At 61.6% G+C, this 112402-nt stretch carries 111 protein-coding genes, 2 pseudogenes and 1 riboswitch (2 of these 114 cut by a window edge); of the genes and pseudogenes, 73 read left to right on the top strand and 40 right to left on the bottom strand.

Features of this window, described 5'->3' with window-relative positions; genetic code table 11:
• Together FHX11_RS17485 and FHX11_RS17480 are read left to right on the top strand one after the other, a co-directional pair.
• Positions 1-45 carry the final stretch of a xanthine dehydrogenase family protein molybdopterin-binding subunit gene (locus FHX11_RS17485; protein ID WP_184358930.1) on the top strand. The gene continues 2220 nt to the left of window position 1, outside the view, so 45 of the gene's 2265 nt are visible here — the last part of the coding sequence; the start codon falls outside the window, past its left edge; its stop codon occupies positions 43-45.
• Between the two features lie 129 nt (positions 46-174).
• Entirely contained in the window at positions 175-1524 is a 1350-nt protein-coding gene (locus tag FHX11_RS17480) for a cytochrome c (RefSeq protein WP_184358929.1), read from the top strand.
• 42 nt (positions 1525-1566) lie between these two features.
• On the opposite strand, the gene FHX11_RS17475 is transcribed toward FHX11_RS17480, so the two are convergent.
• Both FHX11_RS17475 and FHX11_RS17470 read right to left on the bottom strand, forming a co-directional pair.
• Entirely contained in the window at positions 1567-2304 is a 738-nt protein-coding gene (locus FHX11_RS17475; protein ID WP_184358928.1) for an SDR family oxidoreductase, read from the bottom strand.
• Between the two features lie 16 nt (positions 2305-2320).
• A complete protein-coding gene (locus FHX11_RS17470) occupies positions 2321-2734 on the bottom strand; it encodes a DoxX family protein (RefSeq protein WP_184358927.1) in 414 nt (137 codons plus the stop codon).
• Between the two features lie 153 nt (positions 2735-2887).
• On the opposite strand from FHX11_RS17470, the gene FHX11_RS17465 reads away from it, so the two are divergent.
• Both FHX11_RS17465 and FHX11_RS17460 read left to right on the top strand, forming a co-directional pair.
• Positions 2888-3265: a helix-turn-helix domain-containing protein gene (locus FHX11_RS17465; protein ID WP_184359414.1), complete on the top strand. Its 378-nt coding sequence runs from the start codon at positions 2888-2890 to the stop codon at positions 3263-3265.
• 369 nt (positions 3266-3634) lie between these two features.
• Positions 3635-4381 carry an SDR family oxidoreductase gene (locus tag FHX11_RS17460; RefSeq protein WP_184358926.1) on the top strand — a complete coding sequence of 249 codons (747 nt, stop codon included), beginning with the start codon at positions 3635-3637 and terminating at the stop codon, positions 4379-4381.
• Positions 4382-4443: 62 nt separating this feature from the next.
• On the opposite strand, the gene FHX11_RS17455 is transcribed toward FHX11_RS17460, so the two are convergent.
• Positions 4444-5337 (bottom strand): LysR family transcriptional regulator, encoded by an 894-nt coding sequence (locus FHX11_RS17455; RefSeq protein WP_184358925.1) that lies wholly within the window; start codon positions 5335-5337, stop codon positions 4444-4446.
• Positions 5338-5639: 302 nt separating this feature from the next.
• Here FHX11_RS17455 and FHX11_RS17450 point away from each other — a divergent pair, with 302 nt between their 5' ends.
• Positions 5640-6119, top strand: coding sequence for a cyclophilin-like fold protein (locus FHX11_RS17450; RefSeq protein ID WP_246781054.1), 480 nt, complete (start codon positions 5640-5642; stop codon positions 6117-6119).
• A 23-nt stretch (positions 6120-6142) separates the two neighbouring features.
• Here the strand turns inward: FHX11_RS17450 and FHX11_RS17445 are convergent, their stop codons facing one another.
• Positions 6143-6865: a dihydrofolate reductase family protein gene (locus FHX11_RS17445; protein ID WP_184358924.1), complete on the bottom strand. Its 723-nt coding sequence runs from the start codon at positions 6863-6865 to the stop codon at positions 6143-6145.
• A 490-nt stretch (positions 6866-7355) separates the two neighbouring features.
• Here FHX11_RS17445 and FHX11_RS17440 point away from each other — a divergent pair, with 490 nt between their 5' ends.
• Together FHX11_RS17440 and FHX11_RS17435 are read left to right on the top strand one after the other, a co-directional pair.
• Positions 7356-7805: a hypothetical protein gene (locus FHX11_RS17440; protein WP_184358923.1), complete on the top strand. Its 450-nt coding sequence runs from the start codon at positions 7356-7358 to the stop codon at positions 7803-7805.
• Positions 7802-8545: a DUF4405 domain-containing protein gene (locus tag FHX11_RS17435; RefSeq protein ID WP_348649713.1), complete on the top strand. Its 744-nt coding sequence runs from the start codon at positions 7802-7804 to the stop codon at positions 8543-8545. The genes FHX11_RS17440 and FHX11_RS17435 overlap by 4 nt, the downstream gene beginning before the upstream one ends.
• Positions 8546-8564: 19 nt before the next feature.
• On the opposite strand, the gene FHX11_RS17430 is transcribed toward FHX11_RS17435, so the two are convergent.
• From FHX11_RS17430 to FHX11_RS17415, 4 genes are all read right to left on the bottom strand, one after another.
• The gene (locus tag FHX11_RS17430; protein ID WP_184358922.1) at positions 8565-9458 is read right to left on the bottom strand and encodes a LysR family transcriptional regulator; all 894 of its coding nucleotides are present in this window, start codon (positions 9456-9458) and stop codon (positions 8565-8567) included.
• A 280-nt stretch (positions 9459-9738) separates the two neighbouring features.
• Entirely contained in the window at positions 9739-10857 is a 1119-nt protein-coding gene (locus FHX11_RS17425; RefSeq protein ID WP_210292497.1) for an alpha/beta hydrolase, read from the bottom strand.
• 132 nt (positions 10858-10989) lie between these two features.
• Entirely contained in the window at positions 10990-12189 is a 1200-nt protein-coding gene (locus FHX11_RS17420; RefSeq protein WP_184358920.1) for an MFS transporter, read from the bottom strand.
• Positions 12190-12491: 302 nt separating this feature from the next.
• Positions 12492-13397 carry a LysR family transcriptional regulator gene (locus FHX11_RS17415; RefSeq protein WP_184358919.1) on the bottom strand — a complete coding sequence of 302 codons (906 nt, stop codon included), beginning with the start codon at positions 13395-13397 and terminating at the stop codon, positions 12492-12494.
• Between the two features lie 210 nt (positions 13398-13607).
• Between FHX11_RS17415 and FHX11_RS17410 the strand changes: the two genes are divergently transcribed.
• Complete coding sequence (locus FHX11_RS17410; protein ID WP_184358918.1) at positions 13608-14183, top strand: flavodoxin family protein; 576 nt, start codon at positions 13608-13610, stop codon at positions 14181-14183.
• A 21-nt stretch (positions 14184-14204) separates the two neighbouring features.
• Positions 14205-14915 carry a carboxymuconolactone decarboxylase family protein gene (locus tag FHX11_RS17405; protein ID WP_210292496.1) on the top strand — a complete coding sequence of 237 codons (711 nt, stop codon included), beginning with the start codon at positions 14205-14207 and terminating at the stop codon, positions 14913-14915.
• 21 nt (positions 14916-14936) lie between these two features.
• On the opposite strand, the gene FHX11_RS17400 is transcribed toward FHX11_RS17405, so the two are convergent.
• Complete coding sequence (locus FHX11_RS17400) at positions 14937-16874, bottom strand: FAD-binding monooxygenase (RefSeq protein ID WP_184358916.1); 1938 nt, start codon at positions 16872-16874, stop codon at positions 14937-14939.
• 171 nt (positions 16875-17045) lie between these two features.
• On the opposite strand from FHX11_RS17400, the gene FHX11_RS17395 reads away from it, so the two are divergent.
• On the top strand, positions 17046-17504 hold the full coding sequence (locus FHX11_RS17395) for a MarR family transcriptional regulator (RefSeq protein ID WP_184358915.1): 459 nt from the start codon (positions 17046-17048) through the stop codon (positions 17502-17504).
• Positions 17505-17536: 32 nt separating this feature from the next.
• On the opposite strand, the gene FHX11_RS17390 is transcribed toward FHX11_RS17395, so the two are convergent.
• A complete protein-coding gene (locus FHX11_RS17390; protein ID WP_184358914.1) occupies positions 17537-17929 on the bottom strand; it encodes a GFA family protein in 393 nt (130 codons plus the stop codon).
• A gap of 279 nt (positions 17930-18208) precedes the next feature.
• Here FHX11_RS17390 and FHX11_RS17385 point away from each other — a divergent pair, with 279 nt between their 5' ends.
• The 12 genes from FHX11_RS17385 (at position 18209) to FHX11_RS17330 (ending at position 30500) form a co-directional block, all read left to right on the top strand.
• On the top strand, positions 18209-18994 hold the full coding sequence (locus FHX11_RS17385) for a GntR family transcriptional regulator (RefSeq protein WP_184358913.1): 786 nt from the start codon (positions 18209-18211) through the stop codon (positions 18992-18994).
• A complete protein-coding gene (locus FHX11_RS17380; RefSeq protein WP_184358912.1) occupies positions 18995-20494 on the top strand; it encodes an ABC transporter substrate-binding protein in 1500 nt (499 codons plus the stop codon).
• Between the two features lie 62 nt (positions 20495-20556).
• Complete coding sequence (locus FHX11_RS17375) at positions 20557-21486, top strand: ABC transporter permease (protein ID WP_184358911.1); 930 nt, start codon at positions 20557-20559, stop codon at positions 21484-21486.
• Positions 21483-22340: an ABC transporter permease gene (locus tag FHX11_RS17370; protein WP_184358910.1), complete on the top strand. Its 858-nt coding sequence runs from the start codon at positions 21483-21485 to the stop codon at positions 22338-22340. Before FHX11_RS17375 ends, FHX11_RS17370 begins: the two co-directional genes overlap by 4 nt.
• 1 nt (position 22341) lies before the next feature.
• Positions 22342-23130, top strand: coding sequence for an SDR family NAD(P)-dependent oxidoreductase (locus FHX11_RS17365; RefSeq protein WP_184358909.1), 789 nt, complete (start codon positions 22342-22344; stop codon positions 23128-23130).
• A 21-nt stretch (positions 23131-23151) separates the two neighbouring features.
• Positions 23152-24069 carry a polysaccharide deacetylase gene (locus FHX11_RS17360; RefSeq protein WP_184358908.1) on the top strand — a complete coding sequence of 306 codons (918 nt, stop codon included), beginning with the start codon at positions 23152-23154 and terminating at the stop codon, positions 24067-24069.
• Entirely contained in the window at positions 24066-25607 is a 1542-nt protein-coding gene (locus FHX11_RS17355) for a gamma-glutamyltransferase (protein WP_184358907.1), read from the top strand. Before FHX11_RS17360 ends, FHX11_RS17355 begins: the two co-directional genes overlap by 4 nt.
• A complete protein-coding gene (locus FHX11_RS17350; RefSeq protein ID WP_184358906.1) occupies positions 25607-26581 on the top strand; it encodes an ABC transporter ATP-binding protein in 975 nt (324 codons plus the stop codon). Before FHX11_RS17355 ends, FHX11_RS17350 begins: the two co-directional genes overlap by 1 nt.
• Positions 26578-27588: an oligopeptide/dipeptide ABC transporter ATP-binding protein gene (locus FHX11_RS17345; protein ID WP_184358905.1), complete on the top strand. Its 1011-nt coding sequence runs from the start codon at positions 26578-26580 to the stop codon at positions 27586-27588. Before FHX11_RS17350 ends, FHX11_RS17345 begins: the two co-directional genes overlap by 4 nt.
• Positions 27589-27652: 64 nt before the next feature.
• Positions 27653-29155 carry an ABC transporter substrate-binding protein gene (locus FHX11_RS17340; protein ID WP_184358904.1) on the top strand — a complete coding sequence of 501 codons (1503 nt, stop codon included), beginning with the start codon at positions 27653-27655 and terminating at the stop codon, positions 29153-29155.
• A gap of 178 nt (positions 29156-29333) precedes the next feature.
• The gene (locus FHX11_RS17335; protein ID WP_184358903.1) at positions 29334-29753 is read left to right on the top strand and encodes a SyrB-like regulator; all 420 of its coding nucleotides are present in this window, start codon (positions 29334-29336) and stop codon (positions 29751-29753) included.
• 138 nt (positions 29754-29891) lie between these two features.
• Positions 29892-30500, top strand: coding sequence for a hypothetical protein (locus FHX11_RS17330; RefSeq protein ID WP_184358902.1), 609 nt, complete (start codon positions 29892-29894; stop codon positions 30498-30500).
• A 43-nt stretch (positions 30501-30543) separates the two neighbouring features.
• Here the strand turns inward: FHX11_RS17330 and FHX11_RS17325 are convergent, their stop codons facing one another.
• Together FHX11_RS17325 and FHX11_RS17320 are read right to left on the bottom strand one after the other, a co-directional pair.
• Positions 30544-31188, bottom strand: a complete 645-nt coding sequence (locus FHX11_RS17325; RefSeq protein WP_184358901.1) for a DUF1109 domain-containing protein — start codon at positions 31186-31188, stop codon at positions 30544-30546.
• A complete protein-coding gene (locus FHX11_RS17320) occupies positions 31185-31733 on the bottom strand; it encodes a sigma-70 family RNA polymerase sigma factor (protein ID WP_184358900.1) in 549 nt (182 codons plus the stop codon). Before FHX11_RS17320 ends, FHX11_RS17325 begins: the two co-directional genes overlap by 4 nt.
• A 186-nt stretch (positions 31734-31919) precedes the next feature.
• Between FHX11_RS17320 and FHX11_RS17315 the strand changes: the two genes are divergently transcribed.
• Entirely contained in the window at positions 31920-32168 is a 249-nt protein-coding gene (locus FHX11_RS17315; RefSeq protein ID WP_184358899.1) for a pentapeptide MXKDX repeat protein, read from the top strand.
• A 188-nt stretch (positions 32169-32356) separates the two neighbouring features.
• On the opposite strand, the gene atzF is transcribed toward FHX11_RS17315, so the two are convergent.
• The 11 genes from atzF to FHX11_RS17260 all read right to left on the bottom strand — a co-directional run bounded on the left by atzF (position 32357) and on the right by FHX11_RS17260 (position 47170).
• Entirely contained in the window at positions 32357-34171 is a 1815-nt protein-coding gene (atzF, locus tag FHX11_RS17310; RefSeq protein ID WP_184358898.1) for an allophanate hydrolase, read from the bottom strand.
• Positions 34171-37707, bottom strand: coding sequence for an urea carboxylase (gene uca, locus FHX11_RS17305; protein ID WP_184358897.1), 3537 nt, complete (start codon positions 37705-37707; stop codon positions 34171-34173). Before uca ends, atzF begins: the two co-directional genes overlap by 1 nt.
• A gap of 1 nt (position 37708) precedes the next feature.
• The gene (locus FHX11_RS17300; protein WP_184358896.1) at positions 37709-38359 is read right to left on the bottom strand and encodes an urea amidolyase associated protein UAAP2; all 651 of its coding nucleotides are present in this window, start codon (positions 38357-38359) and stop codon (positions 37709-37711) included.
• A 14-nt stretch (positions 38360-38373) separates the two neighbouring features.
• Positions 38374-39192 carry an urea amidolyase associated protein UAAP1 gene (locus FHX11_RS17295; RefSeq protein WP_184358895.1) on the bottom strand — a complete coding sequence of 273 codons (819 nt, stop codon included), beginning with the start codon at positions 39190-39192 and terminating at the stop codon, positions 38374-38376.
• A complete protein-coding gene (locus tag FHX11_RS17290) occupies positions 39189-40016 on the bottom strand; it encodes an ABC transporter ATP-binding protein (RefSeq protein ID WP_184358894.1) in 828 nt (275 codons plus the stop codon). Before FHX11_RS17290 ends, FHX11_RS17295 begins: the two co-directional genes overlap by 4 nt.
• Positions 40013-40831 carry an ABC transporter permease gene (locus FHX11_RS17285; protein WP_184358893.1) on the bottom strand — a complete coding sequence of 273 codons (819 nt, stop codon included), beginning with the start codon at positions 40829-40831 and terminating at the stop codon, positions 40013-40015. The genes FHX11_RS17290 and FHX11_RS17285 overlap by 4 nt, the downstream gene beginning before the upstream one ends.
• Positions 40832-40891: 60 nt before the next feature.
• The gene (locus FHX11_RS17280) at positions 40892-41965 is read right to left on the bottom strand and encodes a putative urea ABC transporter substrate-binding protein (protein ID WP_184358892.1); all 1074 of its coding nucleotides are present in this window, start codon (positions 41963-41965) and stop codon (positions 40892-40894) included.
• Between the two features lie 74 nt (positions 41966-42039).
• Positions 42040-42150: riboswitch (guanidine-I (ykkC/yxkD leader) on the bottom strand.
• A 228-nt stretch (positions 42151-42378) separates the two neighbouring features.
• Positions 42379-43821 carry an amidase gene (locus FHX11_RS17275; RefSeq protein WP_184358891.1) on the bottom strand — a complete coding sequence of 481 codons (1443 nt, stop codon included), beginning with the start codon at positions 43819-43821 and terminating at the stop codon, positions 42379-42381.
• Between the two features lie 71 nt (positions 43822-43892).
• On the bottom strand, positions 43893-45128 hold the full coding sequence (locus tag FHX11_RS17270; RefSeq protein WP_184358890.1) for an MFS transporter: 1236 nt from the start codon (positions 45126-45128) through the stop codon (positions 43893-43895).
• Between the two features lie 11 nt (positions 45129-45139).
• Positions 45140-46078 carry a transporter gene (locus FHX11_RS17265; protein ID WP_210292495.1) on the bottom strand — a complete coding sequence of 313 codons (939 nt, stop codon included), beginning with the start codon at positions 46076-46078 and terminating at the stop codon, positions 45140-45142.
• Between the two features lie 78 nt (positions 46079-46156).
• Positions 46157-47170, bottom strand: a complete 1014-nt coding sequence (locus tag FHX11_RS17260; RefSeq protein WP_184358889.1) for a helix-turn-helix domain-containing protein — start codon at positions 47168-47170, stop codon at positions 46157-46159.
• A gap of 199 nt (positions 47171-47369) precedes the next feature.
• Between FHX11_RS17260 and FHX11_RS17255 the strand changes: the two genes are divergently transcribed.
• The 11 genes from FHX11_RS17255 to FHX11_RS17205 all read left to right on the top strand — a co-directional run bounded on the left by FHX11_RS17255 (position 47370) and on the right by FHX11_RS17205 (position 58040).
• A complete protein-coding gene (locus FHX11_RS17255) occupies positions 47370-48203 on the top strand; it encodes a universal stress protein (RefSeq protein ID WP_184358888.1) in 834 nt (277 codons plus the stop codon).
• Between the two features lie 508 nt (positions 48204-48711).
• A complete protein-coding gene (locus tag FHX11_RS17250; RefSeq protein ID WP_184358887.1) occupies positions 48712-49530 on the top strand; it encodes an SDR family NAD(P)-dependent oxidoreductase in 819 nt (272 codons plus the stop codon).
• Positions 49531-49611: 81 nt separating this feature from the next.
• Positions 49612-50910: an ABC transporter substrate-binding protein gene (locus FHX11_RS17245; RefSeq protein ID WP_184358886.1), complete on the top strand. Its 1299-nt coding sequence runs from the start codon at positions 49612-49614 to the stop codon at positions 50908-50910.
• 127 nt (positions 50911-51037) lie between these two features.
• Positions 51038-51733 carry an ABC transporter ATP-binding protein gene (locus FHX11_RS17240; RefSeq protein ID WP_184358885.1) on the top strand — a complete coding sequence of 232 codons (696 nt, stop codon included), beginning with the start codon at positions 51038-51040 and terminating at the stop codon, positions 51731-51733.
• Complete coding sequence (locus FHX11_RS17235; protein ID WP_184358884.1) at positions 51730-52461, top strand: ABC transporter ATP-binding protein; 732 nt, start codon at positions 51730-51732, stop codon at positions 52459-52461. Before FHX11_RS17240 ends, FHX11_RS17235 begins: the two co-directional genes overlap by 4 nt.
• A complete protein-coding gene (locus FHX11_RS17230; protein ID WP_184358883.1) occupies positions 52448-53305 on the top strand; it encodes a branched-chain amino acid ABC transporter permease in 858 nt (285 codons plus the stop codon). Before FHX11_RS17235 ends, FHX11_RS17230 begins: the two co-directional genes overlap by 14 nt.
• A gap of 4 nt (positions 53306-53309) precedes the next feature.
• Positions 53310-54347, top strand: a complete 1038-nt coding sequence (locus FHX11_RS17225) for a branched-chain amino acid ABC transporter permease (protein WP_184358882.1) — start codon at positions 53310-53312, stop codon at positions 54345-54347.
• Positions 54344-55369: an alcohol dehydrogenase catalytic domain-containing protein gene (locus tag FHX11_RS17220; protein ID WP_184358881.1), complete on the top strand. Its 1026-nt coding sequence runs from the start codon at positions 54344-54346 to the stop codon at positions 55367-55369. Before FHX11_RS17225 ends, FHX11_RS17220 begins: the two co-directional genes overlap by 4 nt.
• A 12-nt stretch (positions 55370-55381) precedes the next feature.
• Entirely contained in the window at positions 55382-56161 is a 780-nt protein-coding gene (locus tag FHX11_RS17215; RefSeq protein ID WP_184358880.1) for an alpha/beta hydrolase, read from the top strand.
• Positions 56162-56220: 59 nt separating this feature from the next.
• Positions 56221-57447: an acyl-CoA dehydrogenase family protein gene (locus FHX11_RS17210; protein WP_184358879.1), complete on the top strand. Its 1227-nt coding sequence runs from the start codon at positions 56221-56223 to the stop codon at positions 57445-57447.
• Between the two features lie 2 nt (positions 57448-57449).
• Positions 57450-58040, top strand: coding sequence for a flavin reductase family protein (locus tag FHX11_RS17205; protein WP_246781052.1), 591 nt, complete (start codon positions 57450-57452; stop codon positions 58038-58040).
• A gap of 135 nt (positions 58041-58175) precedes the next feature.
• Here FHX11_RS17205 and FHX11_RS17200 read toward each other — a convergent pair whose 3' ends face one another.
• Positions 58176-59126: a LysR family transcriptional regulator gene (locus tag FHX11_RS17200; protein WP_184358877.1), complete on the bottom strand. Its 951-nt coding sequence runs from the start codon at positions 59124-59126 to the stop codon at positions 58176-58178.
• 80 nt (positions 59127-59206) lie between these two features.
• Here FHX11_RS17200 and FHX11_RS17195 point away from each other — a divergent pair, with 80 nt between their 5' ends.
• The 9 genes from FHX11_RS17195 (at position 59207) to FHX11_RS17155 (ending at position 68538) form a co-directional block, all read left to right on the top strand.
• Positions 59207-60067 carry a dioxygenase gene (locus FHX11_RS17195; RefSeq protein ID WP_184358876.1) on the top strand — a complete coding sequence of 287 codons (861 nt, stop codon included), beginning with the start codon at positions 59207-59209 and terminating at the stop codon, positions 60065-60067.
• Complete coding sequence (locus tag FHX11_RS17190) at positions 60064-61125, top strand: maleylacetate reductase (protein WP_184358875.1); 1062 nt, start codon at positions 60064-60066, stop codon at positions 61123-61125. The genes FHX11_RS17195 and FHX11_RS17190 overlap by 4 nt, the downstream gene beginning before the upstream one ends.
• 24 nt (positions 61126-61149) lie before the next feature.
• Positions 61150-62427 carry an ABC transporter substrate-binding protein gene (locus FHX11_RS17185; RefSeq protein ID WP_184358874.1) on the top strand — a complete coding sequence of 426 codons (1278 nt, stop codon included), beginning with the start codon at positions 61150-61152 and terminating at the stop codon, positions 62425-62427.
• Positions 62428-62519: 92 nt separating this feature from the next.
• Positions 62520-63239, top strand: a complete 720-nt coding sequence (locus FHX11_RS17180; RefSeq protein ID WP_184358873.1) for an ABC transporter ATP-binding protein — start codon at positions 62520-62522, stop codon at positions 63237-63239.
• Positions 63239-63949: an ABC transporter ATP-binding protein gene (locus FHX11_RS17175; RefSeq protein ID WP_184358872.1), complete on the top strand. Its 711-nt coding sequence runs from the start codon at positions 63239-63241 to the stop codon at positions 63947-63949. The genes FHX11_RS17180 and FHX11_RS17175 overlap by 1 nt, the downstream gene beginning before the upstream one ends.
• The gene (locus FHX11_RS17170; protein ID WP_184358871.1) at positions 63946-64809 is read left to right on the top strand and encodes a branched-chain amino acid ABC transporter permease; all 864 of its coding nucleotides are present in this window, start codon (positions 63946-63948) and stop codon (positions 64807-64809) included. Before FHX11_RS17175 ends, FHX11_RS17170 begins: the two co-directional genes overlap by 4 nt.
• A 1-nt stretch (position 64810) precedes the next feature.
• Positions 64811-65899, top strand: coding sequence for a branched-chain amino acid ABC transporter permease (locus FHX11_RS17165; protein WP_184358870.1), 1089 nt, complete (start codon positions 64811-64813; stop codon positions 65897-65899).
• A complete protein-coding gene (locus tag FHX11_RS17160) occupies positions 65892-67646 on the top strand; it encodes an FAD-dependent monooxygenase (RefSeq protein ID WP_246781051.1) in 1755 nt (584 codons plus the stop codon). Before FHX11_RS17165 ends, FHX11_RS17160 begins: the two co-directional genes overlap by 8 nt.
• Positions 67647-67653: 7 nt before the next feature.
• On the top strand, positions 67654-68538 hold the full coding sequence (locus tag FHX11_RS17155; protein WP_184358869.1) for an intradiol ring-cleavage dioxygenase: 885 nt from the start codon (positions 67654-67656) through the stop codon (positions 68536-68538).
• An 84-nt stretch (positions 68539-68622) separates the two neighbouring features.
• On the opposite strand, the gene FHX11_RS17150 is transcribed toward FHX11_RS17155, so the two are convergent.
• On the bottom strand, positions 68623-69615 hold the full coding sequence (locus FHX11_RS17150) for a LysR family transcriptional regulator (protein WP_184358868.1): 993 nt from the start codon (positions 69613-69615) through the stop codon (positions 68623-68625).
• Positions 69616-69780: 165 nt separating this feature from the next.
• Between FHX11_RS17150 and FHX11_RS17145 the strand changes: the two genes are divergently transcribed.
• Together FHX11_RS17145 and FHX11_RS17140 are read left to right on the top strand one after the other, a co-directional pair.
• Positions 69781-70737: a VOC family protein gene (locus tag FHX11_RS17145; protein ID WP_184358867.1), complete on the top strand. Its 957-nt coding sequence runs from the start codon at positions 69781-69783 to the stop codon at positions 70735-70737.
• 14 nt (positions 70738-70751) lie between these two features.
• Positions 70752-71405 carry a dienelactone hydrolase family protein gene (locus FHX11_RS17140; RefSeq protein ID WP_184358866.1) on the top strand — a complete coding sequence of 218 codons (654 nt, stop codon included), beginning with the start codon at positions 70752-70754 and terminating at the stop codon, positions 71403-71405.
• Between the two features lie 134 nt (positions 71406-71539).
• Here the strand turns inward: FHX11_RS17140 and FHX11_RS29950 are convergent, their stop codons facing one another.
• The 3 genes from FHX11_RS29950 to FHX11_RS17125 all read right to left on the bottom strand — a co-directional run bounded on the left by FHX11_RS29950 (position 71540) and on the right by FHX11_RS17125 (position 73723).
• Complete coding sequence (locus FHX11_RS29950) at positions 71540-72301, bottom strand: L,D-transpeptidase (RefSeq protein ID WP_246781050.1); 762 nt, start codon at positions 72299-72301, stop codon at positions 71540-71542.
• Between the two features lie 238 nt (positions 72302-72539).
• Positions 72540-72827 carry a hypothetical protein gene (locus FHX11_RS17130; protein ID WP_184358865.1) on the bottom strand — a complete coding sequence of 96 codons (288 nt, stop codon included), beginning with the start codon at positions 72825-72827 and terminating at the stop codon, positions 72540-72542.
• A gap of 452 nt (positions 72828-73279) precedes the next feature.
• The gene (locus tag FHX11_RS17125; protein WP_184358864.1) at positions 73280-73723 is read right to left on the bottom strand and encodes a MucR family transcriptional regulator; all 444 of its coding nucleotides are present in this window, start codon (positions 73721-73723) and stop codon (positions 73280-73282) included.
• A 589-nt stretch (positions 73724-74312) separates the two neighbouring features.
• Here FHX11_RS17125 and FHX11_RS29845 point away from each other — a divergent pair.
• The 9 genes from FHX11_RS29845 to FHX11_RS17085 all read left to right on the top strand — a co-directional run bounded on the left by FHX11_RS29845 (position 74313) and on the right by FHX11_RS17085 (position 81523).
• Entirely contained in the window at positions 74313-74597 is a 285-nt protein-coding gene (locus tag FHX11_RS29845; protein ID WP_210292494.1) for a hypothetical protein, read from the top strand.
• A 139-nt stretch (positions 74598-74736) separates the two neighbouring features.
• Positions 74737-75048, top strand: a complete 312-nt coding sequence (locus FHX11_RS17120; protein WP_184358863.1) for a PepSY domain-containing protein — start codon at positions 74737-74739, stop codon at positions 75046-75048.
• Between the two features lie 601 nt (positions 75049-75649).
• A complete protein-coding gene (locus tag FHX11_RS17115) occupies positions 75650-76465 on the top strand; it encodes a DUF2189 domain-containing protein (RefSeq protein WP_184358862.1) in 816 nt (271 codons plus the stop codon).
• Between the two features lie 103 nt (positions 76466-76568).
• On the top strand, positions 76569-76955 hold the full coding sequence (locus tag FHX11_RS17110) for a cytochrome c family protein (protein ID WP_184358861.1): 387 nt from the start codon (positions 76569-76571) through the stop codon (positions 76953-76955).
• A gap of 150 nt (positions 76956-77105) precedes the next feature.
• Positions 77106-77909 carry a cytochrome c oxidase subunit II gene (locus tag FHX11_RS17105; RefSeq protein ID WP_184358860.1) on the top strand — a complete coding sequence of 268 codons (804 nt, stop codon included), beginning with the start codon at positions 77106-77108 and terminating at the stop codon, positions 77907-77909.
• A gap of 56 nt (positions 77910-77965) precedes the next feature.
• Positions 77966-79744, top strand: a complete 1779-nt coding sequence (locus FHX11_RS17100; RefSeq protein WP_184358859.1) for a cbb3-type cytochrome c oxidase subunit I — start codon at positions 77966-77968, stop codon at positions 79742-79744.
• On the top strand, positions 79741-80445 hold the full coding sequence (locus FHX11_RS17095; protein WP_184358858.1) for a cytochrome c oxidase subunit 3: 705 nt from the start codon (positions 79741-79743) through the stop codon (positions 80443-80445). Before FHX11_RS17100 ends, FHX11_RS17095 begins: the two co-directional genes overlap by 4 nt.
• A gap of 12 nt (positions 80446-80457) precedes the next feature.
• A complete protein-coding gene (locus FHX11_RS17090) occupies positions 80458-81180 on the top strand; it encodes a heme-copper oxidase subunit III family protein (protein WP_184359402.1) in 723 nt (240 codons plus the stop codon).
• 10 nt (positions 81181-81190) lie between these two features.
• Positions 81191-81523, top strand: a complete 333-nt coding sequence (locus FHX11_RS17085; protein WP_184358857.1) for a cytochrome C oxidase subunit IV family protein — start codon at positions 81191-81193, stop codon at positions 81521-81523.
• An 83-nt stretch (positions 81524-81606) separates the two neighbouring features.
• On the opposite strand, the gene FHX11_RS17080 is transcribed toward FHX11_RS17085, so the two are convergent.
• Both FHX11_RS17080 and FHX11_RS17075 read right to left on the bottom strand, forming a co-directional pair.
• Positions 81607-82116: a cupin domain-containing protein gene (locus FHX11_RS17080; protein WP_184358856.1), complete on the bottom strand. Its 510-nt coding sequence runs from the start codon at positions 82114-82116 to the stop codon at positions 81607-81609.
• 141 nt (positions 82117-82257) lie between these two features.
• Positions 82258-82590 (bottom strand): annotated as a pseudogene (locus tag FHX11_RS17075) (integrase core domain-containing protein); the annotation flags it as partial.
• Here FHX11_RS17075 and FHX11_RS29945 point away from each other — a divergent pair.
• The 5 genes and pseudogenes from FHX11_RS29945 to FHX11_RS17055 all read left to right on the top strand — a co-directional run.
• Positions 82587-82691: pseudogene (locus FHX11_RS29945) on the top strand (fumarylacetoacetate hydrolase family protein); the annotation flags it as partial. The pseudogenes FHX11_RS17075 and FHX11_RS29945 sit on opposite strands and share 4 nt — an antisense overlap.
• Positions 82692-82830: 139 nt before the next feature.
• On the top strand, positions 82831-84798 hold the full coding sequence (locus tag FHX11_RS17070; RefSeq protein ID WP_184358855.1) for a glycoside hydrolase family 3 N-terminal domain-containing protein: 1968 nt from the start codon (positions 82831-82833) through the stop codon (positions 84796-84798).
• Positions 84799-84861: 63 nt separating this feature from the next.
• Positions 84862-85323 carry a hypothetical protein gene (locus tag FHX11_RS17065; protein WP_184358854.1) on the top strand — a complete coding sequence of 154 codons (462 nt, stop codon included), beginning with the start codon at positions 84862-84864 and terminating at the stop codon, positions 85321-85323.
• A gap of 93 nt (positions 85324-85416) precedes the next feature.
• Positions 85417-85743: a hypothetical protein gene (locus FHX11_RS17060; RefSeq protein WP_184358853.1), complete on the top strand. Its 327-nt coding sequence runs from the start codon at positions 85417-85419 to the stop codon at positions 85741-85743.
• Positions 85744-85924: 181 nt separating this feature from the next.
• A complete protein-coding gene (locus tag FHX11_RS17055) occupies positions 85925-86851 on the top strand; it encodes an MYG1 family protein (RefSeq protein ID WP_184359397.1) in 927 nt (308 codons plus the stop codon).
• Positions 86852-86894: 43 nt separating this feature from the next.
• On the opposite strand, the gene FHX11_RS17050 is transcribed toward FHX11_RS17055, so the two are convergent.
• Positions 86895-87923: a LacI family DNA-binding transcriptional regulator gene (locus FHX11_RS17050; RefSeq protein WP_184358852.1), complete on the bottom strand. Its 1029-nt coding sequence runs from the start codon at positions 87921-87923 to the stop codon at positions 86895-86897.
• Positions 87924-88223: 300 nt separating this feature from the next.
• On the opposite strand from FHX11_RS17050, the gene FHX11_RS17045 reads away from it, so the two are divergent.
• The 9 genes from FHX11_RS17045 (at position 88224) to FHX11_RS17005 (ending at position 95675) form a co-directional block, all read left to right on the top strand.
• On the top strand, positions 88224-89246 hold the full coding sequence (locus tag FHX11_RS17045; protein WP_184358851.1) for a sterol desaturase family protein: 1023 nt from the start codon (positions 88224-88226) through the stop codon (positions 89244-89246).
• Positions 89247-89371: 125 nt separating this feature from the next.
• A complete protein-coding gene (locus FHX11_RS17040) occupies positions 89372-90340 on the top strand; it encodes a substrate-binding domain-containing protein (RefSeq protein ID WP_246781049.1) in 969 nt (322 codons plus the stop codon).
• A 109-nt stretch (positions 90341-90449) separates the two neighbouring features.
• The gene (locus FHX11_RS17035; protein WP_184359395.1) at positions 90450-91472 is read left to right on the top strand and encodes an ABC transporter permease; all 1023 of its coding nucleotides are present in this window, start codon (positions 90450-90452) and stop codon (positions 91470-91472) included.
• Positions 91473-91480: 8 nt separating this feature from the next.
• A complete protein-coding gene (locus FHX11_RS17030) occupies positions 91481-92308 on the top strand; it encodes an ATP-binding cassette domain-containing protein (RefSeq protein ID WP_184358849.1) in 828 nt (275 codons plus the stop codon).
• Between the two features lie 41 nt (positions 92309-92349).
• Positions 92350-92661 (top strand): MocE family 2Fe-2S type ferredoxin, encoded by a 312-nt coding sequence (locus FHX11_RS17025; RefSeq protein ID WP_184358848.1) that lies wholly within the window; start codon positions 92350-92352, stop codon positions 92659-92661.
• A 4-nt stretch (positions 92662-92665) separates the two neighbouring features.
• Positions 92666-93445 carry a TIM barrel protein gene (locus FHX11_RS17020; protein WP_184358847.1) on the top strand — a complete coding sequence of 260 codons (780 nt, stop codon included), beginning with the start codon at positions 92666-92668 and terminating at the stop codon, positions 93443-93445.
• A gap of 4 nt (positions 93446-93449) precedes the next feature.
• Positions 93450-94274, top strand: coding sequence for a 3-methyl-2-oxobutanoate hydroxymethyltransferase (locus FHX11_RS17015; RefSeq protein ID WP_184358846.1), 825 nt, complete (start codon positions 93450-93452; stop codon positions 94272-94274).
• A 17-nt stretch (positions 94275-94291) separates the two neighbouring features.
• Positions 94292-95293, top strand: a complete 1002-nt coding sequence (iolG, locus tag FHX11_RS17010) for an inositol 2-dehydrogenase (RefSeq protein ID WP_184358845.1) — start codon at positions 94292-94294, stop codon at positions 95291-95293.
• 94 nt (positions 95294-95387) lie between these two features.
• Positions 95388-95675 (top strand): MurR/RpiR family transcriptional regulator, encoded by a 288-nt coding sequence (locus FHX11_RS17005; protein ID WP_184358844.1) that lies wholly within the window; start codon positions 95388-95390, stop codon positions 95673-95675.
• A 60-nt stretch (positions 95676-95735) separates the two neighbouring features.
• On the opposite strand, the gene FHX11_RS17000 is transcribed toward FHX11_RS17005, so the two are convergent.
• Positions 95736-96767 (bottom strand): AraC family transcriptional regulator, encoded by a 1032-nt coding sequence (locus tag FHX11_RS17000; RefSeq protein WP_184358843.1) that lies wholly within the window; start codon positions 96765-96767, stop codon positions 95736-95738.
• Between the two features lie 121 nt (positions 96768-96888).
• On the opposite strand from FHX11_RS17000, the gene FHX11_RS16995 reads away from it, so the two are divergent.
• From FHX11_RS16995 to FHX11_RS16980, 4 genes are all read left to right on the top strand, one after another.
• Positions 96889-98340 (top strand): APC family permease, encoded by a 1452-nt coding sequence (locus FHX11_RS16995; RefSeq protein ID WP_184358842.1) that lies wholly within the window; start codon positions 96889-96891, stop codon positions 98338-98340.
• Complete coding sequence (locus tag FHX11_RS16990; RefSeq protein WP_184358841.1) at positions 98337-98510, top strand: hypothetical protein; 174 nt, start codon at positions 98337-98339, stop codon at positions 98508-98510. The genes FHX11_RS16995 and FHX11_RS16990 overlap by 4 nt, the downstream gene beginning before the upstream one ends.
• 90 nt (positions 98511-98600) lie before the next feature.
• Positions 98601-100589, top strand: coding sequence for a primary-amine oxidase (locus tag FHX11_RS16985; RefSeq protein WP_184358840.1), 1989 nt, complete (start codon positions 98601-98603; stop codon positions 100587-100589).
• 450 nt (positions 100590-101039) lie between these two features.
• Positions 101040-103241 carry an adenylate/guanylate cyclase domain-containing protein gene (locus tag FHX11_RS16980; RefSeq protein ID WP_184358839.1) on the top strand — a complete coding sequence of 734 codons (2202 nt, stop codon included), beginning with the start codon at positions 101040-101042 and terminating at the stop codon, positions 103239-103241.
• Positions 103242-103243: 2 nt separating this feature from the next.
• On the opposite strand, the gene FHX11_RS16975 is transcribed toward FHX11_RS16980, so the two are convergent.
• From FHX11_RS16975 to FHX11_RS16960, 4 genes are all read right to left on the bottom strand, one after another.
• Entirely contained in the window at positions 103244-103753 is a 510-nt protein-coding gene (locus FHX11_RS16975; RefSeq protein ID WP_184358838.1) for a YHS domain-containing (seleno)protein, read from the bottom strand.
• Positions 103754-103789: 36 nt separating this feature from the next.
• Positions 103790-104380, bottom strand: a complete 591-nt coding sequence (locus FHX11_RS16970) for an ankyrin repeat domain-containing protein (protein ID WP_184358837.1) — start codon at positions 104378-104380, stop codon at positions 103790-103792.
• 431 nt (positions 104381-104811) lie between these two features.
• Positions 104812-106968: an acetate--CoA ligase family protein gene (locus FHX11_RS16965; protein WP_184358836.1), complete on the bottom strand. Its 2157-nt coding sequence runs from the start codon at positions 106966-106968 to the stop codon at positions 104812-104814.
• Positions 106969-106981: 13 nt separating this feature from the next.
• Positions 106982-107821: a p-hydroxycinnamoyl CoA hydratase/lyase gene (locus FHX11_RS16960; RefSeq protein WP_184358835.1), complete on the bottom strand. Its 840-nt coding sequence runs from the start codon at positions 107819-107821 to the stop codon at positions 106982-106984.
• Between the two features lie 321 nt (positions 107822-108142).
• On the opposite strand from FHX11_RS16960, the gene FHX11_RS16955 reads away from it, so the two are divergent.
• Positions 108143-108631 carry a MarR family transcriptional regulator gene (locus tag FHX11_RS16955; protein WP_184358834.1) on the top strand — a complete coding sequence of 163 codons (489 nt, stop codon included), beginning with the start codon at positions 108143-108145 and terminating at the stop codon, positions 108629-108631.
• Positions 108632-108701: 70 nt separating this feature from the next.
• Here the strand turns inward: FHX11_RS16955 and FHX11_RS16950 are convergent, their stop codons facing one another.
• The 4 genes from FHX11_RS16950 to FHX11_RS16935 all read right to left on the bottom strand — a co-directional run.
• Positions 108702-109688 (bottom strand): PDR/VanB family oxidoreductase, encoded by a 987-nt coding sequence (locus FHX11_RS16950; protein WP_184358833.1) that lies wholly within the window; start codon positions 109686-109688, stop codon positions 108702-108704.
• Between the two features lie 79 nt (positions 109689-109767).
• Entirely contained in the window at positions 109768-110511 is a 744-nt protein-coding gene (locus tag FHX11_RS16945) for a GntR family transcriptional regulator (protein WP_184358832.1), read from the bottom strand.
• A 3-nt stretch (positions 110512-110514) separates the two neighbouring features.
• Complete coding sequence (locus tag FHX11_RS16940) at positions 110515-111576, bottom strand: aromatic ring-hydroxylating dioxygenase subunit alpha (protein WP_184358831.1); 1062 nt, start codon at positions 111574-111576, stop codon at positions 110515-110517.
• 122 nt (positions 111577-111698) lie between these two features.
• Positions 111699-112402, bottom strand: partial view of a sigma-54-dependent Fis family transcriptional regulator gene (locus tag FHX11_RS16935; RefSeq protein ID WP_184358830.1) — the end only. The gene runs 1084 nt beyond the window's last position; the window shows 704 of its 1788 coding nt (coding positions 1085-1788); its start codon lies off the right edge, out of view; its stop codon occupies positions 111699-111701.

The following is a 112402-nucleotide window of genomic DNA, read 5'->3' as shown; positions in this document are numbered from 1 at the left end:
CGAATCCGCAGCATGCCGCTTTCGCAATACACCTTTGAAAGCTAGGCCGTCCTGCTTCGCCCGCTTCCCATCGCCTCGAACCGCGAGAGGCGTTGGGAGCCGAATGAGGCAGGGCGTCCATGACGCTATGCGTATCAAAGCCAAAAGACACCGAACAAACGGGATGGATTGTCCTTGAAGAAAGCGCTCCTGGTTCTGCTCCTGATCGTCATCGTCGTCGCCGGCGGCTTGACGTGGTTTGTCACGCACAAGCCGTCTTCTCCCTTCGACCAGACAGGCGCTGCGCAAGCGCCGTCGTCCGAGCTTGTGCAGCGCGGCGAATATGTCGCGCGCCAGGCTGACTGCGTTGCCTGTCATAGCGTGCCGAACGGCAAGCCCTTTGCTGGCGGTCTGGAAATGGGAACGCCGCTGGGCTCGATCTTCGCGACGAACATAACGCCCGACAAGCAGACCGGTATCGGCAATTATACCCTGGCCGATTTCGACCGCGCGGTTCGCCATGGCGTCGCGCCCGACGGACGCCGGCTCTATCCGGCCATGCCATATCCCTCCTACGTGAAGATGAATGATGATGACATTCGCGCGCTCTATGCCTTCTTCACGGCCGGGGTGGCGCCCGTCAATCAAGCGAACAGGGATTCCGACATAAGATGGCCGCTGAACATGCGGTGGCCGCTGGCCCTGTGGAATGTAGTCTTCACCGACAAGGGCACCTATGTCGAGAAGGCATCGCAAGATGCGGTGTGGAACCGCGGTGCCTACCTCGTGCAGGCAGCGGGGCACTGTGGCAGCTGTCACACCCCGCGCAGCCTGACCATGAACGAAAAGGCCCTGGACGAAAGCAGTCCGCTCTATCTCGCCGGCGCGCTCCTCGATGGCTGGTATGCGCCGAGCCTTCGCCAGGATCACAATACCGGGCTTGGCCGCTGGAGCGAGGAGGATATCTATCAGTTCCTGAAGAGCGGCCGCAACCAGCACGCCGTCGTCTTCGGCTCGATGACCGAGGCCTACAACAATTCCACGCAGTTCATGACGGATGACGATCTGCGCGCCATCAGCCATTATCTGAAATCGCTGCCGGGAGACCCCGCAAGCGATGGCACGCCATGGCAATATCAGCCGGCGACATTGGTCAGCGCGTCGTCTGCCGATCGTGCCAACGCGGCCGGCGCGCAGACCTTTGCGGCCAAATGCAGCTTCTGTCATGGCAATGACGGGAAGGGCCGCAACCAGTGGATACCGCCGCTGGCCGGCGCCGCCTCGTCATTGGCAAAGGAAAACGCCTCGCAGATCAATGTGACGCTGAACGGATCTGGCCGCGTCGTCACGGCGGGAATCCCCGATGCCTACCGCATGCCGCCCTTCCGCGAGCAGCTTTCCGACGAACAGATCGCCGATGTCCTTTCCTATGTCCGAACGACATGGGGAAACCACGGCGGACCCGTCGGCTCTGAAGAGGTTCGGGCTCTGCGCGACCATACCGATCCCGCAAGCAGCAGCCCTATCATCCTGCAGATGCGGTAATCGAAAGAGGCGGCGGAAGATCGCTTCCGCCGCCATGATACTCTACCGTGCGCTATCGATGATCGAACCGCCGTCGGGGGTGAGGCTGTAACCGGTCATATACTGGGCATCCTTGCTGGCCAGAAACAGGACGACGGGCGCCACGTCGTCTTCCGCCGATCCGTGCCGGCCCAAAGCATTTGTTGCCGGGGGAGCGTCTCCACCCCAGGTGTTGGCAACCGGCAGGACGTTGTTCACGGTGATCTTGTCGGCGCCCCATTCGCGGGCGGCTACCCTTGTCAAAGCGCGCACCGCCTCCTTCGCCATGTCGTAGGGACCATAGGGCACCATGCCGAGAACGCCGGCCAGCGAGGCGAAATTGATGACGCGTCCGTTCCCGCTTGCCTTGAGGCTGGGATAGCATGCCTGCATCGTCCGCAGGTAAGCGATGGGCCCCATGTCGAAATTGCGTTGCAATTGCTCGACCGAAAGATCGTTGATCGACGACTGGACCACGGACGGGTCGAAGGCATTGTTGACAAGGATATCGATCCCGCCATAGGCAGCCACCACTTTCGCCACTGCATCCTTGATCTGATCGGGATCGGAAACATCGCAGACGATACCAAGCGCGGTGCCGCCGTCAGCGATGATATCGGCAACGACCTTGTCCACATTCGCAGCCGTCAGCGAAACCACGGCGACCTTCGCTCCTTCCGATGCGAATAGTTTGGCGGTGGCGCGGCCGATACCGCGGCCAGCACCGGTTACAATGGCAACTTTTCCGTCGAGTCTACCCATGTTCATCTCCATGCTGTCAGAGTTTTGAGGCTTGGCCGGGCTGAAACGTCATCGCCGGCACATAGGGCGATGGCGTTTCGCGAGCGGCGTTTTGCGTGAGGAAAGAGGCGGTCAGCAATGTCAGCCCCACGACTGCTGGCAGGGCGCTTCTCGGCTTGCGCACACCGAGATGCGCCAGGCCGGATAGCAGCAGGTGATAGAAGATGCCGGCATAGGCGAGATCACTCGCGGCCACCTTGAAGCGTGACAGGATTGCCGCCACGCCCAGGATTTTCACGGCGATCATTACAGGGACGAGATAGGCCGGATAGCCGAGATCGGCGAGGGCCTGACGGGTCCAGGTTCCTTTTGTTGCGTAGATATAGGCGGAGGTCAGATAAAGCAGGCACAGCAGCATCGTGCTGATCCAGTATGTGTATATCGTGGCCATATGGTCTTCCTGTTGCCGCATCGGCGGCAACCCTCTTTGATCAATCTTGTCGTTAGGACCGAGGGGCGGTTTTCATCTGCCGGCCTGCAGTCTGCATTGAAAATGTCCACTAAGATCGATATTAACAAGTAGGATGAAAAACTCGTGGTTAGTATGGAAAACCAGACCATGGCCGATGAAGCGATCAACATGCATGAGGAGATGCGCCGTGCATTCGCGCTACTCTCGGGCAAGTGGAAGCTGGAAATCATGTGGTTGCTCAATCAGCGGGTCTATCGCTTCGGCGAGCTGCGAAAGGCGATCCCCGGCATCACGCAGCACATGCTGACCGCGCAGCTTCGCGAGCTGGAGGCGGACGGTCTGGTGTCACGCACCGTCTTTGCGGAGGTTCCGCCTCGGGTCGAATATGAGATCACGCCAAAGGCACGCGGGCTCGGGCCGACAATGGAGGCACTGACCCTATGGTGGCAGACATATGGAAGCAGCGTCGCACCCAAGGCCACACGCGGGCGTAAATCGCGAAAGGGTTAAACGCTGCACGCCCATGCCTGTGCAGATCGGCTCCTGGTCGCCCGACGGTCTTTCGACTTGCGCTCCCTCGCGCCGCTCCGGCATGACGTGATCCGGACGTCCATAGTCCCATTCATGAATCATCCTCATAACGTTTTGCCGACTGACCTATCTAATCATAGGTCGAGACCGCTGCTAACCTGTTCGAACTCGGCATGGAGACGGGACGGGTGCTGGCCGCCTGACTTTGAATCTCCGGGAAAACGGCGTTTCTGGCCGCGAATGGCGAAAGCTCCTCCGCTCGGGGTCGCCGCCTGATCGCGACATGGTCACGCATCGGCACCTGGTTCGCCGAGCCGCAAATCTGATTCACAAGCATAGGACTGAAACATGACGCAGGGTATTGAAAACAAGGTCGTGGTGATCACCGGGGCGAGTTCGGGACTTGGGGCTGCGGCAGCTCGCCGTCTCGCCAGCGAGGGAGCGAAAGTGGTGCTCGGCGCCCGCCGTGCGGACCGGCTTGAGGCGCTCGCCGAAGACATTCGGAGCGCGGGAGGCAAGGCTCTCGCCGTCGCCACCGACGTCACGAAGCGCGACGATCTGAGGAAATTGGCCGACAGCGCGATTGATCTGTTCGGTCGTATCGACGTGATGCTCAACAATGCCGGCCTGATGCCGCTTGCGCCTTATGAGCGTCTCAAGGTCGATGAATGGGACAAGATGATCGACGTCAACATCAAGGGTGTGCTCTATGGGATCGCCGCCGTTCTCCCGCACATGCAGGCCAGAAAGTCAGGCCACATCATCAATGTTTCTTCCGTTTATGGACACATAGTGTCGCCCGGAGCCAGCGTCTATTGCGCCACCAAATGGGCGGTGCGCGCTATTTCCGAAGGGCTGCGCCAGGAGGTAAAGCCGTACAATCTGCGAACGACCGTCATCTCTCCAGGCGCCGTCGCCACTGAACTGCTGCATCAGATCAGCGAGAAGGACGTCTTCAACAATGTCAAGGATTTCGTCGATAGGGTTGCCATCTCAGACGACTCCTTCGCGCGGATGGTTTCCTTCGCGATCTCGCAGCCCGATGATGTCGACGTGAGCGAGATCCTGTTCCGGCCGACGGCCCAGACCGAGTAGGGTCGCATCGATTGCCGTTGTCTCTTCCGCTCCGTGCATGGAGGAGGCGACGGCGCCGGAATCTAGTGGCGATGGCGCAGTGCGTCGATCAACGCCACAAAGGCTGGCGACGACTGCCTGCGGCTTGGGTAGTAGATGTGATATCCTTCCCAATAGGGGCAGAATGGTTCGAGCACCCGCTTCAACCTTCCATCGGTGATGTCGGGCGCGGCGATGTCTTCGGGAACATAGGCAAGGCCAAATCCGTCAATCGCGGCATCGCGGATATCGTAGATGTTGTTAAACGTGACCTGGCCTTCGACGCGGACTTTGATCTCGCGACCATCCTCCTCAAACTCCCATGCCCAGAGGCCGCCATAAGTCGGAAGCCGCAGGTTGATGCAGCAATGCTGCACCAGGTCTTCGGGGCGCTGGGGTTCGGTCCTGCCGATAAAATATGAAGGGGCTCCCACGACAGCGAAACGGATGTCTGGACTGATCCGCACTGAGATCATGTCTTTTGCGACCTGCTCGCCCAATCGGATGCCGGCATCCAGGCGATCCTGAACGATGTCTTTGAGGCTGTTGTCGAAAATCATCTCGACATTCACATCCGGGTATTGTCGCAGGAAGGATGTGAGCTTTGGCCAAAGGATGCATCTGAGGGGATGGTCGGACGTCGTGATGCGGATCGTTCCCGCCGGCTTGTCGCGTAGTGCGCTCAGGGCGTCGACCTGTATCTCGATCTCGTCAAAGAGCGGTCCCACGCCCTCTAGCAAGCGTTCGCCTGCCTCCGTCGGCGACACCGCGCGCGTCGTGCGTGTCAGGAGGCGGACACCGAGCCTAGCTTCCAGCTGTCGAAGGGTGTGACTGAGTGCGGACTGGGATATGCCGATTTTCGCAGCCGCCCTGGTGAAACTGCGCTCCCGCGCGACCGCGAGGAACGCGACCAGGTCATTGACATTTTCCCGCGACATTCATGAACCTTCTCATATTGAGCTGCCGATAGTAACGGCAAAACGTACCAATGAAAGCCGGCATGACATGCTGGCGTATTCGATGTGCGCCCACGCATTCTCCTTCCGTGGTGATGTCGATCTGAGCAAGCGCCGTGCCGCTGAAATTTGCAGTCTGACAGGAAATATTGATGAGGTCCCCTCATGACTGCATGCGGTCTCGGCGACCTAATGCAGTCCGGTTCATCCTGTTATGGTCTCGCAGCTGAAGACAGGCCGCGATGCCGCTCGCTTGCGGTCCGCAATCAATATGAGGGGGCGCGATGAAAGCCGGAAGCAATCCGACACGCCGGAGCCTGATTGCGATGGCGTTGACGAGCGTCGTGCCGGGACCTGTTCAGGCTCAGACGCAGCCGATAGCGCCGAAAGTTCGGAGTTCGAAGATGAGAATTGAATTTTCCTTTGCTGATTTTGTCTTTGCGGCAAGCCTCCATGACAATCCGTCAGCCCAAGACCTCGTCTCGATGATGCCTCTTAATTTCACCATCGAAGACTATTCCAACAATGAGAAGATCGCTTATTTGCCGAGAAAGCTCACCGGGCAAAACAGCATCGCGTTCGACAATGAGGCGATTGGTGACCTTTGCTACTACGCTCCATGGGGCAATCTTGTTTTCTATTATGCGCGCTATCGCTATTCGCCAGGACTGATCCGGCTCGGCCGCCTCGACAACGGTATCGAACCGTTGCTCACTCGTGGCAAGTTCCCGCTAAAGGCGAGGCTTTTGAGCGAGAGAGCATAGTGGTACGGCGTAGCCGGAGACCGCTACACCGCTGGAGCAGGCTCGACCGCATGCCGTAGCCAGACCATTCCGCCTTCCAGAGTTTCACAGGCAATAAGGCGAAGCGCCTGGCCGGCGCCGGGGCGCTGATCGTCATCGCCACCATCCCAGTCGACGATGCTCGGCGTCCCGGCAAGGCCATCGATACCGGGATAGATCAAGGTGCTGAATTCATCGATCAGCCGCTGGCGAAGAAAGGAACCATTGATCCTGCCGCCTCCCTCCAGCAGCAGTTTCTTGACGCCGAAGACGGATGCGAGCTGCGCCATGGCCAAGGAGAGGTCGTCTCCCTTTGGTCCGGCGAAAACATAGGAAACACCATCCTCCCACAGCTCCGACAGATAGGCGTCCGAGACCTGCTCGCCGAGAACGGCGACGATGTGATCACCGCCGATATTGTCTCGCCCGTAATGCAGGCGCCCGGATGGATCGATCGCAATCGCGAGATTGCGGCCATTGCGATTGGCGACATAGGGAGTGCGTTCTATCGGTGTGACCGCGCTTACGGTCCGTTCCTGTCCTTTGGCCATTTCGCTCATCGTCATCCGGCCAACGATCCAGCCCTCCGCCTCGAACTGATCGGCCACCGTCTCATAGTGCCCCCGCAAGGCGTCGGTGGAAATGCCCGCGGCAGCCGCGGTAAACCGGCTCGGATGAAGCCGGCCGTCAATCGAGGTGATCATATGGCAGATGATGTAGGGGCGCATGGCGAATAACCCTTTCGTTGCAGGGGCAGGACAAGCTTCGCATCCTCGTTTATCTCAGCTTTCCGACGTCCTGTTTAGATGGCAATTCAAGCATGCTTTCATGAGCATAGCTCATAAAAACATGGTGGCCGTTGTGGAAGCCGCGCAAATCGCGACGCGATGTGTCCGGTTGGGTTTCGTCACTGGCCACGCCTCCAAGTTCGGATTGATGAATCCGTTTCATAGCGGCAAGCGCGCAAACCCTACTAATTGCCCATTGGGTGATCTGCTATGCCTGTGTCCTGTCTCCGCTCGAAGTGGATAGAGCAGGGTTTGCAAGGCCGTTGGCGCCAAACCCCGCCGGTCGCGCAGCGCAATTTCTCGATGAATAGCGAGGCGGAACACAAAGAGGATGAACAGGCTGTCCGATCGAGCCTTTCGAGACGGTCGTGCTGAAAGGATACGCATGGAAGCGACAAGGTTTGTTCGGCGGTTCGGGTTGGTGTTGTCGATGGGGGTGGCCGTGTTCGCCGCCGGCTATCTATTGTCGCCCGAAGGAACTGGACCGACGCCCGCTATTGCCGCGGCAAACGGGGTGACGTTCCCGCCGCTTGGCCAGCTGGAACATTACACAACGGTTCGCCGCGGGGTGACGAGGGAGCACATGCTCACCAGCCGGGCCGCGCTCGACGCCATCAAGGCCGGTCGGCCGGTTCCGGTCGGCACGCATGTGGTCCTCGTCGATTATCAGAGCGATGTTCTGACCCGCTATCTCGTTGCCCAAAAGATGGGAGAGGGCATCGACGACTGGCAATACCAGTGGTTCTGGCCGGATCAGTCGATCAAGGCCGACGAGAACATCGCCCAATGCTATGCGTGCCACCAGCGATCGCGCCGCGAGCGGCAGTTCATGTTCACCTTCGGCGATGCGCTCAGCTTCGACGGGAGCCCGCCGACGTGAGGTCCGCCTTCGCGACCCGCCTTGCGCTGCCCGCAGCCATGGCACTGCTGCTGCTGTTCTCGCTCGCCTACTGGTGGCTCGACAACCTCCCGCATGAGATATTCGGGACAGCCCTGTTTATCTTGCTCGCCTGGCACATTGCCGTGAACCGGTTCTGGTTCAAGAACCTGCTGAAGGGGCGCTACGACATGCGCCGCGCGATCACGGTCGTGCTCCATCTGCTGCTGATCGCCAACATGCTTGTCCTGTTGCTGACGAGCATCGTGATCTCAAGATCGGTGTTTGCAGCTCTTCCGATTCCGGACAGTATTTATCTGCGCGACATTCATTGGTTCGCGGCCTATTGGGTGATGATGATCGTCGGGGTCCATCTGGGCCTGCATTGGAGCCGCGTGATGGCTTTGGTTCGTTCGGCCCTGGGGCTTGCCCCGGAAAATGCGATGCGAACGCTGTTGCTTCGCATCCTTACCCTTGCCGTTGCCGGCTTCGGCATCCGGAGTTTTGCAGTGCTCGGCGTGTGGGCAAAACTTACCTTCAGTTACAGTCTCGATTTTTGGGATTTCACCGCGTCGGTAACACCCTTCTTCGGGCATTGGGCTGGCGTTGTCAGTCTTCCCGCCATCGTCACGCATTATGGCATGGTGTCGTGGCGCAAGCGGCGCTCGACAGCCTCGCCGGCGGCGAAACAGGATGGCGCCATCGCGGAACAAGACGCATTGAAGAAGGCAAAGCGTGCATAGTTCGCCCAGAGGGCGCCCTCTATTCGCGATGACGCAATGCGTCGAGCACCGCAATAAAGGCGGGTGAGGACTGCCGGCGGCTCGGATAGTAAAGGTGATAGCCGTCCCAGTGGGGTGAAAATTTCCGCAGCGTCCGCACCAGGCGCCCTTCCTTGACATAGGGCAAGATGATCTCTTCCGGAATATAGGCGAGACCGAAGCCGTCCAGTGCGGCTTGTAAGATGTCGAAGCTGTTGTTGAAGTTAACCTGGCCGTCGACGCGAATCCGGAGCTCGCGGCCATCCTCTTCGAATTCCCAGACATAGAGGCCGCCGGAACTTGGAAAGCGGAAGTTGATGCAGGCGTGGCCGACAAGATCCTTGGGGTGGTGTGGTTCCGGGCGGCTCGCAAAGTAGGACGGCGAACCGACCACGGCGAGGCAAAAGTCGGGACCGATCCGGGCGGATATCATGTCCTTGGCGAGATGCTCGCCCATTCGCACACCCGCGTCGTAGCGCTCGGTCACGATATCCGTGAGCCCGTTGTCGAGGACGAGTTCGACTTTGATATCGGGATACTGAGGGAGGAATTTCCGCAGCTTGGGCCATAGCACATATTTGATGGCATAGTCGGCGGCCGTGATGCGGATGGTCCCGGCCGGCTTGTCGCGCAGGGCGTTGAGCGCGTCAACCTGAACCTCGATCTCGTCGAAATGCGGCGCGATGCCCTCCAGCAGGCGCTCGCCGGGTTCGGTGGGCGTGACGGCTCGCGTCGTGCGGCTCAGCAGCCGTACGCCCAGCCGCGCCTCGAGCTGGCGAATTGTATGGCTCAGGGCGGATTGCGATACGCCCAACTTGGCGGCGGCTCTCGTGAAGCTGCGTTCGCGTGCCACGGCCACAAAAGCCAACAGGTCGTTAATGTTCTCGCGCGGCACTCATGAATCCTTCTCATGCTATGCCGGTCGTTATACTGGAAAGTCGATGATTGGAATAGTGACGGGAGGCGGCGTCCGCTCACGACATCATCACGACGAGATCACATTTGCGAAGGTCAGACCATTACAAGCCCGCGCCCTCATCTGGGCGGAAAAAACCATGCGTGGCTGCGGCAATGGCGAGTGGGCGAGACCAGGTGCGATCGCTGCATTCTGCTGGAGAGCCCAGAAGGGCTCTCCAGGTCGTTTTCATGTCACAGGCGACCCGTCGCCGGGAAGCTTATGCGGATGCGAGATGCTGGCTGAAGAAGTTGGTCAGCTTGTCGAAGGGGATCAGATCGACACGATCATAAAGATCGACGTGACCGGCACCCGCGACCCAGACAAGTTCCTTCGGCTCGGCTGCGCGCTTGTAGGCATCTTCGCTGAATTCGCGCGAGTGGGCCTTGTCGCCGGAGATGAACAGCATCGGACGCGGAGAGATCGTTTCGATGTCGTTGAACGGGTAGAAGTTCATGAACTTGACATTGCTGGTGACCGTCGGCTTCGTCGTCCTCTGGTCGGAGGCGCCTGCCGGCGTGACCTCACCGCGCGGCGTGCGGTAGAAATCGAAGAACTCGCGCTGGATCGGATTGGTATCCGCCGTCAGGACGAGATCCGTGCCGCCGGCAACGTCGATCGGGCCTCCTTCGAACTCGGCATAGCGCTTCTGCGCCGCCGCGGCGATGATCTGCTTGCGCTGTTCGACCGATAGCGACTTGTTGAGCGCATCGCGGTTGGCGGCGCCCATGTCGTACATGCTGACCGTCGCGATCGCCTTGAGCCGCGGATCGATCTTGGCGGCGCTGATGATGAAGCTGCCGCTGCCGCACACACCGATGCCGCCGATGCGCTCGCGATCGATGAAGGGGCGGGTGCCGAGAAAATCGACGGCGGCGCTGAAGGCCTCGGCGTAGTGTTCGGGCGAGACCATGTTGCGCGGCTCGCCTTCGCTTTCGCCCCAGAAGGGGAGATCGATCGACATGGCGGCGAAGCCTTGCTCGGCCATTTTCGTGGCGTAGAGGTTGGCGCTCTGCTCCTTCACGGCACCCATCGGGTGACCGACGACGATCGCCGCGTTGCGAGCATTCCGGTCGAGGTTTTTGGGCAGGAAGAGATTGCCTGCGACATTTTGCTGGTACTGATTTTTGAAGGTGACCTTTTCGAGCGTCACCCGGTCGCTCGTGTAGAAATTATCTGCACCATTGGACATGTCTTGTGCCTTTGCAAAGGGAAGGTCGAGGATGGACATCGCGCCCAGCGCGGCAACACTGGCGCCGGTCAGTTTCAGGAGGTTGCGCCGATCGATATCGACGTTGTTTTCGTCGTTCGCTTCGACAGGCTTTTGGGTGTCGTTCATCATCCGTCTCCATATCTGGTTCGTTGAGTTGCTCATGTAATTCGACCGGGCCGGGGGAATTAGACCGCTGATTTCGCTCGTCGTTATGAGGGCTGCTCATGAATAGGCTGGCGGCACTTCCGGCACGGCACCTCAAGCGGTCTGCGGTTGCCGGCTGCGTGCCGTCAGGAGCGCCAGCAAGGCTGCGACGAGCAACAGTACCGCGCTGACGCCGAAGGTCGCGACGTATCCGCTCGTGTCGAACAGCAGGCCGCCGACGATCGCGCCGAAGGTGATGGCGAGCTGGACGACCGCGACCATCAGGCCGCCGCCTGCCTCGGCATCGTCAGGCAATGTTCTGGCCACCCAGGTCCACCAGCCGACCGGCGCCGAGGTGGCGAACAGTCCCCAGAGGCCGAGCAATATCGCGGTCATTGCGATACCGCCGCCCAACAGAATGAGCGCCGCCGCGATAAGCGCCATCAGCGCCGGGATGATGATCAGCGTGCGGTAGAGACCGCCCTGCACGAAGCGTCCGATGAGCGACGTGCCGATGAAGCCGGTCACGCCCATCATCAGCAGCAGGAGCGACAGCGTGGAGACGTCGACATGCTCCACCGTCTCGAGAAACGGCCGCAAATAGGTGAACAGCGCGAACTGACCCATGAAGAATATGCTGACGGCCGCCATGCCCAAGGCGACGACGGGTCGCGCCAACACCTTGAAGACGCCGGCTCCGCTTGTGCGAGTTGCGGTTTTCAGCGATGGAAGGCTGATCAGCTGCCAGGCGAAAACGATGGCTGCGACGGGAACCACGAAGAAGAAGGCGCCGCGCCATCCGATGAGACCGCCGAGCAGGCTTCCGAGCGGTGCGGCAACCACGGTGGCAAGCGCATTGCCGCCGTTCAGGATCGCCAGAGCCCGCGGCACCTGATCGTCCCGCACGAGCCGCATTGCGATCGCGGCCGACATCGACCAGAAGCCGCCGATGACGACGCCGATCAATGCGCGGCCGAGCATGAAGATTTCATAGTTGGGAGCAAGCGCCACGATCGTTCCGGAGACGATCATCAGGCCGGTCAGCATCAGCAACAGCAGCTTGCGATCGAGCTGGCCGGCAACGGCGGATATGAACAGGCTCGTCAGAACCGCGAACGCGCCGGACACCGAGATCGCCTGGCCGGCCTGACCCTCGGTGATCTGCAGGTCGGATGCGATCGGCGTCAGCAGGCTGACCGGCATGAATTCGGAGGCGATCAATGCGAAGGCGCCCAGCGACAGCGCAAAGACGCCACCCCAGGCCGGTGCGCGATCGGCATCGGTATCGCTTGCCGAAGAGAATTCTAGCAGCATCTGGATATTACCTCGTGATGTCTCATGCCGGGATGCCGGCCGTGGCGACGGCGTCCCGGCATGTCGATGGAATTGAAATTTTGCGTGGACGGCGATTTGTGCGCCCCGGACCGTTTCACCGCGGCGGGAGCCTTCATCAGGCGGCTATTTCGCCAATGGGACTTCGCGTCGATCCGTCGAGAGGAGATATAGATCGGCTGTCCATGGCCAACTAGCCATGTAAATCCGCATGTAATTATGAGGGATATTCATCAATCGGCGATAATGCCCGATCGGAACCCGCTTGCCAGCCCATCTCGCAATCAGAGGTGAACGGCGCTCGGAAGGTTTGACACCAGCGTATCGATGGTCAGGCGCAGGCGTTTCGGCAAATGCTGTGTGTCCGGCCAGACGGCGAACGTGTCCAGCGATGTCGAGGGATATTCGTCGAGCAAAGTGACGAGGCGTCCATCGCGCAGATGCTCGCGCACCAGCCAGTCGGGCAGCCAGGCGATCCCCATGCCCGCGACAGCGGCGTCGACGATGGTTTCGAGATTGTCGAACCGCAGGCGCCATTTCAGGACGCAATCCCGCTGTCGTCCTTCCGCGTCGCGCAATTGCCAGGGATATAGCTGGTTGTTGCGCCAGTAGACCAATGCGTCATGTGCGGCAAGATCGGCAATGCTGTCCGGCCGTCCTCGTTCGGCGAGGTAGGCGGGGGCGGCGCAGACGACTTTCTTCTGGCTGAGAAGTTTGCGCATGCGCAGGCCGCTGCCCTCCGGCGTCGGCCCGTTGCGAATGGCAAGATCGAAGCCTTCGCCAATCACGTCGACGACCAGATCGCTGAAGCGAAGATCGAGCTCGAGTCTGGGATGCTGCTTTGCGAGGTCGAGCAGGAGGGGCGCGACGCAATGATGGCCAAACAAGACGGGCATGGAGATGCGCAGCTGGCCGACGACGTCCGTGCGTCCGGCTTCCAGGAGGTTTTCCCCCGCCCGTAGCTCCTCGAGCGCGCGCTGGCACCGCTCATAATAGGCCTGCCCCTCCTCGGTCAGCGTCTGGACACGGGTGGTTCGATGAAAAAGCCGCACCCCAAGCCGCGTTTCCAATCGGGCGACCGCCTTGCCGACGGCGGAACGGGAGAGCGCCAGACGCTCCGCGGCCCGCGAAAAGCCACCGGCCTCCACCGTTTCGACAAAGACCGCAACCCCTTCCAGCCTGTCACGCATGATCATCCTATTGTAGCGCCAGACGCTCAAGTCATGGGAAATAATATCATCACTAACGCATGAAATTCTACAGTATATGAAGCCTGCTTTGCAAGTCTCCTGGAGCCAAGCCGCCGGAAGCGCCGCTGCGGGGCAATCGAAGTGGTCGCCTCGACGCGGCCCCCTTTTCACCTTCAGGCGCCTGATACTGGCGCAGCAGGATTGTCAGACATGCTGATTTCCATCGTTTACGACAGTGGCTACGGCCATACCGCCAAGGTTGCTCAACTCGTTGCCGAGGGAGCAGGACGTGTACCGGGTGCCGATGTCAGGCTCGTTGCCGTCGCCGATGGCGACATTCCATGGGCAACGCTGGAAGCCAGCGACGCGATCATCTTCGGGGCGCCGACCTACAATGGCCTCATCAGCGCCCGCTTCAAGCAATTCATGGAAGCCTCGACCCGGACCGCCTGGTTCGAACAGAAGTGGCGTAACAAACTGGCGGCCGGCTTCACCAATTCCGGTGCCCAGCACGGCGACAAGCTCAATTCCCTGATCTCCATGGCGCTGTTTGCCGCCCAGCAGGGCATGATCTGGGTCGGTCTCGACCTCATGCCCGGCAACAGCAGCAGCACCGGCAGCGTCGAGGACTTGAACCGGCACGGAAGCTGGCTCGGCGCCATGGCGCAGTCCAACAACGATCAGGGTGCGGATCAGACCCCGAACCAAAGCGATCTGAAGACCGCCGCCTATCTCGGCCAGCGCGTTGCCGAGATCGCGCTGCGCTTTCGGCCTGCGGCAGCCTAACCTCGACCGATGGAGACCGATATGGAAGCGATTACGATCGATGACGTGCGTGCCGTTGCGCCCGCGCTTGCGAAATATACCGAAGACGCCATTGTCAACGGATTGTGGAAGCGGTCAGCACTCTCCGCGCGGGACCGTAGCATCATCACCGTCTCGGCTCTGGTTGCAGGCGAACGCACGATCGGCTTTGCCCATTATTTCAACACCGCCCTTGCCACTGGCGTGACGCCGGCGGAACTCTCGGAGATCGTCACGCAGGTCGCCTTTTATGCCGGCTGGTCGACTGCCTTCTCCGCAGTCGCCGTGCTCAAGGACATCTTCGCGCAGCGCGGCATTGCTGCCGATCAGCTGCCGCCTGTCGCGCCGGAACTCTTGACGCCGCAACAGGCGCTGCCCGGCGACGATGCCCGTGTGAGCATTCTTCAGGAGACCTTCGGCGCGATCGTTCCCGGTCTCGTGGAGATCACCAACGATCTGCTGTATGGCGAAGTCTGGCTTCGTCCGAACCTGTCCGTCCACGACCGCAATCTGGCGACGGTGACCGCGCTGATCGCCACCGGACAGACCGAATTCCTCGGCATGTATCTTGCCAAGGCGGCCGCCGTGGGTGTGACGAAAGCCGAGATCTCGGAGCTCATCACCCATCTCGCCTTCTATATCGGTTGGCCCGCGGCTCTCTCGGCGGCCGTAGTCGCGAAGGGCGTCTTTGAGGGCCATGGCTTGCCAAAGTAGCGGAAGGGCAATGTCGCCAAATCAAACCGCCGGCCCGTTTTGCGCGATCATGAAGCCGTCGAAGAAGGCTGCGAGCCTCGCGTGAGCATCGAGGGGCAATATATGTGCGACATATTGGTCGGGCCGCACGATGATCATGCAGCCCTGACTGCGGTCGATGCCACGCAGGTCGAAGATATCCCGGCCGGGCCTGAGGTCGGCGCAGAACATCTTTTCATAATCGCGCAGGCCGAGGCGACCCTTGGCGGGCAGGAGGAATGCCGGCATCGCCTCCATCGCAAGATCGCGATAGGCCTGCTGGAAGATCGCGCGCACGTCGATGACGGAGTCGATATCTGCGCCCTCGGGGGTGAACTTCCTCAGGGGTGAGGCAGCGCTCGTCAGGAAGTCGCACAGTCCCGAGAGCGGCGAGCCCGATTGTGCGCGATCGTCTTTTCCGGCAAATGCGTAGAGACGCCAGCGTCCGTCGGCCCTGGCGGCGTGGCCGAGTTCCATCGTCTTGGCATCGCCAAGGCGGATGACGGGCGCGGAATGGAAACGCGTGCCGATTGAAAAACCCGTGGCAAGATGCTGATGGTCTGCATCGCCGATGAGGGCCGATGGGGTGTAGCGCGTTGCCGTGCCGGCGGTGTAGTGCCCGGATCGAATGAAATAGGTCTGGACCTCCGTCGGATCGACGCCGCCCGGATTGGCGTCGGATCTGAGGGGTGCGCTGAGCATCTTTGCCCATTCTCGGTCGAAATCGATCAGCTCCTTGGCGATCGATTGGCGCTCGGCGGAATAGCTGTGCAGCAGGGATGCGGGCGCTCGACCCTCCAGCACGGCGGCGAGCTTCCAGCCGAGGTTGAAGGCGTCCTGCATGGAAACATTCATGCCCTGGCCCGCCTTCGGGCTGTGGGTGTGGCAGGCGTCGCCGGCAATGAAGACATGCGGCAGGCGCGTCGCGATACCCTCTTCCGACACGTCGTCGAACTTGTCGCAGAGCCGCTGGCCGATCTCGTAGACCGACCACCAGGCAACTTGCTTCACGTCGAAGCTGTATGGCTTTAGAACGCGCTGTGCCGCGGTGATCAGATGGTCGACGGTGATGGCCTTGCTGGCGACGCGCTCATTTGCCGCCAGCTTGTCGAGTTCGACATAGATGCGGACGAGATAGCCGCCTTCGCGCGGAATGAGCACGATGCTGCCCTCTTTCGCCGACTGGATCAGCGCCTTGAGGCGGATGTCCGGAAAATCGGTTACGGCCAGCACGTCCATGACGCCCCAGGCCTGATTGGCGGAATCGCCACGGAGTTCCCGGCCGATCGCTTTGCGCACGGCGCTGCGGGCGCCGTCGCAGCCGACGACGTAACGGGCTTTCACGGTCTCGACCAAGCCTTCATGCGCGTCGTCCGTCCGCTCCAGTCTGACGGTGACCGGGTGGCTGCCGGCCGAAGCACCGGTATCGATCCGCAGATCGGCGAGGCGGCGGGAGTAATGCGGCTCCAGCCGGTTCGGCGAGCGGCGCATGAGGTCGAGATAGAAGTCGTGTATCCGTGCCTGGTTGAGGATGACATGCGGCATTTCCGACAGCCCTTCCTCGACATCGAAAATGCGGCCGTGGCGGACGATGCTTTCGCGGTTCATATCGCCCGGCTTCCAGAAAGAGGTCTCGTTGACCCAGTAGGATTCCTTGAGCACCTTGTCCGCGAAGCCGAATGCCTCGAACATTTCAAGCGTGCGACAGGCAATGCCGTCGGCCTGTCCGAGCTCGAGCGGGCCGTGCTTCTGGTCGATGATCGCGGTTCTGATGGCCGGAAAGGCGGAAAGCTGGGCTGCGAGCGTCAGCCCGGCGGGGCCGCATCCGACGATCAGCACGTCGACTTCCGATGGCAGCGTGTCCGTGCGCGACGCGGCTTCGGATGTGGGCTCCGACAGATCGGGGTCGCCGGTTCTGAAGCCATTGAGATGAAATTGCATGAATGGTCTCCTCCCATACCGGTCGGGTCGATGCCGATGGCGGGGCATCTCGACGCGGGCATAACCGGTGTCTAAACTGATGCGAAAATGCAGATTTTTCAGTTGCCGTAATTAGTCAGTACACTGATCATCAGTATACTGTCAATAATGACGGCGAGCGTGGAGACTTGGGTGAGAGACAATAATGACATGCCGGGGCATCTGATCCGCCGGCTCCAGCAGATCGCCGTGGCGGTGTTTCATTCCGAAGCGGAAGCGGCGGGCTATGACCTGACGCCGGTGCAATATGCGGCGCTCGCGGCGATCAGCACCAGTCCGGGCATCGATCAGGTGACGCTTGCAGGGCTGATCGCCTATGACCGCACCACGATCACCGGCGTGGTGGACAGGCTGGCGCAGAAGGGGCTGATCGAACGGCAGGCGAGCAGCCGCGATCGCCGCGCCCGCGAGCTGACGATGACCCCGGAAGGCAAAAAGACGCTGGAAGGCATCACGCCCGCCGTGACGGCTGCGCAGCAGCTTATGGTCCGCGGCCTCACGGACGATGAGACGGAAGAATTGATGCGGCTTCTTCGCAAGGCGATCGCCGCCGGCAACGAACTGAGCCGCGCGCCGTTGCGTCAGGTTTGAACGAGGCCCTGGATTCCATTGGTTTGCGCGATCTATTCCTCAAAGCGGCTCGTGGCGTCACGATCGCGCTCATATCGCCTCGCGAGCGGAAAAGGCGGCAACCAGGCCTCGCGGCGAATGGTCCAGAGTTCGTAGGTAGGCTTTAACTGGTCGGGGGAATCTAGGGAGCCGAGGTTGACCTCGATCTCGTCCGCACTGCGTGCGAAAACCGGCGAGCCGCAGCGGGGGCAGAAAAACCGCCCGGCATAGTCGCGTGTTTCGCCGTCGATCGTCACCGCATCCTGCGGGAATATTGCGGAAGCGTGAAAAAGAGCGCCGTGATGCTTGCGGCAATCCATACAGTGACAAAGGCCGACCCGGTATGGGGGTCCTGATGCCACAATCCTGACGCTGCCGCACAGACAGCTTCCCGTAAACCGGTCCATGCTGGGTCTCCTCGAGAAATCAAGCCATTGAAATGGCTATAACGAATGGCGCCTTCACCGCAATTGCCAGCGGCAGCATAGCACGTACGCGCCTTTCCCAACGGATGGTAGCGCCCGTTGCTGCTCGCGAACAGGCTTGCGGCATGGCGCCCGGCAATCACGATATCGGAATTTTGAATCGGCCAGGACCGATCGTTGCGCAAAAATTCTCTATAAAAAAGATCAACAATAGTAAAATTGACACTTTAGTTTTATAAACTGAGATGTTAGTTTCACATTATGTTTGACCGTCAAAGCCCATTTCTGTCGCAAGGCCCAACCGATCTGGTGGCGATCGCCGAGGAAAAGATTCGGCATGAAATCAAGGCCGGCGGCTTTTCGCCCGGGGAAAGGTTGTCCGAGCAGGCCCTCTGCAAGAGCTACAAGCTTGGGCGCGGGATCGTTCGCGCCGCCTTGAGCCGCTTGTCGCATAAGGGTTTCGTTTCATCGCAACCTCGAAGCGGCTGGAGAGTGGCTTCGATCACGGCAATTGGCCTGCGGGAAATTACGCTAGGTAAGGCCCAGCTTGAGCCGCTCTTGGCGGATGTCGATCTGTTGCCCGATGATTTCGGACGGCTGGAGGCGTTATGCGACATGCAGGCAGCGCTGTCGTCCGGCGCCGGGCCGTATGGTGAGCAGCTTGAGCTCACAAGGAATTATGAGCGCCAGATACGGGATTTGCTGGCGTCACGGCTGAAGGCGCCATTGATCGCCGGATGGTTGGAAATTCTCTGGGACAGGTCCGACTACTACCTCAATTTCCTCGAGGCATCGGCGGGCACGCAGCTGAAGCCGACGGATTGGACCGTTTTCATTTCGGCCAAGAGGGGCGGGCGGAACAAGGATGCGGCCCGTCTGGTGAGCGGGGCCTGCGACGCCTTTGCCGCCTTTACCCAGGCCTGCCTGCTTAAATCGGAACTCGCCTCCCCAGGAGGCGGCAAGAAGAAACTTAAAACGACTTCCAATGACGAAATTCCTTTGGCGCGCTCCGATCGCGAGCGGCCGTCTTTGAAAAAGGATCTGTAGATGAAAGCAATCAAGGCTTTGGCGCTTGCCGTCGTGGTCGGCGCAATGATGCCGGTCTCCGGCTTTGCCGCCGCGAAGGACAAGATCGTCGTCGACCTCGTCAGCGAGCCGTCGTCGCTGGATCCGCAAAAGCAGTGGAATCCCGACAGCTATTTCGTCTATCGCAACATCTTCGATCAGCTCGTCACGCGCGATGACGACGGCAAGGTCGTGCCCGCGATCGCCACCGCCTGGGCCTATAAGTCGGATACGGAAATCGCCTTCACATTGCGCGACGACGCGACCTTCCATGACGGGCAGAAGCTGACGCCCGAGGATGTCGTCTTCAGCGTCAATCGCATCATCGACAAGAAATTCGCAAGCCCGCAGCTCAGCCAGTTCAATAAGATCGCATCCGCCGCCGTGACCGGACCGCATGAGGTGACCATTCGCACCAATGGACCCTATCCGGTTCTGCTGGCGCAGCTCGTCAAGCTCTCCATCGTGCCGAAACATGTGGTCGAGGCTGTCGGCGACGATGCCTTCAATCTGTCGCCGGTCGGCTCGGGTCCGTACAAGTTCGAAAAATGGCAGCGCGGTGTTGCCGTTTCTCTCGTGCGCAACGATGCCTATTGGGGCAGGAAGGGCTATTTCCGAAGCGCTGAATTTCGCGCCGTGCCGGACGCCGCCACCCGGGTCGCCGATTTGAAGGCCGGCAGCGCGGATGTCGCCGTCACCCTTGATCCGGATCTGGCGGCTCAGCTCCAGGGAGCGGCCGGCACCAAAGTGCTGACCGCGGTGACGGAACGCATCGCCTATCTGAAGCTCAACCCCTCCAAGCCTCCCTTCGACGATGTCAATCTGCGCCGCGCCGTCGCCTATGCCGTCGACAAGCAATCGATCGTCGATGGTCTGCTCGGCGGCTACGACAAGCCCGTCTCGCAGCTCGCCTCGCCGGACTACACCGGCTATGTCGAGGGCGTGGAGGGACTTGCCTTCGATCCGGCGCAGGCGCGGCAGCTCATCGAAAAAGCTGGCAGCGCCGCAGCGCAGCCGATCGCCTTCCTGACTTCGCCGACCTTCGATCAACGCATCGTTCAGGCCCTGGTGCAGCAGCTCAACGATGTCGGTTTCAAGGTGAATGTCGAGACGGTGGATTTTGCCACTTATCTGCAGCGCATCCAGAGCGAAAAGACCAAGCAGCCGGTCATTTCCTTCGGTCGGTGGTCCTGTGCCTGCCAGGACGCGGACGGTATCTCCTTTCCGCTTCTGCAGAGCAGCAGCTCGTTTTCCGCGGTGTCGGACCCAGGCATTGACACGCTCCTGAATAGCGCGCGCAACACGCTCGACGAAAAGAAGCGGCTGGAAGCCTACAAGGAGGTCGCAACGACCGTCGCCAAGGACGTTCCGATCCTGCCTCTCTATCAGGCCGCCGTCATTTACGGTGTCGCCGACAGGCTGGAATGGAAGCCGACGGCCAATGAGAGCTTCTTCCTCAACCGGGCGAGCTGGCACGAATAGTGCCAGCCTAGCGCCACCGGCGCCTTTCCGAAGGGAGGGATCGCCGGAGAAAGGAGAAGGGGATGGCCGCCTTTATCGCCAGACGCTTGATCCAGGCCTTCATCGCCTTGTTCGGGGTCATAACGCTCGTCTTCTTTCTCCAGCGCCTGACCGGCGATCCGGTGCTGCTGCTGGTGCCGCAGGGGGCAACACAGGCTGATATCGAGGTCATGCGGACCGCTCTCGGCTTCGACCGGCCACTCTACGTCCAATATTTCCACTTCCTGGCCAGTCTGGTGCAGTTCGACCTCGGGCGCTCCTATGTGCAGAACCTGCCGGTGGTGGAGATCATAGCCAGCCGCATACCTTATACGCTCGAACTTGCGGCAGGCGCCCTGCTGGTTGCCGTGGGGTTCGGCGTGCCGATTGGCGTCGTGCTTGCCGTGCGCCGCAATCGCTGGGAGGCCCGCTGGCTGATAAGTCTCGTTTTGATCGGGCAGTCCATGCCGACATTCTGGACCTCGGTCCTGCTCATCATGTTCTTCGGGGTCTTCCTGCGCTGGCTGCCGCCGTCGGGCGCCAGCGGGCTGGCGAGCCTGCTCATGCCATCCTTTGCGCTCGGTTTTCTGTCGATGGCGACGTTTGCGCGTGTGACGCGCACATCGGTACTCGACGAGCTGAGCAAGGATTATGTTCGAACGGCCCATTCCAAGGGGCTGTCGACATCTAGGCTCGTCTTCCATCATCTCCTGCGCAATGCCGCAGTTCCGATCGTAACGATCTCCGCCCTGGAGATCGCCAACCTCCTGACCGGGGCGATCATCATAGAGACGGTCTTCGCCTGGCCGGGCCTCGGTCAGCTGACCATACAGGCGATCAGCGCTCGCGATTTCGCCATCGTTCAGGGTATCGTGCTGATCGGCGCGGCGGCGGCGATCCTGCTCAATCTCGTCGCCGATCTGCTCTACAGTCTCATCGATCCTCGCATCCGTCTTGGCGGGAGGCCGGCATGAGCGCGGTCCTTGCCAAGGCAAGCAGGCTGGCCGGAAAACCGCCTCTGACCGTGGTTCTGTCGGTTGTTGTCCTAACCGTCATCGTGCTGGCGGCCATAGTCGCCCCGTTGATCGCTCCCTACGATCCGAATGCGCAGAACCTGCTCGGACGCCTGAAGCCGCCGGGCTTCACCATCCGCGCGACGCATTTCCTGCTGGGCTCGGACGAATTGGGGCGGGATACGCTCAGCCGCCTGATCTACGGCGCCCGCGTTTCGCTTCTCGTCGCCTTCGCCTCGGTGCTGCTGTCGGGCATTGCCGGCTGCATCTTCGGGATGCTGGCGGCCTTTTATCGCGGCTGGGTCGAAACCGTGATCATGCGTCTGGTCGACATCGTGCTCTCCATCCCCGCGATCCTGCTCGCCATCATCACCGTTGCAACGCTCGGGCCTGGTCTGCAGAACGTCGTCCTCGTTCTCGCCCTGACGCGCTGGCCGCGCTATGCGCGCGTGGCCTATGCGCAGACGCTGATCGTCGCCAACATGTCCTATCTGAGACTGTCGCGTGCCATGGGTGCGGGATGGCTGCGCGTGCTGCGCCACCATGTCCTGCCGAATATCGCCGGAGCGCTCGTGGTCGTCGCCACCCTCGAATTCGGGCTGATGGTGCTGTTCGAGGCGGGATTGTCCTTTCTCGGCCTCGGCGTTCAGCCGCCGACCGCAAGCTGGGGGGCGATGCTGTCGGTCGGCAGAAACTATGTCGCCAATGCCTGGTGGCTCTCGGTCATGCCGGGGCTGGCGCTTTTCCTTCTCGTTTTGTCCGTCAATGTTCTGGGCGACTTCCTGCGGGATCGCCTCGACCCAAGGAGTGCGTAAAATGGTCGATTTCTCGCAAGATTTCAAAGGGAAGCGCGTGGTCGTGACCGGTGCGGCCGGTATTTTCGGCGGCTGGATCGCCAAGGCCTTTGCCAAGGCCGGCGCCGAGCTTTTGCTGACCGATGCCGACCCGGCTCGCCTTGCTTCAGCGGCGCGGGAGATCGGCGTGAGCCATCGGCAGCATGTGGCGGACCTGACCTCCGATGCCGATATCAAATCGCTCCTCTCCGTCATCGCCGAGCACTGGGGAGCGGCGGATGTTCTCGTCAACAATGCCGGCATCTATCCCTCGGGCTTCCTGCTCGACCTGACCGCCGAGGATTGGGACCGCATCTTCGATATCAATCTGCGCGCGCCGTTCCTGCTGTCGCAGGGCGTTGCCCGCCAGATGATCGACAAGGGCGTGAAGGGCTCGATCGTCAATATTTCCTCCGGTGCCGCGCGCAAGATGCGCCGCACCGTGGTGCCTTACTGCACCTCGAAGACGGCGCTCGACCGCTTGAACAAGGGGTTGGCCCTGGAGCTCGCCGAGTTCGGCATCCGGGTCAATATCGTCGAGCCGGGCTTCGCGCCGGGCAGCGACGTCAGCCATCTGACGCAGGAGCATATCGACAGTGTCGTCGGCAGTATTCCGCTTGGCCGGATATCGGCGCCGGAGGATGCGGCGACCGCGGTGCTCTATCTGGCATCGGATGCTGCCGCCTATGTGACGGGCGCGACGCTGACCGTCGATGGCGGCAATTCGATCGGTTCGCTCGCCGTCTTCCAGGCCAAGAAAACCGCGCTTTGAGGCAGGGCAGGAGGAGAAACAATGGTCGAACATCGGGCTGCTGCAAGAACCTATTCGCCCTTTCCCGCTTATGAATGGCCGGAGGGAAAACAAAGTGGCGTCCTCTTGAGCGTCGATGTCGACGCCATCGCGCCTTTCTTGTGGGAGCATCGCGATCATCTGCCGGATCGTATCGCCCGGCTGGAGGTCCGCCGTTTCGGCTTGCGGTCCGGCCTTGCGCGCCTTCTTGATCTGTTCGATCGCTACGGCGTGAAGGCGAGTTTCTACGTGCCGGCCGTCGTCGCCGAGTTCGATCCGGATCTGCTTCCTTCCCTCCTGTCGGCCGGTCACGAGATCGGGCTGCACGGCTATTTCCACGAACTGGTCCGTGACATCGGCGATGCCGAATTCGACGCTGCCCTCGATGCCAGCCTGGACCTGTTCGTTAGGCAGACCGGCAAGGCGCCAATTGGCTTCCGTTCGCCCGCCTGGGAGATGACGCCGCATATGCTGGCCGAGATCAAGGCGCGAGGCCTTGCCTATGATAGCTCGCTGATGGGCTTCGACCATCCCTACGAGATCGACGGCGTCGTCGAAATCCCGGTGCAATGGGCCTTGGACGATGCAATTTTCTACAAGTTCGAGGGTAGCGGCAACGAGCGCTGGGCGCCGGTTTCCGGCAGTGCCGTGCTGGAGGATTGGCTCGCCGAATGGCGGACGCTCCACCGGTTCGGCGGGTTGTTCACCCTGACCGTCCATGACTGGATATCGGGTAGGGGACAGCGCATCGCCGTGCTCGAAAAGCTGCTGGATGTCATCACCGCCGAGGCCGGAACCTGGGTCGCGACCGCGGCCGAGATCGCCGGCCATCATGCCTCTTCCGTCAATTCCGGCCGGTTTGCCGTCGCCTCGGCCGTTCCCGCCGCGATCGGCGCGCGGCGTTTCGGGACAAGACCATGAACGAAACATGGTCCATCGCCAAGCATGAGACGCTGAGCGAACACGGCCTGGTGGCGTGCCAGAACTGGCTGGCGGCCGAGGCCGGTGCCCGCGTGCTTTCGGCGGGCGGCAATGCCGTCGATGCGGCGATCACGACGGCGCTGGTCCTCAGCGTCGTCGAGCCATGGCTTTCCGGCATCGGCGGCGGTGGCTTCATGCTGCGCGCGGACGGCAGTTCCGGTGTGGTCGATGTGCTCGATTTCAATGTCGTTTCGCCCGGTGCGCTCGATCCGGATGACTACCCTTTGGTCGAGGGCAAGGACGGCGACTGGTTCGAGTGGCCTTCGGTGCAGGGCGATAGCAACCTGATCGGCTACGGCTCCATATGCGTTCCCGGCGCCGTCGCCGGCTTTGCCGAGGCGCTTGCCCGGTTCGGCACGATTTCCTGGGCCGATGCGATCGCGCCGGCCATCGAGCACGCCCGTCGCGGCCTGCAGGTCGATTGGTATGCCGCGCTGGCGCTTGCCATCGACGGCCACAATCTGGCGCAGTTCAAGGGCGCGGCCGACCTCTTTCTTCGCGATGGCAGGGCGCCGAGGGTTCCGGAGGGCGGGCGGTCGCTGTTCCTGCCGATGACGGCCAAGGCTGCCACGCTGGAGAGGCTGGCATCCGAGGGAGCGAGAGATTTCTACGAGGGCCGAACCGCCGATCTCCTGGTTGCCGATCTCGCGAGAGGCGGCTCGGTCCTTTCAAAATCGGACCTCGCATCCTACACGCCGAAATGGCGACAGCCAGCGGTCGGCGACTACAGGGGACGGCGGGTGCATACGGTTCCCGGCCTTTCCGGCGGCCCGACGCTGCTTGCGGCGCTCGCCGATCTGGAGAGCCTTCCGTCGGATGCCGATCCCCTGTCGGGCGCGACCGCACTCGCCTTCGCGCGGGCGTTGCGCCGTGCCAGTGAATATCGCCTCAAACATATCGGACACGCCGCCGGCGAAAGCTGTACGAGCCATATCAGCGTGGTCGATGCGCAGGGGACCATGGTTTCCCTCACCAATACGCTGCTGTCCCGCTTCGGCTCGAAGGTCGTCGTGCCCGAATTGGGATTTGCCTTGAACAACGGTCTGATGTGGTTCGATCCGAGGCCCGGTCATCCCAATTCGATCGCGCCGGGCCGGCAGCCGCTCGCCAATATGTGCCCGATCATCGCAACGCGTGACGGCCTGCCCGAACTGGCGCTGGGCGCTGCCGGCGGCAGGCAGATCGTTCCGGCGATCACGCAGATCCTCTCCTATGTCACGGCTTTCGGAATGACGTTGGAGCAGGCTCTGTTCAGTCCGCGCATCGATGCGAGCGGCACGACGATCCGGGTCAACCGTGCCGCGGGAGCAGATGTGGCGGCGGCGGTCGCAGCTGCCTTCGACGTCCAGGTGATCGACGACGCGCTTTATCCGGTCAATTTCGCGGTGCCGTCGGCCGTGATGCGGCACGATGGCGTCAATGTCGGAATGGTTCATCCGCGCAATCCTTGGGCGGCCGTTCGCGAGGCGTCGGTCTGATGGCAGCGCCGGTCTTAAGCGTCGACGGGCTGCGGGTCGCCATCAACGGCAAGGCCGTCGTCGATGATGTCAGCCTGTCGGTCGATGCCGGCAAGATCGTCAGCCTTGTCGGCGAGTCGGGATGCGGCAAGTCGATGACGGCCTTTGCCGTCATGGGACTTTTGCCGCCCGCCGCATCCGTGGCCGGTGGTTCGGTCCTGCTGAACGGACGCGATCTCTCCCGGCTCGGCAGAGGTGCCCTCATGGGACTGCGCGGCAGCGAGATGTCGATGATCTTCCAGGAGCCCGTTGCGTCGCTGAACCCGCTGATGCCGGTCGGGCGGCAGATTGCCGAAAGCCTGCTCGTCCATCGCAGGCTCGGCCGCAAGCAGGCCTGGCATCAGGCGATTGCCATGCTCGAGGATGTTGGCATTCCGGAGCCGGCAATGCGCGCGAGGCAATATCCGTTCGAGCTGTCGGGCGGCATGTGCCAGCGTGTGATGATCGCCATGGCGCTGATCACGCGGCCGCGCCTCTTGATCGCCGACGAACCGACGACGGCGCTCGATGTCACCATTCAGGCGCAGATCCTGGAACTGATGAAGCGGCTGCGCAGCGAAACCGGAACAGCAATCCTGCTGATCACCCATGACATGGGGGTCGTCGCCGATATCGCCGATCGCGTCGCGGTCATGTATGGCGGCCGCATCGTCGAGGATGGCGGGGTCGAGGCGATCTTCCAGGAGCAGAAGCATCCCTATACGCGATTGCTGCTGTCGACCATTCCGCGTCTTGACGGCAGCGACGTCGGGCAGCTTCTGCCCACGATCAGGGGCATGGTTCCCGATGCCGGCAGCTGGCCGCCGGGATGCCGGTTCTCCACGCGCTGTCCGCTGGCGGATGAGGACTGTCGGCAGGTGCCATTGCTGGAGGCCGCGGGCCAGGACCGGAGTGCTGCCTGCTGGCATCAGGATCGTATCGGGAGGCTGGCATGACAGCACCCTTGCTCTCGGTTCGCGATTTGCATGTTCACTTTCCCGTCCGCCGTGGTTTCTTCGGGCAGACGGCCGGTATGCTGAAGGCGGTCGATGGCGTCGATCTGGATATCGAAGCCGGGCAGAGCCTGGCGCTGGTCGGCGAATCCGGATCGGGCAAATCGACGCTCGGTGCTGCGATCCTCGGCATGCAGAAGCCGACCGCGGGGCAGATATTCTTCGAGGGCAGCGATATCGCAGCCAAGGATTCGCACGGCCAGGGCGCGCGGCTGCGGGATATTCAGATCGTGTTTCAGGACCCGGTCTCGGCGCTCAATCCGCGCATGGATATCGGCGACAGCATCGCCGAGCCGCTTGCCATCCACGGCGTCGGAACCGGGCAGGAGCGCCGCCGACGGGTTGCCGAGCTTCTGGAGCTTGTCGGGCTCAATCCGGCACATGCCGACCGCAAGCCCAATGCCTTCTCAGGCGGACAGCGCCAGCGCATCGTCATTGCGCGGGCGATCGCGCTTCAGCCGAAGCTGTTGATCCTGGATGAGCCGGTGTCGGCGCTCGACGTGTCGATCCGCTCGCAGATCCTCAACCTGCTCTTCGAATTGCAGCGTCGTTTCGGTCTCTCCTATCTCTTCATCTCGCATGACCTGTCGGTGGTTCGTCATTTCGCCGACAGGGTGGCGGTGATGTATCTCGGCCGCATTGCCGAGATCGGAGCGACGGCCGATGTCTTCGCCCGGCCGGCTCATCCCTATACCGAGGCATTGCTGAGCGCGGTGCCGCTGCCCGATCCGGTCGCGCAGCGCCGGCGGCAACGTATCCTTCTCGAAGGCGATTTGCCCAGTCCCGCCGCCCCGCCCGCCGGTTGCCGTTTTTCGACGCGGTGTCCGATCGCCGCGGACATCTGCCGTGACGTGTCGCCATCTTTGCAACTCCTGGCGCAGGGCCATCGGGCTGCCTGCCATCTGCGGGTTCCCGAGCCCGGGACCGAGGCCAGGACGCACAGCGGGTGACTGCGCCGTGACCAGAAAGTTCTGACTGAAATTGTCAATGATCGATCATCTGAGGAGCCGGAAAATGAAATTGCACAAGCTTCTTGTGTTGAGTGCGGGCATCGGCCTGTCGATGCTGTGCCTTGCGACTCTCGCCCGAGCGGCCGAAAAGCAGGAGGTCGTCGTTGATCTCGTCAACGAGCCGTCGACGCTCGATCCGCAGCTGCAATGGAACCCCGACAGCTACTTCGTTTATCGCAATATCTTCGACAATCTCGTGACGCGCGACAACGACGGCAAGATTGTCCCTCAGATCGCCATCGCGTGGAAAAATCTCTCGGATACCGAGATCGTCTTCACCCTGCGCGACGATGTCCGTTTTCATGATGGTAGCCCGCTGACGGCCGCAGATGTTGCTTTCAGCATCAATCGCATCATCGATCCGAAATTCGCCAGTCCGCAACGCACGCAATTCGGCAAGATCGTCAAGGCTGCGGTGACGGGCGACCATGAGGTGACGCTTACGCTGAAGGCGGCCTCTCCCGCGCTGCTTGCCGCCTTGGCGAACCTGTCCATCGTGCCGGAGCATGTCGTCGAAAAGGTCGGCAATGCGGCCTTCAACCTTCAGCCGGTCGGTAGCGGCCCCTATCGTTTCCTGACGTGGGACAAGGGTGTTTCCGTGAGGCTTGCACGCAATGACAATTACTGGGGGACGAAGGGGCCGTTTGCGACGGCGGTTTTCCGCACCGTGCCGGATGCGTCGACGCGGCTTGCCGACGTTCAGTCCGGCGCCGTGGACGTGGCCAGGGCATTGACCTCCGATCAGGCGGCGCAATTGCAGGGTTCGCCAAATGCCAAGGCCCTGCCGGTTCTGACCGAACGGCTTGCCTATGTTCGCATCAATCCCAACAAGCCTCCATTCGACAATCCGCAGCTTCGCCAGGCGCTTGCCCATGCCATCGACAAGGAAGGCATCACCCAGGGGCTTCTTGGCGGTCTGGACAAGCCGCTCGGACAGATGCTGACGCCGGCGCATTTCGGCTGGAGCGACAATATCAAGCCGTTGCCATACGATCCCGACAAGGCGAAATCGCTGATTGCCGCCGCCGGCAAACCACCGAAGTTTCAGTTTACGATCGGCGCCTTTTTCGACCAGAGGGTCGCTGAAGCCATACAGCAGGAGCTGCAGGATGTCGGCTTCGATGTCGAGATCGCCAAGGTCGACACCCCGACCTTCCTGCAACTGATCCAGAAGGGGCCGGCGGATGGTCCCACCCTCGCCATCAGTACCTCTTCCTGTGCCTGCCAGGATGCCGATGGCGCTCTCTACTCGCTCTTTCATTCCGGCAGCAGCTGGACCATCGTCGCCAGGCCGGAGATCGACGCGCTGCTGGACGAGGCGGCATCGTCGCTGGATGAGAAGAGGCGTCTTGCCGATTACGAAAAGGTCGGCGACTTCATCGCGACGGACATACCGACCGTGCCGCTCTATCAGATGGTGGCGATTTATGGGGCGGCAAAAGCTCTCGATTTCCAGCCCACTCCCAACGAAAGCTTCTTCTTGAACCGCATGCAATGGAAAGAGTAAGTTGATGAGGGATAAGAAGCAGATCGCGTGAACAGAGGGGCGGCCGCGGAATTGGTCCGTGTCTTTACGCCGGGGCAATGGTGACGCGCTTGAAAACGATGAGCCATTTATAACGCTCAGGTTGACTCCCTCTTTCACTCAGCCGAAAAGAACACTTTGCTATAGAGGGAGATTACCGATGGCTGACGAGAACAGTGCTAGCCCTATTGCCGAAGTTGCTGCCACAGATGCCGCGGTAAAAGCGCCGGCGCCCAAAAAGCAGCGCGCTCCACGCCGCCGCAAGGCCGCTACCGAAGAAACGGTCATTGCCTCGCCTGCGAAGACGGAGAAGTTGCCGCGTGGCCGCAGGAAGAGCGTCGCACAGGCCGCGGAAGCGAAGCTCGCGCCGGAAACGGCAGCCGTCGCCAGCAAGCGCACGAGGAAGAACGTCGGACCCAAAAAGACGCCGAAGCAAACGGCCAAGGCGCCTGCTTCGGCTGCGGACGAGATGGCGGATCTCATTCAGCTCGAGCAGGAAAATAAAAAGCTTCGCAAAACCCTGGCGGATAAGCTTCGCGCCGAGAATGCCGATCTGCGCAAGCGGCTCGGCCTCGATTGATCGGCCAGCAATAGCAAGGGCGATTGCGAGATCGGCCTCGGCCGCTGCATATTCGGTCATAGAAAATCGCCGGGTTCGTTACGAGCCCGGATATAGAGCGGCAGCGTCGCGGTGCGGATTGCCCGAGGTTGAAATCCTATGAAATCACCATGGAAATTCCTTGCTGAACTGACGTCGCGAAGGCGACCGGCGGAAACACAAGAGAGCTCGATTGCGGATGACGTCGCGGTTGAGGCCAGCGAAAGCGACGCGCGGCGAGTGTCACCGCCTTCGTCAAATGCGACGGAAGTCTCCGGTCATCGTCATGGCGCCGAGACCCCCGCTGTCGAGCTTGCTGCGACGACGACTGCCGATGAAAGCAACGGCACTTCCTATGTCTCCCAAGCGGACTTGCCGTCAGTTGCCGATGAAAAAGCTCCAACGCCGGCAGGCGATGAAACGGCCCGATCCGGCGCCGATGCGCAGCCGCCAGCGCCGGAAAGCCGGACGGCAAAAAGGTCCAAGAGAGTATCGCCAGCCAGGCCGCCGGAGCGGGCAAAGCGAACCAGGACCGATAAGGCTTCGGGGAACATTGCCGCCGCGAACGCCGATCAAAACCGACCATCTCCATCTCCTCAGGACAGCTTCTTCGATGAAGTGGCAAGGCTTGAGGGGGAGATCGGACAACTGCGAAGCCAATTGGCGCAAAAGCTGCGTTTGCAGAACCTTCAGCTCATCAAGATGCTGGAGCGGTTTGAAGCCAAGTAAGCAGACGGCGTGTCGAATTGGCCGCCGCGTCCGGGCGGGGGGCTTACCAGCGAAGCAGGCGAGGGCCGGTGACGATGCCGAGCGCGCCGGTGAGCAGGATGCCGAGGGAATACCAGATCAGCACGAAGGGCATGCCGTTCTCGGTGCAGAACCAGGAATAGACCCAGGCGCCGGCGGCTCCCGCTGCGATGCCGGCGGCAAACCCCGTCAGCGGCAGGTCCGTGGGTGCCCCGCGGCGCAGCGCCCAGATCGTGCCGGCATAGACGGGCAGCGCGAAGCCGAGGATGAGCAGCGGGCAATGGAGCGCCGAGGAGCCGAGGATCAGCAGCCGATACGTCTCGGGAGGGGCCATCATCAGCTGGATGGCCGCGATCGCGGCCATGGCGGCGAAGGTCGCCATGAGCAAGATGAAGAAGCGCCCCCTGGAACCGTCGGGGCGGGAAAGCCGATAGACTGCGAGGAAGGCCACGATGGCGATCAGGGCATTGTAGGCCGATTTGATCCAGAAGACGGGCAGCATCAGCACGCCGGGCATGTCCACCCGCAAGCCAAGAACAGCCAGCATCAACAACAGCGAAAGCCCGAGGGCTGGCGCGATGCCGAATGCGAAGCGTCGCAGCAGCGCGTGGCGCGGGATCGGCTTCAGGTCGCTCACCAGGCTTTCGATGATGTCGTCCGTCCTCTTCACGATGAGCCTCGCAATCTTTCTCCCAGCGCCTTGAGTGCCCGATGGATGCTGACTTTCACCGCCGATTCCGACTGTCCGGTGCGGCTTGCGGTGTCGGCGACCGATTGCCCCTCCAGCTTGACCTGCCGGATCAGCTCCTGCTGTTTCGGCGGCAACCCATCGAGCAGCCGCTCGACATCCATGCGGGCCGTCAATGCCTCGTCGCTGAAATCGCTTTCGATCTCCTCGCGAAGCTCCGTTTCAGAGAGCCTGCGCCGGCCGCGGCCGCGATGATGATCGATCAGCTTGTAGCGGGCGATCGAGAAGAACCAGGCCGTGAACGGTCTTGCCGGGTCATAGGTCGATCGGTGGGAATGCAGTGCCAGCAATGTCTCCTGGACCAGATCTTCCATGTCCGCTTTCGCCGCCGCCGCCATCCTGCGGCTGTAATAACCGACCAGCAGCATGCGCAAAGCCGTCAGCAAACGCCGATAGGCTGCCTCGTCCCCGTCAAGGGACAGAAGCATCAATGCTTTCAGGGCCTCTTCCGAATGAGTGGTCATCATGCTGTCAGGAGGTTCATTCGAACAAACAGCCGATCGGTTACAGGTGAGATCAAAAATAATGCCGGCACGACAGTTCTATCAAATGCATGTGAAGTTGTAACGCATTTCCACGCTCTCTCGAATGGGCAGATGTGAGCCATCGGCATTTGGCCGACGGACACGATAACGCTTTTTCAGGAGAGCCCCATGACCAAGCTTTTTTCCGTCCTCGCTGCCTGCACCTTCATAGCCGGCCTTTCGTTCGCCGGCATCGCCTCGGCTCAAGAGACGATGAAAAAGGACATGATGCACAATGGCACCATGTCGAAGGACACCATGAAAACCGATAGCATGAAGATGGGGAAGACCAAGACGACCTGCATGCACAAGGCCGGCATGGAAAAGAACGCAATGAAGAAGGCCGAGATGATGAAGGCTTGCGATGCGATGAAGTAAGTTTTCAAACAGGCCGGTCGCCGGAGCTTTCGCTGCGGCGGCCACGGTCTTTCGTGAAATGGTCATTCCTCCGGAGCGCCGCTCGACGCTGGGTGGGGCCGCCCGATCGCGAAGGCGCGGGCAGCAATCCCGTCTAGAAGCAGGCGCACGGCCTTCCGTAAAAATGCCTTCATCCTGCGGTTCCTTTCTCAGGAAGCGGTCTCGGTCTTGGCCTGGATAAAGTGCCGCCAGCCGCCGTAGTCGGTGATGTCGAGCGCGCCGGCAACCGCATGGGCTTCGCAGAGGAAGCCCGAAACCGCGCTGCCGTCATCGAGCGTGACCTTGCCAATGCCGAGCGGCGCGGGGATTTTCTGGACGAAACGGCCGAAGGCTTCCGGTGACACCGCCCAGACTTCGACCTCCATGCCCTTGCCGGAAAAGCCGGGGTCGCGCACCAGGCCCGGCTTGGGCGGGACGGTTCCCGGCAATGCGAAGAGACGGTAGTCGCCTGCCGTCCGGCAGGTCTTCAGCCGATGCCCGCCCGAGGAGGTAAGTTCGTGGTTGAGCGGCATGCCGCTCAGATGTGCCCCGACGACGACGATCGGCACCGAGCCGTCATCGGCCAGCGATACACGGCTTGCCTCAGGGATTTGTGCCGAGCGATCCTTGCCCATCCCCGCCTTCAAGGTTCGATGCATGGCGTCGGCGAAGGGGGCCAGCGCTTCGTCGGTGAAGGCCGGACCGATCAGCGTCACGCCGGCCGGCAGGTGGCCGTTGGCGTCGAAGCCGGCGGGAATGGCGATCGCCGCGCAATCGAGAAGATTGACGAAGTTGGTGTAGCGGCCGAAATGGCCGTTCTTGACGATCGGGTCCGCCATCATCTCCTCGACCGTATAGGTGGTCGGCGAGGTCGGCAGCATCAGGATATCCACCTTCTCCCACTCTTGCTTGGTCGTCTGGCGCAGCGCTTCGAGCTTGTACCGCCCCTCGAAGGCGGCGACCGCGTCATAGGCTTTCGCGCCTTCGATGATGGTGCGCACCGTCGGATCGAAGTCCCCCGCATTGGTGGCGAGAAAATCCTTCACCGCCGCCAACCGCTCGGCGACCCAGGGACCGTTGTAGAGCAGTTCGGCCGCCTGCCGGAACGGCGCATAGTCGAAGGGAACGATGGTGGCGCCGAGGGTGCGCGCCCTTTCGATCGCGGCATCGTAAAGGGCTTCGACCTGCCGGTTACCGAAGAATTCCCGCTCGGCCCCGTCGAGCACGCCGATCCGGAGGCCCGAGGCGGGCAGGTGGGCGGGAGCCGCCTTGCGCGAGAAGGGATCGGCAGCGTCATAGCCCTCCATCACCTTGCGGATCGCAATGCCGTCGCCGACGGTTGCGGCAAAGATGGTGACGACGTCGACGCTGCGGCAGGCGGGCACGACGCCGACATTCGGCACCAGCCCCGGCGTCGGCTTGATGCCGACGAGATTGTTGAAGGCGGCCGGCACGCGGCCGGAGCCGGCTGTGTCGGTGCCGAGCGCGAAACTCGCCAGTCCCGAGGCGACGGCAACCGCCGAGCCGGAGCTTGAGCCGCCAGAGACATAATCCCGGTCGAAGACCGAGCGCGGCGCGCCATGCGGCGAGCGCGTGCCGTTGAGGCCGGTGGCGAACTGGTCGAGATTGGTCTTGCCGATCACCAGTGCGCCGGCGGCTCTGAGCCGTGCCACCACCGTTGCATCCTCGCCGGGGTGATAGGCAAAGGCCGGGCAGGCGGCCGTAGTCGGAAGACCCACGACATCGATGTTGTCCTTGACCGCGAAGGGAATGCCCCAGAGCGGCAGGCTGTTGGGATCGGGCGCGCGCGCCATCAGCGCCTTGGCGGCGGCGCGCAAATCATCGTCCGGCGTCGGTGTGATGAAGATCGCCGGATCGTCGGAAGCCTTGCGGCGGCGGATCACCTCCTCGACGAGATCGAGGGGAGACAATCCGGATGCATAGGCGGATTGGAGCGAAGCGAGATCGAGAATGGCAGGGAGCATCAGATTTCCTCCAGCACGACGAGGACATCGCCGGCTTTTATGTTGCGGCCGGGGCCAGCGCGCAGATCGCGGACACGGCCGGCGGCATGGGCGGTCACATTGATTTCCATTTTCATGGATTCGATGATGGCGAGCGTCTCGCCGGCGGCAACCGGCTGACCCTCCTCGACGAGGATCTTCCAGACGTTGCCGGGCACGGCGCTTTCGATGCCGAAGCAGCCGTCGGGAATATCGCCGCCGAGACCGGGACCGGTGCCTTCGTCGACGGAGAAGCTGTCGAGGCCGAGATCCTTCCAGCGCTGCCGTTCGGCCTCGAAAGCCGATTGTTGCCGAGCCTTGAAGGCGCCGATGGCCTCCGCATTGGCGGCAAGCTCCGCCTCGTAGGCGGCATAGGAGAATTCGCTCTCCTCGATACGGATCGGATAGCCGCCATGCGGGAACGCTGCGCGCGCTTCGGTCAGCTCCTCGTGGCTCACCGGGAAGAAGCGAATCTGGTCGAAGAAATCGAGCAGCCACGGCTTTTCCTTGGAAAAGACCGGCGTCTGGCGCCAGGTGTTCCAGACCTGGATGGTGCGGCCGAAGAGCTGATAGCCGCCAGGGCCTTCCATGCCGTAGATGCACATATAGGCGCCGCCGATGCCGACGGCGTTTTCCGGCGTCCATGTCCGGGCGGGATTGTACTTCGTCGTTACAAGCCGATGGCGCGGGTCCATCGGGGTCGCGACCGGCGCGCCGAGATAGACGTCGCCGAGCCCGAGAACGAGATAGCGGGCGTCAAAGACGATGTCGCGCACCGCCTGTTCGTCGGCAAGGCCGTTGATGCGGCGGATGAACTCGATATTCGACGGGCACCAGGGCGCATTCGGGCGGACGAGTTCCTGATATTTGCGCATCGCAAGTTCGGCATCGGGATCGTTCCAGGAGAGCGGCAGATGCACGATCCGGCTCGGGACTTTCACCGCCTGCGCCGGGGGCAGGGAGGCTTCTATCTCGCTCAGGAGGCCGAGAAGGCGCGTGCGGGTCAGGCCGGTTCCGTCATAATGGATCTGCAGCGACCGTATGCCGGGCGTGAGATCGACAAGCCCCGGAAGCTTCGCCTCCTTGACCGCCTGCATCAGAAGATGCACGCGCAGGCGCAGCGCGATATCGAGCTGCATCGGGCCGTATTCGACCAGCAGATTGTCGTCCCCCTGGCGACGATAGACCACGGGAACCGGTCCTGCCTCGCTGCTTCCGACGATCGCGGCACCCGCCTCCTCGCCGATGCGCTTTACGACTGGCCCGGCGATCGGGTCCTCGACGCGCTTCAGCGCATGAAAGCGGATCTTATCACCCGGTTTGAACTGGCCCACCTTCCATTGCTCGTCGCGGGCGATCACCGCCGGGCAGACGAAGCCGCCGAGGCTCGGACCGTCGGGACCCAGAATGATCGGCATATCGCCGGTGAAGTCGATCGCGCCGACCGCATAGGCATTGTCGTGCAGGTTGGAAGGATGAAGCCCGGCCTCACCGCCATCGGTGCGCGCCCATTTCGGCGCGGGGCCGATGAGACGCACGCCGGTGCGGGCGCTGTTGAAATGAACCTCGTACTCGGTTGCAAACAGCGTTTCGATATCCTCCTCCAGGAAGAAATCGGGGGCGCCATGCGGACCATAGAGCACGCCGACCTTCCAGTCGCGCGCGAGTTCGGCCGGTTCTTTGGCCGGCTTCGATGCCGGCTGCGGCGCGCGGGCAAGCCGCAGCACATGGCCGGCGCGAAGTGTTCCGGTCGCATGGCCGCCGAACTGGCCCAGGCCGAACGTCGCGCGCGAACCGAGCACTTCCGGGGCTTCGAACCCACCTGTGACGGCGAGATAGGCACGCTGGCCGGCACCGGCGATTGCGCCGACCGCCAGCGTCTGCCCCGCCTTGATCGGGATTGCCGTATCATGCGCAACCGGCGTACCATCGAGCGTCATCGGCATGTTCGCGCCGGCAAGCGCGACCGTGACATCCGAGAAGAATTTCAGCACCGGGCCGGAGACGGTCAGCTCCAGCGCCGCCGTCTCGTCAGCATTTCCGACCAGCCGGTTGGCGTGGCGGAAGGACCGCTCATCCATCGGGCCGCTTGGCGGCACGCCGACATGCCAGAGACCCAACCGTCCCGGCAGTTCCTGCAGGCTCGATTGGGCGCCCGGCGCGATCACTTCGACGACGTCGGGCACGAAGACGAAATCCTTGAGTGCTGTCGTCGCGACTTGACCGCTCGCCAGAAGATCGGAAGCCGTAATCGCCTTCAGATAATCGAGATTGGTTTCGATGCCGGAAATGGTGCTGCCTTCGAGCGCCTTGCCGAGCGCGTCGATCGAGCTTGCGCGGTCTTCAGCCCTAACGATCACCTTGGCGAGCATGGGGTCATAATAGGGGCTGACCTCCGTGCCCGTCTCGATCCAGCCGTCGACACGCACGTTTTCCGGAAAGACGACCTCGGTCAGCAGTCCCGCGCTCGGCCTGAAGCCGGCATGCGGCATTTCCGCATAGATGCGCGCCTCGATGGCAGCACCCTTGGGTACGAGGGCCTCGTTGCCCGTGAGCACATCTTCATCAGCTGCCTGGCGGATCATCCATTCGACCAGGTCGATGCCGAAGACCGCTTCGGTGACCGGATGCTCGACCTGCAGGCGGGTGTTGACCTCGAGGAAGTAGAATTCCTCGCGTGCCGGATCATAGATGAATTCGACCGTCCCCGCCGACCGATAGCGGGCGGAGATGCCGAGCGCGACGGCTGCCGCATGCAGGCGGCCGCGAACAGCATCCGACAATCCCGGTGCCGGCGTTTCCTCGATCACCTTCTGGTTCCGGCGTTGCAGCGAGCAGTCACGCTCGCCAAGCGCGATCACCCGGCCATTGCCATCGCCGAAGATCTGCACTTCGACATGGCGGGCCTTGGCGACGAAACGCTCGATATAGACGCGCGCATCGCCGAAGCTTGCGCGCGCGGTGCGCTGCACGCTCTCGAAGGCCGCGCTCAGGCTCTCCGGATCGTCGCAAAGCTGCATGCCGATACCGCCGCCGCCGGCGGTCGATTTCAACATCACCGGATAGCCGATGTCGGTCGCGGCCTTCAGCGCGTCGTCGCTCGTCGCCAGCAGTCCGCTGCCGGGCAGCAATGGCACGCCGCTTTCGTGCGCCAGCTCGCGGGCGGTGTGCTTCAGCCCGAAGGCGGCGATATTGTCGGGTGTCGGGCCGATGAAGGCGATGCCCTCTTTCGCCAGTCGCTCGGCAAAGCCGATGTTTTCCGAAAGGAAGCCGTAGCCCGGATGTACGGCCTCGGCACCGGTCGCCTTGCAGGCGGCGATGACGGCATCGACGTCGAGATAGCTTTCGGAGGCCGGCGCTGGGCCGAGCCTTACCGCTTCGTCGGCCATCAGCACCGCTTTCGAAAAGCGATCGGCATCCGAATAGACGGCGACGGAGGCGATGCCCATGCGCTGCAATGTCTTGATGATCCGGACGGCGATCTCGCCCCGGTTTGCGATCAGAACCTTGTTGAACATGTCAGGCCTCGCTGTCCCAGACCAGCACCCGGATCGGTGTCGGATCGAAACCGTTGCAGGGATTGTTGATCTGCGGGCAATTGGAGATGACGAGCAGCACGTCCATCTCCGCCTTCAGCTCGACATAGTCGCCCGGTGCGGAGATCCCGTCGACGATCGTCATCTCGCCGCTCGGCTCGATCGGCACGTTCATGAAGAAATTGATATTGGGCACGACATCGCGCTTGCTCATGCCGTGCTTGGAGACTTCGAGGACGAAATTGTCGCGGCAGGCATGGAGATACTTGGTGCCGTGGCCGAAGCGCACCGTGTTGCTCTCGCAGGAGCAGGCGCCGGCCGAGGTATCGTGACGGCCGCAGCTGTCGGCCGTCATCGTCAGCATCACCCGGCCTTCATTGGAGATGATCTTCGTATCCGTGGAGATATAGGCCGCGCCCTGTTCGCGCATCGTATCCTGGTTGGAATAGCGCTCGGAAAAATCCGTGGCATTGTAGAACAGCGTGTCGATCGCCTGCTGGCCATAGCTGTCCTCGATGCGCAACGTTTGGCCTTTCCGGACCACCGTCGAAAACGGCGCTTCGGCCGGGATGAAATGATCCTGCACGGCGTTTTCGAGCGTGCGGCCCGGCGCTGTCTGGATGAAATCGCTCATGGTCTCGCTCCTCCTCAGCTCGTCGCCAGTATGTTGTTTTCAAAACCGCGCATGGCCTCGGCGGTCGCGGTCCGGCAAAGGTCGTCGGCCGGTGGCTCTGCCGTCGCGATGCGGGTGACGGTCACCGGGTTTGGCTGGTAAACGGGGGCTGGATCGAGCGGATGCGGGCAGTTGGAAAAGCCGACGATCATGTCCATCTCGGCGCGCAGCTCGACATAATCGCCGCCGCGCAGCAGTCCCGGCTTCCACTGGAACGCGCCGTCCCGGTCGACGCGGACAGGGGCAAAGAGGGCCAACACAGAAGGGATATCGCGTTTGTCGAGCCCAGCCTTGGTCGCAAGCAGGATCAGGTTGTCGCGGGTGTTGCGCTTGCCTTCCCCGTATTTCGCCGCGTTCGACGCAAAGGTGGAGCCGCCCATGAGGCCATCATGGGCGCCCGAGCTATCTTCCGTCACCGAAAACATCACCCGGCCCATGTCGGAGAAGATCACCCGGCCTTTGCCGAGCGCGGTGGTCCACTGCATCTTCACGGTATCGGGCAGGTTCAGCCGCTCGCTGGTGTCGGCAGCGCTCCAGGCGACAAGGGAGACCGTCGAGAAGCCATGATCGAGGCTGACGCGGAACGTTTCGTTCCTTTTGATATGGGTCGACCAGTACCAGCCGCCCGGAATGACTTCGCGGTGGACGATCCTGTCAGCCGCGATTTCGGGTGCCGGTAGCGGGCTTGCTCCGGGCAGGGCCTTGGGCGCGAATTCCAGGCCCTTCCTTTGATGCTCCTCATAGCGCGCGCGGTTGGCGGCTATGTCTTCCGGCGAACGTCTGACATGTGTCATGGCTGGATTTCTCCCGACGAAGCCAGGTCGTCCCGGCGGTGCCCCGGGGAAAGGACCGGGCCGTCCCGGTCGGGGCTGAAGATCGATGGCGTGCCGGCGATGCGCGGCGGCCAGATGGAAATGTCCTTGGTGATGGTCGCGCCGTAGCGCTCTTTCTCTTCCGGCCGGTCGCGGCGGCGCTCGAAGGCGACGACGCGGGTGGCGAGCGTGAATGCTTCGCGCATGTCATGGGTCACCATGACGACGGTCATCTGCGTTTCATGCCACAGCCGTTTCATGAGCGTGTGGATCTCGGCGCGGATGCCGGGATCAAGCGCGCCGAATGGTTCGTCGAGCAGCAGCACCTTGGGCCGCATGATGAGTGCCTGCGCCAACGCCAGACGCTGCTGCATGCCGCCGGAAAGCTGGGCCGGATACTTGTCCTCGGCGCCGGCAAGGCCGACCTCGGCGATGAGCTGATGCGCCTCGTCGATCGCGTTGCGGCGCGCGGCGCCGAAGAGCTTGGCCTTGTAGCGCGAGGCCGAGAGTTCCTTGCCGAGCAGCACGTTGCCGAGCGCGGTCAGATGCGGAAAGACCGAATAGCGTTGGAAGACCACGCCACGGTCCGCTCCCGGTTCGGAAGGTAATGCGGCGCCATCGAGAAAGATCGTGCCGCGGGTCGGCTGTTCCTGTCCCAGCAGCATGCGCAGGAAAGTCGACTTGCCGCAGCCGGAGGGGCCGACCAGGGCGACGAAGGCACGGGAGGCGACCGTCAGCGACACGTCTTCGAGCACGATCTGGTCGCCATATTCCTTCCAGATCTTGTCGATCCTGAGCTCGCTCATGCCTGCTTCTCCAGTTCGGACCAAGGGAAGACGGCGATGCGAAGGCGATCGAGAAGATAGTTCATGAGCACGGCAAGCAGCGTGATCCAGACGACATAGGGAAAGATCACGTCCATCGACAGATAGCGGCGAACGAGAAAGATGCGGTAGCCGAGACCGGAATCGGACGAGATCGCTTCCGCCGCGATCAGGAAAAGCCAGGCCGGCCCGAGCTGAAGCCTGAGACAGGTGATCAGTCGCGGCAAGATCTGCGGCAGCACGACGCGCAGCGCGATCTGCCAGGAGGAGCCGCCGAGCGTCTCGGCCTTGACGATCTGCTCGCGCGGCAATTCCAGCGCCTTCAGCGCCAGGTCGCGGATCATTGTCGGCGCCACGCCGATGACGATGAGGGCGATCTTCGAGGTCTCGCCAAGGCCCATGACGATGAAGAGGATCGGCAGCAGCGCCAGCGGCGGCACCATCGAGATGACGGCAACGAAGGGAGAGAGCAGCGCTCTCAGATAAGGCAGCATACCGATGAGCATGCCGATCAGCAGCGCTGTTACAGTGGAGATGCCGAGCCCGGCAAACAGCCGGATCAGGCTCGCCCCGGTGTCCGACCACAGTAGATAGTCTCCCGTGCGCGGATCGGCGATGAAGGCCATGCGGTTGATGGCGTCGGCAAAGCCGGCAAGATTGGGCAGCAGCTTGTCATTGGCGTTTTCGGCAAGCCGTGCCGCCGAACCGGCGCCGTAGGCGACGATCAGCAGTGCAAACGGCAAGAGCGTCAGGGCAAGCTGCGCGCCGGGGCTGGGTCTGGTATTGATCCAACGCATCGGAATCTCCGCGGATGAAGGGATCGGGCGGCGCGCTGGCGCCGCCGGTAAAGACATCGCTCAGAGTGCAGCGTCGGCGGCGGCCTTCATATAGGTCTCGGTGAAGCGCAGCTTGACGTTGGCGCTGTCGCCAAGGACCTTGCCATCGGGCATTTCGATGCCGATGACATCGGCCGATGGCGCGCCATTGCCGAGCAGCCCCTTCTGGAACAGGAAGCCGCGCACCAGATCCATCGTCTTCGGCAGGTTCGGTGAGGCGGTGAAGGCAACCGCGTCGGCGGGCTTGTCGAAGAGCTTGGTTGCGGCAAGTTGCGCCTCGAAGCCTTTCAGGTCCGTGCCCGAGGCTGCGCCCATCGCCTCGCGGGCCGCCTTGCCTTCGGGCGTATCCGCCCTCAGCAGCGCCGCCGTCTCATACCAGATGCCGGCCAGCGCCTTGCCGAAATTCGGATTGTCCTTCAGCACGTTGGAATTGGCGACCATCAGGTCGATGATTTCGCCGGGCACCTGCGAGCTGTCGAAAACCTTCTTGGCAGAGGGCTCCTCGAGAATGGTCGAGACCAGCGGATTCCAGGTGACGACGGCGGAGACGTCGGGCGTCTTGTAGGCGGCGACCATGTCGGCGTCGGAGGTGTTGACCACCTTCACGTCGCGTTCGCTGAGCTTGATGCTGTCGAGCGCGCGGGCGAGCAGATAGTGCGAGACGGAATATTCGACCAGATTGACGTTCTGGCCCTTGATGTCGGCAAGGCTTGCCTTGTCCTTGAGGATGACGGCGTCATTGCCGTTCGAAAAGTCGCCGACGATGACGGCCGTCGTATCGACGCCGCCGGCGGCGGGGATCGACAGGCCGTCCATGTTGGTGAGCGTTACCGCATCGAAGGCGCCGGCCGTATATTGGTTCATCGACTCGACGTAGTCGTTGAACTGGGTGACATCGATCTTGATGCCATATTTGTCCGCCCATTTCTTGACGATGCCGTGATCGCTCGCATAGCCCCAGGGCATCCAGCCGACATAGATCGACCAGGCGACCTTGAATTCGGTCTTCTGCGCGGCTTCCGCCGAAAAGCCGGCGCCCAGCATCAGCGAGGCGGTCAGGGCGGTGATGGAAAGAAGTTTCGAAAAAGTCTGCATAGAAATTCCCCTTTTGCTTTTTTCAAAAAGGGATCGGCAAAGACCATCGCGCCGCCAATCCCTTGGCTTACGAGGTCTCCCGGGCTTTTATCCCGCCGTGCATACGGTGGGGATTTCTCCCCCACCGACGGCAGCTCTCGGACCAGCACGCTTTTTCAAGCGCCGGAACCCTAGCCACCAACTCGATCTCTAAGAAGCAAGGCGCGTGCCAGTTTTTAAGCTATTGATTTGTCTCGACTTCAATCAGGAGCGACGTTCTGGTTGCTCATGTTCGATCGCGATTGCCCAATATTTGAGCGGCCGTGGCTCGGCTCCAGCTGGGGTGAATGTGATCCTCGATGCACGAAAGCTTCCGAAGCCGCCGGGGATCAATGTCCCAACCAGCGATCGTCATAACCTTTGATCGACGACCGTTAGAAGCCAAGGGCATTTACCGGCGGCAGGCGATGTGCCCAAGGTCTGGCGGCCTCGAGCCGGGCGGCTAGGGCAAACAGCACATGTTCCCTGCCGAAGCCGGCGGCAAAATGGCTGCCGATGGGCAATGCCTGTGGCGACCAATAGAGCGGAACCGACATGGCCGGCTGGCCACTGGCATTGAAGAGTGCCGTTATGGGCGAGAAACTGTGGAAGAGCATGATCAGCTGTTCGAAACTGTCGCTATCCGTCAGGGCAAAACTTCCGAGCGGCTGCGGTGTCTTTGCCAGCGTCGGTGACAGGAGGACGTCATAGGTTGCGGTCAGATGGGCCATGCGGCGGCCGAACGCATGTATCCAGTCCACGGCCGCCGCGTAGGTGGCGCCGGAAACGTTGCCTTTCTCCCGAAGAATGATACGGGTGCGGGGCTCCAATTCCATCGGATCGACAGGCACGCCCATCATCTCTCCCAGCATGTCGACGTAGTTTCTCGTCTGGGCGCCGATAATCGTGAACACCGTGTCGTAGAACTCCATCCCCTCGACCGGAAACTGCGTCTCCTCCACCTCATGGCCGAGATCGATACAAAGACGTGCCGCATCCTCGACAGCCGCGATGCATTCGGCCTCGGCTTTGAACGGCGCGAGTTCCCGAATTAAGCCGATGCGCAATCTCTCCGGCGGGTGGTCGACGCTTGACAGGAGGCTCGCCGCGTCGTGCGGGGCCGCGTAGGGCGCGCCAATCTCCATGCCGCCGATGGCATCCAGCATCGCGGCACTGTCGCGGACCGAGAGGGATATGACATGATTGCAGCCCATGCCGGCCCAACCCTCGCCGATCATCGGTCCCATCGGCACGCGCCCACGGGTCGGCTTCAATCCGAACACGCCGCAACAGGATGCCGGCACGCGCAGCGATCCGCCGCCATCGTTGCCGAAGGCGAAGGGCACGACGCGCGCCGCGACCATCGCCGCCGAGCCCCCGCTCGACCCGCCGGCGGTATGGGCCGGCGACCAGGGATTGGCGGTGGCGCCGAGAAGGCGGGATTCGGTCGTGTAGGAGTTGCCGAATTCCGGCGATGTCGTCGTTCCCAGTATCGTGATGCCGGTCGCCCGTCCGCGGGCGACGACTTCGGCATCGAAAGGCGCGATCGCGGTCTTCGTGACCAGAGACCCGTTGGTCATGCGGGCGCCCTTGACCGGCATGAAAAGGTCCTTGACGAGGGTCGGGACGCCGCCGAACACGCCGGCGGGCTGCGCGGGAATGGACCGCATGGCCTCTTCGCCGAGATCGTCCACCAATGCGTTCAGCTGCGGGTTGATGCGCCGCATGCGCTCCAGCGCCTGGGCAGCGGCTTCCGCCGCAGTGTAATGGCCTTGCCGGATGGCATCCGCGGTAGCCAATCCGTCCGGCTGGGTCTGTGCGTTCGAAGTGATGTTCATCGCTCTGTTCCATTGCGAATGATAAAGAGGCAACCCGCAGCCAGGGGATGGCTGCGACGAAGATGTTGATTTCAGGATGCGGCAGGCTGCCGCCGACGGCTGCCGGCAACCAGACTGAGGACGCCCCATAGCGCCGCCAACACCAGCATGAAGCCGGCCCAGACGCTGATCGCGCTCGTCAGTCCCCGCGGCATTCCACCAAAGCTTTGGGCAATGGCGATGATGATGAGCGGGCTCGCAAACTGGCCCAGATAGAGGCAGGAGGTGAAGCCGCCCACGCCTTTGGCGCGGTATCGCGCCGGAAGTTTCGTCAGCAGCGGCAGCATCAGGTTTGGCACAAGATACCCCGCGCCCAGACCATGGATGGCGACGGCGGCAAGGGCCGCCTGATAGCTCTCGGCACATGTGAGCAGCCACAGGCCAAGCGCGATCAGCGTCAGCATGAGAGCGTTGGTGCCGGCGATGCCGAGGCGGTTGCGGGTCGTCGGCCAGGCAATGGAGCCGGCAAGCGTGGCAAGAAGGCCGAGCCCCGTGCAAAGCCCGATCAGCGAGGTTGAGGTAACGCCGAGCGAGACCAGGATGCCCGGTGCCATGACCGGCACCACGAATGAGGCAATCATGCCCACGAAAATCATGAAATAGCAGGAAAGAACCGTGCGCCAGATTTCCCCGCGCGTAAACTCATGCGCCTGTGTCGTCTGTTCCAGGCGCCGTGCCGGTTCCCACAGCGTTCTGATCAACAAGGGCAGGAGCAGCAAAGGCAGCAGGTAAAGATAGAAGGGGTAGCGCCAGGACGTTTCGCCCGCTGCGCCGCCGATGACGAAAAAGATCGAGCCGACAATACCGATCGTCACCACCTGCCTGTTGATGTATTTCGAGCGCTCTTCTCCGATCCAGTAGTCGGCGATCAAGGTCGTGCAGCAGGTTATGATGATCGCCTCCGAGCAGCCGAAAAGGAAGCGTGCAAGCAGGATCGAACTGAGGTCGTGCAGCGTCGCCGGCAGGAAACCGAAAATGCCGTAGAGGATCGTGCCCAGAACGAGCATGGCTTTGCGGCCGAACCGGTCGGCCAGCAGGCCGGCGATCGGTGCAAAGAGGGCGATAGCGAGCGCCGGCCCGGTGGCGACGAGCGGCACAATTTCCGCCGCCTGCGGGGCGGCCGCCCCAAACTCGGCGCCGATCTTGGGCAGCATCGGCGCGACCATGACGGCGCCCATGATCGTGAGGCTGCTTGCGATCTGGATGACGAAGCCTTGAGCCGGACCGGCCTGGCGGGGAAGGGGTTGCGCGATGTTTGCTTGTTGCATCCCAGCCTCCCTCAAAACGACATGCCGATGCGCAAGGCGACGTTGATGCCTTCCGCCCGGTTTTCGGCCGCGAATTCCTTGTAGGCGTGCAGCGTCACGATCGGCTTGCCGGGATCGAAAAAGCTGATTGCCGGGCCGAGCGCCATGACGCGGGCGCGGTTGCCGTCGGTCACGCCAGGCCCCTTGTCGTCCGTCAACTGCTGGTAAAAATAGCCGCCGACGCCCAGGGTCCACGGGCCGACATGCTGCCCGATGGCGAATTCCTGCTTGTATTCGACGCCGCTGGTGTAGTCGGTGTCGGGATTCTCCGTGTTGAAGTTCAGTTCGATGCGCGAGGATACTTCGAAGCCACTGTCGGACAGATAGGTCGCCCCGAGGACCGGAGCGATCGCCCAGTGATTGACGCCCGCATTGAAAGGCTCATTCACGTTGTAGTGGCCTGTCGGTGCCTGTACCTGCAGCGATGCGTTCACGAACCAGTTCGGCGGTGCGTTCCATTGCAGCATGATCGGCATGAACTGGACGTCGCCCAGTGCAAGATCATCACCGGAAATGTCGAAAGGTCCGCCGGGCGTCGGGACGGTCAGGCTGCCATCGATATCGACGACGGGGATGACCGTGCCGAAGCCGACCGTCGCATTGAAAAGCTCCAGATCCGTCATTCTGATATAGGCGAGGCCGATGGTTTTGACGTTGAGGTCAAAGTCGTTGTCGATCGAATGGCCGTGGCTGTCCTTCAGCGTATGGGCGCCATAATAGGTGACCCGGACGCCGAACGTCCCGATCGATGTTTTCGGCGGCAACATTCCGGCACTGAAATCGAAAACGCCGAAAGGCGTAATGGTGGCGCCGTTTTCGACTGCAAGTGCGGATGTGGCCGAAAGCAAGGCGCAAAAGAGCGTCGCGGCCGCAGCAAGACTGCGGGCCCGAGGCAAGTTATGCATGGTCATGGTCGTTCCCCTAATTGGTTTCTTCTGAACCAGTTGGGGATGCTATGGATATCGACTTCGCGCCGTTATCCGAAATCGCTACGGCTTTTGAAGATTTCGGTCCGGGATGGCGTCTTTTCCCGCGCGAAGCGTCGTCGACGGCAGTTCGCCGAAATGATTGCGATAGTCTCCGGTAAAACGGCTCCAGTGCCAGAAGCCCCATCGTGCCGCGACATCACCGATCGATGTCGTCTTCCCGTTTCGGTTGGCCTCGCGCAAGTCGCGCCTGACCGCATGCAGCCGGATGGCACGAAGCATCTGTGTCGCCGTCAATCCATAGGAAAGACGGAAACAGTTTTGCAGATGCGCCCGGCTTATCCCGAGTTGCTGACAGATCGCAGCCAGGTTGGGAGCTTCGGACGCATCGCGCAAAGCAAGGTCGCGCACGTAATCCGCGGTTTGTTTTCGGGGCGTATCCCCAGGCGAACTGACGAGGACCGAGGAGTCCAGGGCTGCCAGCAGGTGCCGGAGGATTTCCTCCTCCAGGAAGAGGCGACTGGTTGCGTGGTCGAGGATGGAGGGCCGGAAATCGACTTCCGAGACAATAGAAGTGAGCAGCTGGACGAGTGCTTGCCGGTGGGCTTCGGGTAAGAAAAAGCCGTCCTGACGCCACACACGCCCCGACAATCGCCGATATCCCGCTTCCATCGCCTTGATGGCGAACCAGCGTCTTCCAAAGGCAAGGCAAATCAGATCGAGTTCCTTTGGCGTGTGGATTTCGGGCAGATCGTCACCATCCGAGAGGAGCATCGTTCCCTCCGGAAGCTCGCGACCGGCTGCCCAGCCGCGCCCGGATGCGGTCAAGGGAAGGCTGAGAACGATCGAGTCGCCCCAACTTGCGCCACGTTTCATCATGGCCTGGTTGGCGCGTTCGCGAATGATCTGACAATGATCGAGCCGAACATCCCTTATTGTGCTCTGGAACGGGCCGGAGGACAGCTGAACGCATTCCAGGCGCCAGCCTTGAAGGCATTGGCCATGGTCCAATGCGTCATGTGACTGGACCAGTTTGACGGATACGTCGTCATCATGGTGTCGATGCTGAGTCACCATCGTCAGTTCTCCCCGATGAAACAAGATAACATGTTAAATATATTCCGCAACTGGCTGACTGATAAGAGGGTGAGCTGCGAGACTATAAACCAGCATCGGCGCTCCGTCCTTCGTTGGCCAGCTTGACTAAGATCAAGGCGGCGTAGGTTCTCGGACCTAAACTCACACCGATGGAACAGGTTCAAACAGGGGTGTGATCATGCAAGTCAAAACCGTTTTGAGTGTCATCGGCGCTAGCCAGGACGATGACGATCTGCGTTCTGCAATCGAATTTTGCCGCACGGCCGAGGCACATCTCTCGGTTCTGGTCACGGCGCTTGCGGTTGCTCCTGTCGGTGGATACGGGGAGGTCGTTTCGGTTGCCTGGGTTGAGGAACGTGAGCGCGAGATCGAAGTGCTGGACCGAAAGGTCGCCGCCGCGAAAACCTTGCTGCAGGCAAGCGGCATTTCGTTTGATCTGGACAGTATTTTTACCGAATACGGATGGATCGACAACGAGATCGGCGAACGCGCACGCTATGTCGATCTGACATTGATCGGTGGTGGCCTGCTGGCCGAGGACAATATGCGATCGGGAATATTGAACGGCGCGTTGTTTCAGTCGCCGGCGCCGATCCTGGTCGTGCCGAGGGGATGTTCGGCCTCGCTCCGCCCCGGCACGGTGCTTGTTGCCTGGGACTCCCGCAATGAGGCGAGCCAGGCCGTTCGTGCCGCAATAGAGCAGCTGAAGGCGGCCGCAAACGTATGTGTCGCCCTTGTCGATCCCTATGCCTCGACCCGTAGCAACGGCGAGGAACCGGGCGCGGACGTTGCCGCCTTCCTGGCGCGGCATGGCGTTCGGGTCTCGGTCGATGTTCTGGCAAGCGGCGGGCGGTCCGTTGCCGAAGTCCTTCGGCAACATGCCATGGACATCGGTGCGGATCTGATTGTCATGGGTGCATACGGACATTCGCGTGTCCGTGAGTGGATTTTCGGAGGCGTGACGCGCTCGATGCTCGAAACAAGCCCCGTACCGCTGATGATGACGCGGTGACGTTTCGGATCGGCCCCGTTGATCCCGAAGATGAAGATTGCAGCAAAGGCGATTGCTCGCGGGAACTTCAATCTGCGATGCCCGATTGGCGGCCGAAGGAACGCCGCCAATCTGCCCCCCCAATCATGGGCGGGGCTCATAGGGGTGTCGCCCGGCATTTGAGTGCAAGCGTCGCCTCCAATCTCGACTGCCTGACGACCGTCAAGGTCGCTGCAACCCTCTGTATTGGCTGGACATTGCGGAAACAATGCCGCAAGGGCTGGGCGTCATGGGCGAGGTGAACCGATCGCGAATTTGATGGCAAGATCCGAGCGGCCTTCTCAATCCAACGGCCAATTCTCAAATTTTGTGTACCGGTAGCGACCTGATTTTGTTGAAACGCCAGACTAGCGCCGAGATGCCGAGCGACGGCGGTCGCGATTATACCATTTCGGCATATTAACTTGGAAAAAAATTATCAAACTCCTCTCTGAAGGCTGCTAGCTTGTTTTCTGAGGGAGGAGTGAGGATGGCGACATTACAGGAGATGTTCGACGTTCGCGGCAAGTCGGTGATCGTGACCGGCGGCGCCAGCGGGATTGGCCGCGCCTATGCCGAAGTCATGGCGGACAATGGCGCCAGGGTCTGCATATTCGACCTGAATGCCGGCCAGCTTGACGCTGTGGTCGCCGAGCTGAAGACGAGCGGCGCCGACGTCTGGGGACATGTGCTTGACGTGTCGGATCGCGTGGGCATGAAAGCCGGCTTCGATCTGGTGGCCGAGTGCCATGGGCGGATCGACGTGGTCTTCGCCAATGCCGGCATCGATGCTGGCCCAGGATTCCTTTCCACCACCGGAGAGCGCATCGCACAAGGGGCGATCGACGTCCTCGACGATCATCATTGGGACAGGGTGATCGAGGTCAATCTCACCTCCGTCTATACCACGGTGAAACATGCCGCGCGCCACATGAAGGCCACCGGCGGCGGACGGATCATCGTCACGTCCTCGATCGCAGCCCAGATCAACGAGGCCATCGTCGGTACGCCCTATATGCCGGCCAAGGCGGGTGTCGATCACTTCGTCCGGCAGATGGCCATGGAGCTCGGCATGTTCGGCATCCTCATCAACTGCATCTCACCCGGCCCGTTCATGACCAATATCGCTGGCGGGCGTTTGAAGATTCCCGCCGACCGCAAGGCCTTCGAAGAACAGTCGCTGATCGGGAGGATTGGCGACACGGAGGATATCAAAGGCCTCGCACTCTATCTGGCTTCGCCGTGCTCATCCTATGTCACGGGTAGCCAGATCGTCATCGACGGGGGTGCGATGAACCGTATCAAGTAACGTCGCTGCTCGCCGGGGAGGAATGGCGGGCCGCGACCGGATTGCGTGCAGACCACACGATACCAGAGGGAGGAGATCAAGGTGGACCTGAACACGAAATTTGCGAAACCATCACGCCGGACGGTGCTCAAGGGCATCGGCGCCGGACTTGCCGCTTCCGCGCTCGGCGCGCCGATGATTGCCCGGGCGCAATCGGCGGGAAGGATCAAGATCGGTTTCGTGACGCCTGCAACCGGCCCCTTGGCGCTCTTCGGCGAGACCGATGGCTGGGCCGCCGACAAGATCAAGGCGATGCTGAAGGATGGGCTCACGACGCCCGCCGGCAAGTTCGACGTCGAGATCCTGATCCGCGACAGCCAGTCCGATCCGAATCGGGCGGCGGAAGTCGCCGGCGACCTCATCCTTAACGACGGCGTCCACCTGCTGCTGCCGGCATCGACCACGGATACGGTCAGCCCTTCGGCTGACCAGGCCGAACTCAACGAATGCCCCTGCATTTCCACCGGCGCGCCGTGGCAGGCCATCATTTTCCCGCGCGGTGGCAAGGACAAGCCCTTCGATTGGACCTATCATTTCTTCTGGGGCCTGGATGAGGCGCTCAATACGTTCGTTGGTCTCTGGAACACGATCGACACCAACCGGAAAGTCGGCATGCTGTTTCCGCAGAATGCCGATGGCGAGACCTGGGGCAACAACGACTACGGTCTGCCGGCTCCCACCCAGAAGGCCGGTTTCAAAATCACCGTGCCGGGCTTCTTCCAGCCGCGGACCAATGATTACTCGGCACAGATCGCCGCGTTCAAGCAGGCCGGCTGTGAAATCGTCGGCGGCATCACCTATCCCGACGATCTGAAGACCTTCGTCAACCAATGCGCCCAGCAGGGCTACAAGCCCAAGGCGGTCACGGTGGCTGCGGCTCTTCTCTTCGCCGGCGGCGTCCAGGCGCTCGGCCCGCTCGGCGACGGCATGTCTTCCGAAGTCTGGTGGACGCCGGCCTTTCCGTTCAAGTCGACGCTCACGGGGCAGGTCAGCCGCGATATCGCCGACCAGTGGGAGAGCGAGACCAAGAAGCAGTGGACGCAGCCGCTGGGCTACAGCCACGCGATCTGGGAAGTGGCGCTCGACGTGCTGAAGCGCTCGAGCAATCCTCTTGATCGCACCGCCAATCGTGATGCGATCATTGGCACCAAGATCGACACGCTGATCGGCAAGGTCGACTTCTCCAGCGGCCCGCACAAAAATGTCTCCACGACGCCGATTTTCGGCGGCCAGTGGGTGAAGGGCGACAAGTGGCCCTATGACCTGAAGATCGTCGACAACACGGTCAACAAACTCTTCGAGCCGGAACAGAAGATGAAGGTGATCCCCTGGACGAGCTGAACAGCTTCGGCTGCGGCATCGTCACGGCAGGAAGAGTGAGGACCGGATCGGGCAGGCGGGGAAGTCCGTCCGCCCAGGCCCGGAGCGGAGGAACGATTTGAACGGCGTATTGCTAGAAGCGAGAGGATTGAGCAAATCCTTCGGCGCCCTGCGCGTGCTGCAGGATATCAGCTTCGACGTCCAAAAGGGCGAAGTGCTTGGTATTCTGGGGCCGAACGGGGCGGGAAAGACGACGCTGTTCAATCTGATCAGCGGCGATCTGAGAAACGATGGCGGCGAGCTCGTTTTTGCCGGCGAGCGCCTCGTCGGCCAGCCGCCCTATAAGCGCTGCAAGATCGGCATCGGCCGCACATACCAGATTCCTCGCCCCTATGTCGGCATGTCGACATTCGAAAACCTGCTTGTGGCGGCCACCTTCGGCGGCGGGCGTTCCGAAGCTGCGAGCTATGCGCTTTGCGCGCAAATCCTGCGGGATTGCGAACTGGCGGACAAGGCCAACCGTTCCGCCGGCTCGCTGACGCTGCTGGACCGCAAGCGCCTCGAACTGGCCCGCGCGCTCGCCTCCAGCCCGACCCTGCTGCTGCTTGACGAAATCGCCGGTGGGTTGACCGACGAGGAGGGCAAGGCGCTGGTGCGATTGATCCGCCATATTCGCGACCGGGGCGTGACGATCGTCTGGATCGAACATGTGCTGCATGCCCTGTTGGCCGTCGCCGACCGCATCATGGTGCTGAATTTCGGCGAGAAGATCGCCGAGGGCCTGCCCGACGAGGTTATCAAGGATCCCGAAGTCAGGCGCGTCTACATGGGGATCGAGGCATGACGGGTTCGACGCTTCTCTCCACCCATGAACTCAAGGCCCGCTACGGCGATTTCCAGGCGCTGTACGGCATCGATTTCAACATTGCCGAGGGCGAGGTCGTCGCCCTGATCGGCGCGAACGGGGCGGGTAAATCGACGCTTCTGAAGTCGATCATGGGCTTGCTGCGGGTCGCGCCGGACATGGTGCGCCTGGACGACCGGCCGGTCGGCGGCAGCCAGCCCCACCGGATGGTCTCGCACGGCGTCGCCATCGTGCCGGAGGGCCGGCGGCTGTTCTCGGGCATGTCGGTGGTCGACAATCTCCGTGTTGCCCTTGACCATGCCGTGCCCCGGCAGGGCGAGCTTTGGACGATCGAGCGTATCTTCGCGCTGTTTCCCATCCTCAAGGAAAAGCAGGCCGCTCCGGTGCAGTCGTTGTCGGGAGGGCAGCAGCAGATGGTGGCCATCGGCCGGGCGCTGCTCAATCAGCCGCGACTGTTGCTCTGCGACGAAATCAGCCTGGGTCTTGCTCCGAAAGTGGTGCGCGAGATCTATCAGTCCATACCGTCCATCTCGAAGAACGGCACCGCAATCGTGTTGGTCGAGCAGGATGTAGGCCTCGCCCGCTCCGCCTCGGACCGGCTCTACTGCATGCTGGAAGGTCGCGTGACGCTGACTGGCCGATCCGCCGACGTGTCGCGCGAAACGATCGGCGAAGCATATTTTGGAGCCTCCCATGCAGTGGCTTGACGCACTCGTCCAAGGCATCCTGCTCGGAGGGCTCTATGCCCAATATGCGCTCGGCATGGCGCTGATGTTCGGCGTGATGCGCATCGTCAACATTACCCACGGCGACATCATGGTGCTGTTGGCGCTCGTCGGCATCAGCCTTGCCTCCACCTTCTCGCTCGGCCCGTGGTCTGTGCTGGTCATACTCGTCGCATTGGGCGGGATCATTGGCGTCATCCTGCAGCGGCTCATCCTGAACTGGGTGGTTGGCGCCGACCCGCTGCCGTCGCTGATCGCGACCTTCGGGCTTTCCATCGCCTTGCAGAATGCGATGCTGCAGGTGTGGTCGGCCGATACGCGCTCGCTTCCGAGCGCCGGGATCGCGCAGGCCTCCTTCCAGGTTGGACCGCTCTTCGTCGGCGTCCTGCCCGTGATCGTGCTTGCGACCGCGACCGTTCTGACGGCGGGACTGGCGACGACGATGCAATATACGCGCTTCGGCCGCTCCCTGCGTGCCGCTTCAATCGATGTCGAGGCGGCGGCCATGACGGGCGTCAATCCCAAGACTGTCTATGCCGGCGCCACGGCGATCGCCGTGGCCATCCTCGGCTTCGCTGCCGTCTTTCAGTCGATGCGTTCGACGGTATCGCCGGCCGACGGGGCCTTCCAGCTTATCTACGCCTTCGAGGCGGTGATCATCGGCGGCATGGGCTCGATCTGGGGCGCCTTTCTGGGCGCCATGGTGCTCGGCGTCAGCCAGTCGATCGGTTTCCGCGTCGATCCGGGTTTCGGCATCCTCGCCGGTCACCTCGTTTTCCTCGTCATTCTCGCAATGCGCCCGCAGGGCCTTCTCGGAAAGGATTGAGACCGTGACCCATGCGCTCGTTGCCCGACCCGCCGATGTTTCGGCTCTGCCACCGATCCGTGTCCAGCGGCAGACGACCTCCGGGGTCATCGCCATGGCGCTCGGCGTCATCGTGCTCTTCATCGTCGCCTCCATGCCGCTCTGGGCAAGCCAGGGCCTGATCCGCGACGTGGTCGAGCTCTGCTGCTACATCGCCGTCGCGCAGATGTGGAATCTGCTGGCGGGCTATGCCGGTCTGGTGTCGGTGGGCCAGCAGGCGTTTGTCGGCGTCGCTGCTTACATGATGTTCGTCATGGCGCAACTATGGGGCATCAATCCCTTCATCGCCGTGGTGCTGGCAATGATTGCGCCGGCGCTGCTGGCCCTGCCCACCTACGGGCTGCTGCATCGGCTCGACGGACCCTATTTTGCCATCGGCACATGGGTGGTTGCCGAGGTGATGCGGTTGGCCACGTCGGTATTCGGCTATGTCAATGCCGGCGCCGGCATGAGCTTGCGCGTCATGACCGGCTATTCGCCGACCGAACGCGCCGTGGGTGTCTCGCTGCTCTGCGCCCTGATGCTGCTGGTAACCGTCGGCGGCAGCTATCTGCTGCTGCGTTCACGCTATGGCCTGGCATTGATCGCCATGCGCGACAACCCTGTTGCGGCGGCGAGCCAGGGCGTCAATGTCAGCCGGCTCCGCTTTCTCATCTGGGTGGCGGCGGCGGTGGGCACCGGTCTTGCCGGGGCGATCTATTTCATGGCCCAGCTGCGCATCACTCCGCCCTCCGCCTATGATTCAAACTGGGCCAATATCGCGATCTTCATCGTCATGGTCGGCGGATTGGGATCGCTCGAAGGCGTGCTGATCGGTGCACTCATCTATTTCTTCGCCGAACGCTGGTTCGGCCAGTATGGCGCGACCTACCTCGTGGTGCTGGGGCTCCTGACGCTGTTCATGGCTCTCTTCGCCCGCGGTGGCATCTGGGGGCTCATCTGCAAGGTCGTGGACGCGCCGTGGTTTCCGACACGGCGAAGACTGATGGAGGAGCGGGCATGAAGGCCATATTTTTCGACGGCGTCGGGCAGCCCCTCAGCGTGGGCGAACGCGCTGCGCCGGAGCCGGCGGCGGACGAGATTCTGCTTAGGATCGCTGCCTGCGGCATCTGCGGTTCCGACCTGCACATGACGGAAGATCCCAAGACCTTCGGCCTCAAGCAATATGACGTGCTCGGCCATGAATTCGCCGGCGAGGTCATACGCTGCGGCAGCGCCGTCTCGGACCTCAAACCGGGCGACCGGGTTGCCGTGGCGCCGATGCGCGGCTGCGGTCATTGCGACAGCTGCCGGCGCGGCGAGCCTGCCTGGTGCGCGCACATGCGGCTGATCGGCGGCGGCTATGCCGAGTTCGCCACGGTCGCCGCGCGCCAGTGCCGGGTTCTTCCCGACGACCTGCCGCTGGCCGAGGGCGCGCTGGCCGAGCCCGTTGCCGTCGCACTGCATTGCGTGATGCGCTCCGGGCTGAAGCCCGGCGACCGCGTGCTGATCCTCGGGGCCGGCCCCATCGGCCTGCTCGTCGCCTTCTGGGCGCGGCGCCACGGCGCCCGCGACGTCATCGTCGCCGATATCAACCGCCATCAGCAGGAGCGCGCCGCCGCCATCGGCGCGACGGGCTTTGCGCTTTCCGGACCCGGCCTTGCCGACGAGTTCCGCACCCTGACCGGCGGCGAGGCCGATATCGTCTTCGAATGCGTCGGCAAGCGCGGGCTCATTGATTTCGCATGCCGGCTGGTCCGTACCCACGGAACGGTTGTCGGTGTCGGTCTCTGTGTCGGCGGCGATGACTGGGATCCCTTCGCGGCTTTGTCCAAGGAAATCCGGCTCGTCTTCGCCGTGTTCTTCAACATGGCCGAGTTCGAGACGGCGCTCGGCGCGCTCGGCCCCGGGCGTTACCGGCCGCAAGCGCTGATATCAGGCCAAATCGGCTTCGAGGATGTGCCGGACACATTCGAGGCTCTGCGGCGCCGGACGACGCAATGCAAGGTTTTGATTACGGCCGACGCGGCCCGATCGTTGGATTGAGGAGGATATTCAATGCAATTTGAAACGCTGACGCAGGATATCGATGGCGTTCGCACGGTGGTCAAGGTGATCGGAAACGGTCCGGCGGTGCTCGCGCTTCATGGTGCGGCGACGATCGAGGGCTACGACTGGGCGCGCGGTCTGGCCGATCGCTTTCGCGTCTATCTGCCCTTTCATCCCGGCTTCGGTGAAAGCGCCGCGGCGCCGCACATCACCGGCATGCAGGACATGGTGGTCCACAACCTTCGTCTTGTCGAAGCCCTCGGCCTGACGCAGCCGCATCTCATGGGCCACTCCATGGGCGGCTGGATGGCGGCCGAGATCGCCGCCGTCGCGGGCGAGAAATTCGCCAAGCTCGTGCTGAACGCGCCGGCGGGTCTCAACCATCCGCATCACCAAGGCGCGGACCTCGGTGCCATTCGGCCGGAGGAGTTCCCGGCATTTCTCGCCCACAATGTCGAGGTGGCGGCGCGTTACTTTCCGGGCGGTTCGGAATGCCCTTCGGCGGATGCTTTCGTGGCGGCGCGCGACAGGGAAGGGGCGGCGCTCGGCAATATCCTCAAGGTGCACGGCATGGGCCATCCCAATCTCGGTCGCTGGCTGAGCCGCATTCCGAACCAGACATTGATCGTCTGGGGCGACAAGGACCGCATGCTGCCGGCCTCGCAGGCACCGCTCTGGCAGGAGCGCATCCCGAATGCCCGGACCTTGATCGTGGAAGGCGTCGGCCATTTCGCGATGCAGGAAGATCCACGCACCGTCACGGCCATCGGCGACTTTCTCGCCAGGTGAAACCAAGGCTGCCTCCGACGGGCAAGCCGTACGATCAGAACGATCAAGGAGCAATTGTCATGAATGCACCAATCAAGCACGACAAAGGTTACTGGGGCACGAAGACGGACTTCGCATCCCTCATGGCCCATGTGGAGAAGATCGGGCCGATCCTCGACAAGAATTCCGAGGCCAACGAAAAGCTCGGCCGCCTCAACGAGGAAACCTTCGACGCGTTGAAGCCGCTGCGCATGAGCCATGTTTTCGCCGGTGAGGACATCGGCGGCGCGCAGCTGCCGCCGACACAGGGCCTGCAGCTCATCGAGGCGATCGCCTATCACAGTGGTGCAGCCGGCTGGGTGTCCATGGTGCATACCTGCATCGGGGCGATGTCCGCCGCCTTCCTGCCCGATACCGCCATCGGCCGGCTTTTCGACGGCAAGACCGACAATCGCTTCTCCGGCCAGGGCACCCCGACCGGCATGCTGAAGAAGGTCGACGGCGGCTATCGCCTGAACGGCAAATGGTCTTACGCCAGCGGGATCTATCACGCGACATACACCCATACCGCGGCCCTGCTCGATGACGGCAACGGCCAGCCGGCAAAGGACGAAAAGGGGGATGTGATCGTGCTTTGCGCGCATGCGCCTGTGGCCGATCATGAACTGCTCGGCAACTGGAACGTGCTCGGCCTGCAGGCCACGGGCAGCATCGACTATGCCGCCAACGATGTCTTCATCCCCGACGACATGGTGTTCCCGATCCTGACGGCCGAACCGCAGCGCATGAAGGAATTCTTCAGCCTCGGCGTCGTCGGCCTGGCGGCGATCGGCCATTCCGGCTGGGCGATCGGCACCTCGCGCCGCATGCTCGACGAAGCGGCGAAATATGCCAGGACCAAGACCGGTCGCGCCGGCCTGCTCGGCGAGAGCGACAAGTTCTGGTACGATTTCGGCCGCGCCGAAGCCCGCGTGCGCGCTGCGCGCGCTTTCCTGTTTGAGGTCTGGCGCGAGGTCGAAGCTTCGATTGAAGCCGGCAATCGCATGACCACGCGCCAGATCAGCCTTGTGCATCTGGCCAAGTCCGAAGTGCACGAGGCCGGTGTCGATGCCTGCCATTTCGTCTATCGTGCCCTGGGCGGCGCTTCGCTGCGCTATGGGGTGATGCAGCGGATCTATCGCGAGATGCTGACGGCGGCCAACCATTTCACCATCAATCCGAACATCGTCGCCGCCGCCGGCCGTGACATTGCCGGCCTGTGGGGCGACCGTATCTGGCAGTTCTACGACCTGATTGAAAAGAAATGAGCATGGTCGCGAAAGGACTGCCCGACACGGGTGTCGCGGCCACCGGTCCGGCGATTGCCGAGGCGTTTTTTGCCGCCTTCCGCCATCATCCGGCGGGCGTGGCGATCATTGCGGCCGATGCCGGCGAGGGGCCGGTGGCGCTGACGGTGAGTTCGCTGATCTCCATCAGCGCCACGCCGCCGATGGTTGCCTTCTCCCTGTCTGCATCGTCGTCGAGCGCGAAGGCGATCGAGCGGGCCGCGTCGGTCGTTATTCATTTCGTCCGGCGCCCGGATATGCAACTCGCCCGCCTTTGCGCGACGAGCGGCAAGGATCGCTTCGGAGCCGGTGTACGCTGGGCACGGCTCGACAGCGGCGAGCCCTATTACCCCCAGGTCGCCCTGTGGTTCCGCGCCGAGATTCGCGACCGGCTGGAAACGCCGAGCGCATGCCTGGTGACGGCGGAACTGACATCCGTCTCGCCGGGCGAGCATGCCACGGCGCAGGCGGAGGCGCTGGTCTATTCCAACCGCGCCTGGCACGCCCTCGGCCCTGTCGTCGATACGGTCTCAGCGCCGGTGCTGCTGTGGCCCGACGATTCGGCGACCTTCTGACAAAGCGCCGGCGGGCACCGCCGGCCGCGACACCAGAGCGGTTCCAGGAAAAGTGCTCAGCATTTTTCCGTCCGGAATGCTTAAGGAAACAAAAGGATAGAGCGTTTTCGCGATTCGAAGAAAAGCGGAAAGGCTCTAAATTCCCCAGATCACGGATTGCTCGTGCCGCTTGATCAGATGCCTCAGATTTTCGAAACTTTTACGAATATAGGCGGCAAACGCCTCAATGGCAGGTGCGCTCGGGTCCCCCGTTCGCCGCAGCAGGCCAAGCGCGCGTTCGGGGTGAGGGATATTCACCGGCAGCGCGGTGATGGCCTTGTCGTTGCGATAGGCAAAGACCACGCTGTGCGGCAGGATCGTCAGCGCGTCGCTTTCCTTCATGTAGTTGATGGCGCTGGTCAGCGACCCGCCAGCATAGCGGATCTTGGTCTCGGTGGCGCCCAGCGACAGCACGAGACTGCGCAGGTCCGCCAGCAGCGGGCTACCGGGCGGCGGTGCGATCCAGGGATAATCGAGCAGTTCCGGGCCGGCCAGCCTGCGCTTGAGCAGCAGCGGATGCGTGACGCGGCAGGCGACGACATTGCGCCCCGGCAGCAATTCCTGAAAATGCATGCCCGATCCCTCGTCGAGCATGTCAATCGGGCAGATGGCGAGATCGATGCGGTCGGCGACGATCGCGGCGCGCAGTTCGGAGAGATAGCCGTAGCTCTGCTCGATCCTGATCTCGGGAAACTCGTTCTGAAATCCGGCGAACATGCCGGCGATCAACGCATCCATGAAGAAAGGCGTGCCGCCGACGCGCACGAGGCCGGTGCGGCCATGGCGAAACCCCTCGACCAGCGCGGAGGCCTTGCGGGAGGCCGTGAGCATGGCTTGACCGTGATCGGCCAGCGCCCGTCCGAGCGGCGTCGGCTGCAGCGGCCGGCGGCCCTTGAGGAAGAGCGGTTCGCCCAGGCGTTTTTCGAGCATGGAAAGCGTGCGCGAGACGCCCGGCTGCGTGAGCCCGAGCAGGGCCGCGCCCTCGGTCACGCCCCCGGCCTGGACGACCGCAGCAAGCTGCACCAGATGTCGCTCATCAAACTTCATAACAATATCGTATATTAACTTGGATAAAAATTATCAAGCACTCGGTTAGGGCCTGCTAAGTTGTCGGCATAGGAGGAGTCATGCCCGATATATCGTTCAGCGAGCATAATTCTGCGCAGCTTGTGGCCCAGCGGCTCGACAAGCATGCGGAGGGGGCCCTGCAAACCTTCATGGTTCCTTTCATAGAGCATCTGCACAAGCTCATCCGGGAGACGAGACCCACCCATGCCGACTGGCGGCGGACGGTGGAATTCCTGACCGAAGTTGGCCATGCCAGCGACGGCCGCCGGCAGGAATGGGTGCTGCTGTCGGACCTCCTGGGGGTCACCGCGCTTATCGAAGAGATCAATACCCGTCGGCCGAAGGAGGCAACGCCCAACACCGTGCGCGGGCCTTTCTATCGTGCGGATGCTCCACGGCTGGCGATGGATGCCAATATCTCCCTCGACGGCGCCGGTCCGGCCCTTACGGTGACCGGGCATGTGCGGGATCTCGACGGACAGCCGATTGCCGACGCCACGATCGAGACCTGGCAGGCCAACAGCGAGGGGTTCTACGAAAACCAGCAGCCGGACCTGCAGCCGGACTTCAATCTTCGCGGTGTTTTCACCACCGACGCAAGGGGTTGCTTCCGCTACAGGACAGTCCGGCCGGGCGGCTATGCCGTCCCCGCCGACGGACCGGTGGGCCAGATGCTGGGCAGTCTCGGCTTTCCCTTACGCCGCCCGGCACATCTGCATTTCCTGATCAAGGCCGAGGGGTTCGAGACGATCAGCACGCATGTCTACGACGGCGGCGATCCCCACCTCGGGCAGGATGCGCTGTTCGGCGTCAAGGAGGAGTTGATCGGTGACTTCAGGCCGACAGGCAAAGGCGACGCCTTGTCGCTGGATTTCACATTCGTAATGGTGCGGGCGAAAAAGGGGCGCGGCTCGACATGACATTAGCGTTCACCTACCAGGGCACTGCTGCGCGCATCATCTTCGGCAACGGAGCCAGCGCCGATGTGGGCAAGTGGGTCGAGGTACTGGAATGCCGGCGTGCACTCGTGCTGTCGACGCCGCACCAGGCCGCGGATGCCGAGATCACGGCCAAACGCCTCGGGCCGCTTGCGGTCGGCACCTTTACCGAGGCGACGATGCATACACCCGTCGAGGTCACCGAGCGCGCACTCGCCCGCGCCGCCGAACTCGGCGCCGACTGCGTCGTATCGCTGGGCGGCGGCTCGACAACCGGGCTCGGCAAGGCCATGGCCTATCGCACCGACATCCCGCAGATCGTCATACCGACCACCTATGCCGGCTCCGAGGTTACGCCGATCCTCGGCCAGACCGAAGGGGGTGCCAAGACAACGTTGCGCAGCCCGAGGGTCACGCCGGAAGTCGTCATCTACGACCCGGAGCTGACGGTCGGCCTGCCCGTCGCCATGAGCGTCACCAGCGGGCTGAATGCGATCGCGCATGCCGCCGAAGGGCTTTATGCGCCCGATCGCAATCCCATCACCGCCATGATGGCGGTCGATGGCATGCGAGCGCTCAAGGAGGCCCTGCCGGTCCTGCTCGAACGTCCGCGCGATGCCGGGGCGCGCGAAAAGGCGCTCTATGGTGCGTGGCTTTGCGGCACCGTCCTTGGCCAGGTGGCGATGTCGTTGCACCACAAGATCTGCCACACGCTGGGCGGCAGCTTCGATACGCCGCATGCGGAAACCCATTCGATCATGCTGCCGCATACGATCGGCTTCAATGCGGAAGCCGTGCCCGGCCTGATGACGCCGATCTCGGAGATTTTCGGCGGCTCGCCCGGACAGGGTCTCTACGATTTTGCGAAGTCGATCGGCTCGCCGATGGCGCTGAAGGATTTCGGCCTTACCGAGGCTGATCTCGACCGGGCGGCCGATATCGCGACAAAAAATCCGTATTCGAATCCACGGCAGATCGATCGAACCTCGATCCGCGCGCTGTTGCAGGAGGCCTGGAGCGGCACGCGACCGTCATATTGAATTTCTTTGGGAGGAGGAAGGCATATGATTACGAGACGTGACTTGTTGAAGTCCGCAGCCGCCACGGGCGCCGTGGCGGCGACGTCAGGCCTGACCATGCCGGCCATTGCGCAGGGGGCGCCGATCAAGCTTGGCTACGTCAGTCCGCAGACCGGTCCGCTGGCCGCCTTCGCGGAAGCCGACAAGTTCATCATCGACGGCTTCATGGCCGCCACCAAGGCTGCCGGCCTGAACTATGACGTCGTGGTGAAGGACAGCCAGTCCAATCCGAACCGCGCGGCCGAGGTCGCCAAGGAACTTATCGTCGACGACAAGGTGAACCTGGTTCTGGTCGCCTCGACACCGGAGACGACCAATCCCGTGGCGACGACCTGCGAAGCCGAGGAGGTGCCCTGCATTTCGACCGCGGCGCCCTGGCAGCCGTGGTTCATCGGCCAACAGGGCAATCCGGGCGATCCGTCGTCCTGGAAGCCATTCAACAGCGCCTTTCACTTTTTCTGGGGTCTGGAAGACGTCATCGCCGTCTACACCAATATGTGGGGCCAGCTCGAGACCAACAGACATGTCGGCGGCTTGTTTCCCAATGACGGTGACGGCAATGCCTGGGGCGACAAGGTGGTCGGCTTCCCGCCGGTGCTGGAAAAGCTCGGCTATAGGCTCAACGATCCCGGCCGCTACCAGAACCTGACCGATGATTTCTCGGCGCAGATCAACGCCTTCAAGTCGGATGGCGGCGAAATCATCACCGGCGTGATGATCCCGCCGGATTTCACGACTTTCTGGAACCAGGCCCAGCAGCAGGGCTTCAAGCCGAAGATCGCCTCCATCGGCAAGGCGATCCTGTTTCCGCAGGCCGTCGAAGCGCTCGGCAAGCACGGACATAACCTGTCCTGCGAAGTCTGGTGGTCGGCGAGCCATCCGTTCAAGTCGTCGCTGACTGGCCAGAGTGCCAAGGATCTGGCCGCGGGGTTCACTGCCGCCACCAGCCGCCCCTGGACCCAGCCGATCGGCTTCGTCCATGCGCTGTTTGAACTGGCGGTGGATGTGATGAAGCGGGCCGATCCGACGGATTCCCAGGCGGTGATATCGGCGATCGCCGCCTCGAAGCTCGACACGATTGTCGGCCGCGTGGCCTGGGATGGTGCCAACGTGCCGCCCTTTGCGGCCAAGAACATCGCCAAGACGCCGCTGGTCGGCGGCCAGTGGCGCCTCAAGGATGGGGGCGGCTATGATCTGGTCATCGTCGACAACCAGACCGCGCCCACCATCCCGACCGGCGGCAAGATGGAAGCCATTGCCTGAGCCATCGCCCGGGCTGAACCTCGACGCCGAACCGGTCGGGGGATGCATCCGGGGCCACCAGAACGATCGATGCCCGAAAACCGAGACCCCTGATGCCCATACTCGCCCTTGATCAGCTATCGAAAAGCTTCGGCGCCCTGAAGGTGGCCGACAATGTGTCATTTGCGCTGGAAAAAGGTGAGGCCCTCGGCGTGATCGGCCCGAACGGCGCCGGCAAATCCACTCTCTTCAACCTGATAACCGGCAATATACGGGTCGATTCCGGTACGATCCTGTTCGATGGCAGCGATATAACGTGGCAGCCGCCAATGGCGCGATGCTTGGCCGGCATCGGCCGAACATTCCAGATTCCGCAGCCTTTCCGGAAATTGACCGTCTTCGAAAACCTGCTCGTGGCGGCCGCCTTCGGGTCCCGCAGGCCCGAGCGTGACGTCGGCGATCGCTGCGCCGATATTCTTGTCGAGACCGGACTGCTTTCGCGGGCGAACCAGCCGGCCAGCTCGCTCGGCCTTCTGCAGCGCAAGCGCCTCGAACTCGCGCGGGCCCTGGCGACCGACCCCAAGATCCTGCTGCTCGATGAGATCGCGGGCGGATTGACCGACGGCGAATGCAGCGAACTCGTGGAGACGATCCGCGCGATCCATCGGCGCGGCGTATCGATCATCTGGGTCGAGCATGTGCTTCATGCCTTGACATCGGTCGTCGGCCGCCTCGTGGTTCTGCATTTCGGCCGGGTGATTGGTGTCGGCGATCCCGACACGATCATGGCTTCGCGGGAGGTCCGCGAAATCTATCTCGGGATAGATGTCTGATGGCTCTGCTCGAAATCCAAGGTCTGACGGCTTTCTACGGTGACTTCCAGGCGCTTTTCGGCGTCGACATGACGTTGAACGAGGGCGAGACGATCGCGGTGATCGGCGCCAATGGGGCGGGCAAGTCGACGCTGCTGCGGTCGATTTCCGGCCTCATCCGCAATGCACCCGGACATATCCGCTACGACGGCCGGGAGATCGGTGCCTTGCCGGCGCCCGACGTGGTGCAACTGGGCATCGCCATGGTGCCGGAGGGCCGACGCCTGTTCCCGTCGCTGTCCGTCGAGGAAAACCTCCTGATCGGCAAGTATGGCCGTAGCGGCAATGGCATCTGGACGCTCGATGCCGTCTACGATCTCTTTCCGGTGCTGAAGGAGCGGCGGCACAGCCCCGGCACGGCGCTGTCGGGCGGCCAGCAGCAGATGGTGGCAATCGGCCGGGCGCTGATGTCCAATCCACGCGTCCTGCTCTGCGACGAGGTCAGCCTCGGTCTGGCGCCGGTGGTGGTGAGGGATATCTACGCCGCCTTTCCCAGGATACGCGCGGCCGGCGCTTCCATCGTCATCATCGAGCAGGATATCGGCCAGGCGCTGAAGGTCGCCGACAGGGTCTATTGCATGATGGAGGGGCGGGTGACGCTGACGGGCGCGCCGGCCGCGCTCAGCCGCGAGGATATCCATGCGGCCTATTTTGGAGCGCACACGCAATGAGCTGGCTTGATACGATCATCCAGGGCGTTCTGCTCGGCGGTCTCTATGCGCTGTTCGCGGCCGGGCTGAGCCTTGTCTTCGGCATCATGCGACTGGTCAATCTGGCCCATGGCGACCTGATCGTGCTGGCCGCCTTCCTGGTGCTGACGCTGGTTTCGGCACTCGGCCTCGATCCTTTCGCCGCCGCCGCGATTGCCTTGCCGATCATGTTCGTGCTCGGCTGGGTGCTGCAATTCGCGGTGCTCAACCGGACGCTCGGCGACGATATCCTGCCGCCGCTGCTGGTGACTTTCGGCCTTTCCGTCGTCATCCAGAACGGCCTGCTCGAAGGGTTTTCGGCCGACAGCCGCCGGATCTCGGCCGGGGCGCTGGAAACGGCCTCGCTGCAATTCGGTCCGATCAGCATCGGCACGATGCCCCTGCTGACCTTCGTCTCCGCCGTCGGCGTCATTGTCGCCCTGAATATCTTGTTCTACCGCACGTCGCTGGGCCGCGCCTTCCGCGCCACGTCGGACGACAGCGCCACGGCCGGCCTGATGGGCATCCGCGCCGAGCGGATCTTCGCGACCGCGACGGGGATAGCCATGATGGTGGTGACGATCGCTGCCCTCTATCTGGGCACCCGTGCCAATTTCGATCCCACCATGGGGCCGGCACGCCTGATCTATGCCTTCGAGGCGGTGATTATCGGCGGGCTGGGTTCATTCTGGGGGACGCTCGCGGGCGGCATCATCATCGGCGTCGCGCAGACGCTTGGGGCTGCGATCAATCCGGAATGGCAGATCCTGGCCGGCCACGTCGCCTTCCTGCTGGTCCTGCTCATCAGGCCGCGCGGCCTCTTCCCACGGGCGGTGGACTGAAATGACGGATCGTGTTTCCACATCCTGGCTTGTTTCGACGCGCACGCGCGGCTCTTCCGTTTCGATGCTGCTGGTCGTCGCCGTCGTCGTGCTGGGCTTCGCGGCGCCGCTGTTTGTCTCGCGTGCCGTCGTCCAGGATCTGTTCTTCATCCTCACCATGCTGGTGCTGGCCCAGTGCTGGAACCTGCTCGCGGGCTATGCCGGTCTTGTCTCGGTGGGCCAGCAGGCCTTTGTCGGCTTTGGCGCCTATGCGATGTTCGCCGGCGTCAGCCTGCTGGCGCTCGACCCGCTCGTGGCGATCCTGCTCGGCGGGCTTGCTGCGCTCGTGCTTTCCGTGCCGACGGCGTTCTTCGTCTTTCGCCTGCAGGGCGCCTATTTCGCCATCGGCACCTGGGTGATAGCCGAAGTCGTGCGGCTTTCCCTGGCGCAGTGGAAGGCGCTTGGCGGCGGGACCGGCACGTCGCTGCCCTCGGGTGTCGCGCGCGATATGTTCGGCGTCCGCCTGGTCGCTGACATGCTCGGGGTGCGCGGGCCGCAGGCCACCGACATCGTCTGCTACTGGCTGGCGCTGGTGCTTGCCGTCGCCACCATCGGCCTGATCTACAAGCTCTTGCGCTCCAAGCAAGGGCTCGGTCTCGCCGCGGTGCGCGACAACCGCGAGGCCGCCCGCTCGGTCGGCGTCGATCCGCTCTGGACCAAGTCCTTCGTCTATCTGACGGCGGCGCTGGCGACCGGGCTGACGGGCGCGCTCATCTATGTGCAGAAGGCGCGCATCTCGCCGGACGCGGCCTTCTCGGTGCCGGACTGGACGGCCTATGTGATCTTCATCGTGGTGATCGGCGGCATCGGCACGATCGAAGGTCCGATCGTCGGCGTGATCGTGTTCTTCGTCCTGCAGAACGTGCTGGCCGACTACGGCTCCTGGTATCTTTTGATCCTCGGACTCGTCGGCATATTCATCATGCTCTTCACGCCGCGCGGTCTCTGGGGCCTGTTTGCAGATCGCACCGGAATCCAGCTGTTTCCCGTCCGCCGCATTCTGGCGGGCCAACTCAAGACAAAGACGAATGAGGGAGTGTCTGATGGCTGATATCGAAACCGACGTATTGATCATTGGTACAGGTCCGGCGGGCTCGGCCACGGCCGCGCTGCTGGCGACCTACGGCATCGAGAACATGGCGGTGAACCGCTACCGCTGGCTTGCCAACACGCCACGCGCCCACATCACCAACCAGCGCACCATGGAAGTGCTGCGCGACCTCGGCCGCGAGGTGGAGGGCGAGGCCTATCTGCATTGTAGCCCGCAGGACATCATGGGCGAGAACGTTTTCTGCACGTCGCTTGCCGGCGAGGAACTGGGCCGGCTCAAGACCTGGGGCACGCATCCCCGGTCCAAGGCGGAGCATCTGATGTCCTCGCCCACCGAGATGAACGATCTGCCGCAAACCTTCATGGAGCCGCTGCTCTTCAAGACCGCCTGCTCGCGCGGCACCCAGGCGCGGATGTCGACCGAATATGTCAGCCATGTGCAGGATGCCGAGGGTGTAACGACGACCTGCCGTGACCGTCTGACCGGCAAGGAATTTACGGTGCGCTCGAAATACCTGGTCGGAGCGGATGGCGGCAACTCGATGGTGGCGCAGCATCTCGGCCTGCCCTTCGAGGGCAAGATGGGTGTGGCCGGCTCGATGAACATCCTCTTCAAGGCCGATCTCGCGCGGTATGTCGCCCATCGTCCCTCGGTGCTTTACTGGGTGCTGCAGCCCGGCTCGAATGTCGGCGGCATCGGCATGGGGCTGGTACGCATGATCCGGCCCTGGAACGAGTGGCTGATCAATTGGGGCTACGACATCAACGAGGGCGCGCCGCATGTCGACAATGCCTTTGCCGAGGGTGTGGCCCGCGACCTGATCGGAGATCCCGATATCGATATCGAGGTCACATCGGTTTCCACCTGGACGGTCAACAACTGTTATGCGGCGCAGGCTCACAAGGGTCGGGTCTTTTGCATGGGCGATGCGATCCACCGCCATCCGCCATCCAACGGGCTGGGGTCCAACACGTCGATCCAGGACGGTTTCAACCTTGCCTGGAAGCTTGCCATGGTCATCAAGGGTCAGGCCGGCCCCGGTCTCCTGGAGACCTATACCGAGGAGCGTGCGCCAATCGCCAGGCAGATCGTCACGCGGGCCAATCAGTCCATCGAGGAATTCGGCCCGATTTTCGGGGCACTCGGCCTGCTCGAATCCATCGATCCGGTGAAGATGCAGGAAAACATGGATCGTCGCTGCGACGATACGCAGGCCGCCGAGAACCAGCGCGAGGCGCTTCGTGCCGCCATTGCCTTCAAGGTCTATGAGTTCGATGCGCATGGCGTGGAGATGAACCAGCGCTACCGATCGGGCGCGGTGGAAGCCGACGGTCAGCCCGAGCCAGCCTTTACGCAGGATCGGGAATTGCATTTCGAGCAGACCACCTGGCCCGGCGGACGCCTGCCGCATGTCTGGCTGTTCAATGACAACAACCAGAAAGCATCCACGCTCGACCTGTGCGGTCATGGACGGTTCACCATCCTGACCGGTATCGGAGGGCGCGCCTGGATCGAGGCGGCACGGGCACTGTCTTCGGAGCTCGACCTGCCGCTCGTGACCCATATCATCGGGCCGCGGCAGCCATGGCAGGACCATTACGGCGATTGGGCGCGCGCGCGGGAAGTCGGCGATGCTGGCGTCGTTCTCGTGCGGCCCGACCATCACGTCGCCTGGCGTTCGGAGGCCATGGCCGCCGATCCCAAAGGCGAATTGCGCCGCGTATTGAAAATCATTCTGGATCGGTGAGGCGACAATGGAAGCGCATGAGAAGGGTTATTTCACTGAGGAGAACTCGGTCGAGGTCGTGACCGGCCGCAACGCCGGCGCCGGTGACGAGCGGCTGAAGCAGGCGATGGAGGTCATCACCCGCAAACTGCACGAGGCGGTCAAGGAGTTGGAACCGACGCAGGACGAATGGATGCAGGCCATCCTGTTCCTGACCCGCACCGGCCAGATGTGCAACGAATGGCGACAGGAGTTCATCCTGCTTTCCGACATTCTCGGTGTGTCGATGCTGGTCGATGCGATCAACAATCGCAAACCGTCCGGAGCCTCCGAAAGCACGGTCCTCGGCCCGTTCCACGTTGCCGACGCGCCGGAATTGCCCATGGGCGCCAATATCTGCCTCGACAGCAAGGGCGAGGACATGGTGATCGAAGGCCGCATCCTCGACACCGAGGGCAGGCCGATCGCCAATGCCGTCATTGACGTCTGGCAGGCCAATGATGAGGGATTTTACGACGTGCAGCAGAAGGGCATCCAGCCGGACTTCAATTTGCGCGGCATTTTCCGGACCGGCCCGGACGGTCATTACTGGTTCCGTGCCGTGAAGCCGAAATATTACCCCATCCCCGACGACGGTCCGGTGGGCCAGCTGCTCGGCAGCCTCGGCCGCCATCCCTTCCGCCCGGCGCATCTGCATTACATCATCAGCGCCGACGGCTTCGAGACGCTGACGACCCATATCTTCGATCCCGACGATCCCTATATCCATTCGGATGCGGTTTTCGGCGTCAAGGAAAGCCTGCTCGCCAAGTTCGACAAGGTGCATGATCCCGACCGCGCCAGGCGCTATGCGTTTGATGGCGACTTCTGGGACGTCAGGCACGATTTCGTGCTGGCCCGGCAGACCGGCTGATCGGCTTGGTCTATAGATGAGGCGGTGCCGAAAGGGGCGCGTGGCTGCCGCGCTCTCTTTTCATGTTCGGATCGAGCCGCGCGCTCATTCCACCGCAAGCTTTCGCTCGCGTTCGCCCATGAACGGGCCCTGGACCCACTGGATGGTTTTCTCGTGCTTTTCGACGGCCCGGCGCAGCTCGGAGAATTCCCGGCGCAGATGCCCGAGAAATTTCCGTCCGGCGGGATTTGAATAGGGCTTCTTCCGCGTCATGATGCCCAGGGCACGCTCGGGCTGTGGAATGTCGAGCGGGATGATGCCGATCTTGTTTTCGCCGCGGAACGCATAGGCGACGGAATGCGGCAGGATTGCCAGCGCATCGGTACCCGTCAGGTAGTTCACCACGCTCAGCAGGGAGCCGCCGGCAAAGCGCAGGGACACTTCGGTCAGTCCGAGCGTCAGCAGGATGTTGTGCAGGTCCAGAACCAGGGGTGAGCCGGGCAGGGGAGCGACCCAGGGATAGTTGACGATATCCTCGGTCGCGAGATTGCGCTTGCGCACCAGCGGATGGCCGGCACCACAGGCAAGCACGTTGCGCGCCGTCAGGATCGGCTCGAATTGCAGGTCGGCGCGCAGGTCGACGGAACCGGTCGGCGTCACGGCCAGGTCGATCTGGCCGGAATCCAGCTCGGCGACGAGGTCTGCATAATTGCCGTAGGATTGATGGACCATGATGCCCGGCTCGCTGCGCTGGAACGAGGCGATCATCGATGAGACGACCGCGTCCATGAAAAACGGCACGCCGCCGATCCGCACCCGGCCCGACGATCCAGACTTGAAACTCCTGATGATCTCCGCCGCCTTTCGCGACGAGGCGAGGATCGCCTTGCCCTGCAGGCCGAGCTGTTCGCCGAGCGGCGTCGGCTGCATCGGCCGCCGTCCGGAGACGAAGAGCGGTTCGCCGATGCGCTTTTCCAGAACCGAGAGCGTTCGCGACACGGCCGATTGCGTCATGCCCAGCATGGCGGCGGCTTCAGTCACGCCGCCGGTTTCGATGACGGCGGCGAGCTGGACGAGGTGAGCTTCCACGATCTTCATAGCAATTTGCTATAGCCTGCATGAACAATGTCAATCAACAGGCAAATGGAAGGACTATAGTCATGACATCACGCAGCGCCCGCGACATGCGGCGCCCGTGGCTTCCGGATGAGAACGGCGGAGGAACCGCATCCGGACTGTCGACCCTATTCGGAGGAGGAGAACATGGCTCTTGTCAGCGGGTATCACCATTTGACGCTCTGCACCGACGGCGTGCAGGAAGACTACGATTTCTATACCAAGGTGCTCGGGCTTTATTCGGTCAAGCGTACCGTGCTGTTCGACGGCACGATCCCGGTCTATCATCTCTATTATGGATCGCGGAACGGCGACGCATCGACCATCATCACCACGTTTCCCTTCCGCAAGCCCGCCGTCTATGGCCGGCGCGGCACCAATCAGTCGAAGATCATCCTGCAGGCGATTCCCGTCGGTGCGGCCGATTATTGGGTCGACCGGCTGAATGGCAAGGGCGTCGAGGCCCGGAAAATCTCGCGCTTCGGCATCGCGCGCGTCGCCTTCAAGCATCCCTGCGGCATTCCGCATGAACTCGTGGAGAGTCCCGCTGACAATCGCTCTCCGATCGTCAACGAAGCGCAGGGCGTAAGCGCCGCCCATGGCATCAAGGGTATCTACGGTGCAGCCATCGCCGTCTTCGACCGTACCGCAATGGACGACTTCCTCGGCGTCGGCATGTCGATGAAGAAGGAAGCCGACAGTGACGAAGGCCTGATGTTCTCCGTGCCGAATGCCGGTGGTCCGAACAGCATGGTCGAGGTTCTGCAGGAATCGAACGGCCCGCAGGGAACCTGGACGCTCGCCGGCGGCACGATCCACCATCTCGCGCTCAATACCGGCAACGAGGAAAATCAGCTGAAGCTCAAGGCGCATCTCGAAGGCCTCGGTTTCACCGACGTCTCCGACCAGAAGGACCGCAACTATTTCAAGTCCTGCTATGTCCGCTCGCCGGGCGGAGCACTGTTCGAGATTGCATGGTCGGTCGAAGGGGGCTGGGCACTCGACGAGCCTGCCGACAAGATCGGCACAACGCTCGTCTTCCCGCCCTGGTTCGAGGACCGCAAGCAGGAACTGATCGCCGGACTGGAACCCGCCAACTTCTGAGCGGAGCCCGATCCATGGCAAGACACGAAACACCCCTCCTCCTCGGCGCATCGCCCGGGGAGGCACTTGTTCACTGCATCTTTATTCATGGGCGGACGCAATCGCCGGAGGACATGCAGGAGCAGGCGATCGCAAGGCTGAAGACGACCGGCGTGGCCTATATCCTGCCGCGTGCGGCCGGTAACAGCTGGTACGACGCTCGCGCCACGGATTGCCTGACGGATGTGACCCGCCAGCAGCTCGGCAATTCCGTCGCCCATATCCGCAGCCTGGTGGTGGAAGCGGCCCGAAGCACGCGGCGGCATGTGCCCCTGGTGATCGCCGGCTTCAGCCAGGGCGCCTGCCTGGCGATCGAATACGCCATGCAGCACGGCCCCTGGACCGGTACGATGATCAATTTCACCGGCTGCCGGGTCGGCACGGCGTCCTGCCAGCGGCCCTTTGCCGATCTCGACTGCATGCCGGTCTATCTTACGGGCTCGGACAAGGATTCGTGGATATCGACAGATGCGTTCTCGGCCGCCGCCGAGGCGCTGGCGCGGGCGCGGGCGCGCCTGCGCTGCGAGATCTTTCCGGATCGCGCTCACGAGATATCCGCCCCGGAGATCGCCGCGATGGACGTGATCCTGTCGGACATTACCAGGCGCGAACGGCCGATCTGGCCCTGAGCGACGGTGGGAGCAGGCGCCGGTGCGGACAAATGGCAGCACCATGCAACGGGCTTCATAGGGGGCAGGGCGACCTTCGCCTTATGATACGCAACGATGGCTATCCAGACGGACACCCAAACGGGAGGGGGCTATCAGAGCACGACGACCTTTGTTCCCACCCCGACTCGGCCATAAAGATCCATCACGTCCGGATTTGCCATGCGGATGCAGCCGGAGGACACCGCCTTGCCGATCGAGTTGGGCTCATTGGTGCCATGGATGCGGTAAAGGGTGGAACCGAGATAGAGCGCTCTCGCCCCGAGGGGATTATTGAGGCCGCCATCCATGCGGTCAGGCAGTTCCGGCCGGCGGGCGATCATTTCCTTGGGCGGCGTCCAGTTCGGCCACTCCGCCTTGCGGCTGATCGTCTGCGTGCCCTTCCAGGCAAAACCCTGCTTGCCGACACCAATGCCGTATTTGAGCGCAGTCCCGTCGTTGAGCACGAGATAGAGGCGCTTTTCCTTGGTCGAGATCACGATCGTGCCCGGTTCGTAGCCGGAGAAAGGTACGACGGTACGCGGGATCGGCGACTGCGCCAGGCTCGCCCGCCTGTCATCTTTGACGCCAGGATTGAATTGTGGATCGATCGAAGCCCGTCGCTGTGGACGTGCGCGGTAGGGAAAGTCACCGTCTTCGTCGTCATAATAGCCACCCTGATCGCTATAGTCATCGTCGAAGCGGCGGGCATCGCGATAACGGCGCGGCGGCGCCTCCGGCCAGTAACGCTGATTGGTATAGCCGCCATCCGGGTCGTCACCATAATCCGGCAAATACGGCCATTCCTGAGCATGCACGGTGGCGCTCGCCATCAGCAGAGCCAGGGCGGGCAAAAGGGCTAGTCTTACAGTCTTCATGTCACAAACCATACTTCCCGAAGAACGCACCGGATTATCCCCGGGATCGACGGGGTATGCGTGCCGCCGACAATTCCGGAAACGGCGGGCGTAATTGTGGCAGAGGCGGTCGAAAGTTGTGATTTTCCGACCCGCTTTGTGTCGTTGGCAGTTAACCGTGAGAATGTACCGTTTTCGGTCGGCAGTGGCATCCGAAAGTCACGAGAAAATCTCGCTATGGGGCGGCGCCCTACGAGAGTTACGTGGTCTCTGACTTTGTATTCTCGAGATCCTCCGAAGCGATATTCAGACCTTCGACAATCTTCTCGGCCTCTATCAGGAGGCAGTCCATCTGCCTCCTGCACTCGGTGAACCGGGTAATCTCGAAGGCAAATGGTGCATTTTTGCGTGCATCGTAAAAATTGGCGATTGTTTCGTCGGACGCGCGGCGCTCCTGCTCCAAGACGTCCTTCAGCCTTCTCATTTCGCCTTTGAAGGCGAAATAGACCTGCATGGTTTCAACGAGATGTAATTTTCTGTCTGACATGGGCTCTGACCAACCGATCATCGGTTATGAATGCATTAGCTGAGGAGGCAATTGCGCTTTCTCGGCGCGGCTCATGGCGTTGTTTATGATTGCCAGAAGAACGGACCCTTGATCCCAACCGGCCTCCAACGCCGCGGCAATCAAGCTTTCGACAGAAGGCTCAAGGGCAAAAGTGCATGCATCCATATATCTCGTTTGCGATGCGTCGTCGGCAGGGGGAGGATTTATGGCTGGCTTCATTCTTCTATCTCACCAATGGACAGTGCGAATCGGAAAGCGTTGTAATTATTGCGTGCTTCCCCGATCTTTCTTGCTTGTTGCTAAATATTGCTCGGCCCCATCAAGCTCCCATCAGAATTCGGGTCGCTGCCAAATCGGGAGATATCATCGAGCCGGTCACGCATCGTGTCCCAGCGATTGATTGCTTCCAGTTCGTGCGTGCGAAGGTCGAGTTAGTCAGGCTCATATTCCGTCCCGGGAACCGATGTCCTGCCGAATCGGATTTCCTTGGCTATTCTCGAGCGCGTGGCGGCATAGTTCGGCGCTATCATGGGATAGTCGGCGGGCAATCCCCATTTGACGCGATATTGCTCCGGCGTCAGCTTGTATTTGACACGCAAATGACGACGCAGCGATTTGAACGTTTGGCCGTCCTCCAGACAAACGAGGTAGTCCGGAGTGACGGAGAGCGCGATGGGCACGGCAGGCGTGGGCACGGCAGACCTGTGCTGTCTAGGCGTTGCGACGTCGGTCCCGGCATCCAAGACGCCCGACAGGCTTGCATAGACGCCTTCTATGAGATCGGGGACGCCGTCGGAAGTGACAAGGTTGTTTGCCACGAACGAACAGACGATATTGCGAGTGAGATTGAGCAGCCGGGGTTGACGTTCAGACACGTGATGTTCCCATTATTTGATCGTGCTGCGGCATGCCGCGGCCGCCATTTCGATGTTGGACGAATGCCGTATGTGTGACGCCGACAACAGTTCCTCCCACGAGAGTAACAGCTAACGCCCGCACAAGGCCGACGTCTTAAATGACAAAGCGAACATCCCTGCGCGCTCCCTTTTCCAAACGTCCGTCAACCTTGATCGCGGCTGTTCCCAGCAAATCATCGCGCATTAGCATATCGTCAAAATCCCACCTTTCCACAGCCATAGGACCAATGCCTTGGGCATTCAGACCTTAGTCTGATTCACCATCATAGGTTGGGCTCCGGTTCGGTATTCTCCGAGTGGAAAATCATCTGCTTCCACCTGGGTGCCGACCGGATTAACGATGATATCATCGCGGGTTATCCGCATCATAAGCTCGGTCGTCTGCCGCTCATTCGGCCTGCAATCCTTCGGTCCACTCGCGAGCTGGACAGATCGTCATTACACCGATCCGGGAGCCGATCGTTAAAATGCGGCCGGTTATCTATACCTTTGGGCAAGACACCGGCTGCTAGCGGAATTGCGTTGGATTAACAACGAGAAACCCTAAATGCGACAAACACATGATGTGGTTGGCGGCGCACTCAAGACAATGAATGACCTGGCTGACAATCTTACAATCCTGATCACCGCGAGCTATCCGCCCGCGGCCATTCTTACCATGCTGATGAGCGAGGCCGCTCTGGCTTTTCCGGGCTTGCGGGATGCGGATCTCGCGAAACTGATCGATGATCTCCTGCAGGCGGCCGAAGACGGGTCTACATCTTCGGCCCGGCTTATCCCGTTTCCACTGTCTCGCCGGCGAGAGGCAACACCCGTCCTTGCGCGCGCATGATCAGGTCAATTTTTCCCAAAGTCGAAGTGCAAGATCGTTGCCGGCCAGACCCTGCTCTTGATTATTCGCCATGAAACGGCGAAAGGGGAAAGTGTCGGTATCGCACCATAAATCGCACATAATTTTTCTGGACGGCCCCATGCTCAAGAATTTTGCCATAGCGGCAATCGCAGTCACGACAATCATGTCAGCAACACCATCGTTCTCACAAAGCATCGAGATCGGTCCCGGTGGCGTACGCGTCAATCCCGGCATGGAGCCGCCGCCGCCCCGTGACATGGGTATTAGCGAGCGCCAAGCCATACGCATCGCGCGGCGCAACGGCGTGCAAGATGTGGATGATGTCGCGCGTAGACGAAATGTCTTTGTCGTACGCGGCGTGGACCGCGACGGCGATGACATCAAAGTCGTGATCGATCGGGGCTCGGGCGAAGTGCTTTCGGTTGATTAAATGCTCTGACGGAGCCTTGGTCTGTATATCTTGCGGCATATGATGTTGCGGAGAGAAACAGAAAGGCCCTGTGACGTCAGGCAACGATTTCGATTTGCTGATCCGCTCTGTATGAAGCGCGGATCAGCGCCCTCACGAGAACCTGGATGCTTCAAGCCCAGGTTTGGGCTCGTCGGCAATTTCGGTGCAGCTTTCCGAATCCTGTAGATTTGACACATGAATCGGCAGGAGCATGGAAGCGGTTTTGAGATCCGTACCGCACCTCATAAATATCGACCTTGCCGGTTCCGCTCACGTCTTTCAGGGCCAAGGGTCGTCAACCCGGACCGCGCTGGAAATCAACACCACCGCGATACAGCATGGCTCCACAAGCACGATCTTACCGCCTGGACGGTATCGCCCTCCGGATGCTCGTGCCTGAAATCGTTGATCGTTCCGGCGCAGGAAATGACGGCTATCCAATCGTCCAATTTAAGAAACAGGCGACAAAGACAGGAAGATTTGATAGATTTCCATCCGCCGGTTGCGGTTTGACGTGTCGGTAAAATTTGCCGGGCGCATTCGCACCGCCAGCCGGACCATGGTGGAGGAGGAAGGTGCTATGGCGGCATTCCATGTCATGGCCGGTGCGAGCGGTGAATTCTCGCGCCCCGAGGTCCGCAAGATCGGCGTCGCCGATATCGTGGATGCCCTGAAGTCGGGACTTGCGGACTTCGCGGCGAAACCATCTCATTATGTTTTTCTCTGTCTGATGTACCCGATCGCCGGCGTCTTCCTGATCATGTGGAGCTCTGATGCCGACCTGCTCCCGCTGCTCTATCCCTTGATGTCGGGCTTCGCACTGATCGGTCCGATCGCGGCCATCGGTCTCTACGAGATCAGTCGACGCCGGGAACAGGGATTGGATAGCTCTTGGCATCATGCGCTGGACGTTCGTCACTCTCCGGCGTTACCGTCGATCGTTGCTGTCGGCCTCATGCTGTTTGTGCTCTTCATCGCATGGCTGATCGTCGCCCAGCGCATCTACACTATGGCCTTCGATGGGGCCGGCATGACGTCGATCTCCGCCTTGCTGTCGGACGTGCTCACGACCCCGCGGGGCTTCTCGTTGATGCTATGGGGAAATCTGGCCGGGTTCGTTTTCGCGATTGTCGTGCTGGCGACGACGGTGGTGACCTTCCCGCTGCTGCTGGACCGGGATGTCGGCGCCGTTGCGGCCGTGGAGGCGAGCATACGCGCCACACTCGCCAATCCGGGGCCGGTCGCGCTTTGGGGATTGATCGTCGCGGCGCTGCTCGTCGTCGGCACGATCCCGATCTTTGCCGGTCTTGCGGTCGTCATGCCTATCCTGGGGCATTCGACCTGGCACCTGTATCGAAAATTGATTGCCCCCGTCTATCCGAACCGCAGACCTTGAATTCGTAAAGGAACTGACTGCCGGGATCATCCCCCAAGCCATTGCGACCAGTCTGATGCGAGGTGCGTCGGTTGGGATAGCGATGAAGAGAATGAGGCTTGCCATGTCTGACCGTTTTCTTCCGATCTGTCTGCTTTTCGCCATTGCTGTCCCGCTCGATGCTCTCGCGCAGCAAGGCGATGTCACGGCAGGGGCCACCGTTTTCAAGAAATGCGCGATCTGTCACGTGGCCGAAACGGACCAGAACAAAGTCGGTCCCTCGCTGAACGGCCTGTTCGGCCGGACGGCCGGAACACATCCGAATTTCGCCTATTCGCCGGCCATGCAGGATGCGGGCAAGGGTGGCCTCGTATGGAATGAGACCTCGCTCCGCGATTATTTGCACGATCCCAAGGCAAAGGTGAAGGGAACGAAAATGACCTTTGTCGGGCTGAAGGACGATACCGAGATTACCAACCTGATCGCCTATCTGAAGCAATATTCCAAATAGCGAGATGCCGGATGTAGACGCGCTGTACCGCTTGCCGGGGGGGGCCTCCGTCGTTGTTACAATTGCTCGTCTGACTTGTTCATGAGATAATACTGAAACGTTTCGCGATGGGATTGTGGAGACGTTCGCGGCCGGGTCAGGGAGGAGACGATGGCTGTCGTAGTGATTCTCGTCTTGCTGGTGGTGGGATCGATTGCGTTCCATCTGCTGAGCCCCTGGTGGTGGACGCCGATCGCATCCAATTGGAGCTATATCGACAACACGATCGTCATCACGTTCTGGATCACCGGCGTGGTTTTCTCGGCGGTCGTGTTGTTCATTGCCTATTGTGTCTTCCGCTTCAGGCATCGCGCCGGAAACCAGGCGGCGTATCAGCCTGAAAACAAGCGGTTGGAATGGTGGCTCGCCGGCGGAACCGCAATTGGCGTCGCCGCAATGCTCGCCCCGGGCCTGTTCGTCTGGAAACAGTTCGTCACGGTCCCGGCCGATGCCAGCGAGGTCGAAGTCGTCGCTCAGCAATGGCAATGGAGTTTCCGGTTGCCGGGAGCGGACGGGCGACTCGGACGGGCGAACACGCGCGATGTCAGTCCGGACAACCCGCTCGGTGTGAACAAGAACGATCCCGCGGGACTGGACGACGTCATCGTCGAAGGCGGCGAACTGCACATACCCGCCGGCAAGCCGGTCAAGATGCTTCTGCGCTCGATCGACGTCCTGCATGATTTCTACGTGCCGGAATTCCGGGCCAAGATGGACATGATCCCAGGTTCGGTCACCTATTACTGGTTCACGCCGACGCGGACGGGAACCTTCGAAGTTCTTTGCGCGGAGTTGTGCGGGGTCGGTCATCCGCAGATGCGCGGCACTGTCGTCGTCGATACCGAAACTGCCTACCAAGCCTGGCTGCAGCAACAGCCGACTTTCTCGAAATCGCTGGCGTCGGCGCAACAGTAAGTCTCATGCGCATCTGAGAAGGAAGGCCGTATCGGAGGGAACAGGGAGGATGGAATATGGTCGATATTGGATCGGGCACCGAGCAGGTCATCCAGCCGGCTGAAGTCGAGGATGTGGAGCTTTATCACCCGAAAAGCTGGTGGACGAAATATGTCTTCAGCCAGGATGCCAAGATCATCGCCATTCAATATTCCCTGACCGCGATTTCGATCGGTATGGTGGCGCTGGTGCTGTCCTGGCTGATGCGCCTGCAGCTTGGCTTTCCCGGCTATTTTTCCTTCATCGACGCAGAGCATTATTATCAGTTCATCACCATGCACGGCATGATCATGGTGATCTACCTGCTGACGGCGCTGTTTCTCGGCGGTTTCGGCAACTATTTGATCCCCTTGATGCTCGGCGCCCGCGATATGGTGTTTCCCTATGCGAACATGCTGAGCTACTGGCTGTACCTGCTTGCCGTCATCGTACTGGTCGTCGGCTTTTTCGCGCCTGGCGGCCCGACGGGCGCTGGCTGGACGCTCTATCCGCCGCAGGCTCTTCTGTCGGGGACGCCGGGAGGGCGCGATTGGGGCATCATCCTGATGCTGTCGTCGCTGATCCTGTTCATCATCGGCTTCACCATGGGCGGGCTGAACTATGTCGTGACCGTGTTGCAGGGGCGCACCCGCGGCATGACGCTGATGCGAATGCCCCTGACGGTCTGGGGCATCTTCACCGCGACCGTCATGGCGCTGCTTGCCTTTCCGGCACTCTTCGTCGCCGCCGTCATGATGCTGTTCGACCGGTTGCTCGGCACGAGTTTCTTCATGCCCGCTATCGTCGAGATGGGTCAGCAATTACAGCAAGGAGGCGGCAGCCCGATCCTGTTCCAGCATCTGTTCTGGTTCTTCGGCCATCCTGAGGTCTATATCGTCGCACTTCCTGCCTTCGGCATCGTCTCGGATCTGATCAGCACCCATGCGCGCAAGAACATTTTCGGTTACAGGATGATGGTCTGGGCGATCCTCATCATCGCAGCGCTGAGCTTCGTCGTATGGGCACACCATATGTATGTCAGCGGCATGAATCCGAACTTCGGGTTCTTCTTCGCCACCACGACCTTGATCATCGCCATTCCGACCGCGATCAAGGTCTACAATTGGGTGCTGACGCTCTGGCGCGGCGATATCCATCTGACGTTGCCGATGCTGTTTGCGCTCGCCTTCATCGTCACCTTCATCAATGGCGGACTGACCGGATTGTTTCTCGGCAATGTCGTCGTCGACGTGCCGCTTTCGGATACGATGTTCGTCGTTGCCCATTTCCACATGGTGATGGGGGTCGCGCCGCTGCTGGTGATCTTCGGCGCCATCCACCATTGGTATCCGAAAGTCACGGGTCGCATGCTGAACGTGACGATGGGCCATATCCACTTCTGGATCACCTTTCTCGGCGCCTATGCGATCTTCTTCCCGATGCACTATCTCGGCCTGATGGGCGTGCCGCGACGCTATTACGAGCTTGGCGAAACGGCCTTCATCCCGCCGTCGGCGCATACGCTGAACATGTACATCACCGTCGCCGCGCTGGTCGTCGGCGCCGCTCAGCTTCTATTCCTGTTCAATCTCGCCTGGAGCCTTCGCTGGGGCAGGCAAGCGGGCGGCAATCCGTGGCGAGCGACGACACTGGAATGGCAGACGCCGCAAACACCACCTGTTCACGGAAACTGGGGCAAGGAGCTGCCCGTCGTCTATCGCTGGCCGTATGATTACAGTGTTCCCGGAGCGGATCAGGACTTCCTGCCGCAAAACCAGCCGGCCTCGAGCGGGCCGTCCGAAAGGGCGTTGTCATGAGCGCCATTCTGATCTTCATGGCGGGGATTGCCGGCATCATCGCCTGGTGGATGGCGCGGCAGCGGTTGACCTCGAAGCCCTGGCTGGAAGCGGGGCCTGCGGGCGATGCGCCGGAGTTGCGGGGATCGCCGGCAACCGCGGCGAAAGTCGGTCTCGGCATCTTTCTTGCCGTCGTCGGCGCCTTGTTCGCGCTTCTCATCAGTGCCTATCTGACCCGCCTCAGCGGCACCGACTGGTGGAGTATCCCGATCCCGCGATTGCTGTGGGTGAATACGGCCGCCCTTGCCGCCAGCAGCGTTGCGCTGCAATGGGCTAAAACCGAAGCCCGTCTCGACCGCAGCGAGATGCTGAACACGGCTCTTGCCGTGGCCTTCGCACTGGCTGTTCTGTTTCTGGCCGGACAGGTTCTGGCGTGGCGACAACTGGTGTCGGCAGGTTATGTTCTCGCGGACAACCCATCGAACAGCTTCTTCTATATGATCACCGGGCTGCATGGCCTGCATATTCTGGGCGGGCTTTTCGTGCTTGGACGGACAGCAATCCGCGCCCGGACCAGCCGCGCCCCGGCAAGGGTCAGCCTGAGCGTGGATCTTTGCGCCATCTATTGGCATTTCATGCTCATTGTCTGGCTGATCCTTTTTGCGCTCTTTGCCGGCTGGGCAAACAGTTTCGTCGATCTCTGCCGTCAATTGGTCACCTGAGGAGTTTCGATGATGACCGAATCCATAGAAAGACCGGCAACCGATCCGCTTCTGCGGCCCGTGGGACTGCGTGGCGTCGCGGCCGATCTGTCGTCGGACCAGCGGGCGTTCAAGAACGTCTCCTGGGGCAAGGCGATGATGTGGATCTTCCTCCTGAGCGACACATTCATTTTCGGCTGTTTTCTGCTGGCCTATATGACGGCGCGCATGTCGACCACCGTCCCGTGGCCCAATCCCAGTGAGGTTTTCGCCCTGACGATCGGCGGCCAGGAAATCCCGCTGATCCTGATCGCCATCATGACGTTTGTCCTCATCAGCAGCAGCGGCACGATGGCGATGGCCGTCAACTTTGGTTACCGGCGCGATCGCCGCAAGACCGCCGTGCTGATGTTGGCGACGGCGGTCCTTGGCGCGACATTCGTCGGCATGCAGGCCTTCGAATGGACCAAGCTGATCAGAGAGGGAGTGCGGCCCTGGGAAAACCCATGGGGTGCGGCGCAGTTCGGTTCGTCCTTCTTCATGATCACCGGTTTTCACGGCACCCACGTCTCGATCGGCGTTCTTTTTCTTCTGATCATGGCACGCAAGGTGTGGCGGGGAGATTTCGACCAGGAAAGGCGGGGGTTTTTCACCAGCCGCAAGGGCCACTACGAGATCGTCGAGATCACGGGATTATACTGGCACTTCGTCGATCTGGTCTGGGTCTTCATCTTTGCATTCTTCTATCTGTGGTGAGGATGGCATCATGGCCGAGACGCAGGCACATTCCGGACAGCAGCATCCGATCAAACTTTACATGGTGGTCTGGGGGCTGCTTTTCGTCCTCAGCACCTTCTCCTACCTCGTCGACTATCTCGGCATCCAGAGCTATCTCCGATGGTCTTTGATCCTCCTCTTCATGGTCCTGAAGGCGGGGCTGATCGTTGCCATTTTCATGCATATGGCCTGGGAACGGCTGGCGCTGATCTATGCCATCCTGCTTCCGCCCGTCCTCGTGCTCGTCTTCGTCGCTTTGATGGTGTCGGAATCGCACTACACGGTCCTCAATCGATTGACCTTTTTTGGGGCCGGATCGTAGGCGCGGTATCAAGCCTTGTATCGTGAGGTTACGGGATTCGTATCGTTCCGGCGTGAGCGCAGGCGTGGCCGAGCCTCCGTGTCCTATCTATGGATTGGATCTTTCCAGAGCACTTCCTCTGGTTTCTCCACCGGCTCGATGTCGAGATTGACGACGACGGGTTCCTGGCCGGAGCGCACGAGGACGCATTCCAGCGTCTCGTCGCGGCTGGCATTGATCTCCTGGTGCGGGACGTAGGGCGGAACGTAGATGAAATCGCCGGGGCCTGCTTCGGCCACGAATTCGAGGTTTTCGCCCCAGCGCATGCGTGCCTTGCCCTTGACGACATAAATGATGCTTTCGAGATCGCCATGGTGATGAGCGCCGGTCTTGGCATTGGCGTGGATCGTCACCGTGCCGGCCCAGATTTTCTCGGCGCCGGCGCGGGCATTGTTGATCGCCGTCGCCCGGTTCATGCCCGGTGTCTGCGCTGTATTCGGATCAAGGGCATTGCCGGGGATGATCTTGATGCCGTGCTCGCGCCAATGGTCGGCATCATGATGGTCGTGATCGTCGCGGTGATGGTCGTCGTCGTGGCTATGGTCGTGAGTCACTATCTTCTCTTCCCTTGAATTGTCAGCAGTGGCGTGGCTGTTCAACTGGCGAACGGCGCCGATAATACTGTCGGGTACGGTGCCGGCCAGCGATCCCTTTTCGAAGCATTGGCGCAGAGAGGCAGTATTTTTCGCCTAACGCTAGGTGTTTGGTCCCCGTATGAGCTGGTGCGGATCAATTTTGAAGATTGAGGGGTCTTTTGTCCAGGCGCGGCAGATTGCCTGACAGGGCGTTCGCCATCGCAGCACCTCACGATGTTTGGCGACGTTGTAAGTGGCGACGAAGGTCGGGACATGGGCCTTGAGACTTTCCAGGCCGTCATAGTGGTAGATCTTGACGATGGCATCCTTGATTGTTCGGTTCATCCGCGTGGCCTGGCCGTTCGCCCATGGATGGTCGGGCTCGGTCAGCCCATGCTCGATGCTGTTGGCGATGCGGATCCGGTCGAAGATGTGCGGGCCGAGGAAGCGGCGTCGGCGCTAAGCGCAATCCGCCGTTTTGGATGAAGCCCGGGGATGTCGTCGAGGTGGAGGTTGACAAGCTTGGCATTCTCAGCAACCCGATTGTCGATGAACTGCGTTGGTTTGCGCCTATTGGCGATATGGTTGCGGGTGCGATGTGGTGCGGATTCGCATGTGCAGCGCAATGAGGCGGCGCAGTCTGCGCCCCTTTAGCGCACTGGGATGGATTAGAATGCTTTCGGGAGGGATTTCATGAAACAAATCATCGTCATATGCGCGCTCGGTTCTCTGCTGGCCTCGACGGCCCTGGCGCAGGAGCAGCCGGTACTCTCTGCTCGCATCGCCAAGACGCTGACCGTCGATGGTCTGTCGTTCAAGGATCTCGATGGCAATGGCAAGCTCGATCCTTACGAGGATTGGCGGCTGACGGCCGCCGAGCGCGCCGCCGATCTGGTCAAGCGCATGACGCTGGAAGAAAAAGCCGGCCTCATGATGCACGGTACTGCACCTTCCGTCGGTGCCGGTGCCGGCATGGGTGTGGGATCGCAATATGATCTCGACCGCGCCAGGGAGATGATCGACAAGCGCAAGGTCGTCACCTTCATTACCCGGCTTTCCGGCGATCCCGCTGTTCTGGCGGAGGAAAACAACAAGCTGCAGGAGATCGCCGAATCCGGTCGTCTCGGCATTCCGGCGACGATCAGCACCGATCCGCGCAATCACTTCCAGTTCGTGCTCGGCGCCAGCGTTTCCGCCGGCGGTTTCTCGAAGTGGCCCGAGACCTTGGGGTTTGCCGCCATCGGCGATGCGGCGCTTATGCGTCGGTTCGGCGATATCGCTCGCCAGGAATATCGCGCTGTCGGCATCCAGGAGGCGCTGTCGCCGCAGATCGATCTTGCCAGCGAACCGCGCTGGCCGCGCATCAACGGCACTTTCGGCGAGGACGCGCAGCTCGCCAAGACCATGGCGGAAGCCTACGTCGCCGGTTTCCAGAACGGCGAAGCCGGCATCAACCGCGACAGCGTCATCGCGGTTGCCAAGCACTGGGTCGGCTACGGCGCGGCCAAGGACGGTTACGACAGCCACAATGCCTATGGCCGCCACTCCGTATTCACCGGTAATGATTTCGCCGAGCATCTGATCCCCTTCGAGGGAGCGTTCAAGGCCAAGGTCGCCGGCGTCATGCCTACCTATTCGATCCTCGAGGGCGTCAGCATCGACGGCAAGCCGCTGGAACCGGTCGGCGCCGGATACAGCAAGCAGCTGCTGACCGACCTGTTGCGTGGAAAATACGGCTTCGATGGTGTGGTCCTCAGCGACTGGCTGATCACCAACGACTGCAAGGACGCCTGCCTGGATGGGGAAAAGCCGGGCGTGAAGCCGACGCTCAACGAGGAAACCTTCGGCATGCCCTGGGGTGTCGAGGATATGAGCCGCGTCGACCGCTTCGCCAAGGCCGTCAATGCCGGTGTCGACCAGTTCGGCGGCGTGACCTCTTCGAACCTGCTTGTCGAAGCGGTGAAGGACAAGAAGATCGGTGAAGCGCGCATCGACCAATCCGCAACCCGGATATTGATGCAGAAATTCCAGCAGGGCCTGTTCGAGAGCCCCTATGTCGATCCGCAAACGGCGCGCTCGATCGTCGGCAATCCGACATTCGCGGCAGAAGCGACCGCCGCGCAGGCCAGGGCCATGGTGTTGCTCGACAACAAGGCCAAGCTTCTGCCGGTCCAGAGCGGCAAGAAAGTGTTCCTTCACGGTGTCGATGCGAAGGTTGCCACCGATCGCGGCTTTACGGTCGTTGCGACCGCCAAGGAGGCGGACTTTGCGCTGGTGCGGCTGAACGCGCCCTATCAGCAGCCGCATATGAACTATTTCTTCGGCTCCCGGCATCAGGAAGGTGATCTGGATTTCAAGGATGGCAATGCCGATTTCGAAGCTTTCAAGAGTGCTGCCAAGGAGGTCCCGACCATCGTCACCGTCTATCTGGCGCGTCCGGCGATCCTGACCGGCCTTCGTGATCGGGCCGGCGCCATCCTTGGAAATTTCGGCGCCAGCGATGCGGCCCTGTTCGATGTGATCGAGGGCAAGCAGAAGGCGGAAGGAAAATTGCCCTTCGAGCTTCCCTCGTCCATGGCCGAGGTCTTGGCGCAGAAATCCGACGTCCCGCATGACAGCGCCAATCCGCTCTATCCGATCGGATACCATATGCAATACTGATCCTGATCCACTCAAACGATGAGGAATTAGCCTGCTATCAACATCACTTTGGATCAACCAGCCATGATATGGACGAGCGCAATGCCATCTGGCGCGAAATGCCTTGCGAAGGCGCTGATCTGTGCCGGGCTCCTGGTTCTCGCGTGTCAGTCGCGGGCTCTGGCCGATAGCGTCGACAGCGCGATCACCATTCTGGATGTATCGGCTTCGCACTCCTTGTCCACGCCGGGTGCCTCCGGCGTGGCCAGTGACGCGGACGGGTGCAGGGCATGGTCACTGGACAAGCAGCAGGTTGCATCGGTGTTTCGGCTCAGCACCGACCTGCGCGAAGGCGAGCTGCATGATTATTATTGGCTGCCATGCTCGATCAAGGGACATGCTCGGTTCCAGGAAGCGACCTGGGAATTCGAAATCAACGCCGCCGGCACCAGCACTTGGCGCAATGGTGACACGACACGCCTGATGGGATGCGCACAGCTCGCCTGTCAGTCGCTGGTGATCTTGATGCCGGACCAGAACAGATGACTGGCATCATCAAGCGCGGACAATATAAGCACGACCGCGACCGTCAACGACGATAGGATCGTTCGATCCCTCCGACGCTGGACCCATCAAAACATGCTGGATATCTATTACGTGGCCCCCTCTGTCACTGTCATGCCGGAAGATCCGGACAAGCTGGAATTTGCGGGGTCCATCGATGTCGATGCGCACCGTGCGCTAGCCTCTTTTCTCGATCAGAGCAGAGAGACAAAGATCCGTCTCACCTATTCCGAAGATACGTTGCTGACGCCGGCGCAGGTTGCGACCTTGCTGGAGATCTTCATGGCGAATACGCGTGATCTGGAACGCGATGGGCAGGCATCTGCGGCGTTCGAGGTGATGCGGGGTATTCTGGAGGAGGCGGTCAACAGAGGAATGGGGCTCGTGGCCTTTGGCGATTGAAGACGGCCCGCTGCGTTGGAGTCGTTATCTCGGCAGACGAGCCTCGTCATCGATCAGGGGCAGGCGACAAGGTGCCCAGTCCGTCCAAGCCAGCGGATAGTGGGTTGAGATGGGATCGATCAACGGTTATCTGCTGCTGACCCCAAGCGGACACTTCGCGAACGACAAGGCACATTCCCGCATGACCCCAGATTTTCTCGTCACCCATTCCGGCGGCTTTCATGCCGACGAACTGCTGTCCAGTGTCATCCTGACCCGGCTTTTTCCGAAGGCCCGCCTGATCCGCAGCAGGGCGCCGGAATGGATAACGCCCAGCGCCGATCGCATCATCTACGATGTGGGCGGCCGATATGACGCCGCAGCGCAAATCTTCGATCACCATCAACGCGGTGCGCCCCTGCGGGAGAGCGGCCAGCCCTACAGTTCGTTCGGATTGATCTGGAAGCATTATGGCCGTGACTATCTGGCCGCCTCGGGTCTTCCCGAAGGACATATCGAGGCGCTTCATGCCTCTTTCGATGCTGGTTTCGTGCTGCCGGTCGATCTGGTGGATAACGGCGCACTCAGCCCCTCCATCGCGGGGCCACTGGCCGGGCTCACGCTGCCGGCGCTGCTGGAAACCTTGAAACCCGTTTTCGACGAGACGGACCCCGAGGCCACGGATCACGCCTTCCAGAACGCGCTTGCCATTGCCCGCAGCTTCGTCGAGGCAAGGATAGCCCAGAGCGCCGCAAAATTGCGGGCTGAGGCGCTCGTCGATCAGGCAATCATGGCTGCCGGCGACGGCCGCATTCTGGAACTCCCAATGGGAATGCCCTTCCGCCCGGCCATCGTGAAGGCGGGCGCCGATCAGCTGCTGTTCGTCGTTCATCCGCGCGAAAATGATTGGTGCCTCACCGGTATCCGCCGTGCGGACGAGGGGTTCGAGCTGAGGGCGGATCTGCCTGCCGCCTGGGCTGGCCTGACCGATCAGGATCTGGTGGCGGCTTGCGGTGTGGAGGGTGCGAGCTTTTGCCATAGCGGCCGCTTCATCGCCGCCGCCAAAACGCGGGAGGCCGCGCTCGCCATGGCCGAACTGGCGGTCACGGAGGCCGTTTCAGGGGGCTGATCGGCGGTTCGTCTTTTTCATGTGCTGGGTCATGCAAACGCCCTCATACGTTTTCTCGCGTATAGATGTCGAAGGGGACGATCTTGGTGTAGCTGCCATTTTCCCCTTTGGCTTCGACGGCCATGATCATGCCTCTCATCGTTTCAGTGGCGAGGCGTGCGAGAGGATGGGCGATGGATAGGGTGAGTGTTCCATCGAGCAGGGCTGCTTTCACATTGTCCATGAGTTCGTAGCCGACGACGGTCAGGGTACCGGCTCGTCCGGTGCCGCGCAGGGCCGCCAGCACGCCGCTGATACCGCCCCCGGCGACGTAGAGGCCGGCCAGATCGGAATGGTCTGCCAGCAGGCGTTCGGTCATTTCCTGGGCCACGGCGGAGGATTCGAAGGTCGAAAGCGGTTCCAACAACGTGAATTCCCGCGCGTGCTCCCGAAAATAAGAGCGAAAGCCGGTCTCGTTCATTTCCTGATTCCGGTAGCGCGGATTGCCCATCAACAGGCCAATCTTGCCGGGGCTTTTGCAGATATGGTCGAAGGCCCAGGCCGCGGTGCGCCCGACCTTCCAGTTATCCAGCCCGACATAGTGGATCTGGCCCGTCGCGGCGACCTGCGAGATCAGCGCAAAGACGGGAATGCCCGCGGTCTGGATCTTTTCAAGCGCCTGGAGGACGACGGGATGCACGGCAGTCGTGACGCAGAGCGCGTCGCATTCCTCCGCCAGTGCCAGCGCCCGGTCTGCCGTGTTTTGCGGCGAGAGATCTTCCAGATGCTCGATCCGAAGATCGATGTCGACCGTTTCCATCGCAGCGGCTGCCTCCTGCAAGGCGCGCGCGACGAGCTGGTAGAATGGCCGGTGCGGTTGGAGGAGCAATATGCCGAAGCGATATTTCGGGCGTGCGGCCGCGTTGCGCGCCTCGATGGCACCAAGCCCATAGAAGCCGATGCTTTCGGCGGCAGCCCTGACGGCCTCCCTTGTCTGAGCCCGCACATTCTCGGCACCGGAGAGGACCCGGTTCGCTGTCGCGATCGAGACGCCCGCGGCTTCGGCGAGATTGCGGATCGTCGGTCTTCGCATATCTACTCCATGATATGAAATGTATCAATTTGTCGATATCTTTGAGATGAATGATACGATCATCTATCGGACGAGAAATGCGCCTTGATTTCATCGGCGTCAAGTTGGCATTGTCCTTGTCAGAGGACGACAGGTGAACGCTCCTGCGGTTCACGGCGTCCTGGGAGAGAAATGCAATCGACATCGTTGGCTTATGCGCTTTGGGTCTTCGCCCGAAGAAGGTCGCGTTTTGTCCATGCGGTCTGCAACACCTCTCCCAGATCACGAACAGCGGATGCGTGATATCCGGGAGGCATGACGATGGATGATCTCAAATACGGAACGCGGAACAAGCGCGGCGACTGGGCGCCCAATGGGCGGATCGAAATCGCGCCTTTCTGGTCCTGGCCGCCGAAGATCCCGTCGGTGCTGAAATGGGTGCCGGAATATATCTGGCCGTGGAACACCTTTCACATGGCGACGGCGCTTCTCTACTGGTTCTACGTCGTGCCCGACGTCGAGGTGATGAAGACACTAAATTGGGGCTGGGCGCTCAGGCTCTACGCAGTCAACGCGGCTGCGATCTTCGTCTTTTATGGCTCCGTCGAGCTGTTTTTCTACGTGAGGCGCAGGCAGGGCAATCGCTTCAAATACAATGTCAAATTCCCGAGCGAGCAGCCGTCCGATGTCTTCTGGTTCAAGAGCCAGAACATCGACAATTTCCTGCGCTCGTTCTTCCTGTCGATCCCGTTGTGGACGGTTGTCGAGGTTCTGTTCCTGTGGGTCTTTGCCAATGGCTGGGTGCCCTGGCTGAGCTGGGTGAACAACCCTTACTATCTGGCGTTCCTCGTCGCCGTCGCGCCGATGATCCATGAGGTCCACTTCTTCATCATCCACCGGCTGATCCATTGGGGGCCGCTCTATCGCTGGATCCATTCGGTCCACCACAATTCGGTGAACCCGTCGCCATGGTCGTCGCTGTCCATGCATCCGGTCGAAGGTTTTCTCTATCACGCCGTTGCCCTCTGGCACCTCGTCATCCCGTCCAATCCGATTGTCGCACTGTTCCAGCTCCACATCGCCGGCTTCGGCGCGGTCAACGGCCATATCGGCTTCGACAAGCTGGAGGTCACCGAGGAAACACCGATCGATACCCATGCCTATGCCCATTACCTACACCACAAATATTTCGAGGTGAACTATGGCGGCGACGGGCTGATCCCGCTCGATAAGTGGTTCGGCACCTGGCACGACGGCACGAAAGAAGGCGACGTGCAGATGCAGGCCCGCTTTGCCAAGAAGAGAGAGCGCATGAACGCAAAGACGGTTCGCGCAAACTCCTGAATTCACGGAATTCCAAGAATGTCCGCGAGGAGGCGGACCTTCTTGGAAGGAGGGTCGCCGCGGCCCGCAGCTCAATGCTTTTTGAACCCGCCACAGGGCGGAAACCGGGAGGAAATTCGATGACAATGCCGATCAGCATAACCAAGGCTCTTGTGACCTCGGTTGCCCTCTGTCTTACCGCGAGCGCGGCACTCGCCGCCGACATCGCGGTCGTCGGCGGCAAGACCGACGACGCTTTCTGGAGCAAGATCAAGAAGGGCGTGGACGACAGCCGTCTCGCCGTGGTGGCGAACGGCGGCAAGGTAACCTATCTCCAGCTCCAGACCTACGACAATCTCGGCCCCGATGCCGCCGGTCTTGTGCGCACCGCCATCAGCCAGGGCGTCAAGGGCCTCGTCGTTCCCAACTGGGTACCGGAGGCCGAGGATGAGGCGATCAAGGCGGCCGTCAGCAGCGGCATCAAAGTCATCCTCATGAATTCCGGCTCGCTCGACAAGGCGAAGGAACTCGGTGCCATCAACTATGTCGGTTCGGATGAATACCTCGCCGGATTTGCCGGCGGACAGTATTTCGGCAAGAGCGGCCAGAAGAAGGTGCTCTGCGTCAACACGCTGCCCGGCAGCGCCAACCAGGAAGCACGCTGCAAAGGCGTGATCGACGGGATCGGCAAGGCTGGCGGGGCGGGCAAGCAATTGCCGCTGCCGGCGACCAGCTTCGGAGACCCGACGGCGATTGCCGAGGCCGTCAAGGCGACGCTGACACAGGACGGCACGATCGACGGCGTCATCACGATCGGTGCAGGTGACGCGGATGCGGCGGCAAGCGGCATCCAGCAGGCCGGCAAGGTCGAGACCGTGAAGCTCGGTTCCTTCGATTTCAACCAGGCGGGCCTCGACCGCATCAAGAGCGGCGCGCAGCTCTTCGCCGTCGATCAGCAACCCTATCTCCAGTCGCTGCTATCGGTCTCGCTGCTGGCATCCCACATTGATTTCGGCACGGACCTGCCGGTGAAGCCGGTCTTGACCGGGCCGGGCATCGTGGACGCCTCGAACATCGATACGACGCTTGCGGGCGTGTCCAAGGGCGCGCGCTGAGCCGCGCGCTTCCCGGTCGCTCCCTGTGACCTCCCCAGGGAGCGACCGCCGCCACAACCCGAGAAGGGGAACCATCATGAATTCGAAAACCGCAAGTCAACCGATCGTCATGGCGCAGACGCCGCCTCCCTCCCAAGCCGCTGGTGTGTCCATCGGCAGGCTGTTCCGCCGGCCTGAAGCAGGCGCCTTTCTTGGCCTGTTCGGCGTCTTCGTCTTTTTCCTCGTCTTCGGGAGCATCGATTTCCTGAAGCCGACGGGCGCGGCGAGCTGGTTGAACGTCGCGGCCAATCTCGGCATCGTCGCTTTCCCGATTGGCCTGCTGATGATCGCCGGTGATCTCGATATCTCCATCGGCTCGATGATCCCCGCCGGTTCCATGACGGTCGCGATCATCTCGGGCTATTATGAACTGCCGATCTGGCTCGGTATCGCCGCTTCGCTCGGCTTTGGCGTCATCGTCGGTCTCATCAACGGCATCCTTGTCGTGCGAACCAACGTGCCATCCCTGATCGTTACACTCGGAACGCTCTTCGCCGTGGCCGGCCTGGTGCTCGGCCTCTCGGTGCTGCTCACCGGCACGACGAGCGTCGCCCTCAAGGCGCCGGAGCTTGCGAAATTTCTCTTCGGCCACTTCGTCGCCAACACGTTCCAGGTCATCATCTTCTGGTGGCTGGGGCTGACGGCGCTCTACATCTACGTCGTCCATTATTCGCCCTACGGCAACTGGATCTTCGCCATGGGCGGCGACAGGATCAGTGCCCGCAACGCCGGTATTCCGACGGCAAAGCTGACCATCGCGCTCTTCGTGCTCTCCTCGACCAGCGCCGCTTTCGTCGGGATGTGCCAGGCGATCCTGTTCAACTCCGCCCAGGTCTCGGCCGGTATGTCCTTCATCTTCAACTCGATCATCTCGGTGGTCGTGGGTGGTGTGCTGCTGACCGGTGGCTTCGGCTCCATCGTCGGCATTTTCTTCGGTACCATCACCTTTGCCGTCGTCAACCAGGGCATCTATTTCACCTCCTTCGACCGCAACTGGTCGAGCCTCATCATCGGGGTGATGCTTCTGCTTGCCGTGCTGATGAACAACACCTTCCGCAGCATGGCGCTCTCCTATTCGCCGAAGAAGAAATGAGGCCGGTCATGTCTACGCCCATCCTGACGCTCAGAAACATCTGCAAGTCCTTCGGCCCGATCGACGTCCTCACTGATATCTCGCTGGATATCCGTTCCGGCGAGGTGCTCTGCCTGCTCGGCGACAACGGAGCCGGCAAGTCTACGCTGATCAAGACCCTCTCGGGCGTCTATCGTCCGAACTCCGGCACGATGGAAATGGACGGAAAACCTGTCGAGTTCGCCGGTCCACGGGACGCCAGCAATCGCGGCATCGCAACGGTCCACCAGTTCGGCGGCACCTTCCCGCTGATGAGCATCGGCCGCAGTTTCTTCGTCGGCGTCGAGCCGACCAAGGGCTGGGGACCCTTCAAGATCTTCGACCGCAGACGCGCAAACGAGATCGCCGTCAAGGCCATCCGCGACTTCGGTATCACGCGCATCGACGACGGTGATCGGCTGGTCGGCGGGCTTTCGGGCGGGGAGCGGCAGTCTCTCGCCATCGCCCGTGCCGTTCATTTCGGCGCGAGGGTGCTGATCCTCGACGAACCGACGGCCGCGCTTGGCGTGAAGCAGGCGACCCATGTCTTGAGGATCGTCAACGAGGCGAAGCGTCGTGGCCTCGCGGTCGTCTTCATCACCCACCAGGTCATGCATGCCATGGCGGTCGGCGATCATTTCGCGGTGCTGATCCGTGGTGCGATGGCCGCCGATTTCCGCAAGGGCGAGAAGACGCGCGAGGAAATCACCGATCTCATGGCGGGTGGCGAGACCATGGCGGAACTCGAAGCCCAGATCGACGGCTACATGGCAACGCATGACGGCCATGCGCCCCAGCTTTCCGGTGCGGCGGGCTGACCGGCGCACGTCCCAGAACTGAAATGACAAAGGAATGGATAATGGGGACCTGGACCCGCGCCTGCGCAGCCGAGGATGTCGAACTCGAAGACCTCTACCGCTTCGACCATGGCGGGCGAACCTTCTTGGTGATCCGCAGCCCGGAAGACGAATTCTTCTGCATCGACGGCATCTGCACGCATGAGCGGGTGCACCTTGCCGATGGCCTCGTCATGGATGGCGTCATCGAATGCCCGAAACACAGTGCGCACTTCGACTACAAGACCGGCGAGGCGACCCGTGCGCCCGCCTGCATCAACCTCAAGACCTGGCCGGTCCGCATCGAGAACGGCGACATTTTCGTAGAGATCTGACGACATGACACAATTTGCATTGGCAGCTTGCGCCGAAATGATCTGGCGGGATCGTCCCATCGAATGGCGCGCTTCCCGTCTCAAGGACATGGGTTTCGGCGTCGGCCTCTGGAACTGGCCGGACCATGACTTGGCCAAACTCGAAGCGACGGGAGCGACCTTCACCATCATGAACGGTTATCTCTCCGGCCGTCTCACGGACGACGAAGGCGCCGAGGAGCTTCTGCGTACCGCACGCGAAACGGCTGAGGTCGGCAAGCGCCTCGGCGTCCAGCGCCTCAACCTGCATGGTACGGGCCTCGGCGAGGGCGGCTTGCCCGTCCAGCCGATCGAGGTCGTGACCGGCGCCATGTGGCTGAAGGCGCGCGACACGCTGCGCCGCGTCGCCGACATGGCGGAGGAGGAGAATGTCATCTTCACGCTCGAAAACCTGAACCTGCCTGTCGACCACCCGGGCGTGCCCTTCGGTCGTGCCGAGGATACGCTTGCCCTGGTGTCGAGCATCGATCACCCACGGCTGCGGCTCAATCTCGACCTCTATCATGCCCAGATCGGCGAAGGGAATCTCATCGAGCTTTGCCGCAAGTGCCTGCCGTGGATTGGCGAAATCCAGGTGGCCGATGTTCCCGGTCGCTGCGAACCCGGAACCGGGGAAGTGAACTGGCACGGCATCGCCAAGGCTCTGAAGGCCATGGGCTATGCCGGCCCGGTCGGCATGGAGGCCTTCGCCTCCGGCGATCCGGAAACAGCGCTCGAAGCCTTCCGCAACGCGTTCACGGTGTAGGCCCATGGTCCACAGGAATAACCGCCCGACCGTCGCCGATATTCGCGCAATGAAGACGCGGGGCGAGAAGATTTCCATGCTCTATGTGACGACGCTGGAGGAGGCTGCCGCCGCCGACGCCGCCGGCGTCCACATGCTTTCGATCGAGGGCCGGTTCTTCTCGCCGGAGATGCGCGCGGCGGCGGGCCGCTGCTTCGTGCAGGTCGGCCTTCCCTATGGCGGCTGGGGCAAGTTCGAGGGACGACCGCTTGCGATCGCCGAGGACTATCTGCGCGCCGCCTTCCATTTCTCCGCCATGGGCGGAGACTGCTTCTACTGCGCGGCATCGCTGGATATCCAGAAGGTGCTTTGCGACAACCACGTCCCGATCGTCGCCCATGTCGGGCTCATCCCCTCCTACATCACCTGGACCGGATATCGCGCGGTCGGCAAGACGGCGCAGGAGGCGATTGAGGTCTTCCGGCACGTCAAGCGGCTCGAGGCCATCGGCTGCTTCGGCGCGGAGCTGGAGGTCGTGCCGGATCGTGTCGGCGAGCTGATCTCGCGGAATACCTCGATGATCATGCTGGGCATGGGGGCCGGACCGGGTGCGGATGCGCAATATCTCTTTGCGGAAGACGTCCTCGGTCACACCGACGGCCACCGGCCGCGCCACGCCAAGACCTATCGCAACTTCGCCGCCGAATTCGACAGGCTGCAAAAGGAGCGCATCGCCGCCTTCCGCGAATTCATCGCCGATGTGAATACCGGCTCCTATCCGCAGTCGCAGCACAATGTCGCGATCGGCGACACGGAATTCAACGCCTTCAAAGCCGAACTCGGCCTCTGATCAATAAAGGAAATCCCATGCTTAAAGTTGGCCTTCTTGGAGCCGGTCGCATTGCCGGCGTGCACGCCACCGCGATCTCCGGTCACCCGGGCAGCACGCTGGTCGCAGTCTCCGATATCAATACCGCGGCTGCCGAAAGGATTGCCGCTCAATATGGTGCCGAAGTGCGCGATACCGCTGCTATTCTCGCCGACGGCGCGATCGACGCCGTGTTGATCGCCACCTCCACCGACACCCATTCCGATCTCATCGAAAAAGCGACGGCGGCCGGAAAGGCGGTGCTTTGCGAAAAGCCCGTCGATCTCAGCCTCGCGCGGGCGCTTAGCTGCAGGAAGACCGTTGCCGCCACGGGCCGTCCCGTCATGATCGGTTTCAACCGCCGCTTCGACCCCAACTTTTCCGCATTGAAAAAGGCCGTTGAAGCGGGCGAGATCGGCAAGGCCGAACTGCTGTCGATCACCTCCTTCGATCCCGCCCCGCCGCCGGTTGCCTATATCAAGGTCTCGGGCGGCCTCTTCCGCGACATGATGATCCACGACTTCGACATGGCGAATTTCATCATGGGTGCGGCTCCGGCTACGGTCACGGCCGTCGGCTCCTCCATCGTCGATCCGGCGATCGGCGAGGCAGGGGATGTCGACACCGCCGTGGTGACGCTCACCTATGCGGATGGCCGCATTGCCGTCATCAAGAACAGCCGTCGCGCCGTCTACGGCTATGACCAGCGGATCGAGCTGCTGGGCTCGGAAGGTCTGCTGCAGGCGCAGAACATGCTCGAAAACACCGTCGTGAAATCGACGACGCAGGGCGTGACCGGTGCCAAGCCGACCTACTTCTTCCTGGAACGCTACATGCCGGCCTATGCCGCCGAATGGGCGGCCTTCGTGGATGCGGTCAATGGTGACAAGGCTTTGCCGGTGACGCTCGAAGACGGCGTTGCCGCGCTCGCCATGGCGGAGGCCGCAACCCTTTCCGTCAAGACCGGTGCCCCGGTCTCGCTCGCGAGCGTTATCGGCTGAGCTTCATGGAGGCCGTTTCACGGCAGAAGGGCAAATCAGACGGTCGCGCCAACGCGACCGAACTCCCTCCTTTCGCAATGCCGGGAGATTGGAAATGCTGCCATTCTCAAGTCCGCAGACGTCGCCCAGCATACGGGATCTGAAGCAGCTGATTGCCGAACGGCGCATCGATTTTCCGGCTCTTCCGGAAAAGGCGATGCGGCTGCTTCTCAGTCAGCCTGAGATCATCGCGTTCGGGACGCTGCAGTCGGTGGCGCGAAGCTGCGGCGTTTCGGGAACGACCATCATGCGACTTGCGTCTCGGAGCGGCTATTCGAGTTTCAAAGAGATGAAGGGCGCCTTCCGCCAATACCTGATCTCCGTCGCCCGGATGAATCAATAGCGGGCCGCGATAACTCAAAGGCTCTGCCGACATATCGCATTTTCTTTCTGCTTGTTCGAATTATCCGAAGGCAGATGGTTTCCTTTTTTTCCAGGATCGTAGCGCACGCCAGAGTACCGTATTGTCTGCATAGCCCAATGCGCAGGCGACCTCGGATATCGGTGTTGCCCGTTGCTCCCCGAGATAATGGGCGGCGAGTGTCTGGCGGTGCTGCCGGATAAGATCGCGGAGCGATGTCCCTTCTTCCGACAGCCGGCGCTGCAGGCTGCGTGGCGACATCTTCAGTTCGGCGGCCAGCGCTGTGACCGTGACCGGCTTATGGCCGAGATAGATGCCGATCAGCGCCTGGACCTTTTGCGTGACGGCGTCCGTGTTTGCGGTTTGGTCGACCAGATCGGCTATATGTCGCTCCAGAATTTCGACCAGGCTTTTATCCTCGGTTCGAAGAATGCGGTCAGCTTCGGCTCTGCTCATGACGATGCGGTTGCCGGATTGGCCGAACAAGATGGAGGCGCCGAAGATACGCTCAAGGGTTCTGGTATCGCGCGGCGCCTGATGTTCGAGATGGATCTCGATCGGCCGCCAGCCACGGCGGAAGCAGGAACGGACGAGTTGGCAGGAGGCGGCAAGCGTGAATTCGCTGTCTTGTCGGCGCGGCCACATGCTGGGATCGACGATCCGGTAGCTCCAGACAAAATCGCCCTTCTCCTCAAACACGCCGGAGCTCGTTGCTCCCTGAACCGCGTTGACATATTTCGACAGCCGCTCGAAGGCGCTGCGAATGGTTGGCGAGAGCGAAAACAGCATGCCGATCGGGCCTATGTCGGCGGGCTTGAAACCGGTGCCCATGCGGGCCCCCAAGGCCGGTTCGCCGGTAATCGTCGCGGCATCCTCGAACAATGCGACATAGCGCGCCATCGGCAGGACAGCGTAGGGATCTTCCAGTTGTGAGCGCAAAATGCCGTGAGAGGCCAGCAGAAGGTCGGTTTTCCCGGATCGTCTGTCAATTTGTTGCACCAGCGGGATGAGGACGGAGGCGCGAATTGAAGCAAGCGCTGGCATGCGGCTGATTAAATGCGGTGCAACTGCCATTTTCGGCATCTCCGGCGAGCTTCGTGGCGCGAATTATCGATTCATTGGCACAAACTGCAATTTCGGGGCCAGATCGTCCCGCTTACCTTCTTGGCAATAGACAAGCAAAGAGGGGTTCTCCATGACACTGGAAGCAAACATGCCCGCATCATCGGCGCCGGAGCGTCGTCTGGCCAAGGACTCGGTGGGCCTCGCTCATATCGTATTCTTCGTCGTTGCCGCGGCCGCACCGCTCACGGCCGTCGTCGGCGCTTCGCCGGCCGCCTTTGCCTTTGGCAATGGCGCAGGCGTTCCCGGCGCTTTCGTGCTCGCCGGCCTGCTCTACCTGCTCTTCTCGGTCGGCTTCACCGCCATGAGCCGGCATGTGGGCGGAGCAGGGGCGTTCTACACCTATATCACCCACGGCATCGGCAAGCCGGCCGGCGTGGGCGGCGCCTTCATGGCCCTGGTCACCTATAGCGCGGTTCAGATCGCCATCTATGGCCTGTTCGGTTTCTTCATGGCCAACGCCATGGCGCCGCTGGGATTGCTGCTGCCCTGGTGGGCCTGGGCCTTCGCGGCCCTCGTCGTGGTCCTGGTCTGCGGCCAGCGCAATATCGCCTTCTCCGGCACGATCCTCGGCGTCTGCATGATCGCCGAAATCGCCATATTGCTGGTTCTCGATCTCGGCATCGTCTTTTCCGGCGGCGGACCGGAAGGCATCACCTTCTCCTCCTTCGCGCCGTCCTCGGTCTTTACGCCCGGTCTTGGCGTGGCGCTGGTCTTCGTCATCGGTTCCTTCATCGGCTTCGAGGCCACGGCGATTTTCGGCGAGGAAGCCGAAAATCCGGAAAAGACCATTCCCCGCGCCACCTATGTCGCCGTGCTGCTCATCACTCTCTTCTATGCCTTCTCGACCTGGGCAATCGTGCAATTCTACGGCCCGGGCAAGGTGCAGGCGGCCGCGGTCGCGAGCCTCGACGGCTTTTATTTCAATGCCGCAAACTCCGTACTTGGGGCATGGTCGAGCCAGGTGATGAACGTGCTGCTGATCACCAGCCTGTTCGCCTGCATCCTATCCTTCCACAATACGCTCAACCGCTATTTCTTCGCGCTCGGCCGCGAAGGCATGGCCGCTAAAGTGCTCGGCAGCGTTCACCCCAAGCATGGTTCACCCTATGCAGCGGGTCTTCTGCAAAGCCTGATCGCGGCCGTCATCCTCGCCCTGTTCGTGATCTTCGGCGCCGATCCCTATACGGTCGTCTTCTCGTGGATGGCGGCGCTTGCCGGCATCGGCATCCTGTTGGTGCAGGTGCTGGTCTGTGTCGCTATCGTCATGTTCTTCCGCAAGACGCCAAATGGTTACAGCGCCTGGACCACGACGATCGCTCCGGCGCTGGCGCTGCTCGGTCTCATGGCGTCGCTCGTGCTGGTCGGTTCCAATCTTTCGCTCCTGTCCGGCAGCGACAGCCTGATCGTCAAGGCTTTCCCCTATGCCATGGTGCTGGTGGGCGTTCTCGGCGCGCTTTTCGCGATCCGGGTCAAGAAGTCCAAACCCGATCTCTACGCTTCCCTCGGAAAGGTCTTCGAATGAGCGCGATTGCCGAACTTGAACCGGTCGATCGGCTTCTGGCTCTCGTCGTCGCGATCCTCACCGTCGCAACATTGCTGGTTGCCGTCGAGACACACGCTTTCTGCTCGGTGTTCTGCATCCATCGCGGTCCGATGACGGTCGAGACGCAGATCTGCTCCAGCCGATCCTGATCACGACAGCCTGCGACGCGCGATGGCGCGTCGCCTTCCCGAAATTGCGAGGCCCCGAAACCGAGAGGCCAAAGTAAAAAAGGTATATCCATGGACGCCGTTGTTACAGTCACTCATCCGCTCGATCCTCTCAGCCTTGCCGAGATTGCTTCCGCCGTTGCCCTTCTCAGGGATAGCCGGAAGCTCGCGCCGACCGTCCGGTTTCCAATCGTTCGGCTGGAGGAGCCGACCAAGGCGGATCTCGCCGCGCATCGCCTGGGCGGCACGTTGCCGCGCCTGGCTTTCATTCTGGCAATGGACATCGGCAATGGCGAGACTTTCGAGGGTATCGTCGATCTCACCTCGGGGGAGGTCGCCTCCTACGAGCGGCTGCCGCTCGATCAGCTTCCTTACGGTCAGCCGCCGGTCATGCTGTGCGAATTCGAAACCGTCGAAGGCACCGTCAAATCCGATCCGCGCTGGATCGCCGCAGTCAAGAAGCGCGGCGTCACCGACGAGGATATTCCGCTCATCCAGATCGATCCATTCTCCTCCGGCTATTTCGGCCGCGATTTCGAGAAGGGCAAGCGCATCGTCCGCGCCGTCTCCTATTGGCGCGAGGATATCCGGGACAATGGCTATGCGCATCCGATCGAAGGCGTTGTGGCGGTGGTCGACCTGATCGCCAACCGGGTGGTCGATCTCGTCGATGACGAAAAGATCATTCCGGTCCCGAGGAAGAAGCGCAACTATGGCCGCGAGACCTTCCCGGAAACCCGCCCCGATCTCAAGCCCCTGCACATCGTCCAGCCGCAAGGGCCGAGCTTTACCGTCGACGGCTGGAAAGTCGAATGGCAGAACTGGAGTTTCCGCGTCGGCTTCACGCCGCGCGAGGGCCTGGTTCTGCATGAGCTTGGCATCAAGGATCAGGGCAGGCTGCGGCCGGTCGTATTCCGGGCCAGCGTCACCGAAATGGTCGTGCCCTATGCCGATCCGACCGCGAACCACTATTGGAAAAGCGCCTTCGATGCTGGCGAATATGGCCTGGGCCGATTGGCCAATAGCTTGGAACTCGGCTGCGACTGCCTTGGCCATATCCATTATTTCGACGTGCCGGCAGCGGACGATCTCGGCCAGCCCTTCACCATGAAGAACGCCATTTGCATGCATGAGGAGGATTACGGCATCCTCTGGAAGCATTACGAATTCCGCAACGGCATTTTCGAAGTGCGCCGTTCGCGCCGCCTGGTCATTTCCTTCTTCGCGACCGTCGGCAATTACGACTACGGCTTCTACTGGTATCTCTACCAGGACGGCACGATCCAGCTCGAGGCCAAGCTCACCGGCATCATCCAGACGGCGGCAGTGGCGACCGGCGAGACCTATCCCTGGGGCGGCATGGTCGATGACAATCTCGGCGGCCCGACCCACCAGCATTTCTTCAACGCGCGCCTGCACATGGATATCGATGGCGGCGGCAACACCGTGACGGAGCATGATTTCGTGCCGCGCCCCTGGGGCGACGACAATCCCTACGGCAATGTGTTCGACACCAGGACGCGTGTGCTGAAGCGTGAACTGGATTCACCCGCGCTCGCCAATGGCGAGACCGGCCGCTATTGGAAAGTCTCCAACCCCAATATCCAGAACAGCGTCGGCAAGGCGCCGGGCTACAAGATCGTCGTCATGCCGTCGCCGGTCATGCTTGCTCAGCCGGAGTCCACCGTTGCCCAGCGCGGCGGCTTTGCCAAGAAACACATCTGGGTCACCGCCTTCGATGCCAGCGAGAAATATGCGAGCGGCGACTATCCGAACGTGCATGCCGGCGGCGACGGCCTGCCGCGCTACGTGATGCAGAACCGCGAAATCGACAATGCGGATGTCGTGCTTTGGCATTCCTTCGGTCATACCCATGTCTGCAAGCCCGAGGATTTTCCGATCATGCCGGTGGAATATGCCGGCTTCACGTTGAAACCGAACGGTTTCTTCGCTTCCAACATCGCCATGGACCTGCCGCCGGAGGCAAACGGGCACAGCATCGACAATCGCCTGCCGCAGTCGCCCGAAAAAATCGGAAGCGGTTCCTGCTGCCACACGTAAAGCGTTGCAGCAGATCGACGGATCTGCCCCTGGGATATGCCGGCTAAGAATAAATCTCGCGGTCAGGGCAATTCCAGGAAAAGTGCGCAGCGGTTTTCCGTCCGGAATTGCGTCAAAACATTAGGCCAGAACGGTTCAGCGAATTTGTGAAACGCTGAACCGCTCTGGCCAGGGCTTTCGCAAGGCCGGATATGACGACAAGTCCTGGATCCGAAATTTTCATCGATGATTTGCCCTGTCTCTCAATGCCAAATCGATCGGCGTGTGACGCCTGTCAGGCTCGGTCTCATGGATGAGGTGGAGAGGTCGTCTGCGTTGCTCATGGCCTCCATCCATTCCCCAACGCGCAGCTGCGTGTCGACTACTCCGGATGGTCCTCGACCAATGGCTTCGCCAGTCGACCTGCGGTAAGATGCGCTGCAGGGGCCATCGCCGTCAGCGGGGAGAGGCATGGAGCGCCGTCTTGCAGCAATTCTGATCGCTGACGTCGCAGGCTACAGCCGCCTGAGCCAGATCGACGAGGAAGCGGCGCGCCGCAGCTTTAATGCCGACCTGGATGAACTCATCAAGCCCAGAATCGCCGAACATCACGGTCGGCTGGTAAAGACGATGGGCGACGGCCTGCTCGTAGAATTTCATAGCGTCGTCGATGCCTTGCAGTGCGCGATCGCGATCCAGCGGGAGAAGGCGAGACAGAAATCCGCCTCTGGCGACGCCATGCCGCTGCGGTTCCGCATCGGGGTTAATCTCGGCGATATTATCGTCGAGGACGAAGATATTCACGGCGATGGCGTAAACATCGCCGATCGCATGCAGACGCTGGCCGAACCGGGCGGCATCGCCATCTCCGGCACGACCTATGATCAGGTGAAGACGAAGATCGATGCCGGTTTTATTTCGCTCGGGCGGCAGAAAGTCAGGAGCATTGCCGAGCCGATCCGGGTCTACAGGGTCGTTTTCGATCCAGCCATGGCCCGCCGGTTTCCGCAATTGTCCAAGCGGGTGCGTCGCGGTGCGGTCCTTGCCATCGCACTATGCCTGATCGCCGGCGGCGGCGCTTACCTCTGGCACAGGCTGGACATCGGCGAGACGCCGGCGTTCGTCCGCCGCTTCGCCTATCCCCTGCCAGACAAGCCTTCGGTCGCCGTCCTTCCTTTCATCAATGTCAGCGGCGATTCAGAACAGGACCATCTGGCCGAAGGTCTGACGGACGATCTGATTACCGAACTTTCGAAGGTGTCGGGGCTTTTTGTCATTGCCAGGCATTCGGTCTTTGCGTTGAAGGGCGACATGGGCAAGACCAAGGAGGTGGCGGCGGAACTCGGCGTGCACTATCTGCTCGAAGGCACGCTGCAGCGGGCGGGGCCGCAGTTGCGGATCAACGTGAAACTGATCGACGCGCTGACAGGGCTCTCCATGTGGGGAGAACGCTACGATCGGCAATATGCCGATCTTTTTGCAATTCAGGACGATGTGACCGGCAAGATCATCTCGGCGCTGAAGGTGGAGCTCAACGAAGGCGAGCGCACGCAGATCGAGAAGATCCCGAGCGATAATCTCGAAGCCTACGACTATTACATGCGGGCGGAGCACGAAGGGCTGCTCTACAGCGACGTGGAGACCTATCGACGGACGCTTTCCTATTACCAGAAGGCGATCGACCTCGATCCGAATTTTGCCGACGCGCATGCCGGGATCGCACGCGTGGCGGTCGACGTCTGGCGTAACGACTATAATTTTCTCTGGTCGGCGGCGGTGGCGCGCAAGATCGCCTATGATGCTGCGGGGCAGGCGCTGAAGCTTGACCCGAACAATGCGCGTGCTCATACCGTGCTCGCCTTGCTGCAGCTGGTCGATGGCAGGGAGGCTGAAGCCCGAGAGTCGGCAAACCGGGCCGTGACGGCCCAGCCGAACAGCGCGGAAGCTGCGGGTAACCTGGCGCTGATCCTGTCCCAAACGGGAAACCACGATGGCGCCATTGCCGAGATCGACCGGGCGCTCAGGCTCGATCCGTCGCCATCGCCGAGCTTCCAGCTGCTGGCGGGCATCGTTCTCTACACGGTGCGGGACAATAGGCGTGCCGTCCCGCTCATAGAAGCGGCGCGCGACGCATTGCCGAACGCCGAACCGGCGCGCGAATATCTGACGGCGGCTTATGGGTTTGATGGCGACCGGGTGCGGAGCGCGGCGGAAAAGACGAAGCTTCTAGAGCTCTTTCCCGAAAGCAATCTCACCTATTACGGATATCTCTACGACTACTGGCGTCCAGCCGAACTGGAACATCACCTGACCGGGCTGAAGGCCGCGGGCATTCCGGCATGGCCTTTCGGATTTGTCGGGAACGACGCCGATCAGCTCGACGAGAAGGCGCTGCGCGATCTAATCGACGGAAAGACCTGGGCCGGAAAACACAAGAACGGAACGGCCTTCGTCCAGTATTTTGACAAGGCAGGCAACACCGCCTACAGGAGCGCCAATACCAATATTACCGGCACGGTTGACGTGAAGGGAAACAGGCTGTGCGAGCGGTTTAGCGGCTATTTCCTGGACCGCATGGTCTGTGGGCAGGTCTACCGGAACAGGGATGCCGGCGACGCCCAATATGTCCACGTGACCCCGCAGGCGCTGATGTTCTTTTCGCCGGCGCCGTGAGGTCAGTCTGCCGGCGTGTGCTGCCAGTCCTTTTGCATTTTTTCCGAAATCAACGTGTTCTGGACTTCCGACCAGTGTTTCTTGGAGTCGACGACCTTTGTCGGCTTTTTCTCGAAGCCGTCGGCGGCGCCCGGATCGTAGCTCAAATACAGCTTGCCATCGATGATGCGCCAGGCATTGGGATCGATATTGGTGGTCACCGTGCCGAACGAAACGCCGTCTGCGCAATAGCCGCCGTATTGCGGCGCGTATTTGCCGGGATCGGCGATGAACAGGTCGCGATTCCTCGCGCTGGCGAAATGCCATTCGGCACCCAGCCAGCGGTGCGAATAGGCTGCCGACCCTTCTACGGCCCTGTTTTCGGTGAAATATGCCACGGGATCGTATCCCTTGATCGCGACGTCACCGAAATAGCCGGTATTGACCGGCTCTTCGGCACAGACCGGCGCGGCAAAGGCGATTGCCAGGCCTGCAAGGATCAGCGCGGCTGCTCCTGTCTGTTTGCGAGACATGTATCGGTCCTCCCTCTGCGGGCAGTGAAAGCGGTGCTACTGGCGCTTGGTGCATTCGGCAAAGAGCCAGTCGCCGACGAGATCAGCCTTCTGGCAGATCGCTCCGGCTTTCAGCAGCAGTCCGACGGTATCCCAGTGGGACCGCCATCCAGCCTGGGTCAACGGCGTGTAGCCGTTACGCTCCTTCGCTTCCAGGTCGGCCTTGTGCTCTACCAGGAAGGCCACCACATCGGCTTGTCCTTCTTCTGCCGCAGCATGCAGCGGCGACATATGATAGAAGTTCTTATCGTCATTGACTTTCGCGCCTTTCGACACCAGCAGCTCGACCACGTCGAGATGTCCAGCGTAGGCGGCCGCGTGCAGTGCGGTAAGGCCGCCTTTGTTGCGGCATTCGATATCGGCGCCGTTTTCCAGCAGCATTGCGACTATATCCTTCTGCCCAGCGAGCGCGGCAATGAGCAGGGGCGGTTCACCGGACTCGTTCGGGGCGGCGATATCGATGCCGCTCGCGATCAATTGGGCAACACGCTCCCGATCGCCGGTCCGGACGGCGTCATGCAGCGGCCCTGCATAGACGAGCGGCGTCCAGAGTAGAAGGCATGCTATCAATCCGCTGACGACCCTCATCGCATACCTCCGTCCAACAGGACGGCCTCACCGGTGCGAAGGAATGTGCAACGTATCACGAATACGTCGTCATAAGCAAGAAATCGCGCAAATGTTAGCTTTTATGCTTACAGTTTTAAGGTGTTTCTGGTGTGGTTATTCAACCTACGGCAAGAATAACCGGGCTGGAGACGCAATAGAGCGCGAGCTTCATTCCTGAAATACAATAGGGATGGTCGATATTACAATGTTGAAACGACCGCGCGGAAAAATGTCGGGTATTTAGACTGATTGCGAGGGAACCCACCTATTTCAGCGACGTCTTCAAGAAAAAAACCGGCTTCTCTCCCCGCGACCTATTGCGATTTCGCCAGACGGAACGAGCTATCGGAAAACCAGCCAAGTTATACAGACCGGCCGTGATCAGATTTCGAACGAGCAGGCTTTGCAGCTCAGGCTTGGCTGAGCTCGGGTGCGGTCAGCATCAAGGCATCCAGTGCCACCGCACCTTCGCCGTCGGGATAGATCACGACAGGATTGAGGTCTATTTCCCGGATCGCCGGTTCAGCCAGCAGCAGTCGGCCGAGCGTGGCGATGATGCGGGCGGCGGCGCTCACGTCAAGCGCCGGCGCGCCGCGGAAACCGCGCAGCAAGGGCGCGTTCTTCAGCCGATATAGTTCGCGGATGATGGCGTCATCGGGCAGATCGGGCGTCAGAATACGGACATCTCCGAGGATCTCCGCCGTAACGCCGCCGAAACCCGCGAGGATCACAGGCCCCCAATCCGGATCGTTGCGCGCGCCGATGATCAGTTCGATGCCGCGTTTGCCCATGGCTTCGACCAGCACGCCGTCCAGGGCTAGGCCTGGGCGATGACGCGCGACGTCGGCGTGCAGCTCTGCCCAGCCCTCCTTGAGGCTGGCTGCGTCCACCAATCCGACAACGACGCCGCCCGCATCGCTCTTGTGGCTGAGATCGGGCGATTGTGCCTTCAGCACCACCGGATACCCAATCGCGGCTGCTGCGGCGAGGGCTTGTTCAAGGGTCGTTGCCAGGCGGCCTTCAGGAAAGGGAATTCCGAGTGGCGCCAGGATTTGCTTGGCCCGATATTCGGGAATGACCCCTCCTTGCGGGGGAAGACCGGCAATCGCGATCGGAGCTGCGGTGCGGGTGGTGATGTCGCGAGCCGCGAATTCGTCGATGCGCTTCAGCGCTCGGAAGGCGCGTTCGGTCGATGGGAAATAGACGATGCCGAGCGCACGCAATTGCGCGATATAGTCCGCCGGGATGGGGGCTCCCTCATCGAGCCCGGCAAAGATCAGCGGTTTTGCCGGCTTGCGCTCGCGCACCGCTTTCAGGATTGGCGGCAGTTTGATGGCTGACGTCACCGGATCGGTCTGGATGATGCAGGCGACAATGCTGGCAAAACGGGTATCGTCGAAGAGGGCGGTTAGCGTTCTGTCGTAAAGGTCCGGCTCGACAAGGCCCTGTGCGGTCAGATCCAGCGGATTGCTGACGCCGACGAAGGGTGGCAGGACGGCGCGCAGCGCTGGCGCGGTCTCATCGTTGATCGGAGGAAGGTCGAGCCCCAGTTCTTCGCACAGGTCGAGTGTCAGCGCCTTGAATGCACCGGATTCGCCAAGCACAGCGGGGCCTCCGGCGGGAAGTACGGGGCAGCGCAGGGCGATTTCGGCGATATCGCCGAGTTCCTCAAGTGTCTCGGCCAGAATGACGCCAGCACGCGCGACCTTGGCGCGCATGACCTGATAGTCGCCGGCCATGGCGCCGGTGTGGGTTGCGGCGGAATCACGTGCCGCGCTGCTCCGGCCGGGATGAAGAAGGACGATCCGCTTTCCCCTAGCATATGCCTTGCGTGCCGCCGCAAGGAAGCGGGCGGGCTTGCGGAACTGTTCGACGATCATCGCGATGACCCGGGTGGCGGCGTCCTCCACGAGAAATTCTACATAGTCTTCGACGCCGCTTGCGGCTTCATTGCCGGTCGAAATGGAATAGGAAAGGCCCAGATCGCGGCTGGCGAAGGTCACGCCGAGGACGGCAGCCATGGCACCGCTCTGCGACACGATCGCAATGCCCGGACCGGCGCCCAGTTCCTCTGAGGCGGTTTCGATGAAGGTCAGGGGGATGCGGTCAACATGGTTGACCATGCCGAGGCAGTTCGGCCCCTCGATCACCATTCCCACTTCGGCTGCTATGCGGGTGATCTCGCGTTGATCGGCCAATCCTTCCTCGCCACCCTCGGCAAAGCCCGCCGAAAAGATGACGGCCGCGCCGACGCGGCGGCGGGCGAGCGCCTCGATGGAGGGAAGTACGGCTGCGCGCGGAACGGCCAGAACCGCCGCATCCACCCCGTCCGGCAGGTCGTCGATCGAGGCGAGGCAGGGCCGTCCGCCGATCTCGGTCCGTTTGGGGTTTATGAGGTGAATGGCGCCGGCGTAGCCGCAGCGATCGAGGTTCGAGAGCACCGAGGCGCCAAGCGCGCCGGGCTTGTCGGAGGCGCCGACGATCGCCACCGATCTCGGGCGTAGCAACCGTTCCATCGAACTGTTGGGGAGAAGCGATGGGTGCGCGCTAGTGGTCTCGAGCGTCATGATAGGGCACTCCTCAGGCCTGATGCTTGGACTTGTCATAGGCGCCAAGACCGGGCTTGTAGGTCTTGTCGTCGATGAACTGCTTGATACCTTCCTTGCGTCCCTCGTTGTCATAGCTGTTGGCCGCTTCCTGGGCGCGGACGAGGTAGTCCTCGGCATTGTCGTAGGTCATCTCCCGCACGCGGCGAATGGCGTCCTTGGTGGCCTTGAGCGCGACGGGGTTCTTCTGCAGCAGGATATTGGCAACATCGGTCACCCGTGCCTTCAACTGCGCCAGCGGAAGGGACTCGTTGACGAAGCCCCATTCGGCCGCCTTCCTGCCGTCGATGTTCTCGCCGGTCAGCGCGTGATACATGGCGTTGCGGAAGGATGTCAGTTCGGTCGCTACTTTGGCGGCGCCGCCGCCGGGCAGAATGCCCCAGTTGATCTCGCTCAGCCCGAATTTGGCCTCATCGGCGGCAAAGGCGAGGTCGCAGGCGAAAAGAGGTCCGTAACCGCCGCCGAAGCACCAGCCGTTCACCATGGCGATGGTCGGTTTCTGATACCAGCGCAACCGGCGCCACCAGCCGTAGCTCTCACGCTGTGCCTTTCGCGTACCCTGAAGACCGCGGGCCTCGGTCTCGCGGAAATATTCCTTGAGATCCATGCCCGCTGACCAGGCCGTCCCTTCGCCGGACAGAACCAGGACACCGACATCGGTCCGAAACTCAAGCTCGTCCAGAACCTCCATCATGCGCCGGTTGAGCGTGGGGCTCATGGCATTGCGTTTCTCCGGGCGGTTGAAGCTGACCCAGGCGATGCCGGCTTCAACGGTAAAAGCAACGGTGTCTTTTTCGGAATGTTCTGTCGTCATGATGGTGTCCTTCTTGCCGTTCGGGCCTGCATAAGGGGGAGCAGATCGCAAGGAGGCGACCTGCATCGAATAGGATAGGCTTCACCGGGCCGATGGGCCGCAGTGCAATCGAAATGAAATGCCTCTCATCGCAACCGGCGCGAATGCGCGGCTAACGACGAGCGGGGAGAGCGATTGCGTCGTCGGTCAACGGATCGCGGCGTTCCTGCCGATAGTCTTCAAAAGAAATTCCTCCAGTACCGGTATATGGTCTCCTCACCGGTAATGTTATGTCTCATAGCATTGTTTGATTGTTATGCGCAATAGCATTATAGGCGGAATATGGATATCGACGCCCGCACATCGAAATTGAGCGATCCGCTCGAGACCCTGCTTGGCTATCAGCTGAGAAGGGCATCCAATGTGATGATGGCTGACCTGGGCTCAAGGCTTCAGACAATCGAGCTCAGGCCGGTCGAAGCGTCCATTCTGACGCTGATCGATGCCAATCCCGGCTGTACCCAGAGCGATCTCGGACGTAGCCTCGGCATCCAGCGCGCCAACATGGTTCCCCTGATGCTCGGGCTGACCAAGGCCGGGCTTGTCGACCGGGCGCCGGTCGGCGGCCGATCGCAGGCTCTTCGCCTGACGAGGAGCGGCATGGAGAGGGTAGAGATGGTGCATGCCATCATCGGCGCACACGAGGCGCGGTTTCTGCGCCTTTTCGCGCCGGAACTGCGGGAGGCTGCGTTGGACGTCCTGCGCAGCATCCGGCAGGAGGGCGAGGGCGCTCCACGCCAGGATAACCCGGAGCTCCCGATCGGCGATTGACCGGCGGAAGCCATGACAGCTCGCCTCCGCTGCACTATTTGGACTGCGCGTCTTTCCGGACAGGCGTGGATTATTCTGCTGCCGTGAGGTCGGGCCGATAGCCGGTATCGATGACGATCCGTCCGCCACAGGCTCGCGAAACGCAGGCGCACATGCGTGAATTTTCCTGCCGCTCGATTTCGGAAAAGAAAACATCGCGGTGGTCGATCACCCCATCCGCTTCCACGATGTTGACGGCACAGAGTCCGCATTCGCCGCGGCGACAATCGAAAACCATGTCGATGCCGGCCTCCACCAACACGCCGAGCATGGACTGGTCGGCCCGAACCCGAACACGGGCACCGAGCTCAGCGACTTCGACATCGAAGGCCTGCTCCGCAAAGCGACCGTTATCGCCGAAGACCTCGTAGCGCAGGCGGCTCATCGATCGTCCGCTTTTCTGCCAAGCCTGCCGCGCCGCCTCCAGAAGGCCGAGCGGGCCGCAGATATACGCCTCGCCATCCGGCGGCAGGGCTGCAAATTCGGTGTCGAGATCGAGAGCCTCGCCGTCATCCTGAGCAAAGATCTGCAGCCGGTCGCCAAGCAGCGCGGTAAGCTCGTCGAGGAAAGCCATCTGCTGACGGCTCTTGGCGGCATAGGCCAGCCGGAGCGTCTGCCCGCGCGAGGCGAGGGTTCTCGCCATGCCATAGATCGGGGTAATCCCGATGCCGCCGGCAATCAGGAGATAGCGAGAGGCGCGCCAGGAAAGCTCGAACCGGTTCTCGGGCTCGGTCAGTTCTGTCTCGTCTCCCGGCTGTAGCTGCCAGATGAAGACCGAGCCCCCACGGCTGTTTGGGTGACGCTTCGCGGCGATGGAGAGCGTGCCCGGCGGTCCGGGCAGAACGGTATAGGTGCGGATCGCCGGTTCGCCGTTGATCCGAACCTTGATATTGGTGTGCGAACCAGGATCGAAGCTGGCGGATAGGCCTTCGACGGCGAAGGTTACCGCCCGCACATCCTCGGCAATCGTCCGCGCCTCAACGACCCGTGCCCTGCGCCACTCCAGTCTGGACCGCATATTTTCCTCCCTTTGATGAATCTCGATGATCTGCCGGTTATCGGCTGCAAAGGCCCGCTCCCGACGGGCCTCTTCCGCTTCAGCCGGCCATCAGCGTGAGCGCCAGCACCTTGCTGCGCAGGTCTGGTTGTTCTTCCGTGACGAAATCCAGGTTCTGACGTGCCAGCCGCGCATGTTCACGCGCCAGCGCTTCTGCGCGCGCGCCCTCGCGCAGTTCGATCGCTGAAATGATCGCCCTGTGCTGCGTCTGGGCGACCACCAGCGTGCGTTGAAAGGCCGGCACATCCGCTTCCGTATTGACGAATGCATTGGGGCTGGCAAATGGCAGGCTGGTGATCCGCTCGATCTCGCGGCTCAGGACCTCGCTACCGCACAGGGCTGCGAGTTGGCGGTGGAAACGTTCGTTCAGCATTTCGTAGAGCCCGAAATCCATCGCGCCCGGCCCGGGCTCCACCACCCGGTCGAGATCTGCTACCACGTCCGAAATCGCCTTCAGCTTTACCGGCGATACGCCGCGCTCAGCCGCCAGCCGGGCGGCAGTGCCTTCGAGAACGCCGCGAAGCTCTATGGCGTCGATCACGTCCTGGCGGCTGAAACTGCGAACCGCATAGCCGCCCGAGGGGATCATGACGACCAGCCCCTCCTGTTCCAGCTTTTGCAGGGCGGCACGCAGCGGGGTGCGAGATACCTTGAGCCGAGCGGCGAGTGCTACCTCCGAGAGCCGCTCTCCGGGCAGTACCTCGCCTTTGAGCACGAGGTCCCGAAGGCCGGTCAGGGCCTTTGCCGTCTGCTGTTTGGGGGCGCCGTCCCGTTCTGCCGCCATGCTCTACTCCGCCGCCACCGCTGTGGTGTTTTCTTCTGGATTGATTTCCTGGTCGATCATCCGGTCGATAAGCTTGCGAGCCCACATCGTGCCGGCATCGATGTTGAGGTTATAGAACTGATGATCGGGATTGGCTTCGATCGCGATCTGCTGTGCTTGAAGCACCGCCTCGTCCTCGCGGAAGACGCCAGCGACACCCTCGCGCAGTTCGTGCGTCCGCGCCTGGTTGTGCAGGTCGTAGTTCCGGGCGAAGGCCCAGAAATATAGACAGGTGTTGTCCGTCGATGGCGTGATCGTGTTCAGGACGTAGCCGTTGACGCCTTGCGAGCGGTCGCCTTGGGGCGCGCCGGTGCCCGCCGCCGCGACACCGACATCGATGGTAACCGTACAGGGAGCCTCGAAGCGGATGATCTGCCAGCGGTCCACCTTGCCCGGCTTGCCATACTGCTTGCGCCAGAAGGGCGGCGGGTCGATGTCATGCATCCACCGGGTCACAAAGGCGAAGCGATCGGAATGGCTGGCTTCGAAGGGCGATTCCGCCACGGCACGGTCGCCGATCGAGGAGCCGTGCACGAAGGTTTCGTGGGTGAGATCCATCAGGTTGTCGACGACCAGGCGATAATCGCATTTCACCTCGATCAGCTTGCCGTCAGCGGCCCAATCGGGATCGTCGTTCCAATGCATGTCGGGGATCAGCGCCGGGTCGGCGAGTGCCGGATCGCCCGGCCAGATCCAGACGAAGCGGTGCTTTTCGGCGACCGGATAGGATTTGACGCAGGCCGATGGATTGATGGTGTCCTGTGATGGCATGTATACACAGCGGCCGGTCTCGTCATATTCAAGGCCGTGATAGCCGCATACCACATTGTCGCCATCGAGCCGACCGAAGGAGAGCGGCACCAGCCTGTGCCAACAGGCGTCCGCCAAGGCTGCGGGCGTGCCGTTTTCCTTGCGATAGAGCACGATTGGCTTGTTGCAGATGGTGCGTGGCAGCAGCGCGCGCTTCAGCTCCACATCGTAGGCGGCGGCATACCAGGCATTCAGGGGAAAGGTTGGTCGCTTCATCTCATCTGTCCTCCTCAGATGGCTTAAGAAGCGCATGATGTATACATTATGTCAAGATAGAGAGTGAATATCCGAAAATATGACGTTTGTGACGATATTTATCTGATCGCTGTATACAGTCATCAATTCACAAGACCAAGCTTCTTCAGCCTGTATTCCAGCTTGGGGCGGGTAAGGCCAAGGTTGCGGGCGGCGGCCGAGACATTGCCGGCGGCGGCCCGCAGCGCTTCCCGGTAGAGCGATCCCTCGGCGGCGGCAAGGTCGCCAGGCGAGGCGATAGGGCCAGCATGCGAGACGACGCTGGGTATATCCTTCGGCTTTATCCGCCCATCCCGGTTCAGCGTCTGCGGAAACATCGGGGAGGCTTCGCCGCCGGTGAAGAGGTGCTGCATATCGATCAGGCCCCCGGGCTCGGCAAAAATCACGCCGCGTTCGATCAGGTTCTGCAGTTCACGGATATTGCCCGGGAAGTCATAGGCCAAAAGCGCATCGATCGCTCGTCGCGACAGGCCGATGACATCGCGGCGGTGGCGTTCGCGGAAAATGCGCAGGAAATGGTCGATCAGCATCGGAATGTCATCGCGTCTGTCGCGCAGCGGGGGAATGACGATCGGAAAGACGCAGAGGCGGAAATAGAGGTCCTGCCGAAACCGTCCGGCACGCACTTCGCCTTCAAGATCGACATTGGATGCCGCCACCACCCGCACGTCGGCCGGAATGGTGCGGATGCCGCCGACCCGCTCGATCTGCCGTTCCTGGACGGCGCGGAGCAGCTTTCCCTGCGCGGCATAGGCGAGCGAGGCTATCTCGTCGAGGAATATGGTGC

Source organism: Rhizobium sp. BK602 (assembly GCF_014195095.1).
Taxonomy (GTDB): domain Bacteria; phylum Pseudomonadota; class Alphaproteobacteria; order Rhizobiales; family Rhizobiaceae; genus Rhizobium.
The sequence above is the reverse complement of the archived record's forward strand: the minus strand, read 5'-3'. Positions and strand labels throughout refer to the sequence as shown.

Bases quoted from the DNA above. Each gene is read 5' to 3' on its own strand.
- FHX11_RS17030 (WP_184358849.1), top strand. From the start codon at position 91,481: ATGTCTACGCCCATCCTGACGCTCAGAAACATCTGCAAGTCCTTCGGC.
- FHX11_RS17260 (WP_184358889.1), bottom strand. From the start codon at position 47,170: ATGGTGACTCAGCATCGACACCATGATGACGACGTATCCGTCAAACTG.
- FHX11_RS17255 (WP_184358888.1), top strand. From the start codon at position 47,370: ATGCAAGTCAAAACCGTTTTGAGTGTCATCGGCGCTAGCCAGGACGAT.
- FHX11_RS17175 (WP_184358872.1), top strand. From the start codon at position 63,239: ATGGCTCTGCTCGAAATCCAAGGTCTGACGGCTTTCTACGGTGACTTC.
- FHX11_RS17220 (WP_184358881.1), top strand. From the start codon at position 54,344: ATGAAGGCCATATTTTTCGACGGCGTCGGGCAGCCCCTCAGCGTGGGC.
- FHX11_RS17200 (WP_184358877.1), bottom strand. From the start codon at position 59,126: ATGAAGTTTGATGAGCGACATCTGGTGCAGCTTGCTGCGGTCGTCCAG.
- FHX11_RS17285 (WP_184358893.1), bottom strand. From the start codon at position 40,831: ATGCGTTGGATCAATACCAGACCCAGCCCCGGCGCGCAGCTTGCCCTG.
- FHX11_RS17320 (WP_184358900.1), bottom strand. From the start codon at position 31,733: ATGATGACCACTCATTCGGAAGAGGCCCTGAAAGCATTGATGCTTCTG.
- FHX11_RS17365 (WP_184358909.1), top strand. From the start codon at position 22,342: ATGGTCGATTTCTCGCAAGATTTCAAAGGGAAGCGCGTGGTCGTGACC.
- FHX11_RS17090 (WP_184359402.1), top strand. From the start codon at position 80,458: ATGACCGAATCCATAGAAAGACCGGCAACCGATCCGCTTCTGCGGCCC.
- FHX11_RS16970 (WP_184358837.1), bottom strand. From the start codon at position 104,380: ATGAGGGTCGTCAGCGGATTGATAGCATGCCTTCTACTCTGGACGCCG.
- FHX11_RS17115 (WP_184358862.1), top strand. From the start codon at position 75,650: ATGGCGGCATTCCATGTCATGGCCGGTGCGAGCGGTGAATTCTCGCGC.
- FHX11_RS17155 (WP_184358869.1), top strand. From the start codon at position 67,654: ATGGAAGCGCATGAGAAGGGTTATTTCACTGAGGAGAACTCGGTCGAG.
- FHX11_RS16975 (WP_184358838.1), bottom strand. From the start codon at position 103,753: ATGTCTCGCAAACAGACAGGAGCAGCCGCGCTGATCCTTGCAGGCCTG.
- FHX11_RS29950 (WP_246781050.1), bottom strand. From the start codon at position 72,301: ATGAAGACTGTAAGACTAGCCCTTTTGCCCGCCCTGGCTCTGCTGATG.
- FHX11_RS17340 (WP_184358904.1), top strand. From the start codon at position 27,653: ATGAAATTGCACAAGCTTCTTGTGTTGAGTGCGGGCATCGGCCTGTCG.
- FHX11_RS17185 (WP_184358874.1), top strand. From the start codon at position 61,150: ATGATTACGAGACGTGACTTGTTGAAGTCCGCAGCCGCCACGGGCGCC.
- FHX11_RS17455 (WP_184358925.1), bottom strand. From the start codon at position 5,337: ATGTCGCGGGAAAATGTCAATGACCTGGTCGCGTTCCTCGCGGTCGCG.
- FHX11_RS16965 (WP_184358836.1), bottom strand. From the start codon at position 106,968: ATGACGCTCGAGACCACTAGCGCGCACCCATCGCTTCTCCCCAACAGT.
- FHX11_RS17425 (WP_210292497.1), bottom strand. From the start codon at position 10,857: ATGAACGACACCCAAAAGCCTGTCGAAGCGAACGACGAAAACAACGTC.
- FHX11_RS17465 (WP_184359414.1), top strand. From the start codon at position 2,888: ATGGAAAACCAGACCATGGCCGATGAAGCGATCAACATGCATGAGGAG.
- FHX11_RS17065 (WP_184358854.1), top strand. From the start codon at position 84,862: ATGATATGGACGAGCGCAATGCCATCTGGCGCGAAATGCCTTGCGAAG.
- FHX11_RS17405 (WP_210292496.1), top strand. From the start codon at position 14,205: ATGGAAGCGATTACGATCGATGACGTGCGTGCCGTTGCGCCCGCGCTT.
- FHX11_RS17130 (WP_184358865.1), bottom strand. From the start codon at position 72,827: ATGTCAGACAGAAAATTACATCTCGTTGAAACCATGCAGGTCTATTTC.
- FHX11_RS17460 (WP_184358926.1), top strand. From the start codon at position 3,635: ATGACGCAGGGTATTGAAAACAAGGTCGTGGTGATCACCGGGGCGAGT.
- FHX11_RS16945 (WP_184358832.1), bottom strand. From the start codon at position 110,511: ATGGCGGCAGAACGGGACGGCGCCCCCAAACAGCAGACGGCAAAGGCC.
- FHX11_RS17145 (WP_184358867.1), top strand. From the start codon at position 69,781: ATGGCTCTTGTCAGCGGGTATCACCATTTGACGCTCTGCACCGACGGC.
- FHX11_RS17355 (WP_184358907.1), top strand. From the start codon at position 24,066: ATGAACGAAACATGGTCCATCGCCAAGCATGAGACGCTGAGCGAACAC.
- atzF (WP_184358898.1), bottom strand. From the start codon at position 34,171: ATGCTCCCTGCCATTCTCGATCTCGCTTCGCTCCAATCCGCCTATGCA.
- FHX11_RS17380 (WP_184358912.1), top strand. From the start codon at position 18,995: ATGAAAGCAATCAAGGCTTTGGCGCTTGCCGTCGTGGTCGGCGCAATG.
- FHX11_RS16940 (WP_184358831.1), bottom strand. From the start codon at position 111,576: ATGAAGCGACCAACCTTTCCCCTGAATGCCTGGTATGCCGCCGCCTAC.
- FHX11_RS17085 (WP_184358857.1), top strand. From the start codon at position 81,191: ATGGCCGAGACGCAGGCACATTCCGGACAGCAGCATCCGATCAAACTT.
- uca (WP_184358897.1), bottom strand. From the start codon at position 37,707: ATGTTCAACAAGGTTCTGATCGCAAACCGGGGCGAGATCGCCGTCCGG.
- FHX11_RS17375 (WP_184358911.1), top strand. From the start codon at position 20,557: ATGGCCGCCTTTATCGCCAGACGCTTGATCCAGGCCTTCATCGCCTTG.
- FHX11_RS17445 (WP_184358924.1), bottom strand. From the start codon at position 6,865: ATGCGCCCCTACATCATCTGCCATATGATCACCTCGATTGACGGCCGG.
- FHX11_RS17415 (WP_184358919.1), bottom strand. From the start codon at position 13,397: ATGCGTGACAGGCTGGAAGGGGTTGCGGTCTTTGTCGAAACGGTGGAG.
- FHX11_RS17470 (WP_184358927.1), bottom strand. From the start codon at position 2,734: ATGGCCACGATATACACATACTGGATCAGCACGATGCTGCTGTGCCTG.
- FHX11_RS17020 (WP_184358847.1), top strand. From the start codon at position 92,666: ATGACACAATTTGCATTGGCAGCTTGCGCCGAAATGATCTGGCGGGAT.
- FHX11_RS17160 (WP_246781051.1), top strand. From the start codon at position 65,892: ATGGCTGATATCGAAACCGACGTATTGATCATTGGTACAGGTCCGGCG.
- FHX11_RS16985 (WP_184358840.1), top strand. From the start codon at position 98,601: ATGGACGCCGTTGTTACAGTCACTCATCCGCTCGATCCTCTCAGCCTT.
- FHX11_RS29845 (WP_210292494.1), top strand. From the start codon at position 74,313: ATGCGACAAACACATGATGTGGTTGGCGGCGCACTCAAGACAATGAAT.
- FHX11_RS17210 (WP_184358879.1), top strand. From the start codon at position 56,221: ATGAATGCACCAATCAAGCACGACAAAGGTTACTGGGGCACGAAGACG.
- FHX11_RS17055 (WP_184359397.1), top strand. From the start codon at position 85,925: ATGACCCCAGATTTTCTCGTCACCCATTCCGGCGGCTTTCATGCCGAC.
- FHX11_RS17410 (WP_184358918.1), top strand. From the start codon at position 13,608: ATGCTGATTTCCATCGTTTACGACAGTGGCTACGGCCATACCGCCAAG.
- FHX11_RS17025 (WP_184358848.1), top strand. From the start codon at position 92,350: ATGGGGACCTGGACCCGCGCCTGCGCAGCCGAGGATGTCGAACTCGAA.
- FHX11_RS16995 (WP_184358842.1), top strand. From the start codon at position 96,889: ATGACACTGGAAGCAAACATGCCCGCATCATCGGCGCCGGAGCGTCGT.
- FHX11_RS17100 (WP_184358859.1), top strand. From the start codon at position 77,966: ATGGTCGATATTGGATCGGGCACCGAGCAGGTCATCCAGCCGGCTGAA.
- FHX11_RS17345 (WP_184358905.1), top strand. From the start codon at position 26,578: ATGACAGCACCCTTGCTCTCGGTTCGCGATTTGCATGTTCACTTTCCC.
- FHX11_RS17195 (WP_184358876.1), top strand. From the start codon at position 59,207: ATGCCCGATATATCGTTCAGCGAGCATAATTCTGCGCAGCTTGTGGCC.
- FHX11_RS17420 (WP_184358920.1), bottom strand. From the start codon at position 12,189: ATGCTGCTAGAATTCTCTTCGGCAAGCGATACCGATGCCGATCGCGCA.
- FHX11_RS17110 (WP_184358861.1), top strand. From the start codon at position 76,569: ATGTCTGACCGTTTTCTTCCGATCTGTCTGCTTTTCGCCATTGCTGTC.
- FHX11_RS17005 (WP_184358844.1), top strand. From the start codon at position 95,388: ATGCTGCCATTCTCAAGTCCGCAGACGTCGCCCAGCATACGGGATCTG.
- FHX11_RS17265 (WP_210292495.1), bottom strand. From the start codon at position 46,078: ATGACCATGCATAACTTGCCTCGGGCCCGCAGTCTTGCTGCGGCCGCG.
- FHX11_RS17390 (WP_184358914.1), bottom strand. From the start codon at position 17,929: ATGGACCGGTTTACGGGAAGCTGTCTGTGCGGCAGCGTCAGGATTGTG.
- FHX11_RS17215 (WP_184358880.1), top strand. From the start codon at position 55,382: ATGCAATTTGAAACGCTGACGCAGGATATCGATGGCGTTCGCACGGTG.
- FHX11_RS17120 (WP_184358863.1), top strand. From the start codon at position 74,737: ATGCTCAAGAATTTTGCCATAGCGGCAATCGCAGTCACGACAATCATG.
- FHX11_RS17180 (WP_184358873.1), top strand. From the start codon at position 62,520: ATGCCCATACTCGCCCTTGATCAGCTATCGAAAAGCTTCGGCGCCCTG.
- FHX11_RS17385 (WP_184358913.1), top strand. From the start codon at position 18,209: ATGTTTGACCGTCAAAGCCCATTTCTGTCGCAAGGCCCAACCGATCTG.
- FHX11_RS17165 (WP_184358870.1), top strand. From the start codon at position 64,811: ATGACGGATCGTGTTTCCACATCCTGGCTTGTTTCGACGCGCACGCGC.
- FHX11_RS17040 (WP_246781049.1), top strand. From the start codon at position 89,372: ATGCCGATCAGCATAACCAAGGCTCTTGTGACCTCGGTTGCCCTCTGT.
- FHX11_RS17250 (WP_184358887.1), top strand. From the start codon at position 48,712: ATGGCGACATTACAGGAGATGTTCGACGTTCGCGGCAAGTCGGTGATC.
- FHX11_RS16990 (WP_184358841.1), top strand. From the start codon at position 98,337: ATGAGCGCGATTGCCGAACTTGAACCGGTCGATCGGCTTCTGGCTCTC.
- FHX11_RS17000 (WP_184358843.1), bottom strand. From the start codon at position 96,767: ATGGCAGTTGCACCGCATTTAATCAGCCGCATGCCAGCGCTTGCTTCA.
- FHX11_RS17270 (WP_184358890.1), bottom strand. From the start codon at position 45,128: ATGCAACAAGCAAACATCGCGCAACCCCTTCCCCGCCAGGCCGGTCCG.
- FHX11_RS17095 (WP_184358858.1), top strand. From the start codon at position 79,741: ATGAGCGCCATTCTGATCTTCATGGCGGGGATTGCCGGCATCATCGCC.
- FHX11_RS17035 (WP_184359395.1), top strand. From the start codon at position 90,450: ATGGCGCAGACGCCGCCTCCCTCCCAAGCCGCTGGTGTGTCCATCGGC.
- FHX11_RS17205 (WP_246781052.1), top strand. From the start codon at position 57,450: ATGGTCGCGAAAGGACTGCCCGACACGGGTGTCGCGGCCACCGGTCCG.
- FHX11_RS17050 (WP_184358852.1), bottom strand. From the start codon at position 87,923: ATGCGAAGACCGACGATCCGCAATCTCGCCGAAGCCGCGGGCGTCTCG.
- FHX11_RS17170 (WP_184358871.1), top strand. From the start codon at position 63,946: ATGAGCTGGCTTGATACGATCATCCAGGGCGTTCTGCTCGGCGGTCTC.
- FHX11_RS17450 (WP_246781054.1), top strand. From the start codon at position 5,640: ATGAAAGCCGGAAGCAATCCGACACGCCGGAGCCTGATTGCGATGGCG.
- FHX11_RS17060 (WP_184358853.1), top strand. From the start codon at position 85,417: ATGCTGGATATCTATTACGTGGCCCCCTCTGTCACTGTCATGCCGGAA.
- FHX11_RS17105 (WP_184358860.1), top strand. From the start codon at position 77,106: ATGGCTGTCGTAGTGATTCTCGTCTTGCTGGTGGTGGGATCGATTGCG.
- FHX11_RS17315 (WP_184358899.1), top strand. From the start codon at position 31,920: ATGACCAAGCTTTTTTCCGTCCTCGCTGCCTGCACCTTCATAGCCGGC.
- FHX11_RS17350 (WP_184358906.1), top strand. From the start codon at position 25,607: ATGGCAGCGCCGGTCTTAAGCGTCGACGGGCTGCGGGTCGCCATCAAC.
- FHX11_RS17335 (WP_184358903.1), top strand. From the start codon at position 29,334: ATGGCTGACGAGAACAGTGCTAGCCCTATTGCCGAAGTTGCTGCCACA.
- FHX11_RS17275 (WP_184358891.1), bottom strand. From the start codon at position 43,821: ATGAACATCACTTCGAACGCACAGACCCAGCCGGACGGATTGGCTACC.
- FHX11_RS16980 (WP_184358839.1), top strand. From the start codon at position 101,040: ATGGAGCGCCGTCTTGCAGCAATTCTGATCGCTGACGTCGCAGGCTAC.
- FHX11_RS17190 (WP_184358875.1), top strand. From the start codon at position 60,064: ATGACATTAGCGTTCACCTACCAGGGCACTGCTGCGCGCATCATCTTC.
- FHX11_RS17045 (WP_184358851.1), top strand. From the start codon at position 88,224: ATGGATGATCTCAAATACGGAACGCGGAACAAGCGCGGCGACTGGGCG.
- FHX11_RS17140 (WP_184358866.1), top strand. From the start codon at position 70,752: ATGGCAAGACACGAAACACCCCTCCTCCTCGGCGCATCGCCCGGGGAG.
- FHX11_RS17070 (WP_184358855.1), top strand. From the start codon at position 82,831: ATGAAACAAATCATCGTCATATGCGCGCTCGGTTCTCTGCTGGCCTCG.
- FHX11_RS16950 (WP_184358833.1), bottom strand. From the start codon at position 109,688: ATGCGGTCCAGACTGGAGTGGCGCAGGGCACGGGTCGTTGAGGCGCGG.
- FHX11_RS16960 (WP_184358835.1), bottom strand. From the start codon at position 107,821: ATGACGACAGAACATTCCGAAAAAGACACCGTTGCTTTTACCGTTGAA.
- FHX11_RS16955 (WP_184358834.1), top strand. From the start codon at position 108,143: ATGGATATCGACGCCCGCACATCGAAATTGAGCGATCCGCTCGAGACC.
- FHX11_RS17290 (WP_184358894.1), bottom strand. From the start codon at position 40,016: ATGAGCGAGCTCAGGATCGACAAGATCTGGAAGGAATATGGCGACCAG.
- FHX11_RS17440 (WP_184358923.1), top strand. From the start codon at position 7,356: ATGGGGGTGGCCGTGTTCGCCGCCGGCTATCTATTGTCGCCCGAAGGA.
- FHX11_RS17230 (WP_184358883.1), top strand. From the start codon at position 52,448: ATGCAGTGGCTTGACGCACTCGTCCAAGGCATCCTGCTCGGAGGGCTC.
- FHX11_RS17370 (WP_184358910.1), top strand. From the start codon at position 21,483: ATGAGCGCGGTCCTTGCCAAGGCAAGCAGGCTGGCCGGAAAACCGCCT.
- FHX11_RS17235 (WP_184358884.1), top strand. From the start codon at position 51,730: ATGACGGGTTCGACGCTTCTCTCCACCCATGAACTCAAGGCCCGCTAC.
- FHX11_RS17295 (WP_184358895.1), bottom strand. From the start codon at position 39,192: ATGACACATGTCAGACGTTCGCCGGAAGACATAGCCGCCAACCGCGCG.
- FHX11_RS17475 (WP_184358928.1), bottom strand. From the start codon at position 2,304: ATGGGTAGACTCGACGGAAAAGTTGCCATTGTAACCGGTGCTGGCCGC.
- FHX11_RS17300 (WP_184358896.1), bottom strand. From the start codon at position 38,359: ATGAGCGATTTCATCCAGACAGCGCCGGGCCGCACGCTCGAAAACGCC.
- iolG (WP_184358845.1), top strand. From the start codon at position 94,292: ATGCTTAAAGTTGGCCTTCTTGGAGCCGGTCGCATTGCCGGCGTGCAC.
- FHX11_RS17330 (WP_184358902.1), top strand. From the start codon at position 29,892: ATGAAATCACCATGGAAATTCCTTGCTGAACTGACGTCGCGAAGGCGA.
- FHX11_RS17280 (WP_184358892.1), bottom strand. From the start codon at position 41,965: ATGCAGACTTTTTCGAAACTTCTTTCCATCACCGCCCTGACCGCCTCG.
- FHX11_RS17360 (WP_184358908.1), top strand. From the start codon at position 23,152: ATGGTCGAACATCGGGCTGCTGCAAGAACCTATTCGCCCTTTCCCGCT.
- FHX11_RS17015 (WP_184358846.1), top strand. From the start codon at position 93,450: ATGGTCCACAGGAATAACCGCCCGACCGTCGCCGATATTCGCGCAATG.
- FHX11_RS17400 (WP_184358916.1), bottom strand. From the start codon at position 16,874: ATGCAATTTCATCTCAATGGCTTCAGAACCGGCGACCCCGATCTGTCG.
- FHX11_RS17150 (WP_184358868.1), bottom strand. From the start codon at position 69,615: ATGAAGATCGTGGAAGCTCACCTCGTCCAGCTCGCCGCCGTCATCGAA.